77 protein-coding genes and 1 pseudogene are annotated in these 90491 nt (G+C 69.3%); 50 read left to right on the top strand and 28 right to left on the bottom strand.

Annotated elements, in window-relative coordinates:
• The 6 genes and pseudogenes from V6B97_RS09460 to V6B97_RS09435 all read left to right on the top strand — a co-directional run.
• Positions 1-122 (top strand): annotated as a pseudogene (locus tag V6B97_RS09460) (IS1595 family transposase); the annotation flags it as partial.
• A gap of 99 nt (positions 123-221) precedes the next feature.
• Positions 222-716, top strand: coding sequence for a rubrerythrin family protein (locus V6B97_RS09455; protein ID WP_333506256.1), 495 nt, complete (start codon positions 222-224; stop codon positions 714-716).
• 341 nt (positions 717-1057) lie between these two features.
• Complete coding sequence (locus tag V6B97_RS09450) at positions 1058-1909, top strand: winged helix-turn-helix domain-containing protein (RefSeq protein WP_333506255.1); 852 nt, start codon at positions 1058-1060, stop codon at positions 1907-1909.
• A 219-nt stretch (positions 1910-2128) separates the two neighbouring features.
• Positions 2129-4024 (top strand): UbiD family decarboxylase, encoded by a 1896-nt coding sequence (locus V6B97_RS09445; RefSeq protein WP_333506254.1) that lies wholly within the window; start codon positions 2129-2131, stop codon positions 4022-4024.
• A gap of 297 nt (positions 4025-4321) precedes the next feature.
• Entirely contained in the window at positions 4322-5815 is a 1494-nt protein-coding gene (locus tag V6B97_RS09440; protein WP_333506253.1) for a UTP--glucose-1-phosphate uridylyltransferase, read from the top strand.
• A 368-nt stretch (positions 5816-6183) separates the two neighbouring features.
• Positions 6184-6606, top strand: a complete 423-nt coding sequence (locus V6B97_RS09435; protein ID WP_333506252.1) for a hypothetical protein — start codon at positions 6184-6186, stop codon at positions 6604-6606.
• A gap of 127 nt (positions 6607-6733) precedes the next feature.
• On the opposite strand, the gene V6B97_RS09430 is transcribed toward V6B97_RS09435, so the two are convergent.
• Positions 6734-9484, bottom strand: a complete 2751-nt coding sequence (locus V6B97_RS09430; protein WP_333506251.1) for a heavy metal translocating P-type ATPase — start codon at positions 9482-9484, stop codon at positions 6734-6736.
• Between the two features lie 198 nt (positions 9485-9682).
• Here V6B97_RS09430 and V6B97_RS09425 point away from each other — a divergent pair, with 198 nt between their 5' ends.
• Positions 9683-9880 carry a heavy-metal-associated domain-containing protein gene (locus tag V6B97_RS09425; RefSeq protein WP_333506250.1) on the top strand — a complete coding sequence of 66 codons (198 nt, stop codon included), beginning with the start codon at positions 9683-9685 and terminating at the stop codon, positions 9878-9880.
• A 146-nt stretch (positions 9881-10026) separates the two neighbouring features.
• Here the strand turns inward: V6B97_RS09425 and V6B97_RS09420 are convergent, their stop codons facing one another.
• Positions 10027-10914 carry an AMIN domain-containing protein gene (locus tag V6B97_RS09420; RefSeq protein WP_333506249.1) on the bottom strand — a complete coding sequence of 296 codons (888 nt, stop codon included), beginning with the start codon at positions 10912-10914 and terminating at the stop codon, positions 10027-10029.
• 15 nt (positions 10915-10929) lie between these two features.
• Complete coding sequence (locus V6B97_RS09415; RefSeq protein WP_333506248.1) at positions 10930-11766, bottom strand: tetratricopeptide repeat protein; 837 nt, start codon at positions 11764-11766, stop codon at positions 10930-10932.
• Positions 11767-11955: 189 nt separating this feature from the next.
• Here V6B97_RS09415 and V6B97_RS09410 point away from each other — a divergent pair, with 189 nt between their 5' ends.
• The 3 genes from V6B97_RS09410 to V6B97_RS09400 all read left to right on the top strand — a co-directional run bounded on the left by V6B97_RS09410 (position 11956) and on the right by V6B97_RS09400 (position 14120).
• Complete coding sequence (locus tag V6B97_RS09410) at positions 11956-12300, top strand: hydrogenase maturation nickel metallochaperone HypA (RefSeq protein WP_333506247.1); 345 nt, start codon at positions 11956-11958, stop codon at positions 12298-12300.
• Between the two features lie 9 nt (positions 12301-12309).
• Positions 12310-12966 carry a hydrogenase nickel incorporation protein HypB gene (gene hypB, locus V6B97_RS09405; RefSeq protein WP_333506246.1) on the top strand — a complete coding sequence of 219 codons (657 nt, stop codon included), beginning with the start codon at positions 12310-12312 and terminating at the stop codon, positions 12964-12966.
• Positions 12967-13136: 170 nt separating this feature from the next.
• Positions 13137-14120, top strand: a complete 984-nt coding sequence (locus V6B97_RS09400) for an Mrp/NBP35 family ATP-binding protein (RefSeq protein ID WP_333506245.1) — start codon at positions 13137-13139, stop codon at positions 14118-14120.
• An 80-nt stretch (positions 14121-14200) separates the two neighbouring features.
• Here the strand turns inward: V6B97_RS09400 and sppA are convergent, their stop codons facing one another.
• Positions 14201-15208 (bottom strand): signal peptide peptidase SppA, encoded by a 1008-nt coding sequence (gene sppA, locus V6B97_RS09395; protein WP_333506244.1) that lies wholly within the window; start codon positions 15206-15208, stop codon positions 14201-14203.
• 274 nt (positions 15209-15482) lie between these two features.
• Here sppA and V6B97_RS09390 point away from each other — a divergent pair, with 274 nt between their 5' ends.
• Complete coding sequence (locus tag V6B97_RS09390; RefSeq protein ID WP_333506243.1) at positions 15483-16709, top strand: Smr/MutS family protein; 1227 nt, start codon at positions 15483-15485, stop codon at positions 16707-16709.
• A 151-nt stretch (positions 16710-16860) separates the two neighbouring features.
• Here the strand turns inward: V6B97_RS09390 and proC are convergent, their stop codons facing one another.
• From proC to dut, 14 genes are all read right to left on the bottom strand, one after another.
• Complete coding sequence (gene proC, locus V6B97_RS09385; RefSeq protein WP_333506242.1) at positions 16861-17688, bottom strand: pyrroline-5-carboxylate reductase; 828 nt, start codon at positions 17686-17688, stop codon at positions 16861-16863.
• Positions 17689-17692: 4 nt separating this feature from the next.
• Positions 17693-18112: a nucleoside-diphosphate kinase gene (ndk, locus tag V6B97_RS09380; protein ID WP_007527740.1), complete on the bottom strand. Its 420-nt coding sequence runs from the start codon at positions 18110-18112 to the stop codon at positions 17693-17695.
• A 411-nt stretch (positions 18113-18523) separates the two neighbouring features.
• Positions 18524-20179 carry a divergent polysaccharide deacetylase family protein gene (locus V6B97_RS09375; protein WP_333506241.1) on the bottom strand — a complete coding sequence of 552 codons (1656 nt, stop codon included), beginning with the start codon at positions 20177-20179 and terminating at the stop codon, positions 18524-18526.
• 194 nt (positions 20180-20373) lie between these two features.
• A complete protein-coding gene (locus V6B97_RS09370; protein WP_333506240.1) occupies positions 20374-21672 on the bottom strand; it encodes a S41 family peptidase in 1299 nt (432 codons plus the stop codon).
• Between the two features lie 29 nt (positions 21673-21701).
• Positions 21702-23069 (bottom strand): murein hydrolase activator EnvC family protein, encoded by a 1368-nt coding sequence (locus V6B97_RS09365; RefSeq protein WP_333506239.1) that lies wholly within the window; start codon positions 23067-23069, stop codon positions 21702-21704.
• 3 nt (positions 23070-23072) lie between these two features.
• Entirely contained in the window at positions 23073-23744 is a 672-nt protein-coding gene (locus V6B97_RS09360; protein WP_333506238.1) for an endonuclease III domain-containing protein, read from the bottom strand.
• A 347-nt stretch (positions 23745-24091) separates the two neighbouring features.
• The gene (locus tag V6B97_RS09355) at positions 24092-24952 is read right to left on the bottom strand and encodes a 50S ribosomal protein L11 methyltransferase (protein ID WP_333506237.1); all 861 of its coding nucleotides are present in this window, start codon (positions 24950-24952) and stop codon (positions 24092-24094) included.
• A gap of 4 nt (positions 24953-24956) precedes the next feature.
• Positions 24957-25646 (bottom strand): amino acid ABC transporter permease, encoded by a 690-nt coding sequence (locus V6B97_RS09350; protein ID WP_333506236.1) that lies wholly within the window; start codon positions 25644-25646, stop codon positions 24957-24959.
• 117 nt (positions 25647-25763) lie between these two features.
• Positions 25764-26465: an amino acid ABC transporter permease gene (locus tag V6B97_RS09345; protein ID WP_333506235.1), complete on the bottom strand. Its 702-nt coding sequence runs from the start codon at positions 26463-26465 to the stop codon at positions 25764-25766.
• A 66-nt stretch (positions 26466-26531) separates the two neighbouring features.
• A complete protein-coding gene (locus V6B97_RS09340) occupies positions 26532-27347 on the bottom strand; it encodes an ABC transporter substrate-binding protein (RefSeq protein WP_333506234.1) in 816 nt (271 codons plus the stop codon).
• 290 nt (positions 27348-27637) lie between these two features.
• Positions 27638-28366 (bottom strand): amino acid ABC transporter ATP-binding protein, encoded by a 729-nt coding sequence (locus V6B97_RS09335; protein WP_333506233.1) that lies wholly within the window; start codon positions 28364-28366, stop codon positions 27638-27640.
• Between the two features lie 611 nt (positions 28367-28977).
• Positions 28978-29355, bottom strand: coding sequence for a hypothetical protein (locus V6B97_RS09330; RefSeq protein WP_333506232.1), 378 nt, complete (start codon positions 29353-29355; stop codon positions 28978-28980).
• 281 nt (positions 29356-29636) lie between these two features.
• Positions 29637-30845 carry an aspartate aminotransferase family protein gene (locus tag V6B97_RS09325; RefSeq protein ID WP_333506231.1) on the bottom strand — a complete coding sequence of 403 codons (1209 nt, stop codon included), beginning with the start codon at positions 30843-30845 and terminating at the stop codon, positions 29637-29639.
• A 107-nt stretch (positions 30846-30952) separates the two neighbouring features.
• Positions 30953-31450, bottom strand: coding sequence for a dUTP diphosphatase (dut, locus tag V6B97_RS09320; RefSeq protein ID WP_333506259.1), 498 nt, complete (start codon positions 31448-31450; stop codon positions 30953-30955).
• A 169-nt stretch (positions 31451-31619) separates the two neighbouring features.
• On the opposite strand from dut, the gene glgP reads away from it, so the two are divergent.
• The 3 genes from glgP (at position 31620) to trmFO (ending at position 36784) form a co-directional block, all read left to right on the top strand.
• A complete protein-coding gene (glgP, locus tag V6B97_RS09315) occupies positions 31620-34190 on the top strand; it encodes an alpha-glucan family phosphorylase (RefSeq protein ID WP_333506230.1) in 2571 nt (856 codons plus the stop codon).
• Positions 34191-34200: 10 nt separating this feature from the next.
• Positions 34201-35220, top strand: coding sequence for a substrate-binding periplasmic protein (locus V6B97_RS09310; protein ID WP_333506229.1), 1020 nt, complete (start codon positions 34201-34203; stop codon positions 35218-35220).
• A gap of 223 nt (positions 35221-35443) precedes the next feature.
• Entirely contained in the window at positions 35444-36784 is a 1341-nt protein-coding gene (gene trmFO, locus V6B97_RS09305; RefSeq protein ID WP_333506228.1) for a methylenetetrahydrofolate--tRNA-(uracil(54)-C(5))-methyltransferase (FADH(2)-oxidizing) TrmFO, read from the top strand.
• A gap of 204 nt (positions 36785-36988) precedes the next feature.
• On the opposite strand, the gene V6B97_RS09300 is transcribed toward trmFO, so the two are convergent.
• Positions 36989-38698, bottom strand: coding sequence for a glycosyltransferase family 2 protein (locus V6B97_RS09300; RefSeq protein WP_333506227.1), 1710 nt, complete (start codon positions 38696-38698; stop codon positions 36989-36991).
• A 133-nt stretch (positions 38699-38831) separates the two neighbouring features.
• Here V6B97_RS09300 and V6B97_RS09295 point away from each other — a divergent pair, with 133 nt between their 5' ends.
• Both V6B97_RS09295 and V6B97_RS09290 read left to right on the top strand, forming a co-directional pair.
• Complete coding sequence (locus V6B97_RS09295; RefSeq protein ID WP_333506226.1) at positions 38832-40655, top strand: glycosyltransferase; 1824 nt, start codon at positions 38832-38834, stop codon at positions 40653-40655.
• Between the two features lie 63 nt (positions 40656-40718).
• Positions 40719-42002, top strand: a complete 1284-nt coding sequence (locus V6B97_RS09290; RefSeq protein WP_333506225.1) for a glycosyltransferase family 2 protein — start codon at positions 40719-40721, stop codon at positions 42000-42002.
• Between the two features lie 147 nt (positions 42003-42149).
• On the opposite strand, the gene V6B97_RS09285 is transcribed toward V6B97_RS09290, so the two are convergent.
• A complete protein-coding gene (locus tag V6B97_RS09285) occupies positions 42150-42740 on the bottom strand; it encodes a TrmH family RNA methyltransferase (RefSeq protein WP_333506224.1) in 591 nt (196 codons plus the stop codon).
• Positions 42741-43213: 473 nt separating this feature from the next.
• Here V6B97_RS09285 and V6B97_RS09280 point away from each other — a divergent pair, with 473 nt between their 5' ends.
• The 4 genes from V6B97_RS09280 (at position 43214) to V6B97_RS09265 (ending at position 47136) form a co-directional block, all read left to right on the top strand.
• Positions 43214-44620: a sodium:proton antiporter gene (locus V6B97_RS09280; RefSeq protein WP_333506258.1), complete on the top strand. Its 1407-nt coding sequence runs from the start codon at positions 43214-43216 to the stop codon at positions 44618-44620.
• A 221-nt stretch (positions 44621-44841) separates the two neighbouring features.
• Positions 44842-45456: a cobalt transporter CbiM gene (cbiM, locus tag V6B97_RS09275; RefSeq protein ID WP_333506223.1), complete on the top strand. Its 615-nt coding sequence runs from the start codon at positions 44842-44844 to the stop codon at positions 45454-45456.
• Positions 45457-45466: 10 nt separating this feature from the next.
• Complete coding sequence (cbiQ, locus tag V6B97_RS09270; RefSeq protein WP_333506222.1) at positions 45467-46279, top strand: cobalt ECF transporter T component CbiQ; 813 nt, start codon at positions 45467-45469, stop codon at positions 46277-46279.
• Positions 46276-47136, top strand: a complete 861-nt coding sequence (locus tag V6B97_RS09265; RefSeq protein ID WP_333506220.1) for an energy-coupling factor ABC transporter ATP-binding protein — start codon at positions 46276-46278, stop codon at positions 47134-47136. The genes cbiQ and V6B97_RS09265 overlap by 4 nt, the downstream gene beginning before the upstream one ends.
• Before the next feature lie 51 nt (positions 47137-47187).
• Here V6B97_RS09265 and waaF read toward each other — a convergent pair whose 3' ends face one another.
• Together waaF and V6B97_RS09255 are read right to left on the bottom strand one after the other, a co-directional pair.
• Positions 47188-48222 (bottom strand): lipopolysaccharide heptosyltransferase II, encoded by a 1035-nt coding sequence (gene waaF, locus V6B97_RS09260; RefSeq protein ID WP_333506219.1) that lies wholly within the window; start codon positions 48220-48222, stop codon positions 47188-47190.
• Positions 48219-48980 carry a D-glycero-alpha-D-manno-heptose-1,7-bisphosphate 7-phosphatase gene (locus V6B97_RS09255; protein ID WP_333506218.1) on the bottom strand — a complete coding sequence of 254 codons (762 nt, stop codon included), beginning with the start codon at positions 48978-48980 and terminating at the stop codon, positions 48219-48221. The genes waaF and V6B97_RS09255 overlap by 4 nt, the downstream gene beginning before the upstream one ends.
• A 769-nt stretch (positions 48981-49749) precedes the next feature.
• On the opposite strand from V6B97_RS09255, the gene V6B97_RS09250 reads away from it, so the two are divergent.
• The 16 genes from V6B97_RS09250 (at position 49750) to V6B97_RS09175 (ending at position 68016) form a co-directional block, all read left to right on the top strand.
• Positions 49750-50172, top strand: coding sequence for a cytochrome c maturation protein CcmE (locus V6B97_RS09250; RefSeq protein ID WP_333506217.1), 423 nt, complete (start codon positions 49750-49752; stop codon positions 50170-50172).
• Between the two features lie 269 nt (positions 50173-50441).
• The gene (locus V6B97_RS09245) at positions 50442-52367 is read left to right on the top strand and encodes a heme lyase CcmF/NrfE family subunit (RefSeq protein ID WP_333506215.1); all 1926 of its coding nucleotides are present in this window, start codon (positions 50442-50444) and stop codon (positions 52365-52367) included.
• Positions 52367-53026 (top strand): ABC transporter ATP-binding protein, encoded by a 660-nt coding sequence (locus V6B97_RS09240; protein ID WP_333506257.1) that lies wholly within the window; start codon positions 52367-52369, stop codon positions 53024-53026. Before V6B97_RS09245 ends, V6B97_RS09240 begins: the two co-directional genes overlap by 1 nt.
• On the top strand, positions 53020-53697 hold the full coding sequence (locus tag V6B97_RS09235) for a heme exporter protein CcmB (RefSeq protein WP_333506214.1): 678 nt from the start codon (positions 53020-53022) through the stop codon (positions 53695-53697). Before V6B97_RS09240 ends, V6B97_RS09235 begins: the two co-directional genes overlap by 7 nt.
• Before the next feature lie 159 nt (positions 53698-53856).
• Positions 53857-54543 (top strand): cytochrome c biogenesis protein, encoded by a 687-nt coding sequence (locus V6B97_RS09230; protein ID WP_333506213.1) that lies wholly within the window; start codon positions 53857-53859, stop codon positions 54541-54543.
• Between the two features lie 273 nt (positions 54544-54816).
• Positions 54817-54957 (top strand): CcmD family protein, encoded by a 141-nt coding sequence (locus V6B97_RS09225; protein ID WP_116305856.1) that lies wholly within the window; start codon positions 54817-54819, stop codon positions 54955-54957.
• Complete coding sequence (locus V6B97_RS09220) at positions 54947-55585, top strand: tetratricopeptide repeat protein (protein ID WP_333506212.1); 639 nt, start codon at positions 54947-54949, stop codon at positions 55583-55585. Before V6B97_RS09225 ends, V6B97_RS09220 begins: the two co-directional genes overlap by 11 nt.
• A 384-nt stretch (positions 55586-55969) precedes the next feature.
• Positions 55970-57430 carry an IMP dehydrogenase gene (gene guaB / locus V6B97_RS09215; protein ID WP_333506211.1) on the top strand — a complete coding sequence of 487 codons (1461 nt, stop codon included), beginning with the start codon at positions 55970-55972 and terminating at the stop codon, positions 57428-57430.
• A 254-nt stretch (positions 57431-57684) separates the two neighbouring features.
• Positions 57685-59232: a glutamine-hydrolyzing GMP synthase gene (gene guaA / locus V6B97_RS09210; protein ID WP_333506210.1), complete on the top strand. Its 1548-nt coding sequence runs from the start codon at positions 57685-57687 to the stop codon at positions 59230-59232.
• Positions 59233-59439: 207 nt separating this feature from the next.
• Positions 59440-59760, top strand: a complete 321-nt coding sequence (gene tatB, locus V6B97_RS09205; protein WP_333506209.1) for a Sec-independent protein translocase protein TatB — start codon at positions 59440-59442, stop codon at positions 59758-59760.
• 602 nt (positions 59761-60362) lie between these two features.
• Entirely contained in the window at positions 60363-61166 is an 804-nt protein-coding gene (gene tatC, locus V6B97_RS17430) for a twin-arginine translocase subunit TatC (protein WP_442935477.1), read from the top strand.
• 60 nt (positions 61167-61226) lie between these two features.
• Positions 61227-61817 (top strand): imidazoleglycerol-phosphate dehydratase HisB, encoded by a 591-nt coding sequence (gene hisB, locus V6B97_RS09195; protein ID WP_333506207.1) that lies wholly within the window; start codon positions 61227-61229, stop codon positions 61815-61817.
• A complete protein-coding gene (locus V6B97_RS09190; RefSeq protein WP_333506206.1) occupies positions 61817-62488 on the top strand; it encodes a hypothetical protein in 672 nt (223 codons plus the stop codon). Before hisB ends, V6B97_RS09190 begins: the two co-directional genes overlap by 1 nt.
• A complete protein-coding gene (hisA, locus tag V6B97_RS09185) occupies positions 62485-63216 on the top strand; it encodes a 1-(5-phosphoribosyl)-5-[(5-phosphoribosylamino)methylideneamino]imidazole-4-carboxamide isomerase (protein ID WP_333506204.1) in 732 nt (243 codons plus the stop codon). The genes V6B97_RS09190 and hisA overlap by 4 nt, the downstream gene beginning before the upstream one ends.
• 1172 nt (positions 63217-64388) lie before the next feature.
• On the top strand, positions 64389-66200 hold the full coding sequence (locus V6B97_RS09180) for a YcaO-like family protein (protein WP_333506203.1): 1812 nt from the start codon (positions 64389-64391) through the stop codon (positions 66198-66200).
• Between the two features lie 181 nt (positions 66201-66381).
• The gene (locus tag V6B97_RS09175; RefSeq protein WP_333506202.1) at positions 66382-68016 is read left to right on the top strand and encodes a gamma-glutamyltransferase family protein; all 1635 of its coding nucleotides are present in this window, start codon (positions 66382-66384) and stop codon (positions 68014-68016) included.
• Positions 68017-68037: 21 nt separating this feature from the next.
• Here V6B97_RS09175 and V6B97_RS09170 read toward each other — a convergent pair whose 3' ends face one another.
• Positions 68038-68580, bottom strand: coding sequence for a hypothetical protein (locus V6B97_RS09170; RefSeq protein ID WP_333506201.1), 543 nt, complete (start codon positions 68578-68580; stop codon positions 68038-68040).
• Between the two features lie 167 nt (positions 68581-68747).
• Here V6B97_RS09170 and V6B97_RS09165 point away from each other — a divergent pair, with 167 nt between their 5' ends.
• Together V6B97_RS09165 and V6B97_RS09160 are read left to right on the top strand one after the other, a co-directional pair.
• The gene (locus tag V6B97_RS09165; RefSeq protein ID WP_333506200.1) at positions 68748-69755 is read left to right on the top strand and encodes a Cache 3/Cache 2 fusion domain-containing protein; all 1008 of its coding nucleotides are present in this window, start codon (positions 68748-68750) and stop codon (positions 69753-69755) included.
• Positions 69756-69760: 5 nt separating this feature from the next.
• Positions 69761-70123, top strand: coding sequence for a hypothetical protein (locus V6B97_RS09160; RefSeq protein WP_333506199.1), 363 nt, complete (start codon positions 69761-69763; stop codon positions 70121-70123).
• Between the two features lie 521 nt (positions 70124-70644).
• Here the strand turns inward: V6B97_RS09160 and V6B97_RS09155 are convergent.
• Positions 70645-71469 carry a nitroreductase family protein gene (locus V6B97_RS09155; protein ID WP_333506198.1) on the bottom strand — a complete coding sequence of 275 codons (825 nt, stop codon included), beginning with the start codon at positions 71467-71469 and terminating at the stop codon, positions 70645-70647.
• A 158-nt stretch (positions 71470-71627) separates the two neighbouring features.
• On the opposite strand from V6B97_RS09155, the gene V6B97_RS09150 reads away from it, so the two are divergent.
• The 3 genes from V6B97_RS09150 to V6B97_RS09140 all read left to right on the top strand — a co-directional run bounded on the left by V6B97_RS09150 (position 71628) and on the right by V6B97_RS09140 (position 77139).
• The gene (locus tag V6B97_RS09150; protein ID WP_333506197.1) at positions 71628-74927 is read left to right on the top strand and encodes a hypothetical protein; all 3300 of its coding nucleotides are present in this window, start codon (positions 71628-71630) and stop codon (positions 74925-74927) included.
• A gap of 94 nt (positions 74928-75021) precedes the next feature.
• Positions 75022-76803 carry a motility associated factor glycosyltransferase family protein gene (locus tag V6B97_RS09145; RefSeq protein WP_333506196.1) on the top strand — a complete coding sequence of 594 codons (1782 nt, stop codon included), beginning with the start codon at positions 75022-75024 and terminating at the stop codon, positions 76801-76803.
• Positions 76804-76836: 33 nt separating this feature from the next.
• On the top strand, positions 76837-77139 hold the full coding sequence (locus V6B97_RS09140; RefSeq protein ID WP_333506195.1) for an MTH1187 family thiamine-binding protein: 303 nt from the start codon (positions 76837-76839) through the stop codon (positions 77137-77139).
• A 30-nt stretch (positions 77140-77169) separates the two neighbouring features.
• Here the strand turns inward: V6B97_RS09140 and V6B97_RS09135 are convergent, their stop codons facing one another.
• Positions 77170-78600: an MATE family efflux transporter gene (locus V6B97_RS09135; RefSeq protein ID WP_333506194.1), complete on the bottom strand. Its 1431-nt coding sequence runs from the start codon at positions 78598-78600 to the stop codon at positions 77170-77172.
• 244 nt (positions 78601-78844) lie between these two features.
• Between V6B97_RS09135 and V6B97_RS09130 the strand changes: the two genes are divergently transcribed.
• Both V6B97_RS09130 and V6B97_RS09125 read left to right on the top strand, forming a co-directional pair.
• Positions 78845-79459, top strand: a complete 615-nt coding sequence (locus tag V6B97_RS09130) for a phosphatase PAP2 family protein (protein ID WP_333506193.1) — start codon at positions 78845-78847, stop codon at positions 79457-79459.
• Positions 79456-81684 (top strand): ArnT family glycosyltransferase, encoded by a 2229-nt coding sequence (locus tag V6B97_RS09125; RefSeq protein ID WP_333506192.1) that lies wholly within the window; start codon positions 79456-79458, stop codon positions 81682-81684. Before V6B97_RS09130 ends, V6B97_RS09125 begins: the two co-directional genes overlap by 4 nt.
• A gap of 140 nt (positions 81685-81824) precedes the next feature.
• On the opposite strand, the gene V6B97_RS09120 is transcribed toward V6B97_RS09125, so the two are convergent.
• The 3 genes from V6B97_RS09120 to rpmB form a co-directional block, all read right to left on the bottom strand.
• Positions 81825-82943 (bottom strand): rhomboid family intramembrane serine protease, encoded by a 1119-nt coding sequence (locus V6B97_RS09120; RefSeq protein ID WP_333506191.1) that lies wholly within the window; start codon positions 82941-82943, stop codon positions 81825-81827.
• A gap of 32 nt (positions 82944-82975) precedes the next feature.
• On the bottom strand, positions 82976-83737 hold the full coding sequence (locus V6B97_RS09115; protein WP_333506190.1) for an FxsA family protein: 762 nt from the start codon (positions 83735-83737) through the stop codon (positions 82976-82978).
• Positions 83738-84075: 338 nt separating this feature from the next.
• Positions 84076-84285 (bottom strand): 50S ribosomal protein L28, encoded by a 210-nt coding sequence (rpmB, locus tag V6B97_RS09110; RefSeq protein WP_333506189.1) that lies wholly within the window; start codon positions 84283-84285, stop codon positions 84076-84078.
• Positions 84286-84526: 241 nt separating this feature from the next.
• On the opposite strand from rpmB, the gene V6B97_RS09105 reads away from it, so the two are divergent.
• The 7 genes from V6B97_RS09105 to fabF all read left to right on the top strand — a co-directional run bounded on the left by V6B97_RS09105 (position 84527) and on the right by fabF (position 90353).
• The gene (locus V6B97_RS09105; RefSeq protein ID WP_333506188.1) at positions 84527-85147 is read left to right on the top strand and encodes a YceD family protein; all 621 of its coding nucleotides are present in this window, start codon (positions 84527-84529) and stop codon (positions 85145-85147) included.
• 45 nt (positions 85148-85192) lie between these two features.
• Positions 85193-85372, top strand: coding sequence for a 50S ribosomal protein L32 (gene rpmF / locus V6B97_RS09100; RefSeq protein ID WP_007527626.1), 180 nt, complete (start codon positions 85193-85195; stop codon positions 85370-85372).
• A complete protein-coding gene (plsX, locus tag V6B97_RS09095) occupies positions 85365-86405 on the top strand; it encodes a phosphate acyltransferase PlsX (RefSeq protein WP_333506187.1) in 1041 nt (346 codons plus the stop codon). The genes rpmF and plsX overlap by 8 nt, the downstream gene beginning before the upstream one ends.
• Before the next feature lie 54 nt (positions 86406-86459).
• Positions 86460-87458 carry a beta-ketoacyl-ACP synthase III gene (locus V6B97_RS09090; RefSeq protein ID WP_333506186.1) on the top strand — a complete coding sequence of 333 codons (999 nt, stop codon included), beginning with the start codon at positions 86460-86462 and terminating at the stop codon, positions 87456-87458.
• Between the two features lie 431 nt (positions 87459-87889).
• Positions 87890-88633, top strand: a complete 744-nt coding sequence (fabG, locus tag V6B97_RS09085; protein WP_333506185.1) for a 3-oxoacyl-[acyl-carrier-protein] reductase — start codon at positions 87890-87892, stop codon at positions 88631-88633.
• Between the two features lie 61 nt (positions 88634-88694).
• Positions 88695-88925 carry an acyl carrier protein gene (gene acpP / locus V6B97_RS09080; protein WP_333506184.1) on the top strand — a complete coding sequence of 77 codons (231 nt, stop codon included), beginning with the start codon at positions 88695-88697 and terminating at the stop codon, positions 88923-88925.
• Positions 88926-89105: 180 nt separating this feature from the next.
• Positions 89106-90353, top strand: a complete 1248-nt coding sequence (gene fabF, locus V6B97_RS09075; protein ID WP_333506183.1) for a beta-ketoacyl-ACP synthase II — start codon at positions 89106-89108, stop codon at positions 90351-90353.
• Positions 90354-90491 lie beyond the last annotated feature (138 nt).

The raw sequence follows: 90491 nt of genomic DNA, 5'->3' as shown, positions 1-90491 counted from the left end.
GGGTGAAGAGGAACTTCGAATTACACCTCAAAGAATGTGAATGGCGCTACAACAAGCCCCTGCCCCAACTCATTGCCGAAATGAAACGGCTGGTAGCAAAAAACAAAGACCTGATGGTCTAGAGCCTTTCAAAAAAGCACTTTACAAGGCCATGGATGGCAGCTAAACAGGAATTGTTCCTGACAAGGAGCCCAACCACGAAACCAGAAAGGAGCATATCGATGAGCAAGACCCACGAGAACATCATGGCGGCCTTTGCCGGCGAATCCCAGGCCAACCGCAAGTACCTCGCCTTCGCCAAGCAGGCCGACAAGGAAGGCCTGCCGCAGGTCGCCAAGCTGTTCCGCGCCGCCGCCGAGGCGGAAACCATCCACGCCCACGGCCACCTGCGCAACGCGGGCAAGATCGGTTCCACCCTCGACAACCTCAAGTCCGCCATCGAGGGCGAAACCTACGAATTCACCAAGATGTACCCGCAGATGATCGCCGAGGCAGAAGCCGAAGGCGAAAAGGTGCCCGCCCGCTACTTCGGCTGGGCCAACGCCGTGGAAGAGGTGCACGCCAACCTCTACAAGAAGGCGCTGGAAAACCCGGCCGCCCTGGCCGACGTGGACTACCATGTCTGTTCCGTGTGCGGCTACACCCATGAAGGCCCGCACGACGACAAGTGCCCCATCTGCAACGCTTCGGCCTCTGCGTTCTACAAGGTGGCGTAGGGGCAGTTTCTAAATTGTCCTTCCGCCCGTTGGCTTCGTCAAACTTCGCCTGCCATATCGGTCGAATACGATAAGAGCGCGCTGCGGTCCTCTCCCGTAAGGTTCGCAGGCTCACCTAACGGGAGAGGCATACTCCCTCATGGCAGGCTCGTTTTCCTTGCCAACGAACGAAAACCCTAATTTAGAAACAGCCCCTGGTTCGCTCCCCGCGCGAACGGCGTACCCCCTCGGAGGGCTCCGGCATACATGCCGGAGCCCTCCCGTCGTTGGCGCCCTCGACACCGTGCGGAGGGTGCAGTATCCCAGCCCATGCGCACACGCTTCTCCGTTTCGGGACACCCATGCTGATCCTGCTCCGCACCGCCGACGCGCGCATCGCCGCGCACATGACCGACACCCTGGCCGAGGCCGGGTTGCGGCTGGTGGTGGAACTGCCCCCGGCACCCGCGAACGTGCCGGATGCGGGGGTACAGGCCGTTCCGCATGCCGACGCGCTGGTGGCCGACCTAGACCTGCTGGTCCCGCCTCCCTCACGCGACATGTTCCCGTTTTCCCACCCCGTCCTTTCCGGCATCCGGCCCGGCATCCCGCCCGACATCCCGTCCGGCATCCCCCTCGGCACCCCATTGGTCCTGCTGCACACCGGCACGGCCCGGCAGGAGTCGCGCCGCGTGCGCGCCGCCGGGTTGCCCGCGTCCGCCCGCCTGCTGCGCGCGCCGTTCGCCGCCGGGGCGCTGGTGGCCGCGCTGCGGGCGGCGGGGCTGGCGGCTCCCCCCGGCCGGGGGCCGCTGGCGGCCGGAGTGCTGGCCCTGGGTGACATCGTGTTCGACCCCGCCACCGGCCGCGCCACCCGCGACTTCCGCCCCCTCTCGCTGCACCCGCAGGAACGGCTGCTGCTGGAACTGCTGTTGCGCCGGGCGGGAATGGTGGTGCAGCGCGCGGACATCGCCCGCTGGTGCCTGGACTACGCCGCGCCGTCTTCCGGCCCCGCGCACCATCACGCCCATAAGGTGGACGTGCTGGTCTCGCGCTTGCGGCGCACGCTGGAGCGCACGGTTGCACCGGGCGCCCCCCGCTCCCCCGGTTCCCACGGTTCCCCCAGTTCCCCCAGTTCCCCCAGTTCCCACGGTCCCGCAGTCGGCGCCCGCCTGCGCACGGTGCGCGGCGTGGGCTACCGGCTGGAAACGGACTGACGCCGCGCCGGTCACGGTTCGCGCCACGCCCCGCCCTTCCGCCATCGCGCCCCGCGCCCCGGCTCTTCCCCCGGCCTTTATCCCCATTCCGGGCTTGCGTCGCAGGCGGGCTTGTCGCATTGTCGCATTCCCGAACCCCGCCGCGCCGCCGGTTCCGGCCACTCCGCCCGGCCCGCGCGAACCATGCATGCGCCACCGCGCCGCCAGCACGAGGAACCCGTGACCTACCGCAATCTTTCCGCCTGCGTCGCCGACCTTGAACGCCACAAGCACCTCGTGCGCATCGACGCGGAGGTGGACGCCAACCTGGAAATCGCCGCCATCCAGCGCCGCGCCTACCGCGCGGGCGCGCCCGCCATGCTGTTCACGCGGGTGAAGGGCTGCCGCTTTCCCATGCTGGCCAACCTGTTCGGCACCATGGAGCGCACGAAATTCATCTTCCGCGATACCCTGCGCGCCGTGGAGGGCATCTTCCGCCTGAAGCTGGACCCCTTCGACGCCTTCCGCCATCCCCTGCGCTACACCGGCGTGCCGCGCGCCCTGTGGTCCATGCTGCCGAAGTCGGTGTCCGACGGCCCGGTGCTGCGCCACCGCTGCGCCATCAGCGACCTGCCGCGCCTCGTCTCCTGGCCCATGGACGGCGGCGGCTACGTCACCCTGCCGCAGGTGTACACCGAAAGCCCCGACGCGCCCGGCCCCATGCAGTCCAACATCGGCATGTACCGGGTGCAACTGGACGGCCCGGACTACGAGAAGGACCGCGAGGTGGGCCTGCACTACCAGATCCACCGGGGCATCGGGTACCACCACGCCCAGGCCCTGCGCCGGGGCGAACCGCTGAAGGTCAACGTCTTCGTGGGCGGGCCGCCGTCCATGACCCTGTCCGCCGTCATGCCCCTGCCGGAAGGCATCGCCGAAATCCTGTTCGCGGGCGCGCTGGCGGGGTTCCGCATTCCCATGATCCGTCAATCCCGGCAATCCCGGCGTCCGGGTGGCCTGCCCATCCTGGCGGAGGCCGACTTCTGCATCAGAGGCGCCATCGCCCCGTACCAGAAGCCGGAAGGCCCCTTCGGCGACCACCTCGGCTACTACAGCCTGGCGCACGACTTCCCCGTGCTGCGGGTGGACGCGGTGCACCACCGCCCCGACGCCATCTGGCCGTTCACCACCGTGGGCCGCCCCCCGCAGGAAGACACCGTGTTCGGCGACTTCATCCACCAGCTTACCGCCGACTTGGTGCCGCAGGTGTTCGCGGGCGTGCGCGAGATCCACGCCGTGGACGCCGCCGGGGTGCATCCGCTGCTGCTGGCCATCGGCAGCGAGCGCTACGTGCCCTACGCCGGGGAGCGCCAGCCGCAGGAACTGATCACCTGCGGCATGGCCCTGCTGGGCACTACCCAGACCTCCCTTTCCAAGTACGTGCTGATCATGGCCCACGAGGACGCGCCCTCCATGTCCACGCACGACTTCCCCGGCTTCTTCACGCACATGCTGGAGCGCACCGACTTCACCCGCGACCTGCACTTCATCACCCGCACCACCATCGACACCCTGGACTACACCGGCATCAGCCTGAACCAAGGGTCCAAGCTGGTGTGGGCGGCGGCGGGCCCGCGCAAGCGGCAACTGGCCGACACCCTGCCCGGCGATCTGCCGCTGGATGCGCGACCGGACGACGATCAGATGGCCGGGGCGGGCGGCGGCGCGTTCGGGGATCCGCGCCTGTTCGGCCGGGGCGTCGTGGTGCTGCGCGGGCCGAAGCACACCGCCAGGCGCGACGAGCACGACCCGGCCATGCACGCCCTGGCCGCCCGGCTGGCCCACGCGCGCGGGCTGGACGGCCTGCCGCTGTTCGTGGTGGTGGACGACCCGGCCTTCACCGCCGCCAACTGGGAGAATTTCCTGTGGGTGGTCTTCACCCGCTCGGACCCGGCCACCGACATGTACGGCGCGGGCGAATTCACCCACTGCAAGCACTGGGGGTGCACCGGCCCGCTGCTCATCGACGCGCGGCTGAAGTCGTTCCACGCCCCGGCGCTGGAGACCGACCCGGACGTGGAGCGCCGCGTGGACGCGCTGGCCGCGCCTGGCGGCCCGCTGCACGGGTACCTGTAGTCTTTCGCCTCTTCTTCCCACCCCTCTTCCCGCAATCCCGCGCATTCCGGCGGCGCGGCGGCCAGTTTGCCGCGCCGCCCCTTTTCGTCAGCAACCATTTACGAATATTCCCCATTCTCGCCCGCGCGCCGTGTTCCGCCACCCCGCCGTCACCGGTTCGCCATGCGCAACCCCCCTTTTCTGCTGTCCTTTTCTTGAAGTTATGCTACATTTGGTGCATTCTTGCATGCCCGTCCCTTCGGCGCGCCGCCGTGCGCGCCATCGGAATGCCTTCGTAGCGCTTTTGCAGAGGTCGCCATGCCCCATTCCGGCCCCGAGCTGCTGACCCGGCCCGCCGCCCCCACCATCGCCCCCGTCCGCATTCCCGATGCGGACGCGGATGCCGGCGTGTGCACCGCTCCCCTGCAACCCTTTGCCGCCAAGATGTCGCGCGCCGGAATGCCCTCGCCGCTGGTGGCGCTGTTCGCCTCATACCTGAAAGAACTGGCCTGCGGCAGCACCGGCCTGATCCCCGAACCGGACATCCTGCCCGTGGGGCGCGACGACCTGCCCCTGCTGGACGACCTGGCCCCCTACGCCGCCACCGGGCGCGCCCGCCTGCGCGAGGCGGCGTGCATCAAGCTGAACGGCGGCCTCGGCACCAGCATGGGCATGACCCACGCCAAGTCGCTGCTGCCCGCCAAGAACGGGGCCACCTTCCTCGAACTCATCGTGCGCCAAGCCGAACACCTGCGCCGCGCCCACGGCGGGCCTTCGCCGCTGCTGTTCATGAACAGCTTTTCCACCCACCAGGACACCCTGCGCGCGCTGGACGTGCTGGGCCTGCAACACACCGGCAGGCCGGGCGCCTTCTTGCAGCACCGCTTTCCCAAGGTGTCGCGGGCAACGCTGCTGCCCGTGGAGTACCCGGAAAACCCGGAACTGGAATGGAACCCGCCCGGCCACGGCGACATCTACGCCGCGCTGGCCCTTTCCGGCCACCTGGACCGGCTGCTGGAATCGGGCCGCCGCTACGCGCTCATCTCCAACGCCGACAACCTGGGCGCCACGCTGGACCCGGCCATTCTCGGCTACCTCATGGAAGAGGACATCCCCTTCCTGATGGAATGCGCGCCGCGCACCCCGGCGGACCGCAAGGGCGGGCACCTGGCCCGTTCGCGCGACGGAGGGCTGGCGCTGCGCGAACTGGCCCAGTGCCCGGACGAAGACCTGCCCCGCTTCCAGGACATCGTGCGCTACGGACTGTTCAACACCAACAACATCTGGCTGGACCTGCGCGCGCTGCGCCGCCACATCGACGGGCACGGCCTGCTGCGCCTGCCCATGATCCGCAACCCCAAGACCGTGAACCCACGCGACCCCCATTCGGAAAAGGTCTGGCAGGTGGAAACGGCCATGGGCGCGGCCATTTCGCTGTTCCCCAAGGCGCGGGCCATCGTCACCCGGCGCGAGCGCTTCCTGCCGGTGAAGCGGTGCAGCGACCTGCTGGTGCTGTGGTCCGACCGCACCCTGCTGGAGCCCGACGGCCGCGTGCGCCCCAACCCGGACTGCACCACCTCCAACGTGCTGGTGGACCTGGACAACGCCCACTACGGCACCTGGGACCGGCTGATGGCCCGTTTTCCCCACGGCGCGCCATCCCTGCTGCACTGCGCCACGCTGGCCGTGCACGGCGACGTGCTGTTCGGCCGCAACGTCGCCGTGCGCGGGCGGGTGGTGGTGCGCAACCCCTCGTGCATGCAGGCCGCCATTCCCCACGGCGCGGTGCTGGAAGGCGACGTGAACCTGTAGGCGCACCCGCTGGGATGGCCGCTGCCGCCCGATTCCGCCCGATTCCGTCCGGTCCAGCCCCCTTCGCCCGCCGCGTGCGCCCCGCGCCATGCCCACGTCATGCCCATGTCATGTCAGGACGCGTAACCACGCGCGGCCATTTCTAGATTTTTTCTTGAGCTTTTTTTCCGTCTGACCTAACGTGCCCCGTGAGACCGGTGTGTACGGGGGCATGCTTGGGGCAATCGCGCGCGCTGCCGATGCGGCGCGCATGCAGGCCATGCAGCCCGGCCCGCCGAAACGGGGACGAACAGGTCCGGCCCGTCGCGCCGTGCCGCCGTCCACCACCCCGCAGGACGACAGCCGCACCCCGAGCAGGGAGGGCGAACATGCCTCAGGTTGCCGCCAGGATATCGTCGGAGCAGGAACGCTGGCTCAAGGACTACTTCCGCACCAAGAGCGCCGGGGCGGAGTTCATCCTGCCGTGGGCCGTGGACACCTTCTTCCGCGCCATTTCCACCATCAAGGGCATCTTTTCCGGGCCCGAACTCAAGACCATCATCGAGGCCCACAAGGACCTGCGCCTGCTGCCGGACCACACCCGGCTGTCCTACCTGCTGCTGCGGGTCATGGACGCCTGCGACGTAGGCATGGTGCACACCAAGCACGGGGCCAGCAAGGCCAGCCTGGAAGCCAAGCTGAAACGCCTGGACGACACCCAGGCCACCGCGCTGATGGTCTGGGCCGCCGCCTACTGGGTGAGCCGCAACTGCACGGCCGACAGCCTGGACGAGTACATCAAGGACTACTAGCCGTTGCGGCTTTCCGCCGCCTGACGCCGCACGCCGCGGGCATCCACCGCGAGGTATCCCGGAACGGCAAGGGGCGCCGGATCGTGATGATCCGGCGCCCCTTGCGTTTCCCCCGGCGGCGCCGGGGCTACACGCTCTTTTCCGCCCCGCCTTCCGGCCCGCTCCCGGGCCCGCCCTCCGGAGTGAAGAAGCGCAGCCGCAACGCGTTGCTGACCACGGAAACCGAGGACAGGGCCATGGCCCCGCCCGCGATCATGGGCGACAGGGTGGGCCCGCCGAAGGCGTGCAGCACCCCGGCCGCCACGGGAATGCCCAGCACGTTGTAGCCGAAGGCCCAGAACAGGTTCTGGCGGATGTTGCGCACCGTGGCCCGGCTGAGGGCAAGGGCCGTGAGCACCCCGTCCAGACCGCCGCGCAGCAGCACGATGTCGCCCGCCTCCACCGCCACGTCGATGCCGGTGCCCATGGCGATGCCCACGTGGGCGCGGGCCAGGGCCGGGGCGTCGTTGATGCCGTCGCCCACCATGCCCACCACGTGGCCCTCGGCCTGCAACGCGCTGACGGCCTGCTCCTTCTGGTCGGGCAGCACTTCGGCCCGCACGTCGTCGATGCCCGCCTGACGGGCCACGGCCAGGGCGGTGCGGCGGTTGTCGCCGGTCAGCATCACCACGCGCACGCCCATGTCCCGCAGGCGGCGCACCACGGCCGGGGCTTCCGGCTTCAGCGGGTCGGACACGCCCAGCAGGGCGGCCATGCGGCCGTCCACGGCCACGTACAGCGGGGTGCGGCCCTGCTCGGCCAGTGCGTCGGACCGCGCGGCCACCTCGGGCGCATCGTGTCCGGCCACGTTTTCGGCCTCCATGAAGGCCCGGTTGCCGATGGCGACGGAACGCCGTGCGCCGTCATCGGCCACCACCCGGCCGCGCACGCCCTTGCCGGGCACGGCCAGAAAGTCCTCCACCGGCCACGGGGCAAGGCCGCGCTCCGTGGCCCCGGCCGCCACGGCCTCCGCCAGCGGGTGCTCGGACAGGGCTTCCAGCGAAGCGGCAAGGCGCACCAGCGCGGCTTCGGAACCGTCTTCGCCCTCCGCGCGCAGCGCCACCACGTCGGCCAGCATCACAACATCTGTCAGACGCGGGCTGCCCACGGTGAGGGTGCCGGTCTTGTCGAACACCAGCGCGGTCAGCCGCCCGGCCTGTTCCAGCGCCTCGCCGCTCTTGATCAGCACGCCCAGCTGCGCGCCGCGCCCGGTGCCCACCATGATCGAGGTGGGCGTGGCAAGCCCCATGGCGCACGGGCAGGCGATGACCATCACCGCCACGAAGATGCGCAGGGCAAAGGTGAATTCCGATCCGGAGGCATACCACGCCACCCCGGCCAACACCGCCAGGGCCATCACCGCCGGGACGAACCACAGGCTCACCCGGTCGGCCAGGTTGGCGATGGGGGCCTTGGAGCCCTGGGCGTCCTGCACCAGCCGGATGATCCGGGCCAGCACGGTGTCCGCGCCCACACGTTCCGCCCGCATGACGAACGAGCCGTGCCGGTTGATGGTGCCGCCCGCCACCGGGTCGCCGGGGTTCTTGGTCACCGGCAGGCTTTCGCCGGTCAGCATGGCCTCGTCCACGCTGCTGGCGCCCTCCTCCACCACGCCGTCCACGGCGATGCGCGCGCCGGGCCGCACCAGCAGCCGGTCACCGGCCCGCACGGACGCAACGGACACCTCGCGCGCCTCGCCGTCCTCCATGCGCAGGGCCGTGTCGGGCGCAAGCTCCATCAGGGCCTTGATGGCCTCGGACGTGCGGGTGCGCGAGCGCAGTTCGAAGTACTTGCCCAGCGACACCAGCGCGATGAGCACCGCCGCCGACTCGTAGTACAGGTCCATGACCCGCCGGGCCACCTCCACCCCAAGGCCGATCTCCACCGTATTCCACAGGCTGTAGGCAAAGGCCGCGCCGGTGCCCACGGCCACCAGCGAATCCATGTTGGGGGCGCGCCGCGCCAGATTGCCGAAGCCGATGCGGTAGAAGTCGCGCCCGAACCACAACACCGGCAGCGTCAGGAACAGCTGCGCCAGCGCGAAGGCCAGCGGCGCGTGGTGCGGGTCGAGCCAGGCGGGCAAGGGCAGGCCCGCCATGTGCCCCATGGACAGCACCAGCAGCGGGATGGTGAAGGCGAACTCGCGCACCAGCTTGCCGCGCATGCGGGCAAGGCGGGCGGCGGCTTCCTCGCGCTGGGCCTCCCACAGGGCGGTGCCGGAATCCTGCCGGGGCAGGATGCGTTCCGCCTCGAATCCCAGTTCCGCGATGCGCGCGGGAATGGCGGCGGCAAGGGCTTCCGTGGCGTCCGGGGCCAGGCCGGGCGCGGGTGTGACCTGCGCCGTTTCCGTGGCCAGGCTGACGGTGACGGACGCCACGCCCTCCATCTGGCCCACGGTGCGCTCGATGCGCGCCGAGCAGGCCGCGCAGTGCATGCCGCGCACCGCGTAGCGCAGCAGGCCGTCGTCGGGGGCGGAGGTGGACGCGGGGTCCGGCAGCACCGCCTCGAAGCCCAGGTCCTTCACCCGTTCGGCGATATCGTCCAGATGCAGGGCGGCGGGGTTCCACGCCACGTCCATGGTCTCGGTGGCCAGGTTCACGTTGATGCGCGACACCCCGTCCATCTGCCCCACCATGCGTTCGATGCGGCCCGCGCACACCGCGCAGGTCATGCCCCGCACCGGCAGCACCAGCCGGGACAGGTCGGGGGATGCCGCACCGCCGGAAGCGCCGCTCGCCGCCGCCGGGGTGCCGGGAGGAGTGGCGCCGGGGGTGCCCGGACGGGAACCGGAAGGATCGGCGGCCTGCGCGGCACCGGACGAATCATCGGACATGGTCATGCGGACTCCTGCGGACGGCGGGGCGAAAGGACGCGCCTGCACCGGCCGAAACGACGGCCCCGAATTGCGGCGGCGTGTTGCCAAACCGCACCCCGGAGCCTATGTTGTTGAAAGGTATTCTCACCCAAGTAATCCCGTGTCCGCAGCAAGGCAAGGGCGCGCACTGCATTCGTGACCCGCAAGCCAAGGAGCCAGACCATGCCCAGCGTTACCGTGAAGGGAATGTCGTGCAATCACTGCAAGATGTCCGTGACCAAGGCCGTTGCCGGGGTTTCCGGCGTCAAGGATGTGGACGTCAGCCTGGAAAAGGGCGAGGCCGCGTGGACCGAATCGGCCCCCGTGGACGTGGAGGCCGTGAAGGCCGCCATCCGCAAGGCCGGGTTCGACACGGAGTAGGGCCTTCCGGGCCGCGCCGGCGTGGTCCTCTTGCAGACGGCAGACATGAAAAGAGCGGGGCGACATGGCCGCCCCGCTCTTTGCGTTTCCGAAGGGATCCCCCTGCCAGGGGCTGTTTCCTGCCTGGACAATATCAGAGGAGCCCCCTACTGCACGCGGACCTCTATGACCCTGTCCCCGCTCTTCACCACCTCGTGTTTGGTGGGCGCGGCCTTCAGGTCCAGCACGATGCGGGTGTTCTCGCCGTAGCGGCCCACGCGCACCTTTTCGATGACCCTGTTGGAGGGCACCGAGGGCGCGGTCACCGACCACGCGCCGGTCAGGTCCAGGGCCAGCCGGTCGGGGTTGGGCAGCACGATGTACTTGTACTGGATGGGCGCATCGCCCTGCAGGTGCAGGATGGCCGTGCTGCCGGAGAACTTGATGGTGGCGGAGGTGATGGAATGGTCGCCCTTGGCCGTTTGCGGCGTTGCTGCGGGAGCGGCCTTGGCCGGGGCGGATTGCGCGGCGGGGGCGGCGGCCTGGGGCTTGGCGGCCGGGGCCGCCTTTTCGGCAGGCTTGGCTGGCGCGGCCTTCTCCGTGCCCTTGGCCGGTTCCTTCTTCTTGCTCTCCAGCGGGGCGGCAAGGTCGGCGCCCGACTTGGACGCCATGCGGCCCAGGGCCGTACGCGGTTCGCCCGACGCAGCCTGCCCGGCCTGTCCGGCCTGTCCGGCGGAACCCGGAGAACCGGCGGGCTCGCCCTCGCCGGGCGAAACCATGCCTGCCGGGGTTTCGGTCATCGTGCCGCCGGGCTGGCCGGGGGCCAGGGCTCCCTGCCCACCCTGCTCGAAGTAGGGCATGCCGGGCTGGCCCGGCTGCGCGGGCAGGGGCTGGCCCTGCCCCGGAGTCTGCCCCGGAGTCTGCATTGGCGCCTGTACGGAGGGTCCCTCCACCGGGGCGGGCTTTTCGTCGCCGGAACTGAAATGATTGAGCACGATGAGCGCCATGGCGAACAGCACGACGGTGGGTATCAGCATGGCGATGGTCTTGTTCATCTTGCGAAGGTCTCCTTACCGGGCGGCCTTGCGGGCCGTCCCTTCATCGTTGGCGGCGCCGGCCTTCCGTTCCAGAAGGAAGTCGAGAAAGCGGCGCGAGGGCTCGAGGTCGGGCGTCAGTTCCAGCGACTCGCGCAGGTGCTGTTCCGCCCGCTCCGTGTCGCCCATGTCGTAGTAGGTACGGGCGATGTTGAAATGCACGTGGCTGTCATCCGGCGAAAGGTCCAGCGCGCGCAGATGGTGCCGGATGGCGATGCGCGGCAGCTTGCTCTTGCGCAGGTTGATGCCGAAATCGGTGAACATGTGGCGATGGGCGGGCACGAATTCGCCGGGGGCCTCGGCCAGGCGCTCCAGCGCGCGCACGGCGCGGTCGCGGTCGCCCCGGCGCAGTTGGGCCAGCGCGATGGCGAAGTCGGCCCGCAGCGAACGCTCGGTCTGCGCGCCCACCTCGTGTCCGGCGATGTCGCCGGAACGGCGGTTGGCGTCGCGCCCGGCGGCCATGCCGGACGGCGCGTCACCGGGTGCCGGGTCCTGCCGCTTCTTGCCGCCCGAACCGCCGGAACCGCCCCGCGCGCCCTGCATGGCCGTCAAACCGGGGCGGACGGGCACGGCCAGCACGTCCGGCTCGAAGGCATAGCCCTTGGCCAGTTCCGCCGTGCTGATGGCGCGGCGCTCGCCCGTGGGTTCCATGCTGGCCGACAGGGGCTGCACCACGTAGCCGCCCGCGTCGTGCTCCCAGACGAACCAGTAGCGCCTGCGCGCGGCGTTGCGCCCCGGCGTCCCCATGCCCGGCCTGCCCGTCTGGCGCGGATCGACGGAGGAATAGACGCCCTTGAAGATGCCGGTCTCCATATCTGCTCCTGTCGCTGCCCGCGAACACCGCGCCGTGGCTGCGCGGCGCGGGCGCGTCGGGCTCAGATGTACCCTTTTTCGCGGGCGTTGCAAACGGGCCGGGGCATGCGGGACGGCGGCCCTGTCCCGCACCGCTTCCCCCAACTGGACGCGCCGTGGCTTTTCCTTTATCCATGCCGGATGCATGAAATGTCCGTCGCATCCAGCGTCATCTCCATCGTTCAGGAAGAGCTGGCCAAGCATTCCGCCACCCGGTTGCTGCTGGTCCGCGTGCGCTTCGGCGCGCTGGCCAACCTCGTGCCCGAGGCCATGGAGTTCGCCTTCGAGGCCATGACCATCGGCACCGCCTTCGAGGGTGCGAAGCTGGAACTGGCCATGGCTCCGGTGAAGCTGCAATGCGGCGGCTGCGGCAGGGAGTTCGAGCCGCAGGGCAAGGAACTGCTGTTCGCGCCCTGCCCCGCCTGCGGCGAAGAGGCCGGACACCACGTGCTGGCCGGGCGCGAGTTGTACGTCGAACACATCGAAGCAGAATAGGGGGCTATCGTGGAAATACCCGTGGTCAGGAACGTGCTGGAAGCCAACGACAAGATGGCCGCCCAACTGAAAGGCCTGTTCGCCCGGCACGGCATTCTGGTCCTGAACATGATCAGTTCGCCTGGCGCGGGCAAGACCTCGGTGCTGGAGCGCACCCTGGCCGACCTGCGCGGCGAGTTCCGCATGGCGGTCATCGAAGGCGACCTGCAAACCGACAACGACGCCCGCCGCGTGGCCGCCACCGGGGCCAAGGCCGTGCAGATCAACACCGACGGCGGCTGCCACCTGGACAGCAACATGATTCTGGAGGCGCTGTCCAACTTCGACCTCGCGGAGATCGACATCCTGTTCATCGAGAACGTGGGCAACTTGGTCTGCCCGGTGGAGTTCGACTGCGGCGAAGACCACAAGGTGGCCCTGCTCAGCGTGACCGAAGGCGACGACAAGCCCGAGAAATACCCGCTGCTGTTCAATCTTTCCACGGTGATGCTGCTGAACAAGGTGGACCTTCTGCCCTACGTGGACTTTGACGTGGAGCGGGCCAAGCGTTTCGCCACGCACCTGAACAAGGAGCTGACCATCTTCCCCATGTCCTGCCGCAGCGGCGAAGGACTGGAAGGCTGGTACGACTGGCTGCGCGCGGCGCGCGCCGCCAAGCGCGGGTAGCGCCCGCGCGGACCCGCTGCGGGCTTGCGGCATGGCGGGCGCGTGGTTACAGTAGCACACGTCGGGCAAGCATCCCCGTTCCGACGTCGAATTCACCCCCCGGCCCGTCCGGCACGCAGTTCGTGCCCGGACGGTATCCGGGGGTATGCCATTGCCGGAGGCAACACCCCATGAGCGATTCTTCTTCCTGTCAGGGCTGCCCCAGCGCGGCCGGTTGCGGCTCCGCCGGAAATCCGGAGGGCTGCCCCTCGTCTTCTTCGCCCGCCTCGTCCGGCTCGTCCGGCCCGGCCGCAGGTGCCGGAGGCGGCTGCGGCGGCGGGTGCGGTGGTCCCACCCCGGAACAGCAGGCCGAAGAGGCCAGGTTGCAGGCCACCCTTTCGCACATCCGCAACACCATCGTGGTCATGTCCGGCAAGGGGGGCGTGGGCAAAAGCTCCACCGCCGCCAACATCGCCGCCGGGCTCGCCCTGGCGGGCAAGCGCGTGGGCCTGCTGGACGTGGACGTGCACGGCCCGTCCATCCCCCGCCTGCTGAAGCTGGACGCGGCCCAGGCCGACGTGGACGGCGACACCATCCAGCCCGTGTTGTGGCGCGAAGATGTTTCGCTGAAGGTCATGTCGCTGGGCTTCTTCCTGCCCGACGGCCGCCAGGCGGTGATCTGGCGCGGCCCGGTGAAGATGGGCTTCATCAAGCAGTTGCTGTCCGACGTGGCCTGGGGCGAACTGGACTTCCTGGTGGTGGACTGCCCCCCCGGCACCGGCGACGAACCGCTGTCCGTGCTCCAGTTGTTGGGCGACGCGGCCCGCGCGCTCATCGTCACCACGCCGCAGGCCGTGGCCGTGGACGACGTACGCCGTTCGCTGGGCTTCTGCGAAGACCTGAACGTGCCGGTGCTGGGCGTCATCGAGAACATGAGCGGCATCGTCTGCTCCAAGTGCGGCAACGTGGAATCCCTGTTCGGCCAGGGCGGCGGCGAACGCCTGGCCAAGGAGATGAACGTGCCGTTCCTGGGCGCGGTGCCGCTGGACCCGGAAATCGTCCGCGCGGGCGACGAGGGCAACATCTACATCGCCTCGCACCCCGACCGCCCCGCCGCCGCCGTGCTGCGCACCATCGTGGACGCGCTGGTGGAAGCGGACGCGCCGGAGGCGTAGACACAAAAGCAACCGGGGGAAGGGGAGGGCACTTTGAAAAGTGCCCTCTCCTTCCCCCGATCATTCTTTCCCCCCCTTTCCTACATCCCGGCTTCGGGCAGCCACAAATAATGGAACCCGGCGCGCGTGGCGGCGTCCATGGCGGGCAGGCCAAGATCGACGAGGGCCATGCGTCCGGACCCGGCAGGGGTGGTGGCGGTGGCGTATTCGGTGGCGCCGGGCAGGGGGTCGCGGCGGTAGGTGACCACGCGCAGTTCGCTGGCGCCGGTCAGGCTGGCGGCTTCGGCCAGGGCGTCCTCGAAGTAGCCGATGCGGTCCACCAGCCCGGCGGCCAGGGCCTGACGGGCGGTAAGGATACGCGCGTCGGCGAACTGCGCCTCGCGGCCATGGCTGGCGGGCCTGCGTTCGCGCACCAGTCCCTGAAAACGGCCGTTCATGTCGGCGATGATGGACTGGAACAGGGCGCGCTCCTCGTCGGTGCCCTCGCGGAAGGGGGAGCCCATGTCCTTGTGGTCGCCGGACTTGCTGACCACGGCGCGCACGCCGATCTTGTCCATGAGCCCGGCCACCTCGGGCCGCAGGAAGATGACCCCGATGCTGCCGGTGACCGTGGAGGGGTGCGCCACGATGCGGTCGGCGGCCAGGGCAGTGTAGTAGCCGCCCGAGGCGGCGGTATCCATCATCAGGGCAACGACCTTCTGGCCCGTGCGCTCGCGGTGGCGCATCAACTCATGGTACAGCACGTCGCTGGCGGTGACGCCGCCGCCGGGGCTGTCGATGGCCACGAGCACGGCCTTCACGTCCGGATCTTGGGCGGCCAGGCGCAGCTGCGCCACCACCTCCTGCACCATGCCCGGCCGCTCACGGAACAGGCCGGACTTGGGCCGGTTGTCGATGACGCCGTTGACGTTGATGAGCACGGCCTTGTTGCGGCCCCGGCCGAACACGGTCTCCTCGCCGAAGGGGTCCGGCCCGCCGAAGAACGACGAGCGCGCGCCGCACCCGGCGAGCAGGGCGGAACACGCCAGCAGCAGTGCGAGAATCAGCAGGGGGCGCGCCCCACGGCGCGGGGAATGCGATGCGATCATGAGAAACCTCCGTTGCGCCGATGAGTAGCACATTCGGCCGGACGTGGACAATGCACGGCCGTTGGCGGACGTGTAACAGCGTGTAACGGGCCGGGGCAGTATCCGGGGCCGCGCGCCCCCCTGATTCCATCCGTCCCCCGCTCCACTTGACAGCGCCCCGCCCCGCACGGAGAATTCCACCCCTGGCCACCTTCGACCTTTGCCGGGGCCGGACGGCGCGCCCGCCTTCCGCGCCGTGCCGCCCGCCCCGCCCGCATATTCCGGAGACTTGCCCATGGCAGACACCCGCGACGACGATTTCGACAACGCCAATCCGTTCCGTGCCCTGAACAAGCGCGCCTTCCGCGACGCCCGCGCCCGGAAGGAGACGCCCCCCGCTCCCAAGGCAGGCAGCCGCCACGGCGGGCATGGGGGCCAAGGAGCGCACAAGGCGCACCAGCGGCCCGGCACCGGCGGCGGAACGGGCGAAGCCCGGTCCGGACAGCCCTTGCTGTCCGAAGAAGATGCCGAGGCGTTCCTGTCAGCCATGGGCGCGGTGCAGCGGCTGGACGCGCCGAAGAAGCCCGGCAAGGGCATGCCGCAGGGCAAGAAGGGAATGGAGCAGACACCGACACCCGTAGCGCCCGAGATGCCCGCATCCGCCGTCCAAACCGCCGAGCGCGACAAGCTGGCGGCCACGACGGCGGCCAGGCTGGACGCGGACGCGGCCCGCAACGGCTTTGCGTTACAGGACCAGCCGGGGTTCAAGCGGCTGCTGGAACAGACGGCGGATGCGCCTGACGGCTCCGGCCCGCCTCTTGCCGGAAAGGATTCTACCGCTGCCGCGCCCGCCGCGATGCCCGTCACGGCCTCCGAACGCAAGGAGTCGGTGCGCCAGCGTTCGCGGCAGGCCGTGGCCGACCACGAGCACACCCCGCCCCCCGACGAGGACAACCTGTTCGCCAAGGCCATGACCGGCGTGCACACGCTGGCGGGCAAGGGGCGCGAGGTCCCGCCGGAAACCGCCCCGCGCGAGGCCGCCGCGCCCGCCGTGGGCCATCCGTTGCAGGACTTCATGGACGGCGCGGTGGAATTCGCGCTGGAGTTCACCGACGAATACCTGGAAGGCCACGTGGTGGGGCTGGACGCGCTGACCGTCGGCAAGCTGCGCGCCGGGCAGTACAGCCCGGAAGGCCACCTGGACCTGCACGGCATGAACGCCCTGCAAGCCTACGAATCCATGGTCGGCTTCCTGCGCGCCGCCTACCACAAGGGCATGCGCACCGTGCTGGTCATACCGGGAAGGGGCAAAAACTCCCCCGACGGCATGGGGGTGCTGCGTGAAAAGGTGCAGGCGTGGCTGACGCACGACCCGTTCAAGCGGGTGGTGCTGGCCTTCTGCACGGCCCAGCCCGCTCACGGCGGCGCGGGCGCGCTGTACGTGCTGCTGCGCAAATACAAGAAGTCGCGCGGCAAGATCCAGTGGGACCGCACCCCCACGGACGCGGACCTGTTCTTGTAGGGCGGCGTGTCCGGCTGACACCAGCCACTGGCGCCATTCTCCAGGCGCAGAAATCCCCCGCCGCGTCGCCGCGACGGGGGATCGTGCATTCCATCGGCGTTTCCACAGGCACGGGACCGGGGAAAGCCGGGGCGTCACAAGCGGGCCTCCGCTACTTCTCCATCTCCAGCCCGCGCTTGTAGGCCGCCAGCACCGCATCCATGATGCGGCCGCGCACGGCCTCGCGGTCCAGTTGGTTGATGGCGGCGATGGTGTTGCCGCCGGGCGAGCAGACCTGTTCGCGCAGCACCGAAAGGTGCGTGCCGGACTGCTCCGCCAGGGCCACCGAGCCAGAGAACAGGCCCTTGACCAGTTCCGTGGCGTCCTGCCTGGTGAAGCCCAGGGTCACGGCCACCTCGGTCACCGCCTCCATGAAGTAGAAGACGTAGGCCGGGCCGCAGCCCACCACCGCCGTGAAGGCGGTGAACCTGGCTTCCGGCAGCACGATGGCCGTGCCGATGGCCTCGAACAGGCCCCGGACCAGGTCGCGCTTGTCCGGATCCAGCGCAGGGTCCTCGAAGCACAGCGCGTACACGCCCTTGCCCACCATGGCGGGGGTGTTGGGCATGACGCGCACCACCGGGCAGCCGGGGCCGCCCGCGTCCGCCATGGCGGCCTTCATGGCCGCGATGGACACGCCGGAGGCGATGGACACCACCACCTTGTCCGGCGTGAGCGACGGCGCGATGGCGCGCAGCACGTCGGGCACCAGATAGGGCTTCACCCCCAGCAGCACCACGTCGGCCTGCGCGGCCAGCGCGGCGGCGTCGGACACGGCGCGCACACCGGCGTCGGCCAGTGCAAGCACCTTGGCGGGTGTGGGATTGTACCCCAGCAGGGAAAGCCCCTCGCGGCCGGAAAGACCGCGCAGGATGGCGGCCCCCATGTTGCCGCAGCCGATGCAGCCGATGACGGCGCCCCCGGTGCTCCTGACGCTCATGTCGCTACCCCACCATCTCCAGCGCGTTGAAGAAGTACGCGATTTCGTACGCCGCCGTCTCGGGCGCGTCGGAACCGTGCACGGAATTGGCCTCGATGCTCACGGCATAGGTCTTGCGGATGGTGCCTTCGGCCGCGTTGGCCGGGTTGGTGGCGCCCATCAGGTCGCGGTAACGCTGGATGGCGTTGTCGCCTTCCAGCACGGAGCAGACCACCGGGCCGGAGCACATGTAGGTGACCAGGCTGTCGAAGAAGGGACGCTCGCGATGCACGGCGTAGAAGCCTTCGGCCTGGCTGCGGGTGAGGTGGATCATCTTCATGGCGACGACCTTCAGCCCGCTGTCCTGAATCATCTTCAGGATGGCGCCGGACAGATTGCGTTCCACGGCGTCGGGCTTGATGATCGAAAAGGTGCGCTCGGCCATTCATTTCCTCCGGATACTGCAAGGGTTGCGGTTGCGGCGCGGGCGGCAACGGAACGGTTCACCCGCGCCCGTACATGGGGACACGCCATCAGGTGCGGGCCATTGGCCGTAACCGCCTCACTCACTTGCGGTTTCAGCCTATGCCACACACGCACCCGTCACGCTGCGGCAATTTCGCTCTCCGGCAAGGAGGACGGGCCGCGCGTGATCTCTTCAGGCGGTGCTGGCACAAGAGGGTATTTTGTTCTCTGCCAAGGAAGAACGCCGTTTATGGAGGAAGTGCGGCAGCCGTTGGGCGAGCTTGCGAGCCTTACGGATGGCGACCGCAACGAGTACTCTTCTCGTACTCGACCGGAATAAAAAGGCGTTCTGACGCAGGCAGAGGGCAAAAGACACCTTGTGCGGCACCGCCTAGTGGGAAAGCTGCCGGATAGGTACGATGGTGACCGTGCGATCCCGCGTCCGCGCCCACTCCTTCAGGGCGGCCACGGTTTCCGGCAGGGGGTGGCCGATGGCGATGGCCTGCCCCTCGGCCTGCGCGATGCGGGCCGCCTTGTCCAACTGGAACATGATGTTGCGCTTGTCGGCGATGACGTCGAGGAACACGTTCCGCTTGTAGGCGGGCAGTCCCGCGCGCTTCGCCTCGGCGTACAGTTTCGAATTCTGGTGCGTCACGCTGTCGAGCACGAACAGGCCGGTGCCGTCAAGTGCCTCGCACACGGTGCGCATGGCCGACGCGTTCTGGGTGGCACGCGAGCCCATGTGGTTGTTCAGCCCCACGGCGTGGGGCACGCGGCGCACGGCGTCGCGCACCAGCGCGGCGATTTCCTGCGGCTGCTGGCCGGACAGGATGGCGCCGGGGCCGGGCTTCACCTGCGGGTAGCGCACCGGCTCCATGGGCAGGTGGATCATCACCTCGCGCCCGGCCTTGTGGGCCAGTTCCGCCGCCTCGCGGGCGTGCGTGCTGCGCGGCCAGACCGAGAAGGTCACCGGATAGTCCAGTGCGGCCAGGTCGCGCGCGGCGGACATGCTTTCGCCGATGTCATCGATGACGATGGCCAGCCGCGCTCCGCCCGGCGCCACCGCCACCGGGGGCGGCGCGCCCTCGTAGAGCAGCAGCGAAATCTCGTGGGTGGGCAGGCCGTCCACGGTGACGATGAGCAGGTCGTCGGCCCGCACCTCGACGTTGGCGGTGTCGGACCAGGCGGCCAGCGTTTCCCTCAGGGTCTGCACGAAGCGGTCGGGCGCGCCGTCCAGACCCATTTCCATGCGCTGGAAATGGAAGGTCTGGCCCTTGGCCTGGCGGTTTTCTATGGAGGCCAGGCGCAGCCGGTCTCGGCCGAGGCCCAGGCGGGTCACGGTCTGGACCAGGGCGTAGTCCACCTGCTTCACGCCCGCCTCCACCGGGGCGTCCAGGCTTTCCTCGTAGGGCAGGTTGCCGGGGCTCACGGGCTGACGGACTTCGCCCCCCGCCTCGCGCGTGCCGTTGGGACCGGGCGCGCCGTTTGCCCCACGCTCCGGCCGGACGGGCGCGGCCTGCGGCGTATCGGCTCCGGCGTTGCCCGTTGCGTCCCCGACCGGGGGTTCGCCCTTGGGCGCATCGCCCACCGGGGTTTGGGGAAGCTGGGGCAACTGTGAAAACTGGGGAAACTGCGGCAATTGGGGCAGTTCGGACTGTTCGCCGCGCTTCGCGTCGCCCTTCGGCGGCTTCTGCGCCTGTTGCGGAGCCTGCGCCTTCCTCTCGCCGGGCTCGGCCACGGCGGGCTTGCGCGCCTCGTCGCCGGACGGCTTCATGGGCGAGCCGAACACGAACAGCAGCATCACCAGCAGCGTGGCGGCCACGCAGATGGTCAGCACGGCCCGCGCCACCAGCGGCGTCAGGGTGGGCTTGCCACGCTTGCCGCCGGAGCGCGGACGGCTGCCCGTTCCCCCCGACGCCGGACCAGAAGACTTGCCCGATTTGCCCGATTTACCCGACGGGCTCGACGCGGCGGGCTTGCGGCCCTTGCCCCCCTTGGCGTCATCCTTGCGGGGGGGCTTCTTTCCGGGGCTTTTCTCCCCTGCCATGCATTCTCCTGCATCACGCCCGGCCCGGCCCGCGCCGCCCGTGGCGGCCGTCCGGCCCGCGACATGTCATGACATGTCATGACATGTCTTGGCATGTCCCGACATGATAGGGGGCGCGGTCTCCCGCGCCCCTGGTTTTCGTCGTGTACTGTTCGCAACTTCACCGGCAGCCCGCCGCATGCGCGGCGGGACGCCTACTGGATGTCCTTGAGGCGGGGCAGGCGCTTCACGAACTGCAACGCCATGCGCAGTTGGTTGTCCTTTTCCAGGGCCTGCTTCACGTCGTCGGCCCGCGCGGACGGACGTGCATCCTTGCCCGAAGAGCCGTTCTCTATGTGCCGGTTCAGATCCTTTTCGCGCACCATGTTCAGGCGGTGGGCCTTTTCCTCTTCGCGCGGCAGTTCGAAGGGCACCTCGAAGTCGGGCTCGATGCCTTCCGCCTGGATGGAACGGCCGTTGGGCGTGTAGTACAGGGCCACGGTCAGTTTCAGCCCCGCACCGTCGGACAGCGGGATGACGTTCTGCACCGAGCCCTTGCCGAAGGTGCGTTCGCCCAGGATGAGCGCGCGGTTGTGGTCGCGCAGGGCGCCGGCCACGATTTCCGAGGCCGAGGCGGAACCGGCGTTGACCAGCACCACCATGGGCACGGCCACGTCGCCGGGCTGGGTCTTGGCGCGGTATTCGCGGCTGGCGTCTTCCATGCGGCCGCGGATGGACACGATGACCCCGTCCTTGAGGAAGGTGTCGGACACGCTCACGGCCTGGTCCAGCAACCCGCCGGGGTTGTTGCGCAGGTCGAGGATGATGCCCTTCATGCCCTTCTTGCCCGCTTCCTTCAGCGCGTCCACCAGTTCGCCGGTGGTGCGTTCGCTGAAGCGGGTCAGGCGCACCCAGTAGTAGCCGTCCTCAAGCATCTTGGACTTGACGCTGATGAGCGGGATGGCGTCGCGCACCAGGCGCACCACTTCGGGGGCCTTGGCGTCGCGGTGCAGGATGGACAGTTCCACCTCGGTGCCCTTGGCGCCCCGGATGCGGCTGACCGCTTCCTGGGTGGTCATGTCCTGGGTGGGCACGCCGTCCACGGCGAGGATGATGTCGCCGCTCTTCAGGCCCGCCTTGTGGGCGGGGGTGTCCTCGATGGGGGCCACCACGATGAGCTGGCCGTTCTCGCTGGAAATCTCGATGCCGATGCCGAAGAATTCGCCGGAGGTGCTTTCCTGCATCTCCTTGAATTCCTCCACCGACAGGAATGTCGAATGGGGGTCCAGCCCTTGCAGCATGCCCTTCACGGCGCCGTTGATCAGGTCCTTGCGGGGCACGTCGCGCACGTAATAGCGCTCCACCAGGTCCAGCACCTGGCTGAAGCGCTTCAGCGAATCGTATTTGCCCTCGTCACTTGCCGCGCCGACGGTACCGGGCACCAGCGCCGACCCGCCGGAAAACGCGAGCACGCCGAGAATGAGCAGCGTGGCCGTCCACAGCGTCACACGCATAACGAATCCTCCGAAAGCCTGAAAAGAGGCTAATTTGCTGAAAGGAGCCACGCATCAGGGTTAATGGCTTTTTGGTGAAAACGCAATTCGAAATAGACTCCGGGGCCATTGGCGTCCGGGTAGAATCCGGCGGTGCCCACCTGCTGGCCGCCGCCCACCTCCTGGCCCAGCCGCAACGGACTGTCGGCCAGGAAGGCGTACAACGTATAGTACGCCTGGCCGTGCATCAGGATGACGACGCGGCCGAATCCGCGCATGGTGTCGTTGTGCACCACGCGGCCATAGGCCACGGCGCGCACCGGCTCGCCCTGCCCCACCGAGATGCCCAGCCCGCGCACCGGCGGCTTGGCAGCCGGCGCGTAGCGGCGCACCACCCTGCCCTTGGCGGGCCACGGCAGGCGGCCCTTCTGCTTCTCTATGTCGCCGCGCGACAGGGCCTGCTCCAGCCGGGCGTTGAGGGTCTGGATCATCTCGAACAGGTCGGCCAGTTCCGCCTCGGCGTCCTCGCGCTGCTGGCGCACCGAGGACAACGACTGGCGGAAGCGCTGCTTGTCCGCCAGCAGCTTCGAGCGGTCGGCCCCCAGGGCCTCCACCTGCTTGCGCACCTGTTCGGAGAGGGCCTCGCGCCGGGTCAGGGCTTCGGCCATGGCCGTTTCCTGACCGTGCAGTTCCTGCTGGCGCTCCCCGATGACCTTGTAGATTTCCTGCGTCCAGACGTAGTCGCGCTCTGCCATGCGCCAGTCGGTCAGGTCGCGCGCGCCCACCCCCTTCTGGCGCATGTACAGCGGCCAGAGCAGTTGCAGCAGCCCGGCAAGGGATGCTTCCGTGCGGGACCGCTCGGCGGCAAGCCGCTCGCAGGCGGCGCGCACGTCGGTGGCGGCAGCCTCCAGTTGGGCCAGTTCCTGTTCCTGGCGGGCCACCTTGGCCTCCAGCGCGGTGATGCGGTCCTCGGCCATGGCCAGGTCGGTGTTCAGGGCGCGCTCCTGCACCGAAAGCCTGGTGATGCTCTCCTGCCGGGCGCGCAGCCGGGCCTGCTGGGCCTGCAACGCCTTGCGGATGTCCTCTTCCGTGGTCAGCTGGCCCACGGGCGCGGCCTTGCCGCGCGCCTGCTGCCGTTGCGGGGGGCGTTTGCCGCCCGCGCCGTCATCCGCATCGCTTGGGCCGGGCTTGAGCGGACCCGCCTTGCCGATGGAGCCGGAGGTGGCGGCCATGGAAGATTCCGGCCACGCGGCCAGCCATCCGGCCAGCGTGAGGGCCAGCGTGAGGGCCAGCGTCAGGACCAGCGTGAGGGCCAGGCACAGCAGGCGGCACAGCGCCGCGCGTGCGGGACCGGCGCGGCGCATGCCCACAGTGGGGGCGAGGCCGGAACCCCACGACGGAAACCGCACCGGCCGCATGGCTCAGGCCACCCTGCCGTCGAGGAAGGAGCACAGGGGGCAGTCGGCGCAGCGCGGCGCGCGGGCGCGGCACCAGTCCTTGGCCACCCGCACGATGAGGGCGTGGTATTCGTTGTACAGGGGCACGTCCGGTTCCAGCACGTCCATGAACACGTCGCGCAGTTCGTGGTAGGGGATGTCGTCCGGCACCATGGCGTGGCGGTGCAGGATGCGCCGAGTGTAGGCGTCCACCACGAAGGTGGGCAGGCCCACGGCATACAGCAGCACGGAATCCGCAGTTTCCGGCCCGATGCCCGACACCTTGAGCAGCCGGGGGCGCAGGTCGTGCAACTCCTGCCGGGCCAGCGCGCCGAAGTCGAAGCCGCAGGCATCGTCCAGGAAACGCAGCAGGTTGCGCAGGCGCACCGCCTTCAGCCGGAAGAACCCCGCCGGGCGGATCAGTTCGGACAGTTCCCCCTCGGGCAGGGCCAGCAAGGTCTGGCCGTCGGCCAGCGCGCCCGCTTCCCGCAGCCGGTGGATGGCCTTTTCCACGTTGGTCCACGCGGTGTTCTGGGTCAGCACCGCGCCCACGCAGATTTCCAGCGGCGTCTCGCCCGGCCACCAGCCGCTGGCGCCCAGCCGGGCGTGCATGGCCGCGTACATCTCGCGCAACAGGCGTTCCCGTTTCCCTCGCATAGGCCGACACCCTAGCGTCATCCCGCATGCGCCGCAACCGGCGGCGCAGCACGGGGCGGTGCTACCAAGGCTGCACGTTTTTTTCAGCCTCCGGCGTGCAGGGGGCCATGCCCCCTGCACCCCCTTTCAAAAGAAGACATACTTTTTTTCCAACGAAAACACCGCCTCGCTCATTGAGCAACGCGGCGTTGACAGACAGCCCCAATTAAAAAGTTTTGGGGGGAGGGGTCCGGGGAGGGAGACCTTTTTACGCTCTGCGGTCGCCATCCGTAAGATTCGCGCTTCGCGCTCATCTAACGGCTGCCGCAAAAGGTCCCCTCCCCGGTATTCTCTCTTAAAAAGTTCCCCTATTCCCAGATCAGCGCGGCCCATTCGCCTTCCACGCGGCGGCGTGCGGGGGGCATGCCGAGGCTGGTGTAAGCGGCTTCCACGCCATCGGCCTGCACGGCGAGCAGGCCGGAGAGCACGAGGCACCCGCCGGGGGCCAGCAGGGCGAGGATGTCGGGGGCGAGGTCTTTCAGGGGCTGGGCGAGGATGTTGGCGAGCACCACGTCGTAGCGTTCGCCTGTGGCGGCCTCGGTGCTGCCGAGGCGCACGTCGATGGCGGGGGCCACGGCGTTGATGACGCGGTTCTCCTCGGCGTTCTCCACGGCCAGCATGTCGATGTCGGCGGCAACGCCGGTCAGGCCCAGCTTGGCGCAGCCGATGGCGAGGATGCCGGAGCCGGTGCCCAGGTCCAGAAAGCGCAGGCCCGGCCGCACCCGGCCGGAGGCGGCAAGCTCGGAGACGGTTCCGAGGCACAGGGCGGTGGTGGGATGGTGGCCGGTGCCGAAGGCGGTCTTGGGCTCGATGACGATGGGGATGCGGTCGTGCAGGTCCACGGTGTCCACCATCCACGGGGCGATGACCATGAAGTGCGACCCGCACTCCACGGGCGTGAAGAAGTCGCGCCAGGCCAGGGTCCAGTCGGTGTCGGGCACGGAATCGCGGGTCACCTCGGCGCGCGGCAGCCCGGCGTGCAGGGTGGCCAGAAGCTGCTCGCAAAAGGCGGGGTTGTCGGTGTGCACGCGCAGGCGCACGGAGCCGTCGGGCAGGCTTTCCTCTTCCCAGCCGAAGGGCACGGCAAGGGCCAGCACGCCGTCGGCGGTTTCGAGGTCTTCGGGACAGTCGGCGGGAATGACGATGCTGATGCGAATGAGGTCGGACACGGGGCTACCTTGCCTGGTACCGGGCCATCTGCCGCTCCAGCCGGCGGCTGGCTGCGGTCAGGGTCCAGCAGACGATGAAGTACAGCACGGCGATGGTGAAGAAGAGTTCGGCCGGAGCGGTCAGCTCGCGGTTGTTGATCTGGGTGGCCGTGCGGGTGAGTTCGGAAACGCCGATGATGTAGGCGAGCGAGGTGTCCTTGGTCAAGCTGACGAACTGGTTGACGAACGAGGGGATCATGTTGCGCAGGGCCTGCGGCAGGATGACGTGGACCATGGCCTGGGTCTTGGAAAGCCCGGTGCCGCGCGCGGCCTCCATCTGGCCGTACGGCAGGGCCAGCACCCCGGCCCGCACGATCTCGGCGATGTAGGCGCCGGTGAACACGATGAAGGCGACGAGGGCGCTCTCCGCCTCTGGCAGGGTATGGCCGAGCACGATGGGCGCGAGGAAGTAGAACCAGAAGATCAGCATCAGCAGCGGAATGCCGCGGATGACCTCGACGTAGATGACGGCGGGCAGGCGCAGCCACCAGCGCTCGGACAGGCGCAGCAGGCCGAAGCCGAGGCCCAGCCAGAACGCCCCGAAGATGCCGCCGATGGCCAGCACCACGCTCATGGCAAGGCCGCCCAGCGGCCCTTGCGGCCACGAGCCCACGAGGAGGTAATCGAAATTTCTCCAGACGACGTCCCACTGCACGCCGGTTGCTCCTTGCGACTGATTCTGAAACCGTGGCGGCGCCTGCGGCCCGGCGGTGTCCGGGGGTACGCGCCGCCGCGCGAAAAAGACCGGGCCGCCGTGGCGGCGCGGGATGCGTCAGTACTTGATGGTCCGCAGGAAGTACTTGTTGTACTGGGTGATGCTGAACGACACCGCCAGCGAGATGACGAGGTAGATCAGCGTGCTGACCGTGAACGCCTCGAACCCGTGGAAGGTGTACGATTCGATCTGGCGGGCCATGTAGGTAAGCTCCATGACCCCGATGGTCATGCACAGCGACGAGTTCTTGAACAGGTTGAGCGCCTGCGAGATCAGCGGCGGCACGATGATGCGGAAAGCCTGCGGCAGGACCACGTAGCGCATGGCCTGCAGGAAGGTGAGGCCGCAGGCGCGCGAGGCTTCCAGTTGCGTGCGCGGAATGGAGAAGATGCCCGAGCGGATCTCTTCGGCGATGAACGCGGCGGTGTACACCGCAAGGGCGATGACCCCGGCCGCGAATTCGAAATTCTGCTTGTACAGCCACTGGTTGACGGCGGCGGGCAGCACCGCGTCGGACCCGAAGTACCAGAAGAAGATCTGGACCAGCAGCGGCGTGTTGCGGAAGAACTCGGTGAACCCGGCGCTGAACCACACCAGCGGGCGCACCCCGGAAAGGCGCATCACCGCGATGAGCGTGCCGAGCGCCATGGCGAGCACCAGCGAGATGGCGGAAATCTGGCAGGTGACCACGACGCCGTCGATGATCCACTGCAAGTATTCGCCGGAGAGGACGAGTTTCCAGTCGAAGTTGTACTGCAAGACGTTATCCGCGTGAAAACGGGGGGCGCGGCGATGGTGCCGCGTCCCCCGTCGGGTTGGTGCGTGCTAGTAGGGCCAGGTTTCCATCGTCCAGGTGAGCGGCAGGTAGTACTTGGTGTCCTTGCCGAACCACTTGTCGTAGATCTTCGTGTAGTCGCCGGTGTTCCACAGGTCCACCAGGGTGCGGTTGACGAGATCGCGGAACTTGGAGTCGTTTTCGGCAAGGCCCAGGCCGTAGGGCTCGGCGGCGATGTAGTCGCCCACGATTTCCCACTTCTCGGGCTCGGGGTCGGAGTTGCGCAGGCCGAGCAGGATGGTGGAGTCGGTGGTGACGGCTTCGGCCTTGCCCTGCTTCAGGGCCAGGAACGCCTGCGGGTACTCGTCGAAGGAGATCACGGTGGCGTCGGGCTGGGCGGCCTTGATGTTCTTTTCAGAGGTGGAGCCCTTGGCGGTGGCGACCTTCTTGCCCTTGAGGTCGGCCGCGCTCTTCACGCCGCCGCCCTTCTTCACCAGCAGCTTCTGGCCGTCCATGAAGTAGGTGATGGAGAAGTCGATGACGTCGTCACGCTCGAACTTGTGGGTCATGGTGGCGGCCACCATGTCCACGGAGCCCTGGGTCAGCATGGGGATGCGGGTGGCGCTGGTGACGGTCTTCAGTTCCAGCTTCACGCCCAGTTTGTCGGCGACGGCCTTGCAGATGTCGATGTCGAAGCCGACGACCTGCTTGGTCTGCTCGTCGATGAACCCGAAGGGCACGGTGGAGTCCTTGACGCCGCAGACGAGCGCTCCGCGGGCCTTGATGTCCTCGATCTTGCCCGCGTGGGCGATGGTGCCGGAAAGCACCACGCACAGGGCCACGGCCAGTAGCACAAGACGCTTCATGAGAGTTCTCCCTGCTGATGCGGTTCGGGGGGCCGCAGGCCCCCGGGATGGGCGTTCGTCCGTCGTCCGAACCCGGCGTGCCGCATGCGCGGCTGTCGGGGGTGTCGCGTGTCGTGCCCGAGGCGCGTTGCGCCGCCCGGCTGAAGAGCCTCGGCGCTATGAGGATTTTTGTTCTCTGCCAAGGAAGCAGTGGCTTTTTATGGAGGAAGTATACTCTTCTGGTATTCGACCGAAATAAAAAGCCATGCTGACGCTGGCAGAGGACAAAAGGACCATAGCGCCAACAGGTGCTACAAAATTTCCCGCAAAAACGCCTGGGTGCGCTCGTGCCGGGGACTGGAGAAGAAGACGTCCGGCGGGGCCTCTTCGATCACCTTGCCCCCGTCCATGAAGACGACCCTGTCCGCCACCTCGCGCGCGAAGCCCATTTCGTGGGTCACGCAGAGCATGGTCATGCCCGCGCGGGCCAGGTCCTTCATGGCGTTGAGCACTTCGTTGATCATTTCGGGGTCGAGCGCGCTGGTGGGCTCGTCGAACAGCATGACCTTGGGCTGCATGGCCAGGGCGCGGGCGATGGCCACGCGCTGCTGCTGGCCGCCGGAAAGTTCCACGGGATACTTGCGGGCCTGGTCGTGGATGCCCACGCGCTCCAGCAGTTCCATGGCGATGGATTCCGCCTTGGCCTTCTGCATCTTGCGCACCTTGGTGGGGGCCAGGGTCACGTTGTGCAGCACGGAAAGATGCGGGTACAGGTTGAACTGCTGGAAGACGATGCCCACCTCGGTGCGCAGTTCGTTCACGTCCACGCTCTTGTCGTGGATGCTCTTGCCTTCGAGCAGGATCTGCCCCTTCTGGATGGGTTCCAGCCGGTTCAGACACCGGATGAAGGAGCTCTTGCCGGAGCCGGAGGGGCCACAGATGACCAGCACCTCGCCCTTCTCCACCTTCTGGGTGATGCCCTTAAGCACGTGGAACTCGCCGTACCACTTGTGCACGTCGTGGAATTCGATCATCGCCATGCGCGGCCGTCCGTATCCTGTACCGGCGATGGCGCGGGCCGCCGCCGTCTTTTTACCAGATTGTCGAAGATGCGCCCCGCGCCGCGGGGCGATGCACCGCCAGGGGGCGACCCCGGACGGTGCGGCGGGCACCCGTGCGCGATGCGGCCGCGCACGGGCGGACGGTGACCGTCCGCCACCACTGGCCGCTGCACCGCGAAAGCCGTACTGCCGACACGGGGAAAGCCCCCACGTCGGCCGCAGGAAGTGCCACACGTTTCTACAGGCGTGTTGCGGTGTTGTAGCGGACGGTTTGAAGCGCTGTCAAGCGAAATCATTAACAAAAACGTAAACAGCCAATACCGGCGGGGGATTGCGGGAACATTCCTCCATTCCACGTCCGGGGTGTCCGCCTGCCCGGGCCGGACGGCCCCGCGACGGTCCGAATCCCTTGCCACGGGCGGAAAACGTGAAACGGCGCCCGCCCCGTACGGGCGGACGCCATGAACATCTCCGGCAGCGGCGGCTTGGCTTGGCCTGATGAGCGGGCCCCGGTCAGGACACCCTGACAGGACACCCTGACAGGACACCCAAACAGGCCACCCGGTCAGGCCGCCCGGCCAGCCCCGCGATCACGCATAGACGTCCACCAGGGCGCCCGCGCCCGAATAGGCCGGACCCAGCACCGACTTCTGGAAATCGTAATCGGCGCTCATGGAGCCGGACCAGCCCGTGGAGCGGGCAGAACCCGATCCGCCCGTGCTCCCGAGCCCCGGGGAATTCATGTAGTCCAGGGTCTTGCTTACCACGGCCGCGCCAAAGGTCTGCTTGTCCCAAGGGGCCGCCTGGACCGCCTGGCCCGCCTGGACCGCTTGGACCGGTTGGACCGGTTGGACTGGCGACGACGCCACGCCGTTCATGTAGTCCAGCGTCTTGCCCACCACCGCCGCGCCGAAGGTCTGGCTGTCCCATCCCCCGGAACTGGTTGACGATACACTGAAGTCGCTCATACCCCTCCCCTCCTTCGCGCGGGCCGGGCATCCGTGCCGTGCGGCGGGCGCGCCATGCATGCGCCGCGCGGCCACGTCCCGCCGCGCGGTTTTCCCATGTTCACGGTATACAGTAGGTCGGGCAACCGGGTCACGCCATTATTTTGCCGCGCCGGGCATGGCGGACGGCGCCGCCGCACGCAAAACGCCCCGCCGGGCGGTCCCGGGGACCACCTGGGGACCAGCCGACGGGGCACCGTGCATGCATGGAACGCGGGGCGTGCCCCTCTCGCGCGGGCGCGTTACGCGGGCCTGTGCGCGGACAGGATGTCCTCCAGCGCGTCGGCGAAGGCGTCGAGGTCGGCGCGGGGAATGGTCAGCGCGGGCAGAAGGCGCAGCACGCAATCCTGGGTCAGGTTGCAGATGAAGCCCCGGTCGATGAGCGCCTGCCACACGTCCTTGCCGGGGAAGGCCAGCACCACGCCGATCATCAGGCCAAGGCCCCGCACGTGGTCGATGGTGCCGGGCAGCTTTTCGCCCATGGCCCGGAAGCGGTCCATGATCCGCGCGCCCTCGGCGGCGGCCCGCCCGGCCAGATCGTCGCGCAGCATGATCTCCACGGTCTTCGAGGCAACGGCGGAAACCAGCGCCCCCGCCCCGAAGGTGGTGGCATGGCTACCCGCCACGAAGCCCCTGGCCACCTCGTCGGTGGTCATCATGGCGCCCATGGGCAGGCCATTGGCCAGGGCCTTGGCGCAGCTGACGATGTCCGGTTCCAGGCCGTAGTTCTGGAAGGACCAGAACCGCCCGGTGCGGCACATGCCCGCCTGGATCTCGTCGGTCATGAACAGCACGCCCTTCTCGCGGCACAGGGCCTGCACGGCGTGGGCGTAGTCGGAGTCCAGCGGACACACGCCGCCCTCGCCCTGCACCACTTCCACCAGCACCCCGGCGGTCTGCGGGCCCACGGCAGCGCGCAGGGCCTCGATGTCGCCCACGGGCACCTGCCGGAACCCCTCCGGCATGGGGAAAAAGCCGTCCTGGAACCTGGCCTGCCCGGTGGCGGCCACCGTGGCCAGGGTGCGCCCGTGAAAGGCGCCGGTCAGGGTGATGATCTCGTAGGCCTCGCGCCCCTGCACGCGCTGCATGTAGCGCCGGGCCAGCTTGATGGCCGCCTCGTTGGCTTCCGCCCCGGAGTTGCAGAAGAACGCCTTGGCGCAATGGCTGGTGGACAGCAGCCTTTCCGCCAGGTCCAGCTGTTCTTCCTGATAGAACAGGTTGCTGACGTGCACCAGCTTGCGCGCCTGGGCGGCGGCCACCTCGGCCAGTTCCTCGTGGCAGTGGCCCAGCGAGGTCACGGCGATGCCGGACAGAAGGTCCACGTATTCGCGGCCGTCAACGTCCCACAGGCGCGAACCCTGTCCCCGCGCAACGGAAATGGGGTACCGGCCGTAGGTGCGGCACAACAGGGATTCCTCGCGCGCTTTCAGCGCTTCGAACCGTTCGCTCATGGCGTGTCTCCGGAGAATTGATGGAAGTATTCGGATGCGGCGGGGGTACGGGCGGACGAGAAATCCGTGCCGTGCACCCGGGGGCTGCTCCTGACCGGCAACAGTCCCTAGAGGGTGCCGGTATGGCCAAAGCCACCCGCGCCGCGCGCCGTCTCGCCAAGGGCGTCAGCCTCTTCGACGAGGGCGTGGAAATACGGCTGGAACACTAGCTGCGCGATGCGCTCGCCACGGCGAATTCGTCGCTCCTCGCCCGAGGTGTTCAGCAGCGAGACCACGATCTCGCCGCGATAGTCGGGGTCGATGACGCCGACGCCCTGGCTGACGGTAAGCCCCATGCGCGTCCCAAGCCCGCTGCGCGAGTACACGAACCCCGCCGCGCCGGGCGACAACGGCTCCACGGCCACCCCGGCGGGGATGGCCAGCCGCGCCCCTGCGGGCAGGACCGCCTCTTCCGCGTCCATGCAGGCGCGCAGGTCCATGCCCGCCGAATGCGGCGTGGCCGGGGCGAGGCCGCCGGGGCCGTCGCCACCCCCATCGGGGGCGTACAGCGCGCGCGCGTCGCGCAGGTAGCGCACCCGCACGCGCAACGTCGGCGCACCCTCCATAACGCTGCTTGCACTTGTCACGAAAAAGCTCCTGTGAAAGAATACCATAACTCCACAGACCCGCCGGACCGCCAACGCAAGGAGGGGGGCCGCCGGACCGTCTGTTCCTATGCCACTCTCGCAGGCAAGTCAAAAGCACGCCGACGCCGCACCGCCGGAGGTACGCAGCATGCAGCCGCTCAAGGTCTTCAGTGTCATCCCCAAACTTCCCGAAGGGCTCGAAGGGCTGTGGGAACTGGCCTACAACCTCTGGTTCTCGTGGAACAGCGACATCGAGTCCATCTTCTCGCAGATGGACCAGCGCCTGTGGCAGGAAAGCTACCGCAACCCGGTATGGTTCCTGAACCACGTCCCCCAGCGCACCCTGGAGGAACTTTCGCGCGACACGTTCTTCAAGGACCGGCTGTCCGACGCCGTGGCGCAGTTGCGCCAGTACGTGGGCAGGCCGTCGCCCCACAAGTTCGAGCAGGCGCCCCCCGGCACGCCCGCCGTGGCGTACTTCAGCCTGGAATTCGGCCTGGCCCTGTGCCTGCCCATCTATTCCGGCGGCCTCGGCATCCTGGCCGGCGACCATCTGAAGTCGGCCAGCGACCTCAACGTGCCGCTGGTGGGCATCGGCATCGCCTACCAGCAGGGCTATTTCCGCCAGTACATGACCCCCGACGGCTGGCAGCAGGAACGCTATCCCGTCTACGACTTCGAGCAGATGCCCATGCGCCCGGCCCTGACGCCCGACGGCCAGCCCGCCGTGGTGCGCGTGGACGTGGGCAACAGGCCGCTTACCGCGCGCATCTGGCAGGTGGCCGTGGGCCGGGTGACCCTGTACCTGCTGGACACCAACCTGCCGGAGAACCCGCCCGACTTCCGCCAGATCACCGAACGCCTGTACGGCGGCAACATCGAGATGCGCCTGTGGCAGGAAATCCTGCTGGGCATCGGCGGCGTCAAGGCGCTGAAGGTGCTGGGCATCGACCCCAAGGTCATCCACATGAACGAGGGGCATTCGGCCTTCGCGGGGCTGGAGCGGGTGCGGCTGTACATGAAGGAACAGGGGCTGTCGTTCGAGGCCGCCACCGAGGTGGCCGCCTCCGGCTCCATCTTCACCACGCACACCCCGGTGCCCGCGGGCAACGACCGCTTCGCCCCGGACCTGATGTACCGCTACTTCGAACCCTACGCCCGCGACATGGGCTTGGCCTTCAAGGTGTTCATGGCCCTGGGCCGCGAGGCCCCGCACGACGACGCCGAACCCTTCTGCATGACCGTGCTGGCCCTGCGCCTGTCGCGCGCCAACAACGGCGTGTCCACGCTGCACGGCCGCGTCTCGCGCAACATGTGGAAGCAGGTGTGGCACCAGTTCCCGGTGGAGGACGTGCCCATCGGCGCGCTGACCAACGGGGTGCACGCGCCCACCTGGGTGGCCCAGGACATCGGCATGCTGTACGACCGCTACCTGGGCTCCAACTGGCGCGAGGACCCGGACTGCGCCCGCGCCTGGAGCCAGGTGGACACCATTTCCGACGCCGAGTTCTGGCGCACCCACGAACGGCTGCGCGCCCGGCTGGTGGACTTCGTGCGCGAACGGCTGCGCCGCCAGCTGGCCGCACAGGGCGCGCGGCGGCAAGACATCCAGATGGCCGAGGAAATGCTGAACCCCGAAGCCCTGACCATCGGCTTTGCCCGGCGCTTCGCCACCTACAAGCGCGCCAACCTGCTGTTGCAGGACCGCGAACGGCTGGAACGCATCCTGGGCGACCGCGAGCGGCCGGTGCAGTTCATCATCGCGGGCAAGGCCCACCCGCAGGACCAGGGCGGCAAGCAGCTGATCAAGGACCTGATCGCCTTCAGCCGTTCGCAGGGCGCCAACATGAGCGTGGTCTTTCTCGAGGACTACGACATGGAGGTGGCCTCGTACCTGGTTTCCGGCTGCGACGTGTGGCTGAACAACCCCCGCCGCCCGCTGGAGGCCTGCGGCACCAGCGGCATGAAGGCCATGCTCAACGGCGTGGTGCAGTTCTCCACGCTGGACGGCTGGTGGGACGAGGCCTACCGCCCGGACAACAGCCTGGGCTGGGCCATCGGCAAGGGCGAGGAATACGACGACCCGGACTACCAGGACTTCGTGGAGATGCAGACCCTCTACAACATCCTGGAAAACGACATCATCCCCGAATTCTACGACCGCGGCCGGGGCGGCCTGCCCCGCTCGTGGATCCGCCGCATGAAGGCCGCCCTGAAGGAACTGGCCCCCCGCTACAACTCGCACCGCATGGTCCTGGACTACCTGGGCACGGCCTATTCCCCGGCCCACGGCTACTACATGCGCCTCGCGCGCGACGGCTTCGTCCCGGCGCGCGAACTTTCCGAGTGGCGCATGGAGATGATGACCAAGTGGAGCGCGGTGCAGATCCGCAACGTGCGCAGCCGGGTGGAGAACACCCTGCACGTGGGCGATTCGCTGCGGGTGGAGGCGGAACTGTACCTCGACGACATCGCGGCCGAGCACGTGCTCGTCCAGTTGTACGCCGGGCCGCTGGGGCAGGACGGCTCCTTCTCGCAGCGCCAGCTGACCGTCATGACCCCCGAGGGCGAACGGCGCGACGGCTGGCAGCTGTTCAGCGGCAGCACCCGTCCGGCGGAGGCCGGGCGCTTCGGCTTCACCGTGCGGGCCGCCCCGGTGCACCCGCTGCTGGCCGACCCGCACTCGCTGGGCCTGATCCGCTGGGCCTCGCCCGCGTAGAGGGACCGGCATGACACGCCCGCGCCCGTGGCGCCCCGCCGGCATCCGCCACCGGATGTCGGCGGCGGCGCTGACGCATCTGCGCCACGCGGTGCTGCTGGCCGCGCTGTGCGCGCTGACGGGGCTGGCCGCACCGGGGCTCCCGCCCCCGGCCCTGGCCCAACCGGACCAGTTCCAGCCGGACCAGCCGCTGCCTGACCAGGCGCAACCGGAACAGGCGCCGTCCGGTTCCGGCAGCCCCGCCGGGCCCGCCGCGCTTTCCCCCGCGCATCGTGGCGACCCCGGTCCCGCTGTTTCACCGGCCCACCCGCGCAAGGCCCCGGCGGGCGAACCCGTCCTGGTCATCGCCACCTGCGACTGGCCGCCCTACGCGGAGCGCCATCTGCCGCACGGCGGATACGTGGTGCAGATCATCCGCGCCGCGCTGGCCTCCGCCGGGCTGGAGGCGCGCTTCGAATTCATGCCCTGGGCCAGGGGCATGGCACTGCTGCGCGAAGGTCAGGTGGCCGCCGTGGCCCCCGCCTACAAGACCACCGGGCGGGAAAGCGAGTGCGACCTTTCCGCGCCGTTTCCCGGCGGCCCGCTGGCGCTGTTCGCGCTGGCGGGCAACGCGCGGCGCTGGACCGACCTGCGCGACCTGGCCGACCTGCGCATCGGCGTGGTGCGCGGGTATGCCCACACCGACGCCTTCGACGAGGCGCCGTTCCTGACCAAGGAAGCCGCCAACGACGAAACGGCCAACCTGCGCAAGCTGATGGCCGGGCGCATCGACGCCATGGCCGCCGACCGCAACGTGGTGCACTACCGGCTGCGGCGCGACCTTTCCGGAGACCCGGCCACACTGGCCGAGTTCGATCCCGTCCTTGGCGAGCGCGACCTGTACGTGTGCTTTTCGCGCACGCGGCCGGGCCACGCCGCCCTGCGCGCGGCCTTCGACAAGGGGCTGGCCACCGTACGCGCCGCCGGGCTGGTGGACGAACTGTACCGCGAAATGCGCCTCCTGACCGGGGAACAGCCCGCCGGGCAGTGACGCGCGACGGGCATCTTTCCGCCACCGACCGGCCACGACGGCACATCCCCCCGTCCGCCCCCCGTTCGCCCCCCATCCGCACAATCCGCACAGTCCGGTCCCCCGGTGCCCGGTCCCCGCTTGCCTGCCGGGCGGAAATGCCCTACCTCACCCGCAGGCCGGGTGCGCCCGCCGCGCCGCAGGCCGTTTCCATCCCATCCGCCCAGCCGTTCCGGAGGACATCTTGACCGCTCTCGTCACCGCCGCCATCGCCGGGGGGGGCCTTGCAGGCTGCGAATGCGCCCGCAGGCTCGCCCGCGCCGGGGTTGCCGTCACCCTGTACGAAATGAAGCCCCTGGTCTGGTCACCGGCCCACACCAGCCCGGACCTTGCCGAACTGGTGTGCTCCAACTCGCTGCGCTCGGACGACATCGCCTCGGGCGTGGGGCTGCTGAAGCAGGAGATGCGCGAACTGGACAGCCTGGTCATGCAGGTGGCCGAGGCCACCCGCGTGCCGGCGGGCAAGGCCCTTGCGGTGGACCGCGAACTGTTCGCCCGGCGCATGACCGAGGCCATGGAGGCGGAACCGAACATCACCGTGGTGCGCCGCGAGATTCCCTCCATCCACGCGCCGGAACTGGCCGCCGCCGACGTGGCCGTGGTGGCGGCCGGGCCGCTGGCCAGCGCGCCGCTGGCCGCCTCGCTGGCGGCCGTGGTCGGGTCCGACCACCTGTACTTCTATGACGCCATCGCGCCCATCATCGCCGCCGAATCCATCGACACCTCCATCGCCTTCCGGGGCTCGCGCTACGACGAGGGCGAGGGCGACTACCTGAACTGCCCCATGAACCGCGAGGAATACGAAGCCTTTCACGCCGCCCTGCTGGCCGCCGAAAAGGCCCCCGCGCACGGGTTCGAGAAGGAACTTCACTTCGAGGGCTGCATGCCCATAGAAGCCCTGGCCGAGCGCGGCGAACGCACCCTGGTCTTCGGGCCGTTCAAGCCCGTGGGCTTCACCGACCCGCGCACCGGCCAGCGCCCCTACGCCATCGTGCAACTGCGGGCCGAAAACCTGAACCGCACCGCCTACAACCTGGTGGGCTGCCAGACCAAGCTCAAGTACGGCGAGCAGGAGCGCGTGTTCCGCATGATCCCCGGCCTGGCCAACGCCGAGTTCATCCGCCACGGGTCCATGCACCGCAACACCTACGTCAACGCGCCCCTCGTCCTCGCCGACGACCTGTCCCTGCGCCCCCACCGCCACGTGCACCTGGCCGGGCAGATCACCGGCGTGGAAGGCTACGTGGAATCCGCAGCCTGCGGCCTGTGGCTGGGCATGCTGCTGGCCGCCCGCGCCCTGGGCCGCCGTCTGCCCGCCCCGCCCACGGACACCGCCCTGGGCGCGCTGCTCCACCACCTGCACACCCCCGCCAAGAACTTCCAGCCCTCCAACGTCAACTTCGGCCTCATGCCCGAACTGACCCAGCGCGCCAAAAAACGCGACCGCAAGGCCCTGTACGCCGAACGCGCCCGCGTCAGCTTCGCCGCGTGGATGGAAAACGTGCCCCCACTGGAAAAAAGCTGAAGAGAATCGGGGAAGGGGGAGCTTTGCCTCAGCCGTTAGGCGAGCGCATAGCGCGAGTCTTACGGATGAGGTCCGCAACGCGAAAAGCTCCCCCTTCCCCGAACCCCAGCGTTGCTGTCGCCATCCGTAAGGTTCGCAGACTCGCCTACGGCTGCCGCAAAAGGTTTCCTCCCCCGCCCCGATTCTGCTTTCGTTCCTCTTTCCCTAAATCCCCCGTGCCTCCACATCCGCCAGCAGGGCGGCGTGGTCGTGCTGGCGCAGGGCATCGAAGTCGGGGCGGGCGTAGCGGTACTGGAGCTTGTACATGTTGGCCCAGGCATTGGAGAACTGGGCGGGGTCGGTCCAGGCGGAGCGGCCGGTGCGCTTCATGTGGCGCACGGCCAGATGGCCCTGGTAGACGGGCAGGTCGCCGCGCAGGCTGCGGCGCAGGTCGTGCTCCAGGTCGTCGTACTGGCTGGGCGCGTAGCGCAGGTCGAAGGCGCCCACGGCGTCGAACACGGCACGGCGGAACAGGTGGCAGCAGCCGGTGACGGACACGCACGGGCGCAGATAGGAAAACTGGCCGAAATCCAGTTCCTGCAAGTGCAGGTCGGACACGGAGAAACGGCGGCGGTAGCCGGGGGCGTTCTCGGGCGCGGCGGCCATATCGCCGCCGGGGTCCAGATGCAGGTCCACGGACTGGAGCAGCATGGGGACGGCGTGGTCCACCACGCGGCAGCCGTGCACGTTGGCGGCGGGATGGGCGGCCATGGACGCGCCGAACAGGCGCAGCCAGTCAGGCGGCACGGTGGCGTCGTCGTCCAGAAAGGCCACCCAGTCGCAGGCGCGGACCTCCGGCAGGGTCAGCAGCCAGTTGCGGGCGGGGGGCGCGCCGATGTTCAGCGGCAGGGTGACGGTGAGCAGCCGTTCGCCCAGACTCCCGCCGGGATGGTTGGGGGCGCGTTCCGCCCAGCGGGCCAGCACTTCGGGGGTGGCGTCGGTGCAGCCGTTGTCCAGCACCACCACGCGGGCGTCGCCAAGGTCCGAGGCGGCCACCGAGGCCAGGGCCTCGTCGATGCACTCGGCCTTGTTCCAGGTGTAGAACAGCACCGCGCCGCGTCCGGCGGGCAGATCGCCCGGCAGGTCGCGGCCGCGCGCCACGTCGTCCAGCCGCAACAGCAGGTTGACCTGCCAGGGACGGGCGTCGGCCGCCGCTCGCCACAGGGCCAGGGCGGCGTCGCAGTCGCCCGCGCGGTACAGGGATTCGGCGTGCCGGACCTTCCACGTGACCAGCGGCAGGGCCTTGCAGGCGGCCGCGTACAGGGCGGCGGCCCCGGCCATGTCCCCGCGCGCGAAGGCCACGTCGCCGCGCAGGGCCGCGACGACCGGCGCGGGCACGCCACCCCCGTCCCGCAGTCCGGAAGGCAACCCGGCCAGCCACGCGTCCAGCCACTGGTGACGGGCCTCGGTCATGCCCACCACCATGGCCTGCCGCAGCCAGAAGGTGTTGCCCGGCCGGGCGCGGCACTGGCGGTCCAGCAGGCGGCACGAGGCGTCGGCGTCGCGCTGCTGGAGCAGTCGGACGAGCTGGCGCACCTCGGCCTCGGGCGGGGGCGCGTCCAGAGCCGTCAACAGTTCCGCCACCCGGAACACCGGCGTGGGCAGGAACGGCCGGGCCTTGTGCAGCGCGGCCAACTGCCCGGCCGTGCGCCCGTCCAGCGGGTCGGCCTCCCATGCGGCGCACAGGGCGTCCGCCCCCAGGGCGAACAGGCTGGCGGGGCCATACGCGGAACCTTCCGGCGTGTTCATGGCCGCCAGGGCCATCTCGGCAATGCCGACGAGGTGCAGTTGCCCCACCCCGCCCTTGAGCAGGGCGGCGGCGAGGTCGCCGGGCAGATCACGCCAGCGGGGGCGGGCAAGGGCGGGAGAGGTCACGGTGGCTCCGGCGGGTTCAATTGACATTCCGGGCGTTACCGCCCACAGTGCCGCATCGGCCGATCCGCGCGCCGCAACGGTCGCGCGCGTTTCGGCGCGTTGTATCCCGCCAACCCGCATCCCCGCAACACGCATGGCGCATCCGCACGGCATCCCCGCCCCCGACCCGGCCCAGGCCCCCGCGCTGCTGGCCGCCCTCATGGACCGCGTGCCCACGTGGGAATGCGGCGCGCTTGGCGTGGACAACCAGTTCCGGCTGGCGCGCGGGGCCATCGAGAACGCGGGGGGCCACCCCGGCGTGGTGGCGGCCGGGGTGGGCATGGCCCTGTGGGGGTGGCGCGACAACCCGCTGGACACCCGCCTTGCCGCCCTGCTGCGCGCCATCATGGAGGACGCCCCGCAGGCGTTCGACCCGGCGCTGCGCGCGCTGGTGGCCCGTTTGCATGACCGGGTGCGCGTGCCCGCCGACTTCGGCGCGCTGGACGCGGCCCTGAATCTTCACCCGACCGGGCATGGAGGCCCGGCCGCCGCCCCGGCCCAGGTGATGCTGGACGTGGTCCTGCCCCGCTTGGCCGACCCGGCGCACGGCCTGTTCTGGCTGGCGCGCGGCGTGGAATGGTGCGTGCGCCACGAAAATTCCATAGGCGCGACCGCTGACGGAACCGCTCCCACTGTTTCCCCAGTCGCGGCAGTCGCGGATGACGCCACGCTGGAAGCGTTGCTGCGCGCTGCCCTGTCGGCATCACTGGCCCTGCCGGAAACCGTGGCCCGCAGGCTGCGCGCCGAATGGGCGGTACGCCGCCTGCCCATGGCCGAGGCGTTGCGGCGGCTGGACGAATTGGCGGAACTGGACGCCGCACCCGGCCCCGCATCTCCCTTTTCCCCGTGGTACGCGCTGCGCCGCGCCGAACTGCTGGCCCGGCTCACACAGTCGGGACACCCGGCCGACGCCGCCGCCCTGCTGCTGCCCCTGTGGCGCGCGGCCCCGTACCATCCCAACCTCACCCTGGCCCTGCACGAACTGCTGCACCCGCTGCCCGCGCCGCCGGCGGACATGGCTCCCCCCGCCATCCTGCTGTACAGCTGGAACAAGTGCGACCTGGCGGCGCAGACCCTGCGCTCGCTGCGTTCGGCGGGGTTCCGTGGCGCGCCGGTCTTCGCGTTGGACAACGGCTCGCAGGACGGCACCGAGGACATGTTCCGGGCCATGGCGGCGGATTGGGGTTCGCCGTTCACGGTGGTGCGCCTGCCGGTGAACGTGGGCGCCCCCGCCGCCCGCAATTGGCTGCTTTCGCTGCCGGAAGTTCGCCAGTGCGAGCACGCCGTGTTCCTGGATGACGACGTGCTGCTGGAGCCCGGCTGGCTGGACGGCCTGCTGGCCGTGGCCCACGCCCGGCCCGGCTGGGGGGCCATCGGCTGCGCGGTCACCGACCACACCCCACCGCACGCGCTGCAATGCGCCGACTTTTTCGCCCTGCCGCCGGACATGGGCACCCGCAGCTTCGCCGACCTTGACGAGCACTGGCATATCCACGGCAACTCGGCAGGCAGCGCGGACACCCTGCTCACCGCCTGTACCCGGCCGTGCCTGTCCGTTTCCGGCTGCTGCCACATGGTCTCCATGGCTTCCGTGCAACAGGTGGGCGCCTTCGACGTGCGCTTCAGCCCCAGCCAGTTCGACGACCTGGAACGGGACATCCGCTGCACGCTGGCCGGGCTGCCGGTGTGGTACGCGGGCACGGTGCGGGTGCGCCACATGCAGCATTCCAGCCTGCGCCAGGCCACCAGCCGGGCGCGCAGCGCGCACATCTTCGGCAACCGCATCAAGCTGGAACACCTGCACCCGGCGAGCAAGGCGAAGCAGGCGCGCGAGGCGTCCGCCGCGCTGGCCCGGCAGGACCTGCTGCGCAAGGCGGCCGCGCTGGCGGCCGCCCTGCCCTCGCCACATGCCGGGTAGCCGTCCCGCAACCTCTTCCACCCGCCGCCACCGCGTCCGCAACGCGCACACGAGATATTCCGAATGACCGCCAAAGCCCCCCTCGTCTCCGTCGTCATCCCCGCCTGGAACCTCTGGGACCTCACGCGCGGCTGCCTGGAAAGCCTGCGCGCGCACACGCCCGGCGGCGTGCTGGAGGCCGTGGTGGTGGACAACGGCTCCACCGACGCCACGGCCACCGACCTCGAACCGTTGGGGCGCGCCCTGTTCGGCGATCTGTTCCGGGCCGTGCGCCTGCCGGAAAACAGGGGCTTCGCCGTGGCCAGCAACCTTGGCGCCGCGCAGGCCCGCGCGGACCGGCTGCTGTTCCTGAACAACGACACCCTGGCCACCCCCGGCTGGCTGCCGCCCCTGCTGCGCGCGCTGGACGACGACGCCCGGCCGGGCGCCGTGGGGCCGCTGCTGCTCTACCCGGATACCGACCGCGTGCAGCACTGCGGCATCGCCTTCACGCCCTCGCTGGCCACCGAGCACCTCTACGCCAACTTCCCCGCCGCGCACCCGGCGGTGGCCGCGCGGCGGCCGTTGCAGGCCATCACCGGCGCGGCCCTGCTCATGGGACGCGGGGTGTTCGGCGACTGCGGCGGCTTCCACGAAGGGTACCTGAACGGCAGCGAAGACCTGGAACTGTGCTGGCGCATCCGCGAGCAGGGGCTGAAGGTGATCTGCGTGCCGGAAAGCCGGGTGTATCACCTGGAAAGCCGCACCCCCGGCCGACGCGACCACGACGCGGCCAACGCCGCCCGGCTCAACCGGCGCTGCTCCGGCTGCTTCGGGCCGGACCTGCATAAGCTGGCCCGGCGCGACGGCTTCGAACTGGCCCTGACCCCATGGCTGGAAACCTACCTGACCCTGCCCGCCGCGCGCGCGGCGGAACTGCTGGCGGCCCACGCCGATTTCGAGCCCGGCCGCTGCTGGCAGGCCCTGCAGGCCGACCCGCTGTGGCAGCCCGGCTACGAACTGCTGGCCGCGTTCCTTGAGGCCCACGGCAGATACCTGGAGGCTTCGGGCGTGCGGCTGCTGCACTGCTATTTCTTCCCCAGCCTGCCGGGGTACCGCCGCCTGGCCCTGGTGGCGGCGCAGGCGGGCAACCCGGACCTGGCCGGGCAGGCCGCCGGCAAGATCGAGCACGTCACCGGCCTGCTGGAAGACCCGGAACCGCTGGTGCGCAAGGCGCGCGGGCTGGCCCGCTGGGCACGGCGCGCGGGCGAGCGCGAGGTGGGCGCGCTGTACGAGGGCTGGCTGACCGACCTGGGCCTGCCGCTGCAAGGCGGCGACGCCAACGACCTGCCGGGCGAAGGCGACTGACAGACGCCCCGGACAAGCCCCCCTGCCGCCGATCCACGCCGTATCCGGCAAACGCGACGGCGGCGCATCCGGAACCTTCCGGATGCGCCGCCGTCGTGCGTCGCGGGCGCGGGCTCGGGATGGCGTCTTCCCCGCCTTCCGCCCCCGCTACTTTTCCGCCCAGGCGGCGATGCGGGCCTCCAATTCCTCATCGGGCCAGGAGGGCCGGTCGTACATGCCCGCCAGCACGCGCTGGCGCGAGGCTTCGGCCAGCAGCACCGCCGCCGCCACCGACACGTTGAAGCTCTGGATCATGCCGTACATGGGGATGTACACTTCGCCGTCCACAAGTTCCGCCAGTTCCGGGGCCACGCCGGAATGCTCGTTGCCCATGATGATGGCGGTGGGCCGGGTCATGTCGCAGTCGCCGAGGGGCTTCGCCGCCGGAGTGCAACTGGTGGCCAGCACGCGGTGCCCGCTGTCCTTCAGGGTGCGCATCAGGCTTTGGGCGTCGGAATGGCGCACCGTCTCCACCCACTTGCGGGCCGAGGCCGACGACTTGCGGCCCAGCACGGGAAAGGCGGTGTCCGTGTAGTACAGGTGCACCTGGGCCACGCCGAAGGCGTCGCAACTACGGTAGATGGCCGAAACGTTGTGCGGGTCGTGAATGTTGGCCAGCACAAGGGTCAGGTCCTTCTGCCGCCAGCCGAGAACGCGGCGGATGCGCTCCATGCGCCGGGGGGTTATCTGTCGTGCCATGCTTTCGCCGGTGTTTTCGTGGGGGTTGCCGTGAGCGCCGGGGCGCGGGGCACCTGTGTACCCCCGTTCCGCCAAAATGTCACCTTCCCGCTTGACCAACCAAACCATGTTGCTCCATAACCGGGGCGAAGCGTTGCTCGCATCGGTGATGCCGCCACCACACTGATCCGCGCGGGCAGGGCGGTGCCCCCCGCCGCAACCGCCACTGCAACGCCATCGCGAAACCGCGCTGTTGAAAAGATGGCGCACTCCCGTTACTACAGGCACTGGCGCGGGGCCGCAGTCCTCTTCGCCGCGTGACGCGGACGCACCATGGCCCGCCCGGATGCGCCCACCGGCACGAAAGCGACGTGCCGGCTTCCCGAATCATCCCGGCCAGCGACAACGCTGTCGCCGTGCCCCGGCCGGACGGACTCCATACTACGAGACGCCAAGGAGGCTCCCCAGTGAAGACCCAGATCCAGAAGGCGGCCATGGCCCTCGCGGCCGCCGTCGCCGCCATGCTCCCGGGCATGGCGTTCGCCGCCGGCGCGGGTGCGCCGCATCTCGACGGTGCGCTGCTCGGTGGCCTGTGGGCGGTGCCGTTCGCCTGCATGCTGCTGTCCATCGCCGTTTTTCCCCTGGTGGCGCCGCACTTCTGGCACCATCACTTCGGCAAGGTCTCCGCGTTCTGGGGCCTGGCCTTCCTTGTGCCCTTCGCCATCAAGTTCGGCGCCTCGCTGGCCCTGTACGAAGTGCTGCACACCCTGCTGCTGGAGTACATCCCGTTCATCATCCTGCTGTTCGCCCTGTTCACCGTGGCCGGCGGCGTACGCCTGACCGGCTCGCTGGTGGGCACGCCCGTGGTCAACACCATGCTGCTGGCCATCGGCACGGTGCTGGCGAGTTGGATGGGCACCACCGGCGCGGCCATGCTGCTGATCCGTCCGCTGCTGCGCGCCAACGCCCATCGCAGGTACAAGGTGCATTCGGTGGTGTTCTTCATCTTCCTGGTGGCCAACATCGGCGGCTCGCTGACGCCGCTGGGCGACCCGCCGCTGTTCCTCGGCTTCCTGAAGGGCGTCTCGTTCTTCTGGACCACCATCCACATGTTTGCCCCCATGCTGCTGGTTTCGGTGCTGCTGCTGGCCGTGTTCTTCGCGCTGGACACCGTGCTGTTCGGCAAGGAAGGCCGCCCCGTGCCGCCGCAACAGGACACCGGAGAAAAACTGGGCCTGGAAGGCGGCGTGAACCTGCTGCTGCTGGGCGGCGTGGTGGGTGCGGTTCTCATGAGCGGCTTCTGGAAGCCCGGCGTGGAATTCAACGTGTACCACGTGCCGGTGGAACTGCAGAACATCGCGCGCGACGTCATCCTGCTGGCCATCGCCGGGTTGTCGCTGAAGCTCACCGACCCCGAATCGCGCGTGAAGAACGACTTCTCGTGGTTTCCCATCATCGAGGTGGCCAAGCTGTTCGCGGGCATCTTCATCAGCATGATCCCGGCCATCGCCATCCTGAAGGCGGGCGAGAACGGCGCGCTGCGCTCGGTGATCCAGATGGTGTCGCACGACGGCCAGCCGGTGAACGTCATGTACTTCTGGCTGACCGGCCTGCTGTCCAGCTTCCTGGACAACGCGCCCACCTACCTGGTGTTCTTCAACACCGCCGGGGGCGACGCCATGCACCTGATGCACGACATGACCAACACCCTGCTGGCCATCTCCGCAGGCGCCGTGTTCATGGGGGCCAACACCTACATCGGCAACGCGCCCAACTTCATGGTGCGCTCCATCGCCGAAGACCAAGGCGTGAAGATGCCCAGCTTCTTCGGCTACATGGCCTGGTCGTGCGGCATCCTGGTGCCCACGTTCGTACTGGTGACGCTGGTCTTCTTCATGTAGCGCCGCGTACCGCAGAGACGCAATGCACCGCCCCCGCATGCCTCGCGCATACGGGGGCGTTTTTTCCGTGTCATGGCCAGTGACGGTATGCCGCGCCCGGCACGCCTCGCGGAATCGTGGCACGTTGACGCTCCATGTGCCATCTGCTACCCCTTTCGGCACGCCCGTGACGCCGGATTTTCCGCGCGCCGCGACGGGCGCGCAGACAGCGCGAGGCATGCATGCACATTTCGGAAGGGGTGCTTTCCCCGGCCGTGCTCGGCGCGGGCGCGGCGCTGGCCGCCCTTGGCGTCGCCACGGGCCTGAAGCGCCTGGACTACGATCGCCTGATGACCGTGGCCATCCTGTCCTCCGCCTTTTTCGTGGCCTCGCTGATCCACGTGCCCATCGGTCCCGCCAGCGCGCACCTGGTGCTCAACGGGCTGCTGGGCGTCATGCTGGGCTGGGCCGCCTTTCCCGCCATCTTCGTGGCGCTGGCGTTGCAGGCCCTGCTGTTCCAGTTCGGCGGGCTCACCGTGCTGGGGGTGAACACCTTCACCATGGCCCTGCCTCCGGTGCTGTGCTTCTACGTTTTCCGGCCCATGCTGTCCGGCCCGGACCGCCTGCGCGGGGGCGCGGCTTTCGCCTGCGGCTTCCTGTCCGTGGGCGTGTCCGCCCTGCTCACCGCCGGGGCGCTGGCCCTGTCCGGCGAGGAATTCTCCGCCGCCGCGCGGGCGCTGCTGCTGGCGCACGTCCCGGTCATGTTCGCGGAAGGGGTGGTGACGGCGCTGGTGGTGTCGTTCATCGCCCGGGTGCGGCCCGAGATGCTGGCCTTCACCTCCACGTCCCACGGCTAGCGGCGCCCCCGTGCTGGACGAACCCTTCAGCCGGGGCGCCTCGCGCCTGCACCTGGCGGACCCGCGCTGCAAGCTGATGGCCGCGCTGGCCTTCGCCGTGTGCGCGGCCCTGCTGCGCTCGCCCGGCCCGGCCGCGCTGGCCCTGCTGGCGGGCGCGGCCCTGTGCCTGTGGGCCCGCCTGCCCCTGCCCCGCCTGCTGCGGCGGCTGGCCGCCGTGAACGTGTTCGTGGCCTTCCTGTGGCTGTTCCTGCCCTTTTCCCTGCCCGGCGCGCCGCTGCTGCGCATCGGTCCCTTCCCCGGCCTGCCGGACTGGCTGGCCCCGGACTGGCTGTCTCTGACCGCCACCGACGCGGGCGTGGCCCAGGCCCTGCTGGTCACCCTGAAGTCCAACGCCATCGTGCTGGCCTTCATCGCACTGGCGGGCACCTCGGACATCACCGCCGTGGGCCATGCCGTGGCGGGGCTGGGCCTGCCGGACAAGCTGGCCCTGCTGCTGCTGTTCACCTGGCGGCAGTTGCACGTGGTGGCCCGGGAATACCACCGCCTGCGCACCGCCGCGAAGGTGCGCGGCTTCACCCCCGGCACCAACCTGCACACCTACCGGACATACGCGAACATGGCGGGCATGGTGCTGGTGCGCAGCTTCGACCGGGCCGAGCGCGTGGGCCAGGCCATGCGCCTGCGCGGCTTTGCCGGGCGTTTCCACATGCTGGCCGAGCCCGCCGGACGCCCCGGCGACCGCCTGCTGGCCGCCGTCATCATCCTGTGCGCGGCCGCCCTGCTGGCCGCCGACATCCTGCAACCCCTCGCCGGACTGCCATGAGCACCGCAGCCACTCCCCCGAACAGCGGACAGCCCCGCAACCATGCACATGACCATGCGCACGACCATGCGCACGGGCACGACGAGGGGCACGACCATCCGCATCCCCATCCGCACAGCCATGCCGATGATGACGCCACCCCGCCGCTGGCGGCCGTGCAGGACATCCACTTCACCTATCCCGGCAGCGCGGAACCGGTGCTGCGCGGCGCCTCGCTGGCCCTGCGGCCGGGGCGGCGCATCGGCCTGCTGGGCCACAACGGCAGCGGCAAGTCCACCCTGCTGCACCTGCTCATGGGACTGTTGCGTCCACAGTCCGGCCGGGTGCTGCACCGGGGCGTGCCCCTGGCCCGCGAGGCGGACTTTGTCCCGCTGCGCCGCGAAGTAGGCTTTCTGTTCCAGAATTCCGACGACCAGTTGTTCTGCCCCACCGTGCTGGAAGACGTGGCCTTCGGCCCGCTGAACCACGGCGCATCCCCGACCCAGGCCCGCGCCGTGGCCGAGGCCACCCTGGAGCGGCTCGGCTTCGCCGGGTTCGGCAGCCGGGTCACCCACCGCCTGTCCGGCGGCGAAAAGAAGATGATCGCCCTGGCCGCCGTGCTGGCCATGCAGCCGCAGGCCCTGCTGCTGGACGAGCCCACCAACGACCTGGACCCGCGCACCCGCGAGCGGCTCATCGCCACCCTGGCCGCGCACAGCCCCACCCATCTGATCATCTCGCACGACTGGGACTTTCTGGCCCGGACCTGCGACAGCTTCCTCACCGTGCGGGACGGCGCGGTCCGCACCGCCACCCATACCCCCCACACCCACGTGCACACCCACACCGGCGGCGACGTGCACCATCATCACGGGTAATACGAATCGGGGGAGAGGGGCTTCTCCCTTTCCCCCGTTTACTCCGGACGCCTACCCGAACAGTTTCGCGTGCACGTCCTGCCACACGGTGTCGGGGGTGATGTCGCGCATGCAGCGATGATGGCCCAAGGGGCACTGCTGGGGGCCGTGCAGGCCGCAGGGACGGCAGTCCAGGCCGGTTTCGAGCACGGTGGCCTTGGGGCCGCGCGGGTAGAAGCCGTGGCGGCGCACGGTGGGGCCGAAGATGGCGGTGACGGGGGTACGCTGGGCCCAGGCGATGTGCATGGGACCGGAATCGTTGCTGAGATAGCAGTCGAGCACGGCGAGGTGCGCGGCAAGGTCCACAAGCGAGAGCGCGCCGGACAGGTCAATGAGCGCGGGGCTGCCGAGGGTGCCGGAGCGTTCGGCCACCTCGCGCGCCACGGCTTCCTCGCCGGGTCCGGCGAACAGCACGACGCGCGCGCCATGGGCGGCGGCGCGGCGGACCACCTCGGCGAAATATTCGGCGGGCCAGCGCTTGGTGGCCCACACGGAACCGGGATGTACGCCGAGTAACGGTGCGCCGTCGCCCGCGTACTCCGCGCGGAAGGCGGCGGCCCGTTCACGGGCGGGTTCGGGCAGCACCAGTTCCGGCCAGTCCAGGACCTGCCTGAGGTTCAGGGGCCGCACCAGTTGCAGCAGCCGTTCGATCTCGTCCAGTTGGTCGAAACGGCGCGGAACGGTGTGGGTGTAGAACCACGAATTGAACCACGGCCGGTCGTAGCCGATGCGCACCTTAGCGCTGGTCCAGCGGGCGATGCACGCGCTGCGCAGGCTGGCGTGGGCGGAAATCCACAGCGAATGGTTCTCGCGCGCCAGTTGCCGTCCCACGCGGGCGGCGGCCATGACGCCGCTTTCGCCGCCGCGCTTGTCGAACTCGTGCACGCCGGAAAGCTCGGGCTGCGCGGCGAACAGGCTGCCCACGCCGCGCCGCACCCAGAAGTGCAGTTCGGCGTCGGGGTAGTTGGCGCGCAGGGTGCGCAGAAGCGGCAGCGTAAGCACCGCGTCGCCCAGGAAGGCGGTGTTCCAGACGCCGATGCGGCTCATGACGGTTCGCTCCGCGAAAGGTCCGTGGAAAAGGGGCCGCAGGAGGATGAACCCGGCGTGCCCGATGCGCCTGATGTGCCCGATCTGCCTGACGTATCCGACGAGTTTGACACGCCCCGCGCCCGCGCGGTGGCCTGGCCCAGCAGCCACGCGGCCGCCGCGGCAAGGTCGCGCGCCACCGCGTGCGGCCAGTCCGGCCGCGCGGCAAGGTCGGCGGGGTCTGGTTCCCGCACGGGGGCGTCGCCTTCGGGTACGGGCACACCCAGGGTGCGCGCGGCGGCCTGCCCCTTGCCGGTCAGCACCAGCACCACCAGCCCCAGGCCCGCATCGCGGCCGAAGACCACGTCCTCAGGCTTGTCGCCCACCATGGCGGTGGCGGCGGCGCACAGGCCGTGCCGGTCGCGCAGGGCCAGCCACATGCCCGGCGCAGGCTTGCGGCAGGCGCAGCCGTCGTCCGGGCCGTGCGGGCAGAAGGCCGTGCCGGTCAACGACACGCCGTATTCCCCCAGCAGTTCGCCGAGGCGGTCATTGCAGGCGTGCAGGTCGGCCTCGGTGAAGTAGCCCCGGCCGATGCCCGACTGGTTGGTGACGAGGAACAGCCGCGCCCCGGCGGCGGCCAGGGCGGCAAGGCCCTGCCCGGCACCCGGCAGCAGCGCGACGCCTGCGGGGTCGGCCAGATAGTGGCGGTCCTCGATGACGGTGCCGTCGCGGTCGAGCAGCACGGCGGCGAGGGATGTGGTGTTCGGTGCCGGGTTCATGGTGGGGCAACTTGTGGCACGGCGGGCCGCTTTTTTCAAGGCGGCGCCCCGGCGGCGCATGCGCTCCCCGCCACCGCAGACGACATCCGGGCCATCGCCAGCCTGTCGCGCCGGGCCGGGCGCATCCAGCCGTACGCTAAACGTTCCATCCGCAACATCCTGTCGCTGGACCGGAAGCGGGTGCCGAAGCAGGTGGATGACAGGCAGGAACTGGCCCGACGCCGCCGCGCGGAATTGGTTCAAAAATAAAGAATGATTACTGTTAGCATTTATTTAGATGAGCGATCCGTTGTTGTTACAGCTTGTTACCCGAGGCTGTATCCCGTTGTGAAAGCCTTTGCACGGGCGCTACCCCCTTGCCACGACGGAAGAAACGCCGTATGCCAGACGCAGCCGCATGCGACGTTTCCGTAAGGTGGGGGGGCCGTTCCGGCACCACCCGGCCTGACGGGACGTTTCCGGCGGCAACGCATCCGATGCAACCCGGCACCGCCACACGATGCCGCGAGACGATACACAGTTCGCGGCCGGTCACGCACCGGCGATCATGCGGGCGGCCACGCCAGCGGCCCGCGCGGCGCTACCCGCGCCTGCACCACGAACGCGCCCCGCGCGGCCGAAGGGACGGCCCTTCCGGCAACGGCACGGGTGGGCACCGCCCCCCGGCCTGCGCGCGATGCGGCGGCGCACTTCCCGCCCTTTCCGGATCGCACCGGATCGCCGGTTCGCCAACCCGCCGGACCGGGCAGGGAAGCCATAAGGACCACACATGTCGAAGAAGAACGGCAAAAGCCTGTACCTCGTGGCCCTCGCCCTGTTCCTGGGCGGGGTGGGCTATCTGGTGTTCTCGGGCTTTTCCCAGAACAGCGTGTACTTCCTGAACGTTTCGGAAGCCCTCGCCATGCCCTCGGACAAGTTGCAGTCCATCCGCCTGTTCGGCACGGTGGCCCCCGAGGGCATCGCCAGGCTGGACGACGGGCCGGGCGTGCGCTTCCTGCTCGAAGACAAGGACAGCCCGGGGCAGACCGTGCGGGTGATGTACCGCGGGGCCGTGCCCGACACCTTCAAGGAAGGCGTCGAGGTCATCGTGGAAGGCGGCATGCCCCAGGGCGGAACCGCCGGTGAATTCCGCGCCAAGACGCTGATGACCAAGTGTCCCTCGAAATACGAAAAAGAAAACCGTAAGGGATGATGCCCGGCGGGGTACACGGCGTGGGCCGGCCAGCCTTCCGAACCGGCACGCTGGTCGCCGCGATGGTTGCCGCGATAATCTGCTGACGGGCGGCTTCGCCTGCGTCGCGCGCCTGCGCGCGCCGCGTAGCGGATTCCGCCCCTGGCCCCGCGCCTCCGGTCCCTGGGACACCCCTGAAGACTGGCGGCGCGGAACGTCACCCGGCACTCCGCTTTCGTCCTTGCGCCGCACCGCCTCCGCGCATCCCTCACATATCGGCAGGAGACTTCATGCACCTTTCCGCCTACTTGCTGCTTGTCGCGTCGCTGCTTTTCGCCCTCTTCTTCGCCGGGGCGGCAGCCGCGCAACTGTGGCAGGGGCGTTCCACGGTCCTGCCGTGGATCGAAAAGGCGCACCTGATGCTGACCGGGTTCATGACCCTGTCATCCGTGGTGCTGCTGTACGCCCTTGTCAACTTCGACTTCTCGCTCGTCTACGTCGCCAGCTACACCGACCGCGCACTGCCGCTGTTCTACCGCATGACGGCCTTCTGGGCCGGACAGGCCGGGTCCATGCTGTTCTGGGCGTGGTCCGTGGCCCTGTTCGGGGTCATCTTCGCCCTCACCGGCGACTACCGCGACCTCAGCCCCCAGACCAAGCTGTGGTTCTGGCTGTTCTTCCTGGCCGTCATGGCCTTCTTCCTGCTCATCCTCACCGCGTGGAGCAACCCGTTCCTCACCGCGTCCCCGGCCCCGGCCGACGGCAACGGCCTGAACCCGCTGCTCCAGAACCCCGGCATGATCTTCCACCCGCCGCTGCTGTTCCTGGGGTACGGCGGCTTCGCCATTCCCGGCTGTCTCGCCCTGGGCCAGGCCATGAGCGACGGCTACGGCCGCGAGGGCGCCTGGGCGGGCATCGCCCGGCCGTTCACCCTGACCGCGTGGCTGTTCCTGACCGCGGGCATCGTGCTGGGCGGCTGGTGGTCGTACATGGAACTGGGCTGGGGCGGCTACTGGGCGTGGGACCCGGTGGAAAACGCCTCGCTCATCCCCTGGCTGGTCTCCACCGCGTTCCTGCACACCTCGGTCATCGAGTCGCGGCGCGGCAAGCTGCACCGCGTGAACATCCTGCTCATGGCGCTGACCACCATCTCCGCCTTCTTCGCCACCTACCTGGTGCGCAGCGGGGTGGTGGATTCGCTGCACGCCTTCGGCGACGGCGGCGTGGGCCGCCCGCTGCTGATCTTCATCCTGGCCTCCACCGCGCTGACCGTGGCGGTGACGCTGATCTGGCGCAAGGACGACGCAAAGCCCCTTTCCGGCGTCGACAGCCGCGAAGGCTTCCTGGTGCTGGTGGCCTGGGTGCTGCTGGCCCTGTCCGCCATCATCCTGGTGGCCACCATGTGGCCCGTGTTCAGCAAGTTCTGGGTCGAAAAGCCCATGGGGCTCGAACCCGCCTTCTACAACCGGGTGTGCCTGCCGCTGTTCGCGGGCATCGCCGTGCTGCTGTCGGTGTGTCCGTGGCTGGGCTGGAAGGGCGGCGTGCGCAGCATGCCGAAGCTGCTGGCCGTGCTGGGGGTGATGGCCGCCGTCACCGCCATGACCTGGTACGCCTACCGCATGCCCATGGCCGCCCTGGGCGCGGGCGCGGGCGCGGCCTGCGTGGCGGGCATCGTCATCCTGCTGACCACCGAAGCCCACGTGCGGCGCAACAACGCCTCGCTGGCCGCCCACGGCGTGCACCTGGGCCTGGCCCTGATGGTGCTGGGCGTGGCCTTTTCCGGCCCGTACAAGGTCGAGCAGGAAATGGAGATTCCCCGCGACGCCACGGTGAAGCTGGGCAAGTACGACCTGCGCTACGTGAACCTGTACGAGGGCGAAGGCCCCGGCTACATCTTCATCGAGGCCGAACTGAACGTCACCCGCGAGGGCGCGCCCGTGGGCGTGCTGTCGCCCCAGCGCCGCCTGTACGCCAAGTTCGACCGCCAGGCATTCGCCGAGGCGGCCACCATCTTCGGCCTTGGCGACGAACTGTACGCCACCCTGCTGGGCGTGGACGCCGAAGGCGCGGCCACGCTCAAGGTCAGCGTGAACCCGCTGGTGAACTGGGTGTGGATCGGCGGCACGCTGATGTGCGTCGCCCCCTTTCTGGGACTGCGCCGCCCGGCATCGTCGCGCGACGAGGACGGCGACGCCGGAGACGGGCGGGAGGCATGATGCTGCTGCGGCTGACCAGGGTCGCCAAGTTCTACGGCAACCGGCTGGTGATCAAGGACGTCTCGTTCGAGGCGGCCCCCGGCACGGTGACGCTGCTGGCCGGTCCCAACGGGGCGGGCAAGTCCACGCTGCTCAAGCTCATGGCCGGGCTGTCCCGGCCCAGCGCGGGCAGCGTGGAGCGCGGCGTGCCTGAAGAGGCCCTTGGCTACCTCGGCCACCAGACGTTCATCTATCCCGAGCTTACCGCCTTCGAAAACCTGGCCTTCTGGGCGCGCCTGCACGGCCTTGCGCCGGAACGGTGCACCGAAGAAGCCCTGCTGGCCACCCTGGACCGCATGGAACTGAAGCGCTTCGCCTTCGAACGGGCGGGCGGCTTTTCGCGCGGCATGGCCCAGCGGCTGAACCTCGCGCGGGTGCTGCTGCTGTCGCCGTCGCTGCTGCTGCTGGACGAACCGGGCACCGGGCTCGACACCCGGTCCATGGCCATCCTGCACCGCGAAATCGCCGCCGCGCGCGACCGGGGCGCGGGCATCGTCTGGATCAGCCATTCCGTGGCCGAGGACCTTGTCCGGGCCGACCACGTGCTGGCCATCGCCGAAAAGCGCGTGGCCTACAGCGGCCCGGCCGCCGGGTACGTTCCGGAGGCCGTGGCATGCTGAGCGCGGCCTTCGCCATCGCATCCAAGGACCTGCGCCTGCTGCTTTCGCGCGGCACCGGCCTGGTCCAGGCCCTGCTGCTGGGGCTGTTGCTGATCTTCGTGTTCAGCCTGTCGCAGCGGGTGGGCGAGGTGATGGGACCGCAGGGGGCCGCCGCCATCTTCTGGCTGGCGTCCGCCTTCTGCCAGGTGCTCATCTTCAACACCCTGTTCTCCATCGAAGAGGCCAACGGCGCGCGCTTCGGCCTGCTGCTGGCCCCGGTGCCGGTGCAGGCCGTGTGGCTGGGCAAGGGCATTGCCGGGTTCGCCCTGCTGCTCTGCGCCCAGGCCGTGTTCCTGCCCGCCGCCGTGGTGTTCCTGGGCCAGACCGTGTCGCCCCTGTGGCACGTGGGCCTGGCCACCGTGCTGCTGGCGGACGTGGGCATCGTGGCCCTGGGCGCGCTGCTGGGCGCGCTGTCGCAGGGCCAGGCCGCCCGCGAATCGCTGCTCAGCATCGTGCTGTTTCCGCTGCTGGTCCCGGTGCTGCTTGCGGGCATCCGGGTGGGCGCCGCCGCCTTCGCCGACGACATCCCCGAAGGGGTGGAGTCGTGGCTGGGGCTGGTGGCCGCCTTCGACGCCCTGTTCCTTGGCGCGGGCATCGTGCTCTTCCCCTTCGTGTACGGCGGGGAAGAATGACGTTGAAAAAGATGTAATCGGGGAGGGGAACCTTTTGGAAAAGGTTCCCCTCCCCGAACCCCTCCCCTCCAAAACTTTTCATAGGGGGGATACGGGCAGGACGGAAGGCATATCCGCCCTCCGTGCCCGCCAGCCGAACCAACGAAAAGCGAGGCACCCATGCGAACGAACCGGCTTTCCCCCGCGATGCCCCTTGTCGGGATTGTCGCGGGCCTGGCCCTCGCGCTCTGCCAATACCTGATCTTCGTGTACGCCCCCGTGGAGCAGACCATGGGCATCGTGCAGAAGATCTTCTACTTCCACATGCCGCTGGCGTGGTGGTCGCTGATCAGCTTCTTCACCGTGTTCGCGGCCAGCATCGCCTTTCTGCGCACCCGCAACTGGAAGTGGGACGCGCTGTCCGGCGCCGCCGCCGAGGTGGGCGTGCTGTTCAGCGGCCTGGCCCTCGTCACCGGCTCCATCTGGGGCCGCCATTCCTGGGGCGTGTGGTGGACGTGGGACCCGCGTCTGACCACCACCCTGGTCATGTGGTTCGTGTATGCGGGCTACCTTGTGCTACGCACCCTCGACCTGCCGCGCGAACGGCTGGGCACCGTCTCCGCCGTGGTGGGCATCGTGGCCTTCCTCGACGTGCCGCTGGTGTTCCTGTCCGCCCGGCTGTGGCGCTCCATCCACCCCACCGTGTTCGCATCCAGGGGCGGCGGGCTGGAACCGGAAATGAAGACCACCGTCATCGCCTGCATCGTCGCCTTCGGCTTCCTGTGGGTGGCGCTGACGTGGCTGCGCGCGGCGCAGCGGCGCATGGCGGCGCGTATCGACGTGCTTGCGACGGAAACCACCATCTGAACCCCTCGGCCACAAATGAGGATTTTCGTTCGCTGGCAAGGAAAGCAAGCCGCCCATGAGGGCGCATGCCGCAGCCGTTAGGCGAGCTTGCGAGCCTTACGGATGAAGACCGCAACGCGCTCTTCTCGTATTCGCCCGAGCCGTAGCCGTTAGGCGAGCGCGCAGCGCGCGTCTTACGGATAAGGACAGCAAGGCCATGGAAGGCGAAGCTTGACGCAGCCAGCGGGCGAAAAGACCATTTGGAATGAGCTTGGTTCCGTAGGAGAACACGATATGGAAAGTACGCAATGGCTTTTGGTCGCCAACGCGGCCGTGTGGCTGGGCATCGGCGCCTACCTGTTCCTGCTGGCCCGCTCGCAGCAGACCCTTGACCGGCGCATCCGCCACATGGAGATGCTTGGCGATGACAAATAGCACCCTGACCATGAATCCGCTGGACGGCGGCCGCAAGCTGGTGCTGCTGGCCGTGTGCGTGGGCCTTGCCGCCATGCTGGGCGCCTCGTTCCTGTACCGCCTGTCCAACCCTTCGCTGGTGCAGCAGGGCCGCGGCCCCGCCGCGCAGGAGGAAGGGGAACACGCAGGCGAAATGGAAATGGTTTCCGCGCTGATGCAGAAGGTGCAGCAGAACCCCACCGACGCGGGCGCGCTGTTCGCCCTTGGCCAGCATTTCCTGGACCACGCCGACTGGGCGCGCGCCGAAGGCTTCCTGGCCCGCGCCGTGGTGGCCGCCCCGGCCGACCCGCAGCCGCTGTACATGCTGGGCATCGCCCAGTACCAGCAGCAGTCCTTCGACAAGGCGGCGGAAACCTTCGAGCGGCTCATCGAGATCGACCCCCAGCCCGCCGCGCGCTACAATCTGGGCATCCTGTACCGCCACTACCTGAAGGCCGAAGACAAGGGTAACGCCCACCTCAAGGCCGTGCTGGACGATCCCAAGGCCCCGGAAGACCTCAAGGCGCAGGCCCGGCAGGAACTGGAGTCGGCCACGCACGGGTCCGCCCAAGCGGCTCCCGAAACAAAGCAGCAGGACAAGAAGCAGTAGCGGGCAACAGCCCCACCGTATGATGCACACACCGGAAGGGGCGGACCACCGCCCCTTTCGCGCATGCGGGAGGCGGCTTTGCTCCCATGGCGGGCGGCGGATGAAAAATGCGCAAATACGCAGGGGGTGCGCCCGCCGCCAGAGCGCGGCGGCCTTCACCCGTCCCTCCGCTGCCTCTCCGCCAGGTCCCCATGTCGCTGGTTGAGGAAACAACCCGATTCTTGACAATCCGCCGCCCCACTCTGTATGATGGTTGATTAAATTTTGACATATTTGTCAAACCTGCCCAACCCGACGGCCCGCCCTTCGTTCGGAGGCAGACGGGGAAAACGGTCCGGCGCCGCGCGGCCCGGACGCTCCAACCAACCCGCCCGGAGAGAGATCATGAGCAAGATCGTGTGCAAGGCATTGACGTTCGACGACGTCCTGCTGCAGCCCGGCTATTCCGAAGTCACCCCCGACCTCGTGGACGTCTCCACCTGGCTCACCCCCGAAATCCGCCTCAACATTCCTCTGCTCAGCGCCGCCATGGACACCGTGACCGACTCCGGCATGGCCATCTCCATGGCCCGCAACGGCGGCGTCGGCGTCATCCACAAGAACATGCCCGTGGACCGCCAGCGCATCGAGGTCGAAAAGGTCAAGAAGTCCGAAAGCGGCATGATCATCGACCCCGTGACCATCGATCCCGACTATTCCGTGCGCCAGGCCCTGGAGCTGATGGCCGAATACCGCGTCTCCGGCCTGCCCGTGGTGCGCGGGGTGGAACTGGTGGGCATCCTGACCAACCGCGACGTGCGCTTCGTCAAGGACCTGGAAGGCACCCAGGTGCGCGAGGTGATGACCAGCAAGAACCTGGTCACCGTGCCCGTGGGCACCACCCTGGACGACGCCAAGGACCTGCTGCACGCGCACCGCATCGAAAAGCTGCTGGTGGTGGACGAGGGTAACCGCCTGAAGGGCCTCATCACCATGAAGGACATCGACAAGGTCCAGAAGTACCCGTTCTCGTGCAAGGACGACAACGGCCGCCTGCGCGTGGGCGCCGCCCTCGGCATCGGCAAGGACTGCGAGGAGCGGGCCAGCGCCCTGCTGGGCGCGGGCGTGGACTTCCTGGTGCTGGATTCGGCCCACGGCCACTCGCGCAACGTGCTGCGCGCCATCGAGATGGTCAAGGGCGCCTTTCCCAAGTGCCAACTGGTGGCGGGCAACGTGGCCACCTACGAGGGGACGAAAGCCATCCTGAAGTCCGGCGCCGACACCGTGAAGGTGGGCATCGGCCCCGGCTCCATCTGCACCACCCGCATCGTGGCGGGCGTGGGCGTGCCCCAGGTCACCGCCATCCTCGAATCGGTGCGCGCCGCGCGCGAGCTTGGCCGCTGCGTCATCGCCGACGGCGGCGTGAAGTTCTCCGGCGACGTGGTGAAGGCCATCGCCATGGGCGCGGACACCGTGATGATCGGCAGCCTGTTCGCGGGCACCGACGAAAGCCCGGGCGAAACCATCCTCTACCAGGGCCGCTCGTACAAGATCTATCGCGGCATGGGCTCCATCGACGCCATGAAGGAAGGCAGCTCCGACCGCTACTTCCAGGAAAAGAGCAAGAAGCTGGTGCCCGAGGGCATCGTGGGCCGCGTGCCCGTGAAGGGCCCGGTGGCCGAAAGCCTGTACCAACTGGTGGGCGGCCTGCGCTCGGGCATGGGCTACGTGGGCGCGGCCGACATCAGGGAATTGCAGGAAAAGGCGCAGTTCGTGGAAATCTCGGCGGCCGGGCTGCGTGAAAGCCATGTGCACGACGTGATCATCACGAAGGAGTCCCCGAACTACCGCATCGACAATAATTAACCCGCGACGGGCCTTTCGCCCCCCGGCATCGTCACGCGTCGGAGGCGGCTCGGGTCACGCACGGAAGAGTGCGCTCCCCTCGCCGCCCCTCGCGTTCCTTGCCGGGAAACGAAAATCCCGCCGCGGACGCAGCGGTTCCGCGCAGGAAAAGGCAGAAAGGCCCTGACGGCCACCGCCACCCCCCAGACACAACGGCCTCACAACGCATATCACGATTGCCCGATGCACCCCGCGCGGGCGACAGAGGACAGCACATGGAAGCACAGACCAAGGTCATCATCATCGACTACGGTTCGCAGGTGACGCAGCTCATCGCCCGCCGCGTGCGCGAGGCCGGCGTCTATTCCGAAATCCATCCCTGCATCGTCACGGCGGAGCAGGTGCGCGCCATGAATCCCGCCGCCGTCATCCTGTCCGGCGGCCCGGCCAGCGTGGGCGAGGCCGACGCCCCCGCCCTGGACAAGGGCCTGCTGGAACTCGGCGTGCCGGTGCTGGCCATCTGCTACGGCATGCAGCTTCTGGGGCACAACCTGGGCGGCCAGTTGGCCACCTCGGAAACCCGCGAGTACGGCCCGGCCGACCTCACCCTGCTGGGAGACTGCCCGCTGTGGGACGGCATCGACAAGGCCGCCTCCACCCGCGTGTGGATGAGCCACGGCGACAAGGTCAAGACGCCCCCGCCCGGCTTCGCCGTGGTGGGCCGCACCGCCACCCTGGACGTGGCCGCCATGGCCGACGAAGCCCGACGCATCTACGCCGTGCAGTTCCACCCGGAGGTGCACCACACCGAGGAAGGCACCCGCATCATCAACAACTTCCTGTTCCACGTGGCCAGGCTGAAGGCCGACTGGACCATGTCCTCGTTCGTGGAGCGCGCGGTGAAGGAAATGGCCGAAACCGTGGGCGACCGCCACGTGGTGTGCGCGCTTTCGGGCGGCATCGACTCCACCGTGGTGGCCGTGCTGCTGCACAAGGCCATCGGCAAGCGCCTGCACTGCATCTTCGTGGACAACGGCGTGCTGCGCCTGAACGAAGGCCAGGAAGTGGTGGACTACCTGTGCGAGCACTTCGACCTGAACCTGAAGTACGTGCAGGCCCAGCGCCGCTTCCTCGACAAACTGGAAGGCGTGGACGACCCCGAGCAGAAGCGCAAGATCATCGGCTACACCTTCATCGAGGTGTTCGACGAGGAAGCCAAGGCACTCGGCCACGTGGACTTCCTGGCGCAGGGCACCCTGTACCCCGACGTCATCGAGTCGGTGTCGCACAAGGGGCCTTCCGCCGTCATCAAGAGCCACCACAACGTGGGCGGTCTGCCGGAAAAGATGAACCTGAAGCTCATCGAACCGCTGCGCGAACTGTTCAAGGACGAAGTGCGCAAGGTGGCGGCGGAACTGGGCCTGCCGGACTTCATCATCTGGCGGCACCCCTTCCCCGGCCCGGGCCTCGCCATCCGGGTCATCGGCGAGATCACCGAGGAACGCCTGGACATCCTGCGCAAGGCCGACAAGGTCGTGCAGCACGAACTGATGGCCTCCGGCTGGTACCGCAAGGTGTGGCAGGGCTTCGCCGTGCTGCTGCCGCTGAAGACCGTGGGCGTCATGGGCGACGGCCGCACCTACGAGCACGTCATCGCCCTGCGCATCGTGGACAGCGTGGACGCCATGACGGCGGACTGGGCGCGCTTGCCTTCCGAACTGCTTGAGCGTATTTCGAGCCGGATAATCAACGAGGTGAAGGGCGTGAACCGCGTGGTCTACGACATCTCCTCGAAGCCGCCGAGCACCATCGAATGGGAATAGGCGGACGGCGTTCGCCCAGGTGCGCACCCAGATGCGCGCCCAGGTGCACGTTCAGATGAGCGCCCGGCGGACGCGCGGGGGCCGGAAGGCCCCCGTGGCGCCCCCCGCATTTGGCCGTAGGGCCGCGCCACCGCGCGGCGCCCACCGGGCATGGCCGGTCTTTCCCGCCCCTGCCCGCAGCACTGCAACCAAGGCGGTCTGTTTTCAATGTTCGGCATCGGCAGCACGGAACTTCTGGTCATCATGGTTGTGGCCCTCATCGTCCTCGGTCCCAAGAACCTGCCCAACATCGCGCGCACGCTGGGCAAGGCCATGGGTGAATTCCGCAGGGTTTCCACAGACTTCCAGCGCACGCTGAACACCGAGATCGAACTCGACGATCACGAGCGCCGCAAGAAGGAAGCCGAGAAGGAATTCTTCGACGACAAGGCCAAGGCCGAGGCCCCCAAGGACGAAGCCGCCAAGGCCGAACCCCAGAAGGCCGAAGCCGCCAAGCCCGCCACCGAAGCCGACGGTAAGAGCGCATGAGCCGGGACGACAAGGACGCCGCCAAGGCGGAGCCCGTGTCCGACGGCGAGCGCGAGACGCCTGCTGCGGCGGACCAGCCGGACGGCTGCGATCCCAACGCCTACGACCCGGACGCCGCCGAACGCAACGCCTGCGAACTGGACGCCATCGACGCCTGCGAGCGGAAGCCCGCGTGGCAGTCGGACCCCGATGCCGGGCTGGCGTACGCTTCGTGCGGCGCCATCGAGGAAACAGCTGCGACCCCGGCGCCTTCCGACGCGCCAGCCAGCGATGCTCCCGACGCCGGACAGGCGGAATCCGCTTCGGCGGAAGCCGAATCCGGCGAATCCCGCTCCGTCGAGGACGTGATCGCCGCAGCCGTGCTGCCCGACTACGAGCCGGACGGCTCCGACGCCGCCCCCGTTGCCGGTACGGACGCCAGTGGGGGCACCGGTCAGGACGGCTCCGACGCCCCGCCCCCGAATGACACGGACGACACGGACGACACGGACGAAGCCGCCGCCACGGAAACCGCCGTGGTGTCCGCCCCCCCGCGCGACCTCAGCGAGGCCGTGGACCGCGCCGGCAAGGAAGAGGAAGCCGCCGCCGAAGGCGGCCGCTCCATGACCCTGCTGGACCATCTTTCCGAACTGCGCGTGCGCCTGGTGCGCTGCCTCATCGCGCTGACCGTGGGCTTCTTCGCCTGCTACGGTTTTGCCGAAGAGCTGTTCAACTACCTGATGATTCCCCTGACCCGGGCGCTGCCGTCCGGGGCCAAGCTGATCTACACCGCGCTGCCCGAGGCGTTCTTCGTCTACATGCAGGTGGCGCTGGTGGCCGGGGCCTTTCTGGCCAGCCCGTACCTGTTCTACCAGATCTGGGCGTTCATCGCGCCCGGCCTGTACGACGAGGAAAAGCGCCACATCATCCCCATCGCCGGGGCGTCGGCGCTGTTCTTCGTGGCGGGCGCGGCGTTCTGCTATTTCCAGGTGTTCCCCTACGCCTTCGAGTTCTTCGTGGGCTTCGCCACGGACACCATCGCGCCCATGCCCAAGCTGGACGAGTACCTCGGCTTTACCCTGAAGATGCTGCTGGCCTTCGGGCTCATCTTCGAAATGCCGCTGTTCGCGTTCTTCCTGTCGCGGCTCGGCCTCGTCACCGCGCAGTGGATGCGCAAGACCCGCAAGTACGCCATCCTCGCCATCTTCATCGTGGCCGCCATTCTCACCCCGCCGGATGTTTTCTCGCAGTTGATGATGGCGGCGCCCATGCTTGTGCTGTATGAAATAAGCATCCTCGTGGCCGCCGTGTTCGGCAAGAAGAAGCCCGGCGCGGACGAAGAGGACGAAGAGGACGAAGGCGCGGCAGAAGAAGAGGACGGCGACGCCGAAAAGCCCGGCCCCGACAAGGTCGTGCAGGGCGACTAGCCCCGCGCCGCGGCACACAACGGTCCACACATGAACCACGCACCCCGGAAGGAGCCCGAGATGAGCCAGCGCAGCGCCGCCGTGTTCCGCGAAACCAAGGAGACCTCCATCCGCCTCGACCTCGTGGTGGACGGGCAGGGCCTTGTCAACGTGCACACCGGGTTCGGCATGGCGGACCACGTCATCACCCTGGCCGCGTTCTGGGCCGGGTTCGACCTTACCCTGTCCTGCACCGGCGACCTGCACATCGACGCCCACCACACCGTGGAGGACGTGGGCCTGTGCCTGGGCCAGGCCCTGGCCGAGGCCCTGGGCGAACGGGCGGGCATAGCCCGCGTGGGTTTTGCCCGCGTGCCCATGGACGAGGCCCTGGCCGACGTGTGCATCGACATCTCCGGCCGCCCGTGGCTTGAATGGCGCGGGGACGACCTGTTGCCGCCCGTCGTCGCCGGGCAGGAGCGCGACCTGTGGCGCGAGTTCCTGAAGGCGTTCGCGTCGGCCGCCCGCATGAACCTGCACGTCTCGTTCCTGTACGGCAGGAACGGTCACCACCTGCTGGAATCCGCCGCCAAGGGGCTGGGACTTGCCCTGCGGCAGGCGGTGCGCCGTGACCGCGAGACGCTGCTCAGCACCAAAGGGAGCCTAGACTGATGCGTACCCATCGCGGTTTCATCGCCTTCCCGGTGTCGGGCGCGCTGCTCGCGCTGCTCGTCCTCACCCTGCTCGCCGTGCTGCCCGGCTGCTCGCAGCGCCAGCGCGGCCCGGCCCCGCTGCCCGACGCCACCATCGGCGTGGCGGCCTTCACCCAGCCCACGGCCATGGCCGACCTGCTGGCCGGGTACATCCCCGAGGACCAGCAGAAGGTGGAGGAAGAAACCTTCGCCGACCTCGACCGTGCCTTCGGCGACATCCTGCGCGGCGAAACCAAGCGGGTGTACAGCTTTGCCGCCACCAAGCCCTCGCTGTCGACCCAGGCGGGCGGGCGCACCGGCGGTCGGCCCCAGGCGCTGGCCTACTGGGTCGAAGTGGGCCGCCAGGCCGACGTGGACTTCCTGCTGGTGCCCCAGGTCATCGACCTGCGCGAACGCCAGGGCGGCGACATGGGCGTCACCGAGTCCGCCAGCATCATGATGGACGTGTTCCTCATCGACGTAAGGGGCGGCACCCTGGTCAAGCGCTCCAACTACGACGAAAAACAGATGGGCCTCGCGGACAACCTGCTGGAAGTGGGCAAGTTCGTGGGGCGCAAGGGCAAGTGGCTGTCCGCCCTTGACCTGGCCAGGGAAGGGATGCGCAAGGCCGTCAAGGAGTTCGGTCTGTGATCCTTTTCCCCGCCGTGGACATCAAGGACGGCCGTTGCGTGCGGCTGCGGCAGGGCCGCGCCGACGCCGAGACCGTGTTTTCCGACGACCCGGCCGCCATGGCCCGCCACTGGCAGGACCAGGGCGCCAAATGGCTGCACGTCATCGACCTGGACGGGGCCTTCAGCGGCATGCCCGCCAACTTCGACTTGATCCGTCGCATCTGCGCCGACCTTTCCGTGCCGGTGCAGCTTGGCGGCGGCATCCGCGACGAGGCCACGGCCACGGCCTACCTCGACGCCGGGGTGGAACGGCTGATCATCGGCACCGTGGCCCTGGAGGAACCGGACCTGTACGCCCGCCTGTGCGCGGCCTTTCCGGGGCGCATCGGCGTCTCGCTGGACGCCGAGGGCGGCAGGCTGAAGACCAAGGGCTGGGTGGCCGATTCCGGCCTGACCGTGGACGACGCGCTGCCCCGCCTGCTGGACGCGGGCGCCGCCTTCGTCATCTACACCGACATCGACCGCGACGGCATGCAGACCGGGGTGAACCTGGCCGCGCTGGAACGGCTGGCGGGCATGTGCCCGGTGCCGGTCATCGCGGCGGGCGGCGTGGCCACGCTGGAGGACGTGCGGGCATTGTATCCGCTGACGCTGACCACCAGCGTGGAGGGGGCCGTCACCGGCCGGGCGATTTATACCGGCACCCTCGACCTGCACGCGGCCATGGAGTGGATTGCGGCGCAGTAGGTGGGGGAGCGCGCGGGGGAACGCACGCACGCGAGAGAGAGAGTGGAATTGGATTGGGTAGTTGAGCGAGGGGGCTGCGGAAACGCGGCCCCCTTTTCGTTATGCCTCCGGCGGGTTGGGATGGGTTGTACGAGGTTGAGCACGGCTTCTACGAAGACAGTCCAGCCCTGTTGACCACGCTCGATTTCGTTATGCCTCCGGCGGGCAAGGGGCCATTGAACGATGGCCCCTTGCATCCCCGCGTTCCAGGGGCTCCGCCCCTTGGAACCCCGTGTTTTCACGCACCGCATTCCCATCGTCGCCAGCTTCCCTCCGGCGCAGGACGCCTTCGGGTGATCTGGCGCCTGGAATGCGATGTGCGCATGGCTCCCGATGGCATGGCACAACGAGGGTGCCTTTACCTTCACCCTCGCCGCGACGCATGTGCCGCCGTCAAAGCCCGGCGTCACACGCTTCTACGCACGAGACGTTTCCTTTGAACACCACATGAAAGTCCAACCGTATCCCCCACGCCCCATACATCCAAAACGTCCGCCGTCGCAAAGCCTCCGGCGACGATTTCCGGCTACGGATACGTATCGCCGCACACAGGTTTTCCGCGCCTCTAACCTGCCAACATGATAAAATAGTGAACGTCATCACTCAGGCAAGAACTGGGCAGCAATTCATATCAGACGCACCTGTGCGTCCTGCAAGGCACCAAGCTCCCCAGACAAAGCGCAACATCCGCGCGGATTGCGCCCGCAGCCGGAAATCGCCGCCGGAGGCTTTGCGACGGCGGAAGCTCCGGCGTTGCGGGTGCACCGCAAACCGCGCAACGGCAAGGGCACAACCCGGACCTTTGCCAAGACGACGAGAGATATGTGCACATTCGCATTCCGCCGGGCAGATCTCCCAAGGCGCGCCAGCGCCGCAGGGAAGCTGCCCGGCACAGGAATGCGGTGCAAGAAACGCTGGGGGTCCAGGGGAGGCGAAGCCCCCCTGGAGCGCGGGGTTGCAAGGGGCCGCCGCTCAGCGGCCCCTTGCCCGCCGGAGGCATAACGAAATCGGACGTGGGCAACAGGACGCGACTGTCTTCGTAGAAGCCGGGTGCAACAGTACACTCCCCATCCCCCCTTCCCCCCTGCCTCCCCATACGCTATGCCATCCCCACGCACACTCACGGAGGACCCATGCCCAACGCCACCACTCCCGACACCACAACCCACGACAATACCGCCGCCACGCGGCCGTCCCCCCTCCCCACCCTGCACTACCGCTACACGCACACCTCCACGGAGGCCACCACCGGCTACTTCGCCTGCGAGCCCCCGGCGGACATGACCTTCGAGCAGGGCCTGGACCGGCTGGAGGCCGCGCCCCTGGACGAATTCCTGCACAGCCATCTGCTGCGCCTCGCCGCCGTGTTCACCCCGGAGCGCATGGCCTCCCTGCTGGACGCCCTCGACCCGGCCGCCCGGCCCGCCACCGCCGCCCTGCTGCGCGAGGCATGCCTGCTGAACCCCGACCTTGCCGACCTCGTCCGCCTGGCGGATCCGGCCTCCGCGCCGGAAGCCCTTGCCTCCATCGAGGCCGCCACCCCGCACATCGCCCTGCGCTGGCATGCCCAGCCCGACCGCGACCTGCACCGCGCCTGGTGCGAGGTGTTCCGCGACAACATGCACCACCACCGCATGCTGCCGCAGCTCGAGGACATGGACATCCCGCCGCTGTACGACCCGGCGGAAATCCTGGACGGCCCGGAACGCCCGGTGGCCACCGCCGCCGACATCCGCGCCCTGCTGGTCATGGAGCCCGCCGAATCCGCCCCCTGGCAACGCCCCCCGTCGCACGAGACGGCGTCCCTCGCGCTGGAACGGCTGGTGGAAAACGGCATCATCGCCGGGGTGGAGATGCGCCACGAGGCATCCCTTTCCCCCATCGCCCTGCTGCGCCGCTGGAATGTGGACATGACCGTGCGCTGCGGCGCGCTGGACTACACCCTGAAGGGCGAGGGCACCACCTACGGCCGGGGCCTGTCCCTGGCCGACGCGCGCGCCTCCTACGCCATGGAGATGGTGGAGCGCGCCTCGTCCTACGTCTCCGTTGGTGAGGTCGGCGAGATTGGGGGCCAACTTCACGTGCTCGACCGGGCCACCCCGCAGCCGCTGCTCCGCGCCCGCCTGTCCGAACTGCTGGCCGATGGCCGCGAAGTGCTGGCCCCGCAGGCCATCCCGCTGGAGGCCCCCTACCAGGACCAGCCCCTGTACTGGCTCACCGGCCACACCCCCGACGACGCGGGCGGCATGCGGCCCGTGCTGGTGCCCGCGCAGATGGCCTATCTGTTTTGCAACCTTGACGAAATCGCGCTGTTCTCGGCTTCCGGCTCCACCGGGCTGGCCACCGGCAACATCATGGCCGAGGCCAAGGTGGCCGCGCTCACCGAAATCCTCGAGCGCGACGCCGAAGCCACCATGCCCTACGACCGCTCGCAGTGCTTCCGCCTGATCACCGACGACGCGCGGTTGCAGGCCCTGCTGGACGACTACGCCGCGCGCGGCATTCACATCCAGTTCCAGGACCTGACCACCGAGTTCGGCGTGCCCTGCTACAAGTGCTTCGTGGTGGGGCCGCGCGGGCAGGTGGCGCGCGGCACCGGCGCGGGCCTTTCCGGCCGCCGGGCCGTGCTCTCCGCCATGACCGAGACCCCCTTCCCCTACCCCAACGGCGGCCCCTCCGGCCCCGGCGTGCGCGGTCTGCCCGAACGCAGGCTGGAAGACCTGCCCGACCTGACCCTGGAATCGCCCCAGCGCAACCTGGCGCTGCTGGAAACCCTGTTCGCCGTCAACCGCATGGCCCCCGTGTACGTAGACCTCACCCACGCCGACCTGGAATTCCCCGTGGTCAAGGCGCTGGTGCCCGGCCTGGAATCCACCGCCGACTTCGATGCCTGGTCGCGCATGAGCCGCCGGTTGTTCCGTAATTATCTGAGGTTGAGAGGGTAAGAAAATCGGGGGAAAGGGGAGGAACTTTTCAAAGTTCCTCCCCTTTCCCCCGGACCCCCATTCCCCTCCGCAAACTTTTCGATAGTGGGCGCATCGCCCTGGCAGCGGTGTTGCGGACAACGCGGTAAAACTGCCATCCTCCCTCACACGTCGCTGACGCAAACCACCAAGGAGCCCGGTCATGCTGCACACGCCGCGCGCCCGCAGGGGCATGGTCGTCACCCCGCATCACCTCGCCTCGCAGGCCGGTCTCGCCATCCTGCGCGAAGGCGGCAACGCCGTGGAGGCCGTGGTGGCGGCCGCCGCCACCTTGTGCGCGGTCTATCCGCACATGACCGGCCTTGGCGGCGACGGCTTCTGGCTCATTCACCAGCCCGGCGCGCCCGCGCCCGTGGGCATCGACGCCAGCGGACGTTCCGGCGCGGCCGTGACGCCGGACCTGTTGCGAAAAGCGGGTCACACGGACGCAGTGCCCCGGCGCGGCCCGCTGGCCGCCATCACCGTGGCCGGGGCCGTATCCGGCTGGGCGGCGGCGCTGGACCACGCCCGCGCGTGGGGTCCGGCCCTGCCCCTGCCGCGCCTGCTGGAGGAGGCGGAATGGCACGCCCGGCACGGCTTCGCCGTCACCGCCGGGCACCACGCGCTGGTGCGCGCCCACCAGGAATCGCTGGCCGCCCAGCCCGGCTTTGCCGCGCAGTTCCTGCCCGGCGGCGCCTGCCCCCCGGAAGGAAGCACCCTGCGCCTGCCCGCGTTGGCCGATACCCTGCGCACGCTGGGCAGGCAGGGGCTGGACGATTTCTACCGGGGCCAGGTGGCCGCCGCCATGGCCGCCGACCTTGCCCACGCGGGCTCGCCGCTCACGGCGGCGGACCTCGCGGAACACCGGGCGTCGCTGGTGGCCCCGCTGTCCCTGCGCCTGCCGCAGGGCCAGGTGTTCAACCTGCCCCCGCCGTCGCAGGGGGTGGCCTCGCTGTGCATTCTCGGCATCTTCGAGCGGTTGCTGGACGCAGGCGCGGGCATCGATCCGGAAGTCTTCGCCCCGGACACGTTCGCCCATGTCCACGCCATCGTCGAGGCCACCAAGCGCGCCTTCCGCATGCGCGACGGTCTGGTGGGCGACCCGGACCACCTGCCCTACCCCCCCGCCGAGGCCCTGCGGGCCGACCGGCTGGACGCCCTGGCCCGCGACGTGGACATGGCCCGCGCCCTGCCGTGGCCCGCGCCGCCCTCCGGCGGCGATACGGTGTGGCTGGGCGCGGTGGACGCCCAGGGCCGCGCAGTCAGTTGCATCCAGAGCATCTTTTTCGAATTCGGCTCCGGCGTGGTGCTGCCGCGCACCGGCATCACCTGGCAGAACCGGGGCTGCGGGTTCAGCCTGCGCGCCGACAGCCCTGCCGCGCTTGCTCCCCGCCGCAAGCCCTTCCACACCCTGAACCCGGCCCTGGCCCTGCTGGCCGACGGCCGGGTCATGCCCTACGGCACCATGGGCGGCGAAGGCCAGCCCCAGACCCAGGCCGCCGTGTTCACCCGCCACGTGGTCTTCGGCCAGCCGCTGCAACGGGCCGTCAGCGCGCCGCGCTGGCTGCTCGGCAAGACATGGGGAGACGGTGGGGGCGACGACGCCGTGGCCCTGCGGCTGGAGGGCCGCTTCGACCCCGCCGTGGCCGACGCGCTGCGCGCGGCCGGGCACCCCGTGCGCATGGTGGGGGACTACGACCCGGTCATGGGCCACGCCGGGGCCATCGTGCACCACCCGGACGGCATGCTGGAAGGCGCGGCCGACCCGCGCGGCGACGGCGGCGTGGCGGCGTGGTAGCGCCTGCCAAGGACCGTTTGCCTACCCCACCCCAAGGTTCTCGCACACGTTGACCACCAACTGCTCCGGCGACCTTCCGTCCGGCAGCAGAAAGTGCAGCACGCCCATGCACAGGGTTTCCAGTTCCAGCGCATCGCGGCAGAACTTCTCCCCGGCCTCGCCGGAAAGGCCCAGTTCGGCGGCCAGCCGCACCGGGTTGGTCATCATGTAGAACACCCGCGCCCCGTCGCGCAGGCAGGCCCGCAGTTGTTCGTCGCGCACGGCGGATACCGGGGCCGCCAGCACCAGGCCCGTGCGGCAGCACAGTTCGGTCACCACCCCGGGCGCGGCGTCGTCTTCCGGCGCCGCGGCCTGCATGCCGAAGCGCTCCGCCACCAGTTCCGCCAGCCGCCGCCTGCCGCTGCCCGGCAGTCCCAGGATCACGATGCGCTCCGCCGCCGGGTCGAAGGACGGCCTGCGCCCCGCGCGCGACACGGTCATCGCCGCGTCGGCCTCGCCCACTTCCTGCTTGCGCATGACGAATCCCGAGGTGTCGAACCTGTCCTTTCCTTCGCTTCCGCTCATCCCGCCCTCCTATCATCATGTATCATGTTAATTTTGGCGTCATTCCGATCAATACTCGTGAACACTCGCCACGCCAGACACACTCGGTCACACTCGGGCCGCTTTCCGGCCACGCGCCGTCCACACGCGGTGCCGCCTTGCGGCCGCCAGCCCTGGGGGGGGATTCCATGTTCCAGCGGATGCGTTTCAGCACCAAATTCTATCTGGGCAGCGCCGCCATCGTCGCAAGCACCGTGGCGTTCATGGCCATCGTGCTCACCATCGTCGTCAGGGGCGACCTGGTGGACCTCGGGCAGCTCAACCTGAAGTCCGCCACGGACAATCTTGTCTCCACCATCGAGATGCAGCATTCCATCACGCAGGAAAAGGTCACCTCCGACCTCACGCTGTTCGAATCCCAACTGCTGGCTGACGGCCCGCTCATGGTGCGCAGGAACGACGTACAGAAGGTGGACGTGGTCAACCAGGTCACCCGGCAGAAGAAAACGGTCGAACTGCCCGGCCTGTACCAGTATTCCCTGCTGGGCCGCAAACCCATGCGCGACAACAGCGAGGTGGTGGACCGCGTGCAGCGGATGGCGGGCGGGGCCGCCACCCTGTTCCAGGTGCTGCCCGGCAAGCTGGTGCGCATCGCCACCAACGTGCGCACGGCGGACGGCCAGCGCGCCGTGGGCACCTACATCCCCGAGGACAGCCCGGTCTACAAGGCGGTCCTGCGCGGCGAAACCTACACCGGCCGCGCCTTCGTGGTGAACGACTGGTACATCACCGCCTACAGGCCCGTGCGCGACGAGGACGGCGCCATCATCACCGTGCTGTTCGTGGGCCGCGTCATCCGCACGCCGCAACTGGCCGAAATGCTGGACAAGGTGCGCGTGGCGGGCGCGGGCTACGCCTTCGTCTACGATGCCTCGGGCATGATTCTCCATCATCCCGCGCTGCGCGGCAAGACGCTGGAAGAGGCGGGCATCGCCGCCTTCTTCAAGGACGTGAAGGAAGGCCCCGTCGAATACGCCATGGACGGCGTGCCCCTGCGCGCCTACGTGCGCCACTTCGAACCGTGGGACTGGCGCGTGGCCGTGCGCATGACCCGCTCGGGAATGGTGCACGGGCTGGATACGCACCTCTTGCAGAGCGCCGCCGTCATCGCCGTGGTGGCGCTGGGCGTGGCCTGATCTTCGTGTTCGGGCTGCTGCGCACCGTGTCGCGCCCGCTGGGCGCCCTGCGCCGCTTCACGGCCGAGGTGGCCAAGGGCAACTACGACGCCCGCAACGTGGGCCGGTCGGCCGAGCTGGCCGGTGCCTCGGGGCAGACGTTGCAGCACATCGTCACCATCGCCGTGACCACGGCGGACCGGGTGCGGGCCATCGCCACCGCCGCGTCCCAGCAGTCGGCCGCCAGCGAGGAGATCAGCCGCGCCACCGGCGAGGTGGACCGCATCTCCGGCGAGACCGTGGACGCCATGCGCGAGGCCGCCCGGGCCGTGGCCGCGCTGGCGGAGCAGGCGGAGGCGCTGCGCGCCGTCATGGCCCGCATGCGCTGACAAACGGCGGGCCTTGGCCGCGACCGCTGCGTCAAACGGCCCCGGCGCTCGGGTCATGTACCGAAGACGTACACTCCCTTCGCGCCGGGGCCGCTTTCCTTGCGTGCCGGGCCAACTGTATCGCCCCTGCACGAAATACCGGGACGCACCTCGCGGCATCGCCGTTTTCCTTGTCCTCGGACAACATCGCTCCGCCTGCCGGCCATGCCTGAAGGCAGATGAAAAGGACACTTCCCCCTATCTTCCTAAAGACAACCGCCCCGGCCGGAACTTCCGGTCGGGGCGGTCTTCTTCTTCCCTTCTTCCAACCGTACATCACTTCACTGCCTCCTGCCCGCGCGCAGCGTGCGGCGAGGGCAAGGAAGATGTTGTTTCCGCGAGGGGAGTGTACGTCTTCGGTACATGACCCGAGCGGAAACAACATCTGACGCAGTCATCGCCCGCGATCCGCGCGGGCAACAGAGCGGAAACGGCGTTTGACGCCACCATCGCCCGCGATCCGCGCGGGCAGCACGCGGGGGCTACTTCCAGGTGATCGGGAGCGGCCTCCGCCACGGAATCCGCCTGTACCGATACCTGGCATGCCCCAGCATCTGCGCACCGTGCACCCGCTCGTCATCGCCAAGGCCCAGCAGGTCGCGCAGAGGCTGGTAAGCGTTGGCCGCGTAAGTGAAGTAGCCGCCCCAGCAGGCGCCCACGCCGTGGGCGTGGGCGGCCAGTTCCAGATAGCTGAGCGCGATGGCCGAATCCACGGCGGGCCAGGTGGCGGCGCTGTCGCAGCAGGCCACGGCGATGTGCGGCGCGCCGCGCAGCACCAGGTCCACGCCCTTGCGCCACCCGGCGATGAGCCCGGCGACGTTGTGGCGCTTGGCCGTTTCCGGGTCGTGCTCGCGCAGGTACAGCATCCAGTCGATGATCATGGTGGCGATTTCGCGGGTGCGGGCGGGGTCTTCCACCATCACCCAGCGCACCGGCTGGCGGTGGCTGGCGGTGGGAGCCCAGCGCACCGTGTCCATGATCCGGGCCAGCACGTCGTGCTCCACCGGCTGCTCCCTGAAGGTGCGGATGGAACGGCGACCGCGCAGGAACTGTTCCGCCGCATCGACGGTGACGGCCAGTTCGCGGCGCACCGGGGTGAACTCCTCGAAGGGCATGCCCTCCAGGCGCACGGCCCCGCTCGGACAGACGGCCACGCAATGGCCGCAACGGATGCAGGCTTCTTCGGCGCCCTGGCGCATCTTGGCCACGCCCGTTTCCTTGTCGGCGATCAGGATGCGGATGGGGCATTCATCGATACAGATGTTGTCGCGCTTGCATTTTTGCGCGTCCACTTCGAAAAACGGCATGAACTTCCTCCCTGTGGTCCGTGGCCCGAATGGCCACAGATGCCGGTTTGCCCCGCTTCACGCCGCGTGTAAAGCGAAAATGGCGTGGCGCGGCCGCAATACCGCCTTTGACAGGCCCCCGTGGCCCCTGTAATGTCGGCAGGATAAAGGAGACTCGCATGCCGAACCGCGCCGCGCTCCGCACCATTGCCCCCGTGCTCCGCAGTCTGCCCTTCTTCCCCCCGCAATCCGGTGCGCCGCACACCGTTCCGCACGCGCGGGACCGTTCCCCCGGCGTGGTTCACGCCACGCCCCGGACCATGCTCCAGACCGCGCCCGCCCGGCGGGCCATGCTGCTCGCGGCGCTGGTTCTCGCCCTGTTCCTGGCCGGGTGCGGCGCGCCCCCGTCCAGACAGAAATCCCTGTTGCTGCCGCAGGGTCCCTCCATCACCCGCGCGGACCCCGGCTACATGCAATGGCTGGAAAAACAGTCGCTGCTGGGCGCGGGTTCGGAACTTTCCCGCGTGGTTTCCGGCAGCCAGTTGGGCTGGCGCTCCCCCACCCTGCCGCCCGACCCGGACAACCTGCTGCGCGCCGCCGATACCTGGGTGCTGGTGCACCCCATGGCGCTCATCGCCGACGGCACCCCCTCGGCCTTCACCATCCTGTCCCAGCCCCGCGCGCAGGAAGCGCTGCGCCGCGCGGGCGCGCGCGGGCTGTACGTCACCCCCTCGGGCGGGGCCGGGGCCATCTGGGCCTACGACCGCAGCGCCACCCTGACCGGCGACGACACCATCCAGCACGGCTTTTCCGAGGCGGCGGGCACGGACGACGAATACATCCGCCTGCGCCGCCTGGCCGACAACAGCCGCCTGCTGCTGGGCACCGACATCATCCCCGCCGCCACCGGCATGGGGCCGGACTTCTTCCTGGCCGCGCGCAACGTGCGCGACTACCCCGGCGCGTACTGCCTGGTGGAGATTCCGCGCGACCTGTGGCCGTACATGCCCGCCAGCGAATCGGAATGGCAGGCCCGCCCGCTCACCCGCGCCCAGCACGATCTGCTGGCCGAAAAGGGGCTGCTGCCCGCCGCGCTCTCGCGCGACATGCTGTCGTGGGCGCGGCCCGGCGGCTGGGCAATCACCGGCGAGGTGCGCGGGGCCGACGGCACCCTGCGCCGCTGGGTTTACCGCCATGCCGGGCGGTTCGACATGCCCGTGCTGCACTGGGACGACCCCTCGGCCGCGGCCCGGCGCATCCTGTCCTCCAGCATCATCCAGCAGATCGGCCTGCGCGGCGTGGCCCTGACCGGCTTCCGGGTGGAGCCGCTGGCCGGGCTCGACCCGCTGCCCCGCGCCGCCCACGGCGACCCCGGCCACGCCCCGGCCCTGGAGCCCGCGCCCACCGCCGCCCTGTCACTGGGACGCGAGGCGCGCCGCTACGGCGGGTGGGCCTGGCAGCGCGACCGGCTGCCCCTGCCACTGCTGGCCCGCACCCTGCACGAATCGGCCGACGTGGCCGAGGATACCGTCACCAGCCCCACGGCGGAACACGCCCTGCTCACCGGCGACGCGCGCCCCCTGCGCGCCCTGCTGGACGACGCCCTGCGCCTTGGCGTCGACATGCGCCGCCTGGTGCACGCCACCCCCGGCCCGGACGGCGTGGACTACGCCCTGCCGCAACTGGCTCCCGGCATGCTGCCGCCCGGCGCGGCGGCGGGCGCGGCAACCCTTGCGGACGACATGCGCTCGGCCATGCGGACGCGCGCGGCCCTGTGGGCGTCCACCATGCCGCTGGGCGGCGCGGGCGACGTGCTGCCCGTCACCGGCGCGGGACTCGCGGCCCTTGGCGCGGGCTTCGGCCATACCGAGGCGGCCAGGGTCGACGCCCGCGACGAAATCCGCAGGGGGCACCTGGCCCTGGTCTTCTTCAAGGCCATGCAGCCGGGCCTGCTGGTGCTGCACGGGCAGGATCTGGCCGGCGCGCTGCCGCTGGACTGGCACAGCATGTCCGATTCCGAGGAGCGCTGGGACCCGGCGCTGGCCCCACGCGGCGCGTACGCCCTGTACCGCACCGCCCGCACTACCGTACTGACCAGACAGGGCATGCCCCGCGCCCCGGTGGCCTACCCTTCGCCCGACGAGCAGTTGCACGACCCGAATTCGTTCCTCAACGGGGTGCACGCCATCACCGCCATGCGCGAACGCACCGGCATCGCGGCCGGGCGCGTGGCCGCCCGCCTGCGCACGCAGGGGCGCGGCAGCGTGGCCCTGGCCGTGGAACTGCCCGGCGGGCGCGGCATGATGGTGGCCGTCACCAACTTCGGGCGCGAGGCCGTGACCGAACGCCTGGACATGGCCGCCACGCCGAAGCTGCTGGAACTGTTCGGCTCGGGCAACCCCGCCGTGGATCTGGAGGAAGGCGCGCCGGTGCCGCTGGAAGGCGGCCGCATGGTGCTGCACCTTGGCCCGTGGGAAACCCGCGCCATCCTGGTGGGGCGCGACGCCAAGGCCATCGGCGCGGCAACGGCGGCGGAACAGCCCAAGGGTCCGTTCGCGCCCGCGCGGGACGCCACCCCCATGCCCGCGGCCCCGCCCCCGGCGCCGGTAAAGCCGGTGACTCCGCCCCCGGCCCCCGCGCCCGTGCCGGAACTGACCATCCACATCGCGCCGCCCGCCGGGGCCGAGGTCACCCCCGCGCCCGCCACGACGCAGGACGCCGCCATTGATGGCGTGCCCACCGGGACGGCAGGTGCGGGTGAACATCCGGCCGAACTGCCCGGCGAGCCTGCCCCCGCCACGCCGGAAACGCATGTTCCGGCCTCCGCCGTACCGGAAGCGACGGGCGTCACGCCGTCCGTGGACATGACGCCCACGGAGCAGGTACCCTTGCCCCCCGCCAGCGAACCGGCCCCGCTCGAACCGGTGGCCCCCGCGCAGGCCGCCCCCGGCGTGGTGCCCGACGTGTTCCCCGGCGTGGTGCCCGATGTGCCCCCCGATGTACCCCACGGTGTGCCAGACGACACAGCCGGGGAAGTGCGCGGACCAGTCACCGCTCCGGAAGTTCCGGCCCTGCCGGAACCGGTGGCCGCGCCCCCGGTGGCCGCTCCGGTGATACCCGCCACTCCGGAAGCGGCGGAACCGGCCCCGCAAGTGGAGTCCGCCGCACCGGCCCCGGCCGACGATATGCCCATGGAACCGGCGGTGGCCCCGGCCGATTCCCCGGACAGCGGCGCGGTGCCGTACAAACCGGTACGCCGCACCGCGCCGGAAACCCTGGACGGCCCCATTCGGCTCGACGCTCCGCCGGACGCCCCGGCGGATGTCCCGTCCACCTACAAGGCCCCCCTGCGGGTGGCCCCGGAAACCCTGGACGCGCCCATCACGGTGCCTCCGCTGCCCACGGCCCCGGCGTCGCCCGCCGATCCGGCGTCGCCCGCCGATCCGGCCGCCACGGAGCCCGGCACCGTCACGCCGTAGGCCAGCCGACCGCAACGGCACCCGCCCATCGCCCCCATCGACGATGGCGCCGGGCGTCATATCCGCGCGGCATGCATCATGCATGCGCGGCACCATGAACCACACCCAATTCCTCGCCGAAAACACCAAGGCACTGGCCGCCGCGCAGCCCCAGGTGGCCGCCTGGCTTGCCGCCAATGCTCCCGCGCCTGAAACGCTGGCCTCGCGCCTGCGCCTGAACCGCTGGAACATGCTGGACGTCGAGTTGGAGGACGGTCGTCGGTTGTTTGACGCCTTCCCGCCCCACTTCGCCTACCGGTCGTGGCCCCCCACGGAACAGGCGGAGCGTTCGGCCACCATCATCGTGGGAGCCAACCTGGGCTACGGCATCAACCACATGCTGGAAAAGACGCCGCCGCGCCACCGGCTGCTGGTGCTGGAGCCCGACCCGGCCATGCTCACCCTGTGCCTGGGGCTGACGGACTACCGCCCGTTCATCCAGTCCGGCCGCCTGACCTTCGTGGAGCCCCGCTTCGAGGCGCTGGTGGCCGCCGTGCGCGGCTGCGACAAGCATTTTCTCTTCGGGCGCATCCTGTTGCAGGCGGACCTGGCCAGCCAGCAGATCGGCCCGGCCTGCGCCCACTGGACCCGCGTCTGCCGCGAACAGCTGGACGCCCTTTCGGTGGAGCTTTCCACCCTGCGCCGCGCGCAGGACGTGATGGTGGGCAACGAACTTTCCAACTTCCGGCGCGCCCTGGCCGACGGCGACATGAAGTCGCTGCGCGGCGCGCTGGGCGGCCTGCCCGCCGTCATCGCGGGCGCGGGTCCCTCGCTGGCCGCCTCGGCCCCGGCCGTGGCCGGGCTGGCGGACCGTGCGCTGGTCACGGCGGCCCTCCAGACCCTGCCCGCCATGCAGGCCGTGGGCATCCGGCCGGACCTGGCCCTGTGCATCGACTACAGCGACGGCATCCTGCGCGTGTACGACCGGCTGGACCCGGAATGGGCGCGCCGCGTGCCGCTGGTCTATTCCACCAAGGTCCAGCCCGAGGTGGTGCGCCGCTACCCCGGCCCCACCCTGCCCCTGTGGACCGTGGGCGGCATGGCCACCTTCATCGCGGGCAAGGACGATCTGGTGCTGGACGCCGCGGGCAACGTCAGCGTGGCCCTGCTGCGCCTGCTGCACTGGATGGGGGCGGGCCGCATGGTGCTGGCCGGGCAGGACTTCGGCTGGCGGGGCGAGACCTCGCACGCCGCCGGGCACCACGCCGCCGCCATCACCGTGGGCACGCTGGAACTGCCCGGCCGCGACGGCCCGGTGCGCTCCACCCTGCCCTACGCCACCGCCCTGCGCGACATGGAACAGGACATCCGCACCCTGGACCTGGACGTGGTGAACCTGTACGGCGGCGGCGCGCTGATCCGGGGCGCGCGGGACATCGCGCCCGAAGACCTGGACCGCGAACTGCCGCCCCCGGCGGACTCCGTCCGGGCAGACGGCGGCGACGGTTCCGGCGGTGTCCTGGCCGGGTTCCGCCAGCGCCTGGACGCGGCCATGACCCCGTGCGAACAGCCGCTGTTCGCGCCGCGCCTGCCGCACTGGCGCACCTCGCTGCGCAACGCGCAGAAGAAGCTGGAAACGCTGTTCCGCAAGCCGGAACGCCACGGCGCGGAGATCGTCGAAATGCTGGGCCGGGTGCATTTCTTCCTGCGCCAGGACTCCATCTGCACGCCGTACCTGTACAACGAGATCATGGACGTCTCCGGGCTGGTGCACGGCCGCGACCGGTTCGGGCTGCCGCAGCTGACGGAATTCCGGCAGATATCCCGGCGGGTGCTGGACAAGATCCGGCGCATCGACGAGGTGATGACCAGCGCGGCCGGTGAACGGGCCGCGTAGCGGCTGGCCAACAGACAGCCGCACGGAGGCATCATGAGCGTTCTCGCCGAAATCGCCGTCTTTCCCATGGACAAGGGGGACAGCGTCAGCCAGTGGGTGGCCCGCGTGCTGGGGGTCATCAGGGAAAGCGGCCTGCCGTACCAGCTGGGTCCCATGGGCACCACCATCGAAGGCGGACGGGCCGAGGTCATGCAGGTGGCCGACCGCTGCCTGGCCGCGCTGGAAGAGGACTGCGACCGGGTGTACATGACCCTGAAGGTGGACCTGCGCAAGGGTCCCTCCGGCCGCATGGCCGGAAAGGTGGCCTCGGTGGAGGCCAGACTGGACCGGGGCTGACGGCCGGGGGCCGGGAGCCGGGACGCCGTCTCAGGCGTCGGGCAGCCGGTGCGCCGTCTCCACCAGCCGCAGCCGCTTCCACGCGCCGCGCCGGAAACGCAGCCACGACACCACGGCCAGCAGCAGGATGAACGCGGTGAACGCCGCCCACAGCGTGTTCAGGGTCATCAGGCCCGAGGCGCGCAGGGCCAGCGTGGGCAGCACCAGCCAGACCAGACAGCCCAGCAGCATGTTCCACATGACGAACCAGGTGTCGCCCGCGCCCTTCAGCGCGCCGGTGTACACGATGGTCACCGCGTCCAGCAGGCAGTACACTGCCACGAAGCGCAGCAGCACCACGCCCATGGCGCGGATTTCCGCCTTCTGGGCCAGCACGGCGGGGTCCTGCGCGCCCCCGCTCAGGAACAGGTCGTACAGCGGCCCCGGCGTGAGGAAGAAGAACAGCGAAAGTCCCAGCATCCAGGCCATGGCCACGTGCAGGGTGCTGGCCGTCACCCGCTCGGCCCCGGCCGGGCTGCCCCGGCCCATGGCCTGCCCCACCATGCTGCCCACGGCGATGTTCATGCCCATCATGGGCAAAAAGGCCACCATGTTGATGGAAAAGGTGATGTTGGTGGCCGCCAGCGCCGTTTCGCCCAGTTCGCCCACCAGGAACACGAACCACGTCACCGAGAACAGCTCGGCGAAGCCGTTGATGCCGCTGGGCAGCCCGTAGCGCGCCATGCGCAGGAACAGCGCCCGTTCGAAGCCGCGTCCGCTCCACACCCGGAAGCACCGCTCGTTGCGCCGGGTGAACACCATGCCCCCCAGCAGCAACGAGGTGACGGCCCAGCTGAGGATCATGGACAGCCCGGCGCCCTCGATGCCCATCTCCGGCAGGCCCCACTCGCCGTAGATCAGGGCGTAGTCCAGCGGGATATGCACGGCCATGGCCGCAAAGTTGGCCAGCATCACCGGCCGGGTGCGCCCCTGCCCGGAAAAGAAGCCGCCCAGGCAGCTGTTGCCCAGCGCCAGCACCGAGCCCAGCGCCAGCATGCGGAAGTAGGCCACCTCTCCCGCCTGCACGGCGGGCAGGTGCCCGGCAAAGGCGAAAATGGCCGGGGCGGCGAACCACAGCAGGGCAAGGCACGCCCCGAAGAAGAAGGCCATCAGCAGCCCCTGCCACAGGGCCACGCCCACCCGGTGCGGCGCGCCCGAGCCGATGTACTGCGCTATGAACACCCCGGCGTAGCCGGTGATGCCCATGCAGGTGAGCAGAAACAGCAGATGCACCACCGCCGCGGGCGTGGCCGCCGCGATGGCTTCCACCGAATAGTGGCTCAGGAACAGCCGGTCGGTGAACTCCATGACCGTGGTGGAGGCCATGCCCGCCACCAGCGGCAGGCTGACGCCGAGCACCTCGCGGTACCCGCCCGGCGCGCTCCAGCGCGCGGTGACGCCAGCCACCATTCTCGACAACATTGCATCCTCCGTCGCATACCGTCCGAGTTGCGGAAAAGCCGTATCAAGTAGTCTAGCGGAAAAGGCGCGTCAAGGCATCCCGGCCGCGCGGCACGGTACGGCGAAGGGGGCGGGGCCGGGACCGGCGGGGACTGGGACAGGGCTGGCGAGGACCGGCGGGAATCGGGGGCAGGATCGGCGGCGGCCCTGGGCGCGGCGCGCCCGCGCCCTTCCCTTCACGGCGGATTCACCCTATAAGGCGGCAATGCGCCAGCCGTATCCCCTTTCGCACCACCTGCTGTGCGCACTGCCGCTGCTGGCGCTGCTTGCGGCCTCCGCCCTGTGCCTGGGCACCGGGGACGAGGTCACCGCCCACTGGCGCGCGTGGCGGCACCTTCACCCGGACGCCACCCTTGTCGTACGGGTGCTGACCGACTGGGGCAACCCGGCCATGTACGCGGTCTACGCGGCGCTCATGTGGCGCGCCCGCCGCCGCCACGACCCGCGCACCGTGCGTTTCGTCATCGCCTACGTGGTGGTGCAGCTGCTGATTTCGTTCCTGCTCGTGCGGGTGATCAAGATCGCCGCCGGGCGCACCCGGCCCGGCGTGGCGGGTCCGTGGGTGCCGTTTTCGTTCGACGGGCCGCACAATTCGCTGCCCTCGGGCCACACCACGGAAATCGCAGGCGCCTGCGCGCCGCTGGCCATGCGCTGGAAGCGCACGGCCGCTTCCCTTGCCCTCGGCTGTTTCGTGGCCGCCGTGGGCTATTCGCGGGTGCTGCTGGGGCAGCACCATGCCAGCGACGTACTGGCGGGGCTCCTGCTGGGCAGCCTTGCCGCCTTCGTCATCCACCGCATCACCCACAGGACCACTCCATGACCGAAACCGCCGCCCCCGAAACCAAGGCCGCCGCCCCGCACGACACGCCGCAGGACAAGGCGCAAACCCCGCCCGGCGCTGCCCCGGGCGGTACGGGCTCCCCCGGCGGCAAACCCGCCGGTTCCTGTCCCCCGCCCAGGCCCAAGGGCATCCTGGCCCGCCTGTACGACCTGCTGGCCTTCTTCCCGCTGCTGCCGCTCACGCTCATCTACGCGGCGCAGACGGCCTTCACCCTGGATGCGCGGTCCCTGTGGTTCTCGGACGAAATCCGCCACGGCAACGTCTACGAAACCATGCTGGCCACCGGGCAGTGGCTGGTGCCGCACCTGAACGGCACCCCCTATCCGGACAAGCCGCCGGTGTATTTCTGGTTCCTCGGCCTGCTGGACGCCATCCCCGGCGTGGACGGCCCCATGGTCTTCCAGCTGGGGGCCGCCGTTTCCGGCCTGCTGCTGCTGTGGGCCACCTATGCCCTGGCCCGCCTGGTGGCCGGGTGCGACAAGCGCGAATCGTTCGCGGCGGGCCTGGTGCTGCTGTGCGGCTTCTACTTCCTGGGCGTGACCCATTACGCCCGCATGGACCTGCTGTTCGCCGCCGCCATCACCCTGGCCCACGTGTGCATGTACCGGGGGCTGCGCCTGCCCGTGGCCTGCCGCTGGATATTCCCGGCCTTCGCCCTGGCCGCCGTGGCCACCCTGATCAAGGGGCCGTTCGGCGTGGCCTTCCCGCTGCTGGCGGGCCTGGCCTACGCCCTGTGGCGCGGCATGCCCCGCCGCCTGAACCGCATGGACGTGGCCATCGGCGGCGGCATCATGCTGGCCACCCTGCTGGCCTGGGTGGGCGCGGTATGGTTCGAGGGCTACGCGGACCTCATCCGCAACATCCTGCGCCACCAGATCGTGGACCGCGCCACCGCCGCCTGGCATCACGAGCAGCCGTGGTGGCACTATCTGGCCACCCTGCCCGCCGCGTGGCTGCCGTTCACCCCCATGCTGCTGTTCCTGCCGTGGGGCCGGGCCTTCACCCCAGCCTCCATGCGCGCCATGCTGGCCACCCGCAAGGGCCAGGGCGACGGCATGGCCTACATCTGGCTGGCGCTGGCCAGCTCGTTCGCCCTGCTGACCGTGGTCAGCATCAAGATCGTCATCTACCTGCTGCCGCTGTTCCCGCTGCTGGCCGTGGTCACCGCCCGCGCCCTGCTGCGCCTGAACGCGTTCGGCAGCCGCATGTACTTCGGCCTGACGGCCTTCCTGCTGCTGATGCTGGCGCTGGGCCTTGGCGCCGCCTCGCTGTGGCAGTGGGCGCCCGACATGGCGCGCGCGCACTTGCAGCCCCAGGTGCTGGCCCTGCTGGACATGGCGCGCGGCGCGCCCATTCTTGCAGGCATCACCCTGGTCTTCGCCGTGCTGCTGTGGAAGGCCGTGGACCGCAGCCGCCCCGAAGGCGGGCTACTGACCCTGGCGGCCTTCGTCACGGCGCTCGTCGTGCCCGCCGCCCTGTTCACCGCCCCCTCGCTGGATCCGGTCATGAGCCCCCGCGCCCAGGCCGAACTCATGGGCGACTACATCCGCAAGGGCTACCACCCGGTGAGCTACAAGGTGTACTCCGGCACCTACACCTACTACGCGGGCTCCAACATCGAGGAGCTTTCGGACGAGGAATCGCTGCGCGCCGCCATGACCCTGTTCCCGCAGGTGGTGGTGGCCATGCGCGCCGACCGCTTCGCGGAATGGGCCGACAAGCCCGCCGACCTGCGCGAGGTGCACCGCCAGTGGATCGTGGACCGCGAATTCGTGCTGGCGGAACGCTCCGGTCCCGTCCAGCCGGAACAGTTGGAGCAGCCCGTCCAGCCGGTCCAGCCGGAACAGCCTGCCGACGCGACGCCGCCCGCGCCCACCGGCGAAGATTCCGCCCCGGCCGTTTCCGGCGAGCAGGCTCCCGATGCCCCGGCCCTGCCGCAGCCCGCGCCCGGCGATGCCGGAAACGGCACGGCACCGGCCACGCCCGCCGTGCCCCAGCCCACGCAGCCGGACGCGCAGCCTGCCGCCCCCGCTCCCCAAATCCCGGAAGCCCCGGCCGTGCCCTTGCCCGGCCCGCAGCCGCAGGACAACGCCCCGGCCGCGCCGCAGCCCGTGCCGGTACCCACCCCTCCCCCGCCGCCGCCCGGCGTGGGCGCCACGGACAGCCCGGCCGAGCCCGCTCCGGCAACGGCGCAGGCCCAGTAGCCGGAATCCGCACGGCAAGAAAACACGACGGCCGTGGAGGCGACTCCACGGCCGTTTCGCATTGCGGGAACATCCTGTTCCGGCGGGAAAGCGCCCCCTCGGCCTGCCCCCCGTCAACGGGTGCAGACAGGGCGGGCATGTTACCGCAGGGCCAGCATCCAGCTGCCCCCCAGCAGCGCCGCGCAGGCCGCGCCCGCCAGCCATTCCAGCCAGCGTGGCGGCGGGCCGAAGCGTTCGCGCAGCCCCTGCGCCGCCATGCCCACCACGATGCCCGCCACCAGGCCGAACAGGTGCGCGCCAAGGTCGGTGCGCTCCCCTTCGCTGCCCAGCATGCCGAGGATGGCCAGACCTGCCGCCAGCGGCACCACCATGCGCCGCCACCCGCTCCAGCCGCCTTCCACGGCCAGCAGCCCGGACAGCACGCCCACCGCGCCGAACAGCGCCGTGGAAAAGCCCAGGCTGACGTGCGAGGCGGGCCGCGCCAGCGCGTTCAGCACGTTGCCGCCCGCCCCCGCCAGGATGGTCAGCAGCCAGCCCGGCCCGCTGCCCACGCGGCGGCACAGGGGGATCAGGAAGAAGCTGCCGAACAGGATGTTGCCGAACAGGTGCGGGCTGTCGGCGTGCAGGGTCAGGGCCGTGACCACGCGGTACCACTGCCCGCGCGCCACCGTGTAATAGACGTCCATGGCCCCGGCGTCGCGCCAGACGTCGGGGTCCAGATCCGGCAGGGGCAGGTTCATATCCCACCACCAGCCCATGCGCACCCCGTGCCACAGGGCCAGCAGCAGCAGGCCCAGCAGGGTCAGGTGCGCGTTGGCGCGCAGGGGGGCGGGGGGCGGCGCGGGCGGCCGGGCGCGGGCGGCGGCGTCCTCGCCCTCGGCGGCCAGCAGTTCCTGCCGGGCCAGACGTTCGTACAGCGCGGGCACGAAAAGATGCTGCCGGTCGCCCCGGCGCACGGCCATGAACGGGATGTTGCGCGCCTCCAGCACCAGCCGCCAGCGCGGCAGACAGTGCATGACACATGGCGGAAGCTGCGGCAGCGGCGCGGGCAGCGCCGCGTTCTGGGCGGGGGGAACGGGCACGGTCAGGTCGCGCCAGTACGGCGGCAGCACGGGCCTGCGGCGCAGGGCCGCCGCCACATGTTCCGGCCGCGCCGCAAGCCCGGAGGCCACGGCGGAGCGCCCGGCCAGGGCGGAAGCGCCGCCGGAGCGCACCGCCCGTGGGCGGCGGAAGCGGTCTGATCCGTTGGGGGGAGCCATGGGATGCGCGGAAATGGCGGGCCGGGGATGCGCTAGCGCGCGCCCGGACTGCCCGAGGTACCGTCCGGTGCGTTGCCGGACGTGGAGCCGGAGGTGTCACCGGACGTGTCACCGGACTGGCCGGAGCCGCCAGCCGGAGAGGACGGCTCCACCGGCTCGCAGTCGATGACCACGGTGCGGCGGGGTTCCTGCCCGGCACCGTGGCCGCCGCCGAAACCGGGGCCGCGATCATCCGGGCCGTAGGGGCGGGGGCCGTCGCCGCGCGTGCCGTCGGCCCCCTCGGGACCGTCAATACCATCCGCGCCTTGTCCGCCGCCGTGCCCCGGTCCGAACATCCCGCCCGCGCCGCCGAACGTTTCGGTGTGCCGCGCCCCGCCGGGGCCGAAATACCAGGTGCGCACGTGCACCGACGATCCGCCCGCGCGGCCTTCGGCCTGCATGGTGGTGTTCATGTGCCGCCGCAGCAGATGCGCGGCCAGCCTGCGCACCGGGGGCAGCAGCAGGAGAATCCCGAACACGTCGGACACGAAGCCGGGGAACACCATCAGGATGCCCGCCAGCAGCAGGAACAGCCCGTCCAGCATTTCGTCGGCGGGCAGCACGCCCTGGGCCAGGCTTTGCTGAATGCGCGCCAGCGTGCCCATGCCCTGGGTGCGGGCCAGCCACACCCCGGCCATGGCGAACAGGATCACCAGCAGCACGGCGTTGAACGCCCCGATGCGCGCGCCCACCTCCACCAGCACGTAGAATTCCAGAAAGGGGACCAGCAGCAGGACAAGACCAAGACGGGGCATGAGGGCTCCGGGATGGTTGCGGTGGGACGGTGCGCCCGCCCGTGGCGATGGCCGGGATGCGGGCCGGGCGGGCCCGGTGCGGGCAGGACAGCGCGGAAAAACAGGGACGTGGGGACGACGCGGGGCGGCATGCCCGCAAGGCGTTGCGCCCCCCGGCCGCGGATGTCCGCGCGCGCCCATTCTGGTAAGAATAGTCACGGAAGGACCCGGCGGCAAGACGTATCCCGCCGGAAAAATGCGGGGAATGGGACCGTGCCGGGCTCCGCGCCCGGAGAAACAACGGCAAAAAGCCCCGGCGGAAACCACCGGGGCTTTTGAACGCTGGGGGTCGGAAAGCCTTAGGCGACCTTGCGGACGGCGGGCTTCACCACCGCGCCGGAGCGCAGGCAGCGGGTGCAGACGCTGAGGGTCTTCACTTCGCCGTTGGGGCACTGGTGGCGGACGCTCTGCAGGTTCGGCTCGAAGCGGCGCTTGGTCTTGATGTTCGAGTGGCTCACATGGTGGCCGACCTGGGCCTTCTTGCCGCACACATCGCACTGCTTGGACATGACTTTCCTCCGTATATGTGCAAAGTTCGCGTGGTCGTTCTGGTGCGCCGCCGATGGCGTTCCGCCGCCGGGGCGCTGCGCGGGGCGGGCGTCGACCGATGTGCCGGGCACGTTCCGGACGCATTCTGGATGTTTGCCGCCGCGAGAGATGGGAGTCTTATACCGCCGCCCCGAAAAACGCAACCCCTTTCTTGACAGCCCGAAGGGTTCGCATGTAGTAATCGCTGCTCGCGAGGTAGCCATGCACCAGATTTGGATTCCGCTCAAGGACATTCCGGCGGGCGGCGGCGAGTACGAGGTTGACGACCAGTCCGTCTGGCAGGGCCCCATCGCCGAATTTTCACTGCCGTTCAACATCGTCGAGCCGTTGCGCGGCTCGGTGTTCCTGCTGCCGCAGGACGACGGCTGCCTCGTGCGCGGCAGGCTCACGGGGCGCATCAGCGCGCCCTGCGACCGCTGCGCCGAGCCTGCGGAACTGGCCATCGACCATTCCTTCGACAGCTTCGAGCCGTTTCCCGCCCCGGCCCAGCCCCAGCGCCCCGCGCAGCCAGCTCAGGAGGTCGCGCGCGGGCACGGCAAGGCGGGGGCTTCCGAGCCTGAAGCCGACGGCGAAATCGAGGACGTGGACGAGGCCGTGATCCGCATTTCCCCTTCCGGGCAGGGCGTCGAGGTGAGCCTGTCCGGCCTGTTGTGGGAAGAATTTCTGCTGGCCCTTCCGGCGAAGCCGCTGTGCTCCGCCACCTGCAAGGGCCTGTGCCCGTCGTGCGGAAGCAACCTGAACACCGCTTCCTGCGCCTGCACGCAGGAAGAGGGCGACCCCAGGCTTGCCGCCCTGCGCGGCCTTACCATCGGAAAGAAGTAGCACAACCCCCGCCGCGCGCGGCGGGACATCCAGGAGAGGAACGTCATGGCCGTTCAGCAGAACAAGAAGTCCAAGTCCAAGAAGGGCATGCGTCGTTCGCACGACCGCGTGGCCGTGCCCACCATCGTGTACTGCGCCTGCGGCGAGCCCACCGTTCCGCACCGCGCCTGCCCGAGCTGCGGCACCTACAAGGGCCGTCAGGTGGTTGCCCAGCCTAATGAATAACGCCACAGTCATCGCCGTGGATGCCATGGGGGGGGATTTCGGCCCCTCCGTGGTGGTCCCCGGCGCGATAGAGGCGGCGCGCGACAAGGGGGTCGCCCTTTTGCTGGTCGGCGACCAGGCGAAGGTGCGGGCGGAACTCGCCAGACTCCCTCTTGACGGCGTCGCCTACGACATTGTCCACGCCAGCGAAGTGGCCGGCATGGACGAAAAGCCTTCGGACATCCTGCGCCGCCGCAAGGACGCCTCCATCCAGGTGGCCTGCCGCCTGGTGCGCGACGGCCAGGCCCACGGCATCGTCAGCGCCGGGCATTCCGGCGCCACCGTGGCCTGCGGCATGTTCATCATGGGCCGCGTTCCCGGCGTGGACCGTCCCGCGCTCGCCTCCATCATGCCCACCGAGAAGAACCCCATCGTCCTGCTGGACGTGGGGGCCAACGTGGACTGCAAGCCCCACCACCTGTTCCAGTTCGGCCTCATGGCCGACGCCTTCGCGCGCGACCTTCTGGAGTGCGATTCGCCGCGTATCGGCCTCTTGAGCATCGGCGAGGAAGAGGGCAAGGGCAACACCCAGGTCAAGGAAGCCTACGAACTGTTCAAGCTGGCCCAGAACGGCATCAACTTCGTGGGCAACGTGGAAGGCCGCGACATTTTCAGCGGCGACGTGGACGTGGTGGTCTGCGACGGCTTCGTCGGCAACGTGGCGCTGAAGCTCAGCGAAGGGCTCAGCATGTCGCTGGGCCGCGTGCTGAAGCGCGAACTGCTCTCGGGCCTTCTGCCCAAGATCGGCACCCTGCTCGCCAAATCCGCCTTTCGCCGCTTCGCCCAGTTCGTGGACTACGCCGAATACGGCGGCGCGCCCCTGCTCGGCTTGCAGGGCATCGCCTTCGTCTGCCACGGCAAGTCCAACGCCAAGGCCGTGCGCAGCGCCGTCAAGCTGGCCGCCACCTTCGTGGAGAAGAAGACCAATGAACGCCTCGTCAAGGCCATCAGCGCCAACGAGGAGCTCACCCGCTACGGCAAGGCCATCAAGTAGCGTCCCCACCCTGCCACACGCGGCGCGCCCCGCGCGCCCACCGGAACGAGCCACATGACAGCATCGCGCGATATTGCCTGCCGGGTCAGGGGGTTCGGTGCGTACACTCCCGTGGACGTGCTGACCAACTTCGACCTTGAAAAGATCGTGGAAACCACCGACGAGTGGATCACCACCCGTACCGGCATCAAGCAGCGCCACCGCCTGGCCGAGGGGCAGAACGCCTCCGACGCGGCGACGGAAGCCGCCCGCCTGGCCCTGGCCGACGCGGACATGGAGCCGGGCGAGATCACCCACGTCATCAACGCCACCTGCACGCCCGACTACCTGTGCCCCAACACGGCCTGCCTCATCGAGGCCAAGCTGGGCATCGTGGGCGCCATGGCCTTCGATTTCAACGCCGCCTGCTCGGGCTACGTGTACGGCCTGTCCATGGCCCGCGCCATCGTGGCCGCCCAGCCCGAGGCGCGCGTGCTGCTGACCGCCACCGAGGCGCTGACCCGCCGCCTGAACTGGGCCGACCGCTCCACCTGCGTGCTGTTCGGCGACGGGGCGGGCGCATCGGTGATCACCGCCGGGACCGAAGGCGCGGGCGCCCTGCTGGAAGACGTGCACTGCGCGTCCGACGGCAACCTGGGCGGCCTGCTGACCATCGGTGGCGGCACCCACACCCCCTACGCCAAGGGCGACCCGGTGGGCGACGACTTCTTCGTGCAGATGAACGGCCGCGACGTGTTCAAGCACGCCGTGCGCAACATGGCCGCCATCAGCCAGGACGTGCTCGCCCGCAACGGCCTGACCATCGACGACGTGGCCCTGGTCATTCCGCACCAGGCCAACCTGCGCATCATCGAGGCCGTGGGCGACCGCCTAGGCGTGCCCGCCGAACGGATGTTCGTGAACCTGCACGAGTTCGGCAACACCTCGGCGGCGTCCGTGCCGCTGGCCATCGCCGACGCGCGGGCCAAGGGCGTGCTGCGCCCCGGCATGCGCGTGCTGCTGGCCACCTTTGGGGGCGGGTTTACGTGGGGGGCCGCCCTGTTGCATTTCTAGGCGCACGTCGCCTTTTTGCCGCTGGCGGACCGACCCGAAGGGCGCGTAGCGTGCCCGTTAGGCGAGTCCGCGAGCCTTACGGGCATCGAGCGCAGAGCGGCCAAACTTCGCCTGCCATGGCTTTGCTGTCCTTATCCGTAAGGTTCGCTTTGCTCACCTAACGGCTAAGGCTCGGTCGAATACGATAAGAGCGCGCTGCGGTCCTCATCCGTAAGGCTCGCAAGCTCGCCTAACGGCTGAGGCATACTCCCTCATGGCAGACTCGTTTTCCTTGCCAGCGAAAAAAAATCCGTTTGCCAACGAATCGCCGGACACCGGAAGAAAATACCATAATCTTCCCCCGCGATACCCCGGAACGGGCCAATTGAAGTCGCACTGTCTTTGGGGTATAAGGCGGTGCCCTTTGCAACCCGCAACATGAGAAAGGCCGAATGAGCGAACTCACTTCCACCGCGCTGGTCACCGGGGGCTCCCGGGGCATCGGCAAGGCCGTGGCGGAAACCCTGGCCCGCGAGGGCTTTCAGGTCTACCTCACCTACGTGAGCAAGCCCGAGGAGGCCGAAGCCGTGGCCGCGGGCATCAACGCCGCGGGCGGTTCGGCGCGCGCCTTCCGGCTGGACGTTTCCGACGCCGCCGCCGTGGCCGCGTTCTTCCAGGAAGAAATCAGGGAAAAGGTCGCCCTGGACGTGCTCGTGAACAACGCGGGCATCACCAAGGACGGGCTGATCCTGCGCATGAAGGACGAGGACTTCGACCGCGTGCTGGACGTCAACCTTTCCGGGGCGTTCACCTGTCTGCGCGAGGCGGCCAAGCTGATGACCAGACAGCGCAGGGGCCGCATCGTCAACATCACCTCGGTGGTGGGCCAGATGGGCAATGCCGGGCAGATCAACTATTCCGCCGCCAAGGCGGGGCTGATCGGCATGACCAAGTCCGCCGCCAAGGAACTTGCCGGGCGCAACGTCACGGTCAACGCCGTGGCCCCCGGCTTCATCGAAACCGACATGACCGCGAAGCTCACCGACGAGATTCGCGCGGCATATATCGAAGCCATCCCGCTCCGGCGCCTGGGCTCGCCCCAGGACATCGCCGATGCCGTGGCCTTTCTGGCTTCCGATAAGGCGGGCTACATCACCGGGCAGGTCATCGCCGTCAACGGCGGCATGTACTGCTAGCAGCCCGTCCCGTACGCAGCACCGACCGGCACCGAAACGAGAAAACAGCATTGGAGGGACCATGTCCGTTGAAGAAAAGATCAGCAAGATCATCATGGATCAGCTTGGCGTGTCCGCCGAGGAAGTGAAGCCCGAAGCCTCCTTCGTGGAAGACCTTGGCGCCGACTCGCTCGACCTGACCGAACTGATAATGGCCATGGAAGAGGAATTCGGCATCGAAATCGACGACGACGATGCCCAGAAGATCCTCAAGGTCCAGGACGCCATCGCCTACATCAAGAGCAAGCAGTAGGGCTTGCCCTTCACGCAACGAAGATCGCATGCGGGCGTCTTATGACGAGGTCATAAGACGCTCTCGCGCTTTTCTTCCGCACGGCCGAAACCACACGGACAGCGCGCAACCACTCGCCATCGTTCCACATCCATCCCGTTCGCGCGGGTTCGGCCCCATTACCGCCAAGAGGAAATCTTAATGACCGGAAAGCGTGTCGTCGTGACCGGCCTTGCGGCCATCACCCCCCTTGGTAACGACCTTGCGACAAGCTGGGAGAATCTCGTGGCCGGGAAGTCCGGCATCGGGCCCATCACCCACTTCGACGCTTCGGAGTACACCTCGCGCATCGCGGGCGAGGTCAAGGGCTTCGCCCCAGAGAAGTACATCCCGGCCAAGCAGGCCAAGCGCATGGACCGCTTCGTCCAGTTCGCGGTGGCCACCGGCAAGATGCTCGTCGAGCATTCCGGCCTCGTCATCGACGACGCCAACGCCCACCGCGTGGGCGTGCTGCTTGGCGTGGGGCTTGGCGGGCTGGAGACCATCGAGGTCTTCCACACCAAGCTCGTCGAGTCGGGGCCCAACCGCGTCTCGCCGTTCATGATCCCCATGCTGATCTCCAACATGGCGCCGGGCCAGGTCTCCATCTTCACCGGGGCCAAGGGTCCCAACCTGGTGACCACCAGCGCCTGCGCGTCGGGCCAGCACGCCATCGGCTATGCCTACACCGACATCGCCATGGGCCGCTGCGACGCGGTGATCACCGGCGGGGTGGAAGCCACCATCACGCCCATGGGCGTTTCCGGCTTCACCGCGCTGAAGGCGCTGTCCACCGCCAACAACGATGACCCCGCCAAGGCTTCGCGCCCGTTCGACAAGGAACGCGACGGCTTCGTCATCGGCGAAGGCTCGGGCTTTTTGATGCTGGAATCGCTGGAATCGGCCCAGGCGCGCGGCGCCACCATCTACGCGGAAGTGGTGGGCTACGGCGCCTCGGGCGACGCCTATCACATGACCGCCCCGCACGAGGACGGCCTGGGCATGGCGCAGGCCATGCGGGCCGCCATCGACGAGGCGGGCATCCGCCCGGAGGACGTGGACCACATCAACGCCCACGCCACCTCGACGTACCTCAACGACCTGTGCGAAACCAAGGCCATCAAGAAGGTGTTCGGCGACCACGCCAAAAACATCCGCATCACGGCCAACAAGTCCATGACCGGGCACCTGCTGGGCGCCGCGGGCGGGATGGAGGGCGTGTTCAGCGTCATGGCGCTGCACACCGGCGTCATTCCCGGCACCATCAACCGCGACACGCCCGACCCCGAGTGCGACCTGAACTACATGGCGGGCGGCTCGGAGAAGTACCAGGCCGAATACGTGCTGTGCAATTCGTTCGGCTTCGGCGGGACGAACTGCTGCATGCTGTACAAGCGCTGGAAGGGGTAACGGGATAAATTTCGGGGGGGGGGGGGGGGGGGGGGGGGGGGGGGGGGGGGGGGGGGGGGGGGGGGGGGGGGGGGGGGGGGGGGGGGGGGGGGGGGGGGGGGGGGGGGGGGGGGGGGGGGGGGGGGGGGGGGGGGGGGG

Source organism: Nitratidesulfovibrio sp. 1201_IL3209 (assembly GCF_036763125.1).
GTDB lineage: Bacteria > Desulfobacterota > Desulfovibrionia > Desulfovibrionales > Desulfovibrionaceae > Cupidesulfovibrio.
The sequence above is the reverse complement of the archived record's forward strand: the minus strand, read 5'-3'. Positions and strand labels throughout refer to the sequence as shown.

Bases quoted from the DNA above. Each gene is read 5' to 3' on its own strand.
- V6B97_RS09455 (WP_333506256.1), top strand. From the start codon at position 222: ATGAGCAAGACCCACGAGAACATCATGGCGGCCTTTGCCGGCGAATCC.
- V6B97_RS09450 (WP_333506255.1), top strand. From the start codon at position 1,058: ATGCTGATCCTGCTCCGCACCGCCGACGCGCGCATCGCCGCGCACATG.
- V6B97_RS09440 (WP_333506253.1), top strand. From the start codon at position 4,322: ATGCCCCATTCCGGCCCCGAGCTGCTGACCCGGCCCGCCGCCCCCACC.
- V6B97_RS09435 (WP_333506252.1), top strand. From the start codon at position 6,184: ATGCCTCAGGTTGCCGCCAGGATATCGTCGGAGCAGGAACGCTGGCTC.
- V6B97_RS09430 (WP_333506251.1), bottom strand. From the start codon at position 9,484: ATGACCATGTCCGATGATTCGTCCGGTGCCGCGCAGGCCGCCGATCCT.
- V6B97_RS09425 (WP_333506250.1), top strand. From the start codon at position 9,683: ATGCCCAGCGTTACCGTGAAGGGAATGTCGTGCAATCACTGCAAGATG.
- V6B97_RS09420 (WP_333506249.1), bottom strand. From the start codon at position 10,914: ATGAACAAGACCATCGCCATGCTGATACCCACCGTCGTGCTGTTCGCC.
- V6B97_RS09415 (WP_333506248.1), bottom strand. From the start codon at position 11,766: ATGGAGACCGGCATCTTCAAGGGCGTCTATTCCTCCGTCGATCCGCGC.
- V6B97_RS09410 (WP_333506247.1), top strand. From the start codon at position 11,956: ATGTCCGTCGCATCCAGCGTCATCTCCATCGTTCAGGAAGAGCTGGCC.
- V6B97_RS09400 (WP_333506245.1), top strand. From the start codon at position 13,137: ATGAGCGATTCTTCTTCCTGTCAGGGCTGCCCCAGCGCGGCCGGTTGC.
- sppA (WP_333506244.1), bottom strand. From the start codon at position 15,208: ATGATCGCATCGCATTCCCCGCGCCGTGGGGCGCGCCCCCTGCTGATT.
- V6B97_RS09390 (WP_333506243.1), top strand. From the start codon at position 15,483: ATGGCAGACACCCGCGACGACGATTTCGACAACGCCAATCCGTTCCGT.
- proC (WP_333506242.1), bottom strand. From the start codon at position 17,688: ATGAGCGTCAGGAGCACCGGGGGCGCCGTCATCGGCTGCATCGGCTGC.
- ndk (WP_007527740.1), bottom strand. From the start codon at position 18,112: ATGGCCGAGCGCACCTTTTCGATCATCAAGCCCGACGCCGTGGAACGC.
- V6B97_RS09375 (WP_333506241.1), bottom strand. From the start codon at position 20,179: ATGGCAGGGGAGAAAAGCCCCGGAAAGAAGCCCCCCCGCAAGGATGAC.
- V6B97_RS09370 (WP_333506240.1), bottom strand. From the start codon at position 21,672: ATGCGTGTGACGCTGTGGACGGCCACGCTGCTCATTCTCGGCGTGCTC.
- V6B97_RS09365 (WP_333506239.1), bottom strand. From the start codon at position 23,069: ATGCGGCCGGTGCGGTTTCCGTCGTGGGGTTCCGGCCTCGCCCCCACT.
- V6B97_RS09360 (WP_333506238.1), bottom strand. From the start codon at position 23,744: ATGCGAGGGAAACGGGAACGCCTGTTGCGCGAGATGTACGCGGCCATG.
- V6B97_RS09340 (WP_333506234.1), bottom strand. From the start codon at position 27,347: ATGAAGCGTCTTGTGCTACTGGCCGTGGCCCTGTGCGTGGTGCTTTCC.
- V6B97_RS09335 (WP_333506233.1), bottom strand. From the start codon at position 28,366: ATGGCGATGATCGAATTCCACGACGTGCACAAGTGGTACGGCGAGTTC.
- V6B97_RS09330 (WP_333506232.1), bottom strand. From the start codon at position 29,355: ATGAGCGACTTCAGTGTATCGTCAACCAGTTCCGGGGGATGGGACAGC.
- V6B97_RS09325 (WP_333506231.1), bottom strand. From the start codon at position 30,845: ATGAGCGAACGGTTCGAAGCGCTGAAAGCGCGCGAGGAATCCCTGTTG.
- dut (WP_333506259.1), bottom strand. From the start codon at position 31,450: ATGGAGGGTGCGCCGACGTTGCGCGTGCGGGTGCGCTACCTGCGCGAC.
- glgP (WP_333506230.1), top strand. From the start codon at position 31,620: ATGCAGCCGCTCAAGGTCTTCAGTGTCATCCCCAAACTTCCCGAAGGG.
- V6B97_RS09310 (WP_333506229.1), top strand. From the start codon at position 34,201: ATGACACGCCCGCGCCCGTGGCGCCCCGCCGGCATCCGCCACCGGATG.
- V6B97_RS09295 (WP_333506226.1), top strand. From the start codon at position 38,832: ATGGCGCATCCGCACGGCATCCCCGCCCCCGACCCGGCCCAGGCCCCC.
- V6B97_RS09290 (WP_333506225.1), top strand. From the start codon at position 40,719: ATGACCGCCAAAGCCCCCCTCGTCTCCGTCGTCATCCCCGCCTGGAAC.
- V6B97_RS09285 (WP_333506224.1), bottom strand. From the start codon at position 42,740: ATGGCACGACAGATAACCCCCCGGCGCATGGAGCGCATCCGCCGCGTT.
- V6B97_RS09280 (WP_333506258.1), top strand. From the start codon at position 43,214: ATGGCCCTCGCGGCCGCCGTCGCCGCCATGCTCCCGGGCATGGCGTTC.
- cbiM (WP_333506223.1), top strand. From the start codon at position 44,842: ATGCACATTTCGGAAGGGGTGCTTTCCCCGGCCGTGCTCGGCGCGGGC.
- V6B97_RS09265 (WP_333506220.1), top strand. From the start codon at position 46,276: ATGAGCACCGCAGCCACTCCCCCGAACAGCGGACAGCCCCGCAACCAT.
- waaF (WP_333506219.1), bottom strand. From the start codon at position 48,222: ATGAGCCGCATCGGCGTCTGGAACACCGCCTTCCTGGGCGACGCGGTG.
- V6B97_RS09255 (WP_333506218.1), bottom strand. From the start codon at position 48,980: ATGAACCCGGCACCGAACACCACATCCCTCGCCGCCGTGCTGCTCGAC.
- V6B97_RS09250 (WP_333506217.1), top strand. From the start codon at position 49,750: ATGTCGAAGAAGAACGGCAAAAGCCTGTACCTCGTGGCCCTCGCCCTG.
- V6B97_RS09245 (WP_333506215.1), top strand. From the start codon at position 50,442: ATGCACCTTTCCGCCTACTTGCTGCTTGTCGCGTCGCTGCTTTTCGCC.
- V6B97_RS09240 (WP_333506257.1), top strand. From the start codon at position 52,367: ATGCTGCTGCGGCTGACCAGGGTCGCCAAGTTCTACGGCAACCGGCTG.
- V6B97_RS09235 (WP_333506214.1), top strand. From the start codon at position 53,020: ATGCTGAGCGCGGCCTTCGCCATCGCATCCAAGGACCTGCGCCTGCTG.
- V6B97_RS09230 (WP_333506213.1), top strand. From the start codon at position 53,857: ATGCGAACGAACCGGCTTTCCCCCGCGATGCCCCTTGTCGGGATTGTC.
- V6B97_RS09225 (WP_116305856.1), top strand. From the start codon at position 54,817: ATGGAAAGTACGCAATGGCTTTTGGTCGCCAACGCGGCCGTGTGGCTG.
- V6B97_RS09220 (WP_333506212.1), top strand. From the start codon at position 54,947: ATGACAAATAGCACCCTGACCATGAATCCGCTGGACGGCGGCCGCAAG.
- guaB (WP_333506211.1), top strand. From the start codon at position 55,970: ATGAGCAAGATCGTGTGCAAGGCATTGACGTTCGACGACGTCCTGCTG.
- guaA (WP_333506210.1), top strand. From the start codon at position 57,685: ATGGAAGCACAGACCAAGGTCATCATCATCGACTACGGTTCGCAGGTG.
- tatB (WP_333506209.1), top strand. From the start codon at position 59,440: ATGTTCGGCATCGGCAGCACGGAACTTCTGGTCATCATGGTTGTGGCC.
- tatC (WP_442935477.1), top strand. From the start codon at position 60,363: ATGACCCTGCTGGACCATCTTTCCGAACTGCGCGTGCGCCTGGTGCGC.
- hisB (WP_333506207.1), top strand. From the start codon at position 61,227: ATGAGCCAGCGCAGCGCCGCCGTGTTCCGCGAAACCAAGGAGACCTCC.
- V6B97_RS09190 (WP_333506206.1), top strand. From the start codon at position 61,817: ATGCGTACCCATCGCGGTTTCATCGCCTTCCCGGTGTCGGGCGCGCTG.
- V6B97_RS09180 (WP_333506203.1), top strand. From the start codon at position 64,389: ATGCCCAACGCCACCACTCCCGACACCACAACCCACGACAATACCGCC.
- V6B97_RS09175 (WP_333506202.1), top strand. From the start codon at position 66,382: ATGCTGCACACGCCGCGCGCCCGCAGGGGCATGGTCGTCACCCCGCAT.
- V6B97_RS09170 (WP_333506201.1), bottom strand. From the start codon at position 68,580: ATGAGCGGAAGCGAAGGAAAGGACAGGTTCGACACCTCGGGATTCGTC.
- V6B97_RS09165 (WP_333506200.1), top strand. From the start codon at position 68,748: ATGTTCCAGCGGATGCGTTTCAGCACCAAATTCTATCTGGGCAGCGCC.
- V6B97_RS09155 (WP_333506198.1), bottom strand. From the start codon at position 71,469: ATGCCGTTTTTCGAAGTGGACGCGCAAAAATGCAAGCGCGACAACATC.
- V6B97_RS09150 (WP_333506197.1), top strand. From the start codon at position 71,628: ATGCCGAACCGCGCCGCGCTCCGCACCATTGCCCCCGTGCTCCGCAGT.
- V6B97_RS09145 (WP_333506196.1), top strand. From the start codon at position 75,022: ATGAACCACACCCAATTCCTCGCCGAAAACACCAAGGCACTGGCCGCC.
- V6B97_RS09140 (WP_333506195.1), top strand. From the start codon at position 76,837: ATGAGCGTTCTCGCCGAAATCGCCGTCTTTCCCATGGACAAGGGGGAC.
- V6B97_RS09135 (WP_333506194.1), bottom strand. From the start codon at position 78,600: ATGTTGTCGAGAATGGTGGCTGGCGTCACCGCGCGCTGGAGCGCGCCG.
- V6B97_RS09130 (WP_333506193.1), top strand. From the start codon at position 78,845: ATGCGCCAGCCGTATCCCCTTTCGCACCACCTGCTGTGCGCACTGCCG.
- V6B97_RS09125 (WP_333506192.1), top strand. From the start codon at position 79,456: ATGACCGAAACCGCCGCCCCCGAAACCAAGGCCGCCGCCCCGCACGAC.
- V6B97_RS09120 (WP_333506191.1), bottom strand. From the start codon at position 82,943: ATGGCTCCCCCCAACGGATCAGACCGCTTCCGCCGCCCACGGGCGGTG.
- V6B97_RS09115 (WP_333506190.1), bottom strand. From the start codon at position 83,737: ATGCCCCGTCTTGGTCTTGTCCTGCTGCTGGTCCCCTTTCTGGAATTC.
- rpmB (WP_333506189.1), bottom strand. From the start codon at position 84,285: ATGTCCAAGCAGTGCGATGTGTGCGGCAAGAAGGCCCAGGTCGGCCAC.
- V6B97_RS09105 (WP_333506188.1), top strand. From the start codon at position 84,527: ATGCACCAGATTTGGATTCCGCTCAAGGACATTCCGGCGGGCGGCGGC.
- rpmF (WP_007527626.1), top strand. From the start codon at position 85,193: ATGGCCGTTCAGCAGAACAAGAAGTCCAAGTCCAAGAAGGGCATGCGT.
- plsX (WP_333506187.1), top strand. From the start codon at position 85,365: ATGAATAACGCCACAGTCATCGCCGTGGATGCCATGGGGGGGGATTTC.
- V6B97_RS09090 (WP_333506186.1), top strand. From the start codon at position 86,460: ATGACAGCATCGCGCGATATTGCCTGCCGGGTCAGGGGGTTCGGTGCG.
- fabG (WP_333506185.1), top strand. From the start codon at position 87,890: ATGAGCGAACTCACTTCCACCGCGCTGGTCACCGGGGGCTCCCGGGGC.
- acpP (WP_333506184.1), top strand. From the start codon at position 88,695: ATGTCCGTTGAAGAAAAGATCAGCAAGATCATCATGGATCAGCTTGGC.
- fabF (WP_333506183.1), top strand. From the start codon at position 89,106: ATGACCGGAAAGCGTGTCGTCGTGACCGGCCTTGCGGCCATCACCCCC.